The sequence below is a fragment of the Trichococcus sp. genome, assembly GCF_055118575.1.
On sequence record NZ_JBSQPW010000006.1, the window covers coordinates 1 to 112,692 of the forward strand.

Annotated in this window: 100 protein-coding genes and 1 riboswitch; of the genes, 11 read left to right on the top strand and 89 right to left on the bottom strand. The window is 46.4% G+C overall.

Annotated features, from left to right (window positions below):
* Positions 1–146: 146 nt before the first annotated feature.
* The 8 genes from ACTCCX_RS02400 to truB form a co-directional block, all read right to left on the bottom strand.
* Complete coding sequence (locus tag ACTCCX_RS02400; protein WP_463274553.1) at positions 147–1,793, bottom strand: phosphoenolpyruvate carboxykinase (ATP); 1,647 nt, start codon at positions 1,791–1,793, stop codon at positions 147–149.
* A gap of 214 nt (positions 1,794–2,007) precedes the next feature.
* On the bottom strand, positions 2,008–3,150 hold the full coding sequence (gene dnaJ / locus ACTCCX_RS02405; protein WP_463274554.1) for a molecular chaperone DnaJ: 1,143 nt from the start codon (positions 3,148–3,150) through the stop codon (positions 2,008–2,010).
* A 99-nt stretch (positions 3,151–3,249) separates the two neighbouring features.
* On the bottom strand, positions 3,250–5,070 hold the full coding sequence (gene dnaK, locus ACTCCX_RS02410) for a molecular chaperone DnaK (RefSeq protein ID WP_463274555.1): 1,821 nt from the start codon (positions 5,068–5,070) through the stop codon (positions 3,250–3,252).
* A 45-nt stretch (positions 5,071–5,115) separates the two neighbouring features.
* Positions 5,116–5,652: a nucleotide exchange factor GrpE gene (gene grpE / locus ACTCCX_RS02415; RefSeq protein WP_463274556.1), complete on the bottom strand. Its 537-nt coding sequence runs from the start codon at positions 5,650–5,652 to the stop codon at positions 5,116–5,118.
* 22 nt (positions 5,653–5,674) lie between these two features.
* Positions 5,675–6,709, bottom strand: coding sequence for a heat-inducible transcriptional repressor HrcA (gene hrcA / locus ACTCCX_RS02420; RefSeq protein ID WP_463274557.1), 1,035 nt, complete (start codon positions 6,707–6,709; stop codon positions 5,675–5,677).
* Between the two features lie 134 nt (positions 6,710–6,843).
* Entirely contained in the window at positions 6,844–7,974 is a 1,131-nt protein-coding gene (gene hemW, locus ACTCCX_RS02425) for a radical SAM family heme chaperone HemW (RefSeq protein ID WP_463274558.1), read from the bottom strand.
* Positions 7,975–8,937 (bottom strand): riboflavin biosynthesis protein RibF, encoded by a 963-nt coding sequence (gene ribF / locus ACTCCX_RS02430; RefSeq protein ID WP_463274559.1) that lies wholly within the window; start codon positions 8,935–8,937, stop codon positions 7,975–7,977.
* A gap of 22 nt (positions 8,938–8,959) precedes the next feature.
* The gene (truB, locus tag ACTCCX_RS02435; RefSeq protein ID WP_463274560.1) at positions 8,960–9,871 is read right to left on the bottom strand and encodes a tRNA pseudouridine(55) synthase TruB; all 912 of its coding nucleotides are present in this window, start codon (positions 9,869–9,871) and stop codon (positions 8,960–8,962) included.
* A 172-nt stretch (positions 9,872–10,043) separates the two neighbouring features.
* Here truB and ACTCCX_RS02440 point away from each other — a divergent pair, with 172 nt between their 5' ends.
* Positions 10,044–10,895, top strand: a complete 852-nt coding sequence (locus ACTCCX_RS02440; protein ID WP_463274561.1) for a DegV family protein — start codon at positions 10,044–10,046, stop codon at positions 10,893–10,895.
* A 44-nt stretch (positions 10,896–10,939) separates the two neighbouring features.
* Here the strand turns inward: ACTCCX_RS02440 and ACTCCX_RS02445 are convergent, their stop codons facing one another.
* From ACTCCX_RS02445 to tig, 10 genes are all read right to left on the bottom strand, one after another.
* Entirely contained in the window at positions 10,940–11,203 is a 264-nt protein-coding gene (locus ACTCCX_RS02445; RefSeq protein WP_463274562.1) for a DUF1294 domain-containing protein, read from the bottom strand.
* Positions 11,200–12,441 (bottom strand): peptidase T, encoded by a 1,242-nt coding sequence (gene pepT, locus ACTCCX_RS02450; protein WP_463274563.1) that lies wholly within the window; start codon positions 12,439–12,441, stop codon positions 11,200–11,202. The genes ACTCCX_RS02445 and pepT overlap by 4 nt, the downstream gene beginning before the upstream one ends.
* 14 nt (positions 12,442–12,455) lie before the next feature.
* Positions 12,456–13,589, bottom strand: a complete 1,134-nt coding sequence (locus ACTCCX_RS02455) for a Nif3-like dinuclear metal center hexameric protein (protein ID WP_463274564.1) — start codon at positions 13,587–13,589, stop codon at positions 12,456–12,458.
* Complete coding sequence (locus ACTCCX_RS02460) at positions 13,586–14,287, bottom strand: tRNA (adenine(22)-N(1))-methyltransferase (protein WP_463274565.1); 702 nt, start codon at positions 14,285–14,287, stop codon at positions 13,586–13,588. The genes ACTCCX_RS02455 and ACTCCX_RS02460 overlap by 4 nt, the downstream gene beginning before the upstream one ends.
* 137 nt (positions 14,288–14,424) lie before the next feature.
* Positions 14,425–15,564: an RNA polymerase sigma factor RpoD gene (gene rpoD, locus ACTCCX_RS02465; RefSeq protein WP_463274566.1), complete on the bottom strand. Its 1,140-nt coding sequence runs from the start codon at positions 15,562–15,564 to the stop codon at positions 14,425–14,427.
* Positions 15,565–15,590: 26 nt separating this feature from the next.
* Complete coding sequence (gene dnaG / locus ACTCCX_RS02470) at positions 15,591–17,468, bottom strand: DNA primase (RefSeq protein WP_463274567.1); 1,878 nt, start codon at positions 17,466–17,468, stop codon at positions 15,591–15,593.
* A gap of 113 nt (positions 17,469–17,581) precedes the next feature.
* Positions 17,582–18,850, bottom strand: coding sequence for an MFS transporter (locus ACTCCX_RS02475; RefSeq protein ID WP_463274568.1), 1,269 nt, complete (start codon positions 18,848–18,850; stop codon positions 17,582–17,584).
* 124 nt (positions 18,851–18,974) lie between these two features.
* Entirely contained in the window at positions 18,975–19,583 is a 609-nt protein-coding gene (yihA, locus tag ACTCCX_RS02480; RefSeq protein ID WP_463274569.1) for a ribosome biogenesis GTP-binding protein YihA/YsxC, read from the bottom strand.
* 145 nt (positions 19,584–19,728) lie between these two features.
* Complete coding sequence (gene clpX, locus ACTCCX_RS02485; RefSeq protein ID WP_463274570.1) at positions 19,729–20,976, bottom strand: ATP-dependent Clp protease ATP-binding subunit ClpX; 1,248 nt, start codon at positions 20,974–20,976, stop codon at positions 19,729–19,731.
* 251 nt (positions 20,977–21,227) lie between these two features.
* Positions 21,228–22,508 carry a trigger factor gene (gene tig, locus ACTCCX_RS02490; protein ID WP_463274571.1) on the bottom strand — a complete coding sequence of 427 codons (1,281 nt, stop codon included), beginning with the start codon at positions 22,506–22,508 and terminating at the stop codon, positions 21,228–21,230.
* Between the two features lie 224 nt (positions 22,509–22,732).
* On the opposite strand from tig, the gene recU reads away from it, so the two are divergent.
* Together recU and ACTCCX_RS02500 are read left to right on the top strand one after the other, a co-directional pair.
* Positions 22,733–23,347 carry a Holliday junction resolvase RecU gene (recU, locus tag ACTCCX_RS02495; protein WP_463274572.1) on the top strand — a complete coding sequence of 205 codons (615 nt, stop codon included), beginning with the start codon at positions 22,733–22,735 and terminating at the stop codon, positions 23,345–23,347.
* 16 nt (positions 23,348–23,363) lie between these two features.
* Positions 23,364–25,913, top strand: a complete 2,550-nt coding sequence (locus ACTCCX_RS02500; RefSeq protein WP_463274573.1) for a PBP1A family penicillin-binding protein — start codon at positions 23,364–23,366, stop codon at positions 25,911–25,913.
* Between the two features lie 74 nt (positions 25,914–25,987).
* On the opposite strand, the gene nth is transcribed toward ACTCCX_RS02500, so the two are convergent.
* The 18 genes from nth to ACTCCX_RS02590 form a co-directional block, all read right to left on the bottom strand.
* Positions 25,988–26,635, bottom strand: coding sequence for an endonuclease III (gene nth / locus ACTCCX_RS02505; RefSeq protein ID WP_463274642.1), 648 nt, complete (start codon positions 26,633–26,635; stop codon positions 25,988–25,990).
* A gap of 14 nt (positions 26,636–26,649) precedes the next feature.
* The gene (locus tag ACTCCX_RS02510; RefSeq protein ID WP_463274574.1) at positions 26,650–27,357 is read right to left on the bottom strand and encodes a DnaD domain-containing protein; all 708 of its coding nucleotides are present in this window, start codon (positions 27,355–27,357) and stop codon (positions 26,650–26,652) included.
* Positions 27,358–27,462: 105 nt separating this feature from the next.
* Positions 27,463–28,746 carry an asparagine--tRNA ligase gene (gene asnS / locus ACTCCX_RS02515; RefSeq protein WP_463274643.1) on the bottom strand — a complete coding sequence of 428 codons (1,284 nt, stop codon included), beginning with the start codon at positions 28,744–28,746 and terminating at the stop codon, positions 27,463–27,465.
* 46 nt (positions 28,747–28,792) lie between these two features.
* Positions 28,793–29,983, bottom strand: coding sequence for a pyridoxal phosphate-dependent aminotransferase (locus tag ACTCCX_RS02520; RefSeq protein ID WP_463274575.1), 1,191 nt, complete (start codon positions 29,981–29,983; stop codon positions 28,793–28,795).
* Positions 29,984–29,998: 15 nt separating this feature from the next.
* Positions 29,999–30,475: a cell wall elongation regulator TseB-like domain-containing protein gene (locus ACTCCX_RS02525; protein WP_463274576.1), complete on the bottom strand. Its 477-nt coding sequence runs from the start codon at positions 30,473–30,475 to the stop codon at positions 29,999–30,001.
* Positions 30,476–30,572: 97 nt separating this feature from the next.
* Positions 30,573–33,320, bottom strand: coding sequence for a helicase C-terminal domain-containing protein (locus ACTCCX_RS02530; RefSeq protein WP_463274577.1), 2,748 nt, complete (start codon positions 33,318–33,320; stop codon positions 30,573–30,575).
* 344 nt (positions 33,321–33,664) lie between these two features.
* Positions 33,665–34,141 carry a hypothetical protein gene (locus ACTCCX_RS02535; RefSeq protein WP_463274578.1) on the bottom strand — a complete coding sequence of 159 codons (477 nt, stop codon included), beginning with the start codon at positions 34,139–34,141 and terminating at the stop codon, positions 33,665–33,667.
* Positions 34,142–34,252: 111 nt separating this feature from the next.
* On the bottom strand, positions 34,253–35,818 hold the full coding sequence (locus ACTCCX_RS02540) for a CCA tRNA nucleotidyltransferase (RefSeq protein ID WP_463274579.1): 1,566 nt from the start codon (positions 35,816–35,818) through the stop codon (positions 34,253–34,255).
* The gene (dapB, locus tag ACTCCX_RS02545; RefSeq protein ID WP_463274580.1) at positions 35,815–36,603 is read right to left on the bottom strand and encodes a 4-hydroxy-tetrahydrodipicolinate reductase; all 789 of its coding nucleotides are present in this window, start codon (positions 36,601–36,603) and stop codon (positions 35,815–35,817) included. The genes ACTCCX_RS02540 and dapB overlap by 4 nt, the downstream gene beginning before the upstream one ends.
* A gap of 63 nt (positions 36,604–36,666) precedes the next feature.
* The gene (locus ACTCCX_RS02550; RefSeq protein WP_463274581.1) at positions 36,667–37,218 is read right to left on the bottom strand and encodes a YpiB family protein; all 552 of its coding nucleotides are present in this window, start codon (positions 37,216–37,218) and stop codon (positions 36,667–36,669) included.
* A 31-nt stretch (positions 37,219–37,249) separates the two neighbouring features.
* Positions 37,250–38,533: a tetratricopeptide repeat protein gene (locus tag ACTCCX_RS02555; protein ID WP_463274582.1), complete on the bottom strand. Its 1,284-nt coding sequence runs from the start codon at positions 38,531–38,533 to the stop codon at positions 37,250–37,252.
* 517 nt (positions 38,534–39,050) lie between these two features.
* Positions 39,051–39,326, bottom strand: a complete 276-nt coding sequence (locus tag ACTCCX_RS02560) for an HU family DNA-binding protein (protein WP_068560639.1) — start codon at positions 39,324–39,326, stop codon at positions 39,051–39,053.
* Between the two features lie 202 nt (positions 39,327–39,528).
* Positions 39,529–40,842, bottom strand: coding sequence for a ribosome biogenesis GTPase Der (gene der / locus ACTCCX_RS02565; protein WP_463274583.1), 1,314 nt, complete (start codon positions 40,840–40,842; stop codon positions 39,529–39,531).
* Positions 40,843–41,019: 177 nt separating this feature from the next.
* A complete protein-coding gene (rpsA, locus tag ACTCCX_RS02570) occupies positions 41,020–42,273 on the bottom strand; it encodes a 30S ribosomal protein S1 (RefSeq protein ID WP_463274584.1) in 1,254 nt (417 codons plus the stop codon).
* Positions 42,274–42,430: 157 nt separating this feature from the next.
* Positions 42,431–43,126 (bottom strand): (d)CMP kinase, encoded by a 696-nt coding sequence (gene cmk / locus ACTCCX_RS02575; protein ID WP_463274644.1) that lies wholly within the window; start codon positions 43,124–43,126, stop codon positions 42,431–42,433.
* Positions 43,127–43,187: 61 nt separating this feature from the next.
* Positions 43,188–43,778: a LysM peptidoglycan-binding domain-containing protein gene (locus ACTCCX_RS02580; RefSeq protein WP_463274585.1), complete on the bottom strand. Its 591-nt coding sequence runs from the start codon at positions 43,776–43,778 to the stop codon at positions 43,188–43,190.
* 65 nt (positions 43,779–43,843) lie between these two features.
* Entirely contained in the window at positions 43,844–45,283 is a 1,440-nt protein-coding gene (locus tag ACTCCX_RS02585; RefSeq protein ID WP_463274586.1) for a RecQ family ATP-dependent DNA helicase, read from the bottom strand.
* Entirely contained in the window at positions 45,276–46,346 is a 1,071-nt protein-coding gene (locus ACTCCX_RS02590; RefSeq protein ID WP_463274587.1) for a YpbB family protein, read from the bottom strand. Before ACTCCX_RS02590 ends, ACTCCX_RS02585 begins: the two co-directional genes overlap by 8 nt.
* Positions 46,347–46,382: 36 nt before the next feature.
* Between ACTCCX_RS02590 and ACTCCX_RS02595 the strand changes: the two genes are divergently transcribed.
* On the top strand, positions 46,383–46,616 hold the full coding sequence (locus ACTCCX_RS02595; protein WP_463274588.1) for a ferredoxin: 234 nt from the start codon (positions 46,383–46,385) through the stop codon (positions 46,614–46,616).
* A 118-nt stretch (positions 46,617–46,734) separates the two neighbouring features.
* Here ACTCCX_RS02595 and ACTCCX_RS02600 read toward each other — a convergent pair whose 3' ends face one another.
* The 15 genes from ACTCCX_RS02600 to dnaE form a co-directional block, all read right to left on the bottom strand.
* Positions 46,735–47,310: an ECF transporter S component gene (locus ACTCCX_RS02600; RefSeq protein ID WP_463274645.1), complete on the bottom strand. Its 576-nt coding sequence runs from the start codon at positions 47,308–47,310 to the stop codon at positions 46,735–46,737.
* A gap of 118 nt (positions 47,311–47,428) precedes the next feature.
* Positions 47,429–47,556, bottom strand: a riboswitch (FMN riboswitch).
* A gap of 111 nt (positions 47,557–47,667) precedes the next feature.
* A complete protein-coding gene (locus tag ACTCCX_RS02605) occupies positions 47,668–49,467 on the bottom strand; it encodes a HAMP domain-containing sensor histidine kinase (RefSeq protein ID WP_463274589.1) in 1,800 nt (599 codons plus the stop codon).
* A complete protein-coding gene (locus tag ACTCCX_RS02610; RefSeq protein WP_463274590.1) occupies positions 49,464–50,186 on the bottom strand; it encodes a response regulator transcription factor in 723 nt (240 codons plus the stop codon). Before ACTCCX_RS02610 ends, ACTCCX_RS02605 begins: the two co-directional genes overlap by 4 nt.
* Before the next feature lie 31 nt (positions 50,187–50,217).
* Complete coding sequence (locus ACTCCX_RS02615; RefSeq protein WP_463274591.1) at positions 50,218–50,955, bottom strand: pseudouridine synthase; 738 nt, start codon at positions 50,953–50,955, stop codon at positions 50,218–50,220.
* A gap of 34 nt (positions 50,956–50,989) precedes the next feature.
* Complete coding sequence (gene scpB / locus ACTCCX_RS02620) at positions 50,990–51,610, bottom strand: SMC-Scp complex subunit ScpB (RefSeq protein ID WP_463274592.1); 621 nt, start codon at positions 51,608–51,610, stop codon at positions 50,990–50,992.
* A complete protein-coding gene (locus ACTCCX_RS02625) occupies positions 51,603–52,376 on the bottom strand; it encodes a segregation/condensation protein A (RefSeq protein ID WP_463274593.1) in 774 nt (257 codons plus the stop codon). Before ACTCCX_RS02625 ends, scpB begins: the two co-directional genes overlap by 8 nt.
* The gene (locus ACTCCX_RS02630) at positions 52,373–52,765 is read right to left on the bottom strand and encodes a GNAT family N-acetyltransferase (RefSeq protein WP_463274594.1); all 393 of its coding nucleotides are present in this window, start codon (positions 52,763–52,765) and stop codon (positions 52,373–52,375) included. The genes ACTCCX_RS02625 and ACTCCX_RS02630 overlap by 4 nt, the downstream gene beginning before the upstream one ends.
* A gap of 72 nt (positions 52,766–52,837) precedes the next feature.
* Positions 52,838–53,656 (bottom strand): purine-nucleoside phosphorylase, encoded by an 819-nt coding sequence (locus ACTCCX_RS02635; RefSeq protein WP_463274595.1) that lies wholly within the window; start codon positions 53,654–53,656, stop codon positions 52,838–52,840.
* 14 nt (positions 53,657–53,670) lie between these two features.
* Positions 53,671–54,840 (bottom strand): phosphopentomutase, encoded by a 1,170-nt coding sequence (deoB, locus tag ACTCCX_RS02640; protein WP_463274596.1) that lies wholly within the window; start codon positions 54,838–54,840, stop codon positions 53,671–53,673.
* A 45-nt stretch (positions 54,841–54,885) separates the two neighbouring features.
* Complete coding sequence (xerD, locus tag ACTCCX_RS02645) at positions 54,886–55,776, bottom strand: site-specific tyrosine recombinase XerD (protein ID WP_463274597.1); 891 nt, start codon at positions 55,774–55,776, stop codon at positions 54,886–54,888.
* 20 nt (positions 55,777–55,796) lie between these two features.
* Positions 55,797–56,261 carry a ferric iron uptake transcriptional regulator gene (gene fur, locus ACTCCX_RS02650; protein WP_463274598.1) on the bottom strand — a complete coding sequence of 155 codons (465 nt, stop codon included), beginning with the start codon at positions 56,259–56,261 and terminating at the stop codon, positions 55,797–55,799.
* 33 nt (positions 56,262–56,294) lie between these two features.
* Entirely contained in the window at positions 56,295–57,161 is an 867-nt protein-coding gene (locus tag ACTCCX_RS02655) for a CvfB family protein (RefSeq protein WP_463274599.1), read from the bottom strand.
* 221 nt (positions 57,162–57,382) lie between these two features.
* Positions 57,383–59,140, bottom strand: a complete 1,758-nt coding sequence (gene pyk / locus ACTCCX_RS02660; RefSeq protein WP_463274600.1) for a pyruvate kinase — start codon at positions 59,138–59,140, stop codon at positions 57,383–57,385.
* A 51-nt stretch (positions 59,141–59,191) separates the two neighbouring features.
* Entirely contained in the window at positions 59,192–60,154 is a 963-nt protein-coding gene (gene pfkA, locus ACTCCX_RS02665) for a 6-phosphofructokinase (protein WP_463274601.1), read from the bottom strand.
* A 322-nt stretch (positions 60,155–60,476) separates the two neighbouring features.
* The gene (gene dnaE, locus ACTCCX_RS02670) at positions 60,477–63,821 is read right to left on the bottom strand and encodes a DNA polymerase III subunit alpha (protein WP_463274602.1); all 3,345 of its coding nucleotides are present in this window, start codon (positions 63,819–63,821) and stop codon (positions 60,477–60,479) included.
* 143 nt (positions 63,822–63,964) lie between these two features.
* On the opposite strand from dnaE, the gene ACTCCX_RS02675 reads away from it, so the two are divergent.
* Positions 63,965–64,144 (top strand): YjzD family protein, encoded by a 180-nt coding sequence (locus ACTCCX_RS02675; RefSeq protein WP_068560596.1) that lies wholly within the window; start codon positions 63,965–63,967, stop codon positions 64,142–64,144.
* A gap of 73 nt (positions 64,145–64,217) precedes the next feature.
* Here the strand turns inward: ACTCCX_RS02675 and queA are convergent, their stop codons facing one another.
* The 23 genes from queA to ACTCCX_RS02790 form a co-directional block, all read right to left on the bottom strand.
* The gene (queA, locus tag ACTCCX_RS02680) at positions 64,218–65,246 is read right to left on the bottom strand and encodes a tRNA preQ1(34) S-adenosylmethionine ribosyltransferase-isomerase QueA (protein WP_463274603.1); all 1,029 of its coding nucleotides are present in this window, start codon (positions 65,244–65,246) and stop codon (positions 64,218–64,220) included.
* Positions 65,247–65,262: 16 nt separating this feature from the next.
* Positions 65,263–66,276: a Holliday junction branch migration DNA helicase RuvB gene (gene ruvB, locus ACTCCX_RS02685; protein ID WP_463274604.1), complete on the bottom strand. Its 1,014-nt coding sequence runs from the start codon at positions 66,274–66,276 to the stop codon at positions 65,263–65,265.
* A gap of 5 nt (positions 66,277–66,281) precedes the next feature.
* A complete protein-coding gene (ruvA, locus tag ACTCCX_RS02690) occupies positions 66,282–66,893 on the bottom strand; it encodes a Holliday junction branch migration protein RuvA (RefSeq protein ID WP_463274646.1) in 612 nt (203 codons plus the stop codon).
* A 168-nt stretch (positions 66,894–67,061) separates the two neighbouring features.
* Positions 67,062–67,487 carry a peptide-methionine (R)-S-oxide reductase MsrB gene (gene msrB / locus ACTCCX_RS02695; RefSeq protein WP_463274605.1) on the bottom strand — a complete coding sequence of 142 codons (426 nt, stop codon included), beginning with the start codon at positions 67,485–67,487 and terminating at the stop codon, positions 67,062–67,064.
* Positions 67,488–67,594: 107 nt separating this feature from the next.
* Positions 67,595–68,200, bottom strand: a complete 606-nt coding sequence (locus tag ACTCCX_RS02700; RefSeq protein ID WP_463274606.1) for a DUF937 domain-containing protein — start codon at positions 68,198–68,200, stop codon at positions 67,595–67,597.
* Between the two features lie 74 nt (positions 68,201–68,274).
* Complete coding sequence (gene mutL, locus ACTCCX_RS02705; RefSeq protein ID WP_463274647.1) at positions 68,275–70,305, bottom strand: DNA mismatch repair endonuclease MutL; 2,031 nt, start codon at positions 70,303–70,305, stop codon at positions 68,275–68,277.
* Between the two features lie 9 nt (positions 70,306–70,314).
* On the bottom strand, positions 70,315–72,906 hold the full coding sequence (mutS, locus tag ACTCCX_RS02710; RefSeq protein WP_463274607.1) for a DNA mismatch repair protein MutS: 2,592 nt from the start codon (positions 72,904–72,906) through the stop codon (positions 70,315–70,317).
* A gap of 33 nt (positions 72,907–72,939) precedes the next feature.
* On the bottom strand, positions 72,940–73,314 hold the full coding sequence (locus tag ACTCCX_RS02715) for a YlbF family regulator (RefSeq protein WP_463274608.1): 375 nt from the start codon (positions 73,312–73,314) through the stop codon (positions 72,940–72,942).
* Complete coding sequence (locus ACTCCX_RS02720; protein WP_463274609.1) at positions 73,311–74,117, bottom strand: TIGR00282 family metallophosphoesterase; 807 nt, start codon at positions 74,115–74,117, stop codon at positions 73,311–73,313. Before ACTCCX_RS02720 ends, ACTCCX_RS02715 begins: the two co-directional genes overlap by 4 nt.
* Positions 74,118–74,258: 141 nt before the next feature.
* On the bottom strand, positions 74,259–75,818 hold the full coding sequence (gene rny / locus ACTCCX_RS02725) for a ribonuclease Y (RefSeq protein ID WP_463274610.1): 1,560 nt from the start codon (positions 75,816–75,818) through the stop codon (positions 74,259–74,261).
* A 242-nt stretch (positions 75,819–76,060) separates the two neighbouring features.
* On the bottom strand, positions 76,061–77,131 hold the full coding sequence (recA, locus tag ACTCCX_RS02730) for a recombinase RecA (RefSeq protein ID WP_463274611.1): 1,071 nt from the start codon (positions 77,129–77,131) through the stop codon (positions 76,061–76,063).
* Between the two features lie 104 nt (positions 77,132–77,235).
* A complete protein-coding gene (locus ACTCCX_RS02735) occupies positions 77,236–78,492 on the bottom strand; it encodes a competence/damage-inducible protein A (RefSeq protein WP_463274612.1) in 1,257 nt (418 codons plus the stop codon).
* Between the two features lie 147 nt (positions 78,493–78,639).
* On the bottom strand, positions 78,640–79,218 hold the full coding sequence (gene pgsA, locus ACTCCX_RS02740) for a CDP-diacylglycerol--glycerol-3-phosphate 3-phosphatidyltransferase (RefSeq protein ID WP_463274613.1): 579 nt from the start codon (positions 79,216–79,218) through the stop codon (positions 78,640–78,642).
* Positions 79,219–79,247: 29 nt separating this feature from the next.
* Positions 79,248–80,051 carry a helix-turn-helix domain-containing protein gene (locus tag ACTCCX_RS02745; RefSeq protein ID WP_463274614.1) on the bottom strand — a complete coding sequence of 268 codons (804 nt, stop codon included), beginning with the start codon at positions 80,049–80,051 and terminating at the stop codon, positions 79,248–79,250.
* A gap of 158 nt (positions 80,052–80,209) precedes the next feature.
* Positions 80,210–80,935, bottom strand: coding sequence for an elongation factor P 5-aminopentanone reductase (gene ymfI / locus ACTCCX_RS02750; protein WP_463274615.1), 726 nt, complete (start codon positions 80,933–80,935; stop codon positions 80,210–80,212).
* Positions 80,932–82,233 carry an EF-P 5-aminopentanol modification-associated protein YfmH gene (yfmH, locus tag ACTCCX_RS02755; RefSeq protein ID WP_463274616.1) on the bottom strand — a complete coding sequence of 434 codons (1,302 nt, stop codon included), beginning with the start codon at positions 82,231–82,233 and terminating at the stop codon, positions 80,932–80,934. Before yfmH ends, ymfI begins: the two co-directional genes overlap by 4 nt.
* On the bottom strand, positions 82,226–83,494 hold the full coding sequence (yfmF, locus tag ACTCCX_RS02760) for an EF-P 5-aminopentanol modification-associated protein YfmF (protein WP_463274617.1): 1,269 nt from the start codon (positions 83,492–83,494) through the stop codon (positions 82,226–82,228). The genes yfmH and yfmF overlap by 8 nt, the downstream gene beginning before the upstream one ends.
* A 161-nt stretch (positions 83,495–83,655) precedes the next feature.
* Positions 83,656–84,615, bottom strand: a complete 960-nt coding sequence (locus tag ACTCCX_RS02765; RefSeq protein ID WP_463274618.1) for an ABC transporter permease — start codon at positions 84,613–84,615, stop codon at positions 83,656–83,658.
* 1 nt (position 84,616) lies between these two features.
* Positions 84,617–85,690, bottom strand: coding sequence for an ABC transporter permease (locus tag ACTCCX_RS02770; protein ID WP_463274619.1), 1,074 nt, complete (start codon positions 85,688–85,690; stop codon positions 84,617–84,619).
* Positions 85,683–87,257, bottom strand: coding sequence for an ABC transporter ATP-binding protein (locus tag ACTCCX_RS02775; protein ID WP_463274620.1), 1,575 nt, complete (start codon positions 87,255–87,257; stop codon positions 85,683–85,685). Before ACTCCX_RS02775 ends, ACTCCX_RS02770 begins: the two co-directional genes overlap by 8 nt.
* Positions 87,258–87,523: 266 nt before the next feature.
* Positions 87,524–88,612: a BMP family lipoprotein gene (locus ACTCCX_RS02780; RefSeq protein WP_463274648.1), complete on the bottom strand. Its 1,089-nt coding sequence runs from the start codon at positions 88,610–88,612 to the stop codon at positions 87,524–87,526.
* A 157-nt stretch (positions 88,613–88,769) separates the two neighbouring features.
* Complete coding sequence (locus ACTCCX_RS02785) at positions 88,770–91,217, bottom strand: DNA translocase FtsK (protein ID WP_463274621.1); 2,448 nt, start codon at positions 91,215–91,217, stop codon at positions 88,770–88,772.
* Between the two features lie 207 nt (positions 91,218–91,424).
* Positions 91,425–91,721 (bottom strand): DUF1033 family protein, encoded by a 297-nt coding sequence (locus tag ACTCCX_RS02790; protein ID WP_463274622.1) that lies wholly within the window; start codon positions 91,719–91,721, stop codon positions 91,425–91,427.
* A gap of 149 nt (positions 91,722–91,870) precedes the next feature.
* On the opposite strand from ACTCCX_RS02790, the gene ACTCCX_RS02795 reads away from it, so the two are divergent.
* A complete protein-coding gene (locus ACTCCX_RS02795) occupies positions 91,871–92,146 on the top strand; it encodes an acylphosphatase (RefSeq protein ID WP_463274623.1) in 276 nt (91 codons plus the stop codon).
* Between the two features lie 59 nt (positions 92,147–92,205).
* Complete coding sequence (gene yidC, locus ACTCCX_RS02800) at positions 92,206–93,141, top strand: membrane protein insertase YidC (protein ID WP_463274624.1); 936 nt, start codon at positions 92,206–92,208, stop codon at positions 93,139–93,141.
* Between the two features lie 99 nt (positions 93,142–93,240).
* Here yidC and ACTCCX_RS02805 read toward each other — a convergent pair whose 3' ends face one another.
* The 3 genes from ACTCCX_RS02805 to gndA form a co-directional block, all read right to left on the bottom strand.
* On the bottom strand, positions 93,241–94,722 hold the full coding sequence (locus ACTCCX_RS02805) for a HAMP domain-containing sensor histidine kinase (RefSeq protein WP_463274625.1): 1,482 nt from the start codon (positions 94,720–94,722) through the stop codon (positions 93,241–93,243).
* A 22-nt stretch (positions 94,723–94,744) separates the two neighbouring features.
* A complete protein-coding gene (locus ACTCCX_RS02810) occupies positions 94,745–95,446 on the bottom strand; it encodes a response regulator transcription factor (RefSeq protein WP_463274626.1) in 702 nt (233 codons plus the stop codon).
* A 172-nt stretch (positions 95,447–95,618) separates the two neighbouring features.
* Positions 95,619–97,055, bottom strand: coding sequence for an NADP-dependent phosphogluconate dehydrogenase (gene gndA, locus ACTCCX_RS02815; protein ID WP_463274627.1), 1,437 nt, complete (start codon positions 97,053–97,055; stop codon positions 95,619–95,621).
* 182 nt (positions 97,056–97,237) lie between these two features.
* On the opposite strand from gndA, the gene ACTCCX_RS02820 reads away from it, so the two are divergent.
* Positions 97,238–97,372 (top strand): DUF4044 domain-containing protein, encoded by a 135-nt coding sequence (locus tag ACTCCX_RS02820; RefSeq protein ID WP_463274628.1) that lies wholly within the window; start codon positions 97,238–97,240, stop codon positions 97,370–97,372.
* A 64-nt stretch (positions 97,373–97,436) separates the two neighbouring features.
* On the opposite strand, the gene ACTCCX_RS02825 is transcribed toward ACTCCX_RS02820, so the two are convergent.
* The 6 genes from ACTCCX_RS02825 to rpmG form a co-directional block, all read right to left on the bottom strand.
* The gene (locus tag ACTCCX_RS02825; RefSeq protein WP_463274629.1) at positions 97,437–97,871 is read right to left on the bottom strand and encodes a rhodanese-like domain-containing protein; all 435 of its coding nucleotides are present in this window, start codon (positions 97,869–97,871) and stop codon (positions 97,437–97,439) included.
* Positions 97,872–97,920: 49 nt separating this feature from the next.
* Entirely contained in the window at positions 97,921–99,006 is a 1,086-nt protein-coding gene (locus ACTCCX_RS02830; RefSeq protein ID WP_463274630.1) for a YqgU-like beta propeller domain-containing protein, read from the bottom strand.
* Positions 99,007–99,072: 66 nt separating this feature from the next.
* Positions 99,073–100,041, bottom strand: a complete 969-nt coding sequence (locus ACTCCX_RS02835; RefSeq protein ID WP_463274631.1) for an ROK family glucokinase — start codon at positions 100,039–100,041, stop codon at positions 99,073–99,075.
* Between the two features lie 29 nt (positions 100,042–100,070).
* Complete coding sequence (locus tag ACTCCX_RS02840; protein WP_463274632.1) at positions 100,071–100,772, bottom strand: rhomboid family intramembrane serine protease; 702 nt, start codon at positions 100,770–100,772, stop codon at positions 100,071–100,073.
* A gap of 32 nt (positions 100,773–100,804) precedes the next feature.
* The gene (locus ACTCCX_RS02845) at positions 100,805–101,350 is read right to left on the bottom strand and encodes a 5-formyltetrahydrofolate cyclo-ligase (protein WP_463274633.1); all 546 of its coding nucleotides are present in this window, start codon (positions 101,348–101,350) and stop codon (positions 100,805–100,807) included.
* A gap of 100 nt (positions 101,351–101,450) precedes the next feature.
* Positions 101,451–101,600, bottom strand: a complete 150-nt coding sequence (gene rpmG, locus ACTCCX_RS02850) for a 50S ribosomal protein L33 (protein WP_068560829.1) — start codon at positions 101,598–101,600, stop codon at positions 101,451–101,453.
* A 221-nt stretch (positions 101,601–101,821) separates the two neighbouring features.
* Here rpmG and ACTCCX_RS02855 point away from each other — a divergent pair, with 221 nt between their 5' ends.
* Both ACTCCX_RS02855 and ACTCCX_RS02860 read left to right on the top strand, forming a co-directional pair.
* Positions 101,822–102,187, top strand: coding sequence for a DUF6115 domain-containing protein (locus ACTCCX_RS02855; protein WP_319218833.1), 366 nt, complete (start codon positions 101,822–101,824; stop codon positions 102,185–102,187).
* 14 nt (positions 102,188–102,201) lie between these two features.
* Complete coding sequence (locus ACTCCX_RS02860) at positions 102,202–102,708, top strand: hypothetical protein (RefSeq protein WP_463274634.1); 507 nt, start codon at positions 102,202–102,204, stop codon at positions 102,706–102,708.
* A 70-nt stretch (positions 102,709–102,778) separates the two neighbouring features.
* On the opposite strand, the gene ACTCCX_RS02865 is transcribed toward ACTCCX_RS02860, so the two are convergent.
* Complete coding sequence (locus ACTCCX_RS02865; RefSeq protein ID WP_463274635.1) at positions 102,779–104,827, bottom strand: peptidoglycan D,D-transpeptidase FtsI family protein; 2,049 nt, start codon at positions 104,825–104,827, stop codon at positions 102,779–102,781.
* A 252-nt stretch (positions 104,828–105,079) separates the two neighbouring features.
* Between ACTCCX_RS02865 and ACTCCX_RS02870 the strand changes: the two genes are divergently transcribed.
* Positions 105,080–107,740, top strand: a complete 2,661-nt coding sequence (locus ACTCCX_RS02870; RefSeq protein WP_463274636.1) for a YfhO family protein — start codon at positions 105,080–105,082, stop codon at positions 107,738–107,740.
* 118 nt (positions 107,741–107,858) lie between these two features.
* Here ACTCCX_RS02870 and ACTCCX_RS02875 read toward each other — a convergent pair whose 3' ends face one another.
* The 5 genes from ACTCCX_RS02875 to ACTCCX_RS02895 form a co-directional block, all read right to left on the bottom strand.
* Entirely contained in the window at positions 107,859–109,649 is a 1,791-nt protein-coding gene (locus ACTCCX_RS02875; RefSeq protein ID WP_463274637.1) for a DAK2 domain-containing protein, read from the bottom strand.
* A 38-nt stretch (positions 109,650–109,687) separates the two neighbouring features.
* Complete coding sequence (locus ACTCCX_RS02880) at positions 109,688–110,086, bottom strand: DUF2177 family protein (protein WP_463274638.1); 399 nt, start codon at positions 110,084–110,086, stop codon at positions 109,688–109,690.
* 35 nt (positions 110,087–110,121) lie between these two features.
* Positions 110,122–110,799 (bottom strand): ABC transporter ATP-binding protein, encoded by a 678-nt coding sequence (locus ACTCCX_RS02885; RefSeq protein WP_463274639.1) that lies wholly within the window; start codon positions 110,797–110,799, stop codon positions 110,122–110,124.
* Positions 110,800–110,811: 12 nt separating this feature from the next.
* Positions 110,812–111,903, bottom strand: coding sequence for an ABC transporter permease (locus ACTCCX_RS02890; RefSeq protein WP_463274640.1), 1,092 nt, complete (start codon positions 111,901–111,903; stop codon positions 110,812–110,814).
* A gap of 85 nt (positions 111,904–111,988) precedes the next feature.
* Complete coding sequence (locus tag ACTCCX_RS02895) at positions 111,989–112,444, bottom strand: MarR family winged helix-turn-helix transcriptional regulator (RefSeq protein ID WP_463274641.1); 456 nt, start codon at positions 112,442–112,444, stop codon at positions 111,989–111,991.
* Positions 112,445–112,692 lie beyond the last annotated feature (248 nt).

Here is a 112,692-nt window from a genome sequence, read left to right on the forward strand (position 1 = left end):
TGGCCATCATTTTAGGTGCATGAAACATTTTGCAAACGTGTGAAACACCTACGGTGAAGCACTTTTCAATCCGAAAAATTTTATACTTTCCTAGTATATGAAAAAAGAATCCGGAGGTTCCCCACCGGATTCTTTCTCGTTGAAACTTAAAAGGCATCAATGATGTTCTGTAATGCTTGGATGGCTTCATCAGGCAGTGGAACACTCGGATGGACAGCATTGAATTCCTCTAAGAAATCTTCCCGCAGCTGCATCCGTCTTCTCACCAATTTACTATAGTCTTTGTCTTCAAAATCAGGGTTGAATCCTTCGACCGGAAGATAGCTGAGATGTGGTGCATCGCCGAATGGGACGAATGATGCTGTCCCTTCAACGACGCTTTCGATTACACCTAAAGATACTTCTTTCGGTATTTTTTTACCCATGAAAAACCCAGTGTTGATGATGTAGCATTCGACACCTTCATGCGCCAGCAGTTCTTTAAAGCCGGCATAATCCTCAACCAATGGATAGACCCGGAACGGATTTGCGAATGGTTCGATGACCAAACTATCGGTCGACTCGCCTTTTTTCAGCGTTTCCGCAGTCGAGCGTTTCGTTGCCAGTGTCGTTCCGAAGGTTGCCCCCAAGACCGCTTCGTCTACCTTGACCAAAGGCGGCAACGCATCATCCTTCATAATCCAGTAGACAGCATTGATCGGCTCTTCGAATTTATCCACGCGGTTCGGAGTGGAATAACGTGATTTGACCGTACGTCCGTTGCCATTCCGGATATCTTCGGTCACAAGTACAATTTTCCCGTCGGTATCCTTCGTCACGCCCACGTTCTGGACAGTCACAAAATAATTCTGTTCGGGGTGATCGGCTGGATAATCCTGGGTCTTATCAAAATAAGAAGGTTCCAAGGCAATAGAGGAACCATCCGTCAAATCGATCAGGAAGGCATCGTCATGCAGCACTTTGATTTCGTATTTATCATCATGCTTCGAATGGGTCAGAGTAGATTTTCCTGATCCTGAAAGTCCAAAGAAAGAAGCGACATATGAACCGCCGTCATGCAGGCGGAAGTGTTTTTGGCCGCCGTGGCAAGCAACGAAGCCATTCCGGTGGCCGGTACCCCAAGCAAGCGTCAATGTGCCTTTTTTGAATTCCCCGAAATATTGCATTCCCAGAATGCAAGCAACATTTTTATCAGGCTCGAAGATAGCCACTCCGAGCGGATAATCAGGATGGCGCCAGTCGGGATCTGTGTAGATGTAGATATCGCCCTCGTTGTATACTTTCGAATGTTTATACATTTCTTGGTATTCCGGGCTGTTCCACTGAAAGTTCAACAACCAGGAGTAGAGATTGTTTTCGTTCCCTTCTGGGAAAGCAATGTGTGCCTTGATTATGAAATCCTTGTCAAGGCCTACATACCCCGTCGTTTTATAATAATGGCGCAGTCTGTTTTTATAGATGACATCCATGATGATGGCTTCAAGGATTTCGTCTTCCTCTTTATTCTCTCCGATGATACGTTTGGCGCGGGCAGTGCGCCCTACGATTTTACCACCATTTTCGACAAGCACTTTGGCATCATCAGGCAATCCCAATTCCTTTGTGTGGAGCACAGGCAGGTCGGTAACGACGACGCCTGCAGCGTTCAGAGCGAGTTGATAGGCTTCCGTCATATCCAAGACTTCCTGCATGTTTTTGCCATAAAAAGCTGTTTCGACCGTTGTCCTGAATTTCGTAAGTAAAGGGTTGGACTTCTTTAATTCGGATCTATTGAACGATTCTATAGTAGCCATTTACGTCACCTCTTTTATTTGATACCTCCATTATAATCCTATTTACCCAAAATGTAACCCCTTACATCCTTAGATTTGCGAATATTTACTCTTTTTCTATAAAAAAAGTGTTGATTGCCTTCATATTAGTTACAAAAACTCTAACAGAATAGCATAGGGACAAAAAAAGAACCGGTGCTAGGTTGTTTCTACCGCACCGGTTCTTTCTGCTTATTTATTTTTTAGTTTTGAAGGCGTCCTTTACTTTATCAAAAAAATTGGCTTCGTCTTCCACCAGTGTATCACCACCTGCTGCGGCGAAAGCGCGGATTGCCTCTCTTTGCTTCTCGTTAAGGTTCTTCGGTGTGACGACCGTCACTTTGACGTGCTGATCACCATTTCCGGTTCCTCGCAAGCGTGGCGCCCCTTTGCCTTTGAGGCGGAAATTGGTACCCGTCTGTGTTCCGGCAGGAATCTTCAATTTGACTTTTCCGTGTACTGTAGGCACTTCTATTTCGTCACCCAAAGCGGCTTGGGCGAAACTGATAGGAAGCGTATAATGGATTTCTGTCCCTTCGCGATCGAAAATATCGCTCGGTTCCACTTGGAAAACGACATACAGATCGCCATATGGGCCGCCGTTGCTGCCGACTTCCCCTTGACCGTTCAAGCGCATCTGTTGTCCATCATCAACGCCAGGCGGGATCGTGACAGCCACAGAGTGATCGGTTTCGACATGCCCTTTTCCGTAGCATGTAGTACATTTATCCGTGATTTCTTTGCCGGTTCCACCGCAGACATCACAGACTGCTTGTGTCATGACGCGACCGAAAGGCGTATTCCTCTCGACACCAACTGCTCCTGAGCCATGACATTTCGAACATGTCTTCGGCTGTGTACCGGGTTTTGCACCGGAACCACTGCAGGTTTTGCATTCTTCATCACGTTTGTAACGGATGGTTTCTTTTTTTCCGAAAATCGCTTCTTCAAATGTAAGATGGATACGGTATTGCAAATCTGATCCTTGTCGGGGGGCATTTGGATTTCTTCCACGCCCGCCTCCGCCTCCGAAAAAGGAATCAAAGATGTCTTCGAAACCGCCTGAGAAGCCGCCGAAACCGCCGCCACCATAACCGCCGCCTGCGCCAAAGTTGGGATCGGTGCTGGCGTGGCCGTACTGGTCATAGGCCGCGCGTTTGTTGCCGTCGCTCAAGACTTCGTATGCTTCAGCAAGCTCCTTGAATTTATCTTCTGCGCCCGCTTCTTTATTGATATCCGGGTGAAACTTCTTGGAAAGTTTCCGGTAAGCTTTTTTTATCTCATCGTCTGTGGCATCCTTCGCCACACCCAAGACATCGTAATAATCTCTTTTCGCCATTGTTTCGCCTCCATTGATTGGCTTCATCTGAACATTTTAGCTCTATACAGTGAGAGAAGCCAATGCAGTTAAGCGTTGGCTTCCTCCCGTCAGAGTTGACTATTTGTCGTCTACTTCTTCAAAATCGGCATCAACGACACCGTCGTCAGTTGCTGTATCATGCGCGCCTTCCTGTTGTTGCGCTTGTGCAGCTTGCTCATAAAGTTTGACAGTCAGATTTTGGACAAGCTCATTCAAAGCGTCACGCTTCGTTTTCATTTGTTCCAGATCATTTGCTTCGACTGCTGCTTTCAGTTCGTCTCTCGCTTCTTCAGCTTTTTTCACTTCGTCAGCATCAACTTTTCCGTCAAGCTCTTTCAATGTTTTGTCTGTCTGGAAGATCAATTGATCCACTTCATTGCGCAATTCAACTTCTTCTTTGCGCAGTTTGTCTGCTTCAGCGTTCGCTTCCGCATCTTTCACCATTTTTTCGATTTCTTCGTCAGTCAGACCGGAAGAAGACTTGATGGTGATGGTTTGTTCTTTTTGCGTACCCAAGTCTTTAGCGCGAACATTGACGATACCATTTTTGTCGATATCGAATGACACTTCGATTTGAGGAACGCCGCGAGGTGCTGCCGGAATGTCCGTCAATTGGAAACGACCCAATGTTTTGTTGTCGGCCGCCATCGGACGCTCTCCTTGGAGAACATGCACATCAACAGCTGGCTGATTGTCAGCTGCAGTCGAGAAGACTTGTGACTTGCTAGTCGGGATTGTTGTATTGCGGTCGATCAATTTTGTGAACACACCACCCATTGTTTCGATACCCAATGACAAAGGTGTAACGTCCAATAGTACGATATCTTTTACGTCACCGGAGATGACTCCACCTTGGATGGCAGCACCCATTGCGACAACTTCATCCGGGTTAACGGATTTGTTCGGCTCTTTGCCTGCTTCTTTACGGACTGCTTCGATGACTGCAGGGATACGTGTTGAGCCACCGACCAGAATGATTTCATCGATTTCGGAAGTGGATAAACCAGCATCCTTCAATGCTTGGCGCACAGGACCTTTTGTACGTTCAACCAAGTCATATGTGATTTCGTCGAATTTCGCACGAGTAAGCGTCAATTCCAAGTGCAACGGACCAGCATCACCAGCTGTGATGAACGGCAGGCTGATTTGGGTTGAAGTCACGCCTGACAGATCTTTTTTGGCTTTTTCAGCAGCGTCTTTCAGACGTTGTTTCGCCATTTTGTCGTTTGCAAGGTCGATTCCGTTTTCTTTCTTGAATTCCGCAACCAAGTAGTCGATGATTTTGTTGTCGAAGTCATCCCCACCTAATTTGTTGTCGCCGGCTGTACTTAATACATCGAATACGCCATCGCCCAATTCAAGGATGGAAACGTCGAAAGTACCGCCACCCAAGTCGAATACAAGAATTTTTTCGTCTTTATCGGTTTTGTCCAAACCGTAAGCCAAAGCTGCGGCAGTCGGCTCGTTGACGATACGCTCCACTTCCAGACCGGCAATTCTTCCGGCATCTTTAGTCGCTTGACGCTGTGCATCGTTGAAGTAAGCAGGAACTGTGATTACGGCTTTATCAACTTTTTCGCCCAAGTAGTCTTCTGCATAGCCTTTCAGATATTGAAGGATCATTGCAGAAACTTCTTGCGGCGTGTAGCTTTTGCCTTCCACTTCCACTTTATAGCCCGCAACACCCATGTGACGTTTGATTGAGCTGATTGTGTTCGGGTTTGTCACTGCTTGGCGTTTTGCAACTTCGCCCACTTGGATTTCGCCATTTTTGAAGGAAACGACAGATGGTGTCGTGCGATTTCCCTCTGGATTTGGGATGATTTTAGCTTCTCCGCCTTCTAATACAGCGACTGCTGAGTTTGTAGTTCCTAAGTCAATACCAATAATTTTGCTCATGATGTTATTCCCCTCTATCTGAAATTTTTGTGTTTATCAATAAAATTATTCTGCTACGATAACCATTGCCGGTCTCAATACACGCTCTTTTAACGCATATCCTTTTTGCACTACCACAACGACTGTATCAGACGCTTGGCCTTCGGCAGCCGGCTGCGTTTGGATGGATTGATGGAAATTCGGATCGAAAGGCTGATCGATCGGATCGATGGCATAAATCCCCTCTTTCGCGAAAGCCTCCGTGAACAGGTTCATGACCATTTCCAAGCCTTTTTTCAGGTTCAAAGATTTTTCATCTTCCACTTCAATCGCTAATGCGCGCTCCAAACTGTCCATCACCGGCAATAATTCTTGCGCCAGTGACTGCGAACGGTATTTTGCCGCATCCTGTCTTTCTTTCGCGTTGCGTTTCTGGATATTGGCGAGTTCTGCCTGCAGACGCAACAACCGGTCTTCCGTTTCGGACAAGGTCGCTCTCAAGGTTTCAACCTCAGTTGCTTCCGTAGCCGCTTCTTGACCTTCAGCAACCGTTGTTTCGGCAGTTGTTTGTTCCAGGTCCACTAATTCTTCGTTATTGTCCACTTCAAAATCTCCTTTGTCGTGCTTATTTGTTTAGATCATTCAAGCTATCAGAAAGTTCATAGCGCATAAATTTCATGATGCTGATCATTTTTTTGTAAGGCATATTGGTAGGCCCCAACAATGCGATCAGGCCTTTACCGTTGCCGGCTGTGTCGTACGTAGCCGTAATCAGGCTGAAACTATGCAGAAGCTCATTGTTCAATTCTGTTCCGATCTTGACGCCGACGCCCTCGTTGGGGTTTGAAAAAAGTGCATGGATGTCGGGAGACCCGTTCAGCATGCTTAAAATGGCTTTGACTTTATTCTTGTCCATCCTTTCATCCAAATGGTTCAGAAGGTTCATGCTGCCGCCTACATGGAAGCGGTCATGCTCCAACTTCGCCACGATGTCGTTGAAGATCGCTGTGAAATCGATTTTCGCGTCGACGTACTTCCGGATGATCACCGGAATGTCCGTTTGCAGTTTGATGAATACCTCCTGCAGCGTGCGGCCGACCAGCTCCTGATTAAAGATGTTGACGATTTTTTCTATCTCAGCGGCTGAGAAGCCAGGCGAGACAGAAAAAATCTGGTTTTCCACATGTCCTTTATCAGTCACCAATATCGCCATCACATGTCCTTCATTGAGAGGAACCAGTCGGAAGCCCGTCAAGCGGCTGTCTTTTGTTTCAGGTCCAATCGCCAAAGCAGTATAATTCGTCAAGAAAGACAACATTTCAGCTGACTTTTCGACGACCTGCTGCACTTCCCGGTAAGGATTCTGAAACCCATGTTTGATCGTTTGTTTGACGTCTTCAGCGACTTCTTCGCTTTCTTTGCCTAAAAGTTGATCGACATAGTAACGGTAGCCTTGGATGGACGGTATCCTGCCTGATGAAGAATGCATCTTTTCCAGGAAGCCCAATTCCTCGATCCGCATCATTTCGTTACGGATCGTTGCAGAACTTAACGGTAACGAAGATTCCTTCAGGAGCGTCTTCGAACCGATCGGCTCCTCAAATTCGATGTAATGCCTGACGATTAAATCCAAAATTAGCAACTGTCTTTCTGTTAACAAGATTTTCACCTCACTTTAGCACTTGACCACAATGAGTGCTAACCATAAATAAATTTATCATGGGCAACAGGCTTTGTCAACGGAATACAATCATTTTTCGTAACATTATTGGCACCTCATGGCAATGAACCCATTCACACCAGGAACGAACGGAATACTTCATTACCGAGGAAAACACCTCTGGGGGTCAAACGGATTCTGTCGCCGTCGATCAGAATCAGGCCGTCCGCAACCAAGTCGGAAACGACGGAAGCATAATGGTCCAACAGCGGGGTTTTGAATTTATCAGCAAAATGTCTTTGGCTGACGCCGACCATCGTACGCAGACCCAGAATCATCTCTTCTTCCATCTGTTCCTGTTTCGACAATTGCTGCTGACGGATAATCGGCAGACTGTTCTCGCGCAATGGCGCCAAATACTGTTGGATCGGTCCATGATTATGGTAGCGGATCCCATCGATATAGCCGTGCGCACCTGCCCCGAAACCGAAATAGGACTCATTTTTCCAATAGGTGAGATTGTGTTGGGATTCATAACCCGGAATCGCAAAGTTGGAGATTTCGTATTGATTCCTGCCATTTTTTGACATCGTCTCGATGGCAAGGGCGTACATATCTGCCTCTGTGTCTTCCGAAGGCAACGGCAGTTTCCCCTGACGCATCAGGTTATAGAACACCGTTTTGTTTTCGAGAATCAAGGCATAAATAGAATAATGCGGCAAATCCAATTCCAAGGCTTTTTTCAGACTGTCTTCAAAATCGGCCATCGTTTGGTTCGGCAGGCGGAAGATCAGATCGATGGTCATATTTTCGAATCCGGCTCTGCGGGCATCAGCCACGGAAGTGTACACTTGCTCGGCTGTATGGATGCGGCCGATTTTTTTCAGGATGTCGTTATTGAAGGATTGGACCCCCATGCTCAAACGGTTGACTCCATAATCACGCATGATTTTCAGTTTTTCAAAGGAAACACTTTCCGGATTGGCTTCCATCGTGAACTCAGCGCCATTCGGCAAGGAATAGGTGCTGCGGATCCCGTTCAAGAGTTTCTCGAGTTGGCGCTCATTCAGGGTCGTCGGTGTGCCCCCGCCGATATAAAACGTACTTATTTCTTCTTTTGGATGCAGTTGTTTCGACAAGTGCATTTCCTTTATCAGAGCATCCACGTATTCATCGACCGGTTGCCCTTCCAAAAATACTTTATTGAAGTCGCAATAGAAGCAGATGTGCTCGCAGAAAGGGATGTGCAAATACGCCGCCGCCATCTAGAGAATCACCTCATCCAATGGGTGATCCTCAAAATAGGCGATCGTTTCCGCTTCATCGCTTTTCAGCTGAGCAATCAGCTGGTCGACGCCGGAAAATTTGATTTCGCTGCGGATAAAATGGTGCCATCTGACAGCTACGTCCTCACCGTAAATCATTTTGTCGAAGTCCAGAATATACACTTCCACGGTTTTGTCGCGGCCGGCTTCAAAAGTGATGTTGTGCCCGATTGAAGCCGTGCCGCGGTACCAGGTTCCATTCACTCGGATGCTGACGATGTAGACGCCGTTTCTTGGTAGACGAGTGTGTTTTTCGATCTGGATATTTGCAGTCGGAAACCCCAACAGCCTGCCTCGTGCATCGCCATGGATGACCGTCCCTTCAATCTGATACACATAGCCTAAATATTCATTCGCTTTTTCCATATTCCCTTCGACTAGTGCTTCACGGATGTGCGTGGAACTGATTTTTTCGGTTTCATTCTTCAATTCGGGAACTTCGATGACTTCGAAGCGGCTTTTCGCGTAATCCACCAACAGTTTCATATTCGCTGTCTCTCTTGGACCATAGGTGTAATCAAAACCGGCGACAACTGCAGCAGCATGCAGCCCGCAAATGTATTGGTCGACAAATTCCTGAGGCCGTAAAGAGGCGAATGCCGATGTGAATGAGACGACAAAGAAATAATCAACGCCTAAGCCCTCGAGAATTTCGGCTTTGCGGTTGACGGTGGACAAATATTGCATCGTTTCCGGGTTCATTTTCTGAAAAACAATGCTCGGGTGATGATTGAAGCTCATGACAGCAAGTTTGAGGTTCTTCTTTTCGGCAACTTCCCTTGCTCTTTTGATCACTTCTTGGTGGCCTCTGTGGACCCCATCAAAATATCCCAATGCCAACACCATTTGCTCGTCGGGTATCAGTTTTTGGTCATAGGGATGATGCATATGTATTATTTCCATTGCGTAAGCAACTCCTTGCTGATTATGATAGGAACATTTTCCTGGGTTTGATGTATGCGGCTTTGGTCGGATGCGGTTCGTACATCGCCACGATTTTGCCTTGATGGGTGAATAGGACCGGGCCGTCCATTGTTTCGAAAGGTCCCTCTTTCGGCAGAACTGCACCATTTTTCACTTTATCCCACAGTTCATCGTCAAGCGCAAGCTGCTGAAACGTTTCGAATACAGAGTCGATTGGCTTCAGATGTGCGTCGATTTCGTTGATTGTCATTGCTTCAGCAACTTGCTGCAGCGTCAGACAATCAGCCTTCGTGAAGGATCCGCTCATGGTACGGGTGAGGCTTGACATGTAAGCCGGATAACCCAGTGAAGCGCCCAAATCGACAGCCAACGTCCGCACATAAGTCCCTTTCCCGCAGGTGACCCGGAAGCGCCAGGACATGGTTTGGTCTTCTGCATGATAGACGGTTTCTGAAATCCGCTCAAAACTCATGACGAGAATGGTCCTTTGCGGCCTTTCGACAGTCAAACCTTTACGGGCATATTCGTACAGCCTTTTCCCGTTCACCTTGACCGCGGAATACATCGGCGGAACTTGGATGCTTTCGCCGATCATGGATTCCATCGCTGCATCGATTTCAGCTAATGAAAGAGCTTGATCGACCGGTTTTTTCGCAATCGTCTCCCCTTGGCTGTCCTCAGTCGTTGTGGCGACACCTACAGTGATTTCCCCTTCATAGGCTTTATCCGTGTCCGTCAGAAACTCGACGACTTTTGTGGCTTTCCCGATGCAGATCGGCAAAACGCCATCAACTTCCGGATCCAATGTGCCGGTATGCCCGACTTTTTTAGTTTTCAGTATTTTTCTCAACTTGAATACGCAGTCGTGACTTGTCATGCCGCGTTCTTTCCATAAAGGCAATATTCCATCCATATATTTGTAACCCACTTTCTTCTGCAACTAACCTATTATAGCATAATCTATTCTACAGGAAAAAACATCAAGATTTGAAGAATATGCTTATGATGAGGAGGATATCTGCGTTACTTTTCCCTGAAAATCTGCTATGCTTAAAGAAATAAGACTGTACCGAAGGAGAATCAACATGCCAAACTTCAAAATTGTGACCGATTCCACAACGGAATTGTCCGCAGAAGAAATTGACAAATATGGAATCACAATCATTCCACTTTCATCCATGATTGATACCGTGCTGTACTATGACGGCATCACCATAACGAAACCTGAGTTCCTCGAAAAAATGACGAGCAGCAAGGAATTACCAAAATCATCCCAACCGGCCATGGGGACCTTTTTGGATAAATACAACGAGCTGACAGCTGATGGCAGCGAAGTTTTGTCCACCCATGTCACGGAAACGCTAAGCGGAACCGTAAATTCTGCTCACCAAGCGGCTAAACTCGCCCATGGTAAAGTTACCGTAATCGATTCAAAATTTTGCGCAAGAGCCGCCGCCTTCCAAGTATTGGAAGCAGCCAGATGTGCCGCTGAAGGCTTGACTGTAGCGGACACATTGCCTCGGGTCACTGCCGTAAAGGATCGCACCTTGCTTTACATCAGCATCGTTAATCTGGAAAACATGGTCAAGGGCGGCCGTATCGGAAAAACGATGGGACGTATCACAACACTGCTGAACATCAAAGCGAACCTGAAAATGATCGACGGCGCCTTGACTACCGATGTCAAAGTCCGTGGCACAAAAGCGATTGTAAAACGCTACGAAGAAATCATCGCTGAATTGAAAGGGAAATACCTTGATGTTGAAGCAATCGGCGTCACGCATGTCGGTTTGTCGGAATATTCGAACCAAATCACCGATATGCTGAAGGCCGCGTTCCCTAGCGCCCTGATGTATACTTCCTATGCCAGCGCCAGCGTCATGACCCACGCCGGCCCGGAAGCCGTCTCCTTCCAATTCCTGATGAAAAACAAATAAAAAATGCCGCTATTTCCCATCCGGAAGATAGCGGCATTTTCTTTTCATAAAAATATGATATAGGAGGTTATACCAGTCACGAGTGTGCCCAAAGCGAAGACGACTTTGAAGTTCAGGTGTTTGGTTTTATGGCGGAAATGATGCATCCCCAGGAATCCTCCCAGGCCGCCCCCGAATAACCCGAGCAGGAGCAGATTGCGTTCCGGTATGCGCCAAGCTTTTTGCCGCGCTCTCTTTTTGTCGATGCCCATCATGATGAAAAGCAATGCGTTCACCAAGACAAAATAGACAAGAACTTGATTTCTCATAGTTTTTCGTATCCTTGGCTTTGTCTGATGATTTCCACTATGACAGCAGCTGCTTTTTCCATTGATTCGACAGACACAAATTCATAGCGCCCGTGGAAGTTTTCTCCTCCGGCAAAGATATTTGGTGTCGGCAGACCCATGAAGGATAGCTTCGATCCATCCGTCCCGCCACGGATAGGTTCGATGATCGGGGTGATCCCCAACGACTTCATTGCTGCTTCAGCCAGATCGACAGGCCGCATATCTTCTTTCAGCACTTCCCCCATGTTGTAATACTGATCGTGCATTTCGATGGTGATGCGCTCTTCGGAAAGCTCCGTGTTCATGCGTTCCGCAAGGTCAATCATGATCGTTTTCCTGTCCTCAAACATTGCCTTATCATGATCCCTGATGATGTAGGTCATTATGCTTTCTTCGACATTGCCTTCAATGCCCAACAGGTGATAAAAACCTTCGCGCTTTTCGGTTTTTTCCGGAACTTCATTTTGCGGCAAAGCGCTGTCGTAGGAGATGGCCAATTTGATCGCATTCACCATCGTGTCCTTGGCAGTGCCCGGATGCACATTTTTGCCCTGGATTGTTACAATCGCTTGTGCTGCATTGAAGCTTTCGTATTCGAGTTCTCCCAACGGACCTCCGTCCATCGTATAGGCAAAGTCACAAGCGAAACCGGCCACATCAAAAAGATCAGCACCGCGGCCGATTTCTTCATCCGGTCCGAAAGCGACTTTGATGTCCCCGTGTTCGATATTGTCTGTTGCTTTTATTGTTTCCAAAGCGGTGATGATTTCTGCTATGCCGGCTTTGTCGTCCGCACCCAACAACGTTTTACCATCGGTGGTGATCAACGTCTGGCCGATGTAGTTCTTCAGCGCAGGGAAGTCCTTCGGCGAAAGCGTCAGCTGTGTTTCCGCATCCAAAATCAAATCGTTTCCCGCATAGTGATTCCAAATAAGCGGATTTACATTTGCCGCTTCAAAATCAGCTGTGTCCATATGGGCGATGAACCCGATTGTAGGGAACACTTTTTCTGAGTTGCGCGGCAAAAGTGCCGTTACGAATCCATTGGCAGGATTGTATTGAATATCCGAAAGGCCGATAGCTTCCAGTTCCGGCATCAACACAGTTTTTGCGAATTCCACCTGATTTTGGGTGGAAGGCACCGTCAGACTTTTCTCATCCGATCTTGTTTCGAATTTTATATATTTCAAAAAACGGTCCACTAATTTTTCTTGCATTCATTGACATCCTCTCACAATTGACTGTCGAAAATGAAAGGATCCGTATTGATTTCGGAAGCGATGACTTCCAGATCCCATTCATTTTCCTCTTTCCATTCATTAAATAATTCCAACAGTTTTGGTTTGCAGATCTGTTCGATATGGTGGCCTGGGTCGATGACGGTCAGTCCATCAGCCTGCATATCATGGGCCGTATGGTAGTAGACATCTCCGGTGATGTAAACATCTGCTCCCTTCCGGATTGCTTTCCGGTAGTATTTACCGGCATCTCCACCGCAGATGGCAACGCGACTGATCGTCTGATCCAGATCCGCTGCGATGAAGCGCAAGCCTTCGATCTGAAAAACATCCTTTACGTACTGGATAAAGGAACGCAACGACATCGGCAAGGCCAGATTGCCGACTCTTCCCAGACCGTATTCGCGCTGAAAATTATTGATTGTGTATATTTCATAGATGGGCTCTTCGTAAGGATGCGATTCATGTAGCGCCTCCAATACGTCCGCCAAGTACTTGTCTTCGACAATCATCTCGATTTTCTTTTCCTGCACTGCTTCAGGTTCATTTATGTGTCCAATGGCTGGTTTTGCGCCTTCTAGCGGCGTAAAGCGGCCGACCCCTTGCGCCTCGTAGGAACAGTGGCTGTATTCGTCGGAAATGTTCCCGGCCCCCGCACCGGTCATAGCCAGGCGAACACGATTGCATTCGCCATTCGGCACGCATACGGATATTTTTTTTACGGGAACGCGCTTGGTGACATCCATTATTTCCACGTCCAGCAGACCCAGTGCCTCAGAGAGCCAATCGTTCATCCCGTTATCCGAGTTGTCCAGATTCGTATGGGCAGCATAGACGCTGATGTCATGCTTCAGCAGATCAACATACATTTTCGTTTGCCTATCGGAAACGTCCAGTTTTTTTAACGGTCGGTAGATAGGCGGATGATGGGAAAAAATAAAATCGACTTGCTTTTCGATAGCTTCCTGAACAACTTCCGGACGGACATCCAGCGTCACCAGAATACGGCTGACGGGACGGCTCAAATCACCCAAATGTAGACCCACCGGATCCCCTTCTTCTGCCAACCAAGTCGGAACATGCGATTCGAATAACTCGATGAATTCATAACCAGTAATGCTTCTCATTCCAGCACCTCTTTAATTTCATTGATTTTATTGATCACTTGTTGCTCTTTTTCGTTCAGATTGTTGCTTGCTTTTTGCATGCTGTCCAATATGTATTGGCATTTCTCGATTTCGGATAACCACTTTTTGCGGAAAACATCATTTTTTTTCTGAAGCAAGAAACGGCCGAAGCTGTATTCGAGCTCAGAGTATGTTTCCGCCGTTTCTGCTTTTTCGGCGACGATGATTTCATAAATTTTTCCGTTTTCTTCCAATATCGTTTCATCAATGATTTTGTATTGGTGCCCGATCAGCCATTCACGCAGTTTCTTTTCCCCATTGTTGGGTTGAAGGATTAACCGTTCCACACCAACCAATTTATTTTTTAGTCTGCCTTTTTCCAGGATTTTGGAAATCAAGTCCCCACCCATTCCACAGATGGTGACGACATTTATGTGATCCATCGGCTCGATCACATCCATGCCATCGCCAAGTCTGGCGGTGACGCGATCGCTGACTCCTGATGTTCTGATCTGTTCCGCTGCCGATTCGAATGGGCCTTTCACAACTTCCCCCGCCAATGCGTAGCTGATGACGGCGCGCGCTGCCAACACACAAGGCAAGTAAGCGTGATCCGAGCCTATATCGGCCAGTCTGGCATTTTCCGGAACAAACCCTGCGACTGTCTCGAGTCTTACGGATAATTGTTGATTGTTCAACCTCATCCCTCCATTTCCATTTTTGCTGATAGTACCATTCTAGCATAATTCCATTTCATATATCCCATAAATCCTTACACCACCCACAAAATGGCATAAGAAAAACCCGAGTGCAATACCTCGGGTCAGCGTGCTTATTACTCAAGAAAATCTTTTAATTGTTTTGAGCGGCTTGGGTGACGCAGTTTGCGCAAAGCTTTCGCTTCGATTTGGCGGATCCGCTCGCGGGTGACGCCGAATACTTTCCCCACTTGCTCCAATGTGCGCACATTGCCGTCATCCAGGCCGAAGCGCAGACGCAAGACGTTTTCTTCACGGTCTGTCAAAGTGTCCAACACTTCCTCAAGCTGTTCTTTCAGAAGCGTTTGGGCGGTATGCTCAGCCGGGCTCAGCACTTCCTGGTCTTCGATGAAGTCGCCTAAATGGGAATCGTCTTCTTCTCCGATAGGGGTTTCCAAGGAAACGGGCTCTTGGGCGATTTTCAGGATTTCTCTGACTTTTTCAGTCGGAAGGTCCATTTCGGCACCGATTTCTTCGGGTGTCGGTTCGCGTCCCAGATCCTGCAGCAATTGCCGTTGGATCCGAACCAATTTATTGATTGTTTCGACCATATGCACAGGGATACGGATCGTTCTGGCTTGGTCGGCGATGGCACGGGTGATAGCTTGGCGAATCCACCAAGTTGCGTAGGTGGAGAATTTGAACCCTTTGGTATGGTCGAATTTTTCGACTGCTTTCATCAGACCCATGTTACCTTCTTGGATCAGGTCCAGGAATTGCATACCACGGCCAACATAGCGTTTCGCGATGGAAACGACCAAACGCAGGTTGGCCTCGGCCAATTGTTGTTTCGCTTCCTGATCGCCTTCTTTGATGCGCAACGCCAAATTGACTTCTTCCTCTGCATTCAACAAAGGTACTCGGCCGATTTCCTTCAGATACATGCGGACCGGATCGTTGATTTTTACTCCGGGAGGCACTGCCATCGGGTCTTCTTCTTCTTCAACTTTTTTGGCTGCAACTGTTTTTTCAGGTTTCACTGCCTCTTTGGCAAGTTGGCGAGCTGTCGGGCCGCCGTCCGCGTCGACGACGCTGACACCGCCGTCTTCCATTTTTTGTATCAGTTTGTCCATGTCATCCGCGTCCAATTGGAAAGGTGTAGCGATCTTATCGGCCAACTCGTCATAGAAGACGGCCCCCAATAATTTGTGTTCTGCGATTAGCTTTTTGGTTACCTGTTCTAACGTTATACCTTGATCATTTTTTTCGATTGCCATAAAATGATTCCTCCATTCGATGCGGGCTATTTCTTTGTTGCTTTTAATTCTTTTGAGAGGGAGACGATTTCCAACATGATTGTCTTCAGACGCTCATTGTCGTTTTGCTTTCGCGCTTCCTTCATTTCTGCCTGTTTCTTGGTCAGTTGATCCTGTAAAGACGATTTGTCCCGGATGATATGGACGAGATCCTGGATTTCCTGATAGGTGACTTCCGAATCCAAATGGAACCATTCAATCTCCGTAATCACGTTTTGAAGATCCGGATTATTGATGCGATCCAGGAATTGATCGATATTTCCGACCAGCCCATTCTGTCTGAAAAACTCTTCATACAAAATGTAGATTGTTTGGTAGTCATCATGGATGAAATTGAACTCAGCGTCAATTTCATTCAGATACGACCAAACTTCCTCGAAATGAAAAAGACGGTAAAGCAGCTGCTTTTCGCTTTGCTCAGCTTGGGTCACTTTGCGTTTTTTCGTGTTTGGATACACTACTTGTTGACCCGCATCATGCGATACTGCTCTCCTGATCGGCTCGCGTTCAGGCCGCTGCTGGAGCACCGCTTGTTGATAACCCTTCAATTGCTTCTGCAGGATATCGATCGGAATACTGAATTCATCCGCTATATCCTTCATGTAGAGTTCTCTTTCGACTAGTGAATCCAACGGGGCCAGGGCCTTAAGCATGGTTTCGATATAGGTGATGCGATTTTTTTCGGAATCCAGATTCAGATTCATCTTGAGGTAGCGGGAATAGAACTGAATGACTGTCTCCCTGTTATTGTTCAGCGCCTTGGCGAATGCCTCCGGGCCTTTCTGTTGGATGTATTCATCAGGGTCCATGCCTGCTTCCAGCGGGAAAATGGAGATATCGAAGTGCTTGTTGCGTTCCAGTATCTCTATGGCGCGCTTCGTCGCTTCGACGCCGGGACGGTCGCCGTCATAGGCAATGACTATTTTATCGGCCGTCTTGGTCAATATCCGGTTCTGTTCATCCGTAAGGCTGGTCCCCATCGAGGCGACGCCATTTTTTACACCCGCTTGCCAAGCGGATATGACATCCATGTATCCTTCGAAAAGGACCACTTCTGAATGCCTTCGGATCTCGCTGCGGGCTTTATCGAAGTTGAAAAGAAAATCCCGTTTGTTGAACAAAAGTGTTTCGGGGCTGTTCAGATATTTCGCTTCATGGTAACCAGTGTCGTCTGCTGGGGAAGCCTGCAAAACTCTGCCGGAAAAAGCGACCGTCTTTCCTTTAGCGTTCCGCAACGGGAAAATGATCCGGGCCGAGAACCGATCGAAAAGTTCGTTTTGTCCTTGTCTGTCCGTGAAGATGCCACTTTCCTGAAGGAGTCCTTCATCGAATGCCTTCGCTTTCAGCATTTGAAAGAGTGCCGTCCGATTGGCAGGAGAAAAACCTATTTGATACTCTTTCAGTGTCTCCGGGGTGAAGCCGCGTTGAATCATGTAATCCAACGCAGCTTGCCCCGTAACGGTATTCATGAGGACCTGATGGTAAAAAGCCGCCGCTTCCTCATGGATTTGGATCAGTTTTTCTTTCTTTGACTGGAGCGGATTATCCTGTGCATGGTTTTCGTACGAGAAATCCAAGGCAATGTTGCTTAATTCGGCTGTCTTGATGACTGCCTCGACGAACGAAATGCCCTCGACATCCATCAAGAAAGTAAAAACATTCCCTCCTCTTCCGCAGCTGAAACAATGGAAAATCTGTTTTTCTTCTGCAACAGAAAAAGAAGGGGTCTTCTCGTCATGAAACGGGCAAAATCCGAAATGATTCTTGCCTCTTTTTTTAAGTTGTACATATTGGCTGACGACATCGACAATATTCGTTTCGGTTCTGATTTGCGCTAATTTCTCTTCTGAAATACGTTCTGCCAAATGTCTCCCACCTTGAAGAAATGTCTTCATTTTATAAAAACGAGCATAAAGATGCAAATTAGATTTTAACACATTTTCGGCCGACATGCAAACAGTCATTCAATTGGTCAAGTCTACTGCTTTTTTTGCGGATCCGGAACTTTAACGAAAAACAGCAGGCCTCCCCCGATCACGAACAGGATAATCAGGGCAAAAACGCCATCCAACGAGTTTCCGGTCAGCTGCGAGATGAGTCCGACCAGCAGTGGGCCGACTACAGCCGCAAATTTCCCGAAAATATTATAGAAACCAAAAAATTCGTTCGCTTGCTCTTTCGGAATCAATTGACCGAACAAAGATCGGCTCAACGCCTGCACGCCGCCCTGGGCTGTACCCACAAGCAGCGCCAACACGATGAATGTCTGCAATGAATCCAACTGCAAAGCATAAATGCAGATAAAAATATAGGTTAGGATACCCACAAAAATCATATTCTTGTTGCCGAACCGTTTGGATGCTCGGCCGTACAGGATGGAAAATGGGAAAGCAACGAACTGGACGATCAGCATAACAACAATCAGTTCATTCGAGGAGAGCCCGATGTCCGACCCTACAGCAGTCGCCATTTTGAAGATGGTCCCAACTCCATCAATGTAGAAGAAATAAGCCAATAAAAATAAAAAAGCTTGTCTGTATTCTTTGATGTTCTTCAGCGTTCCCCATAATCTTACAAAACTCTTGCGGATTACGCGCGGTTCTTTTTCGATGTAATAGTTCTGCTTGACATTCTTCCAATAAGGGATGGTGAAGACGAACCACCAAATCGCAGTCAGAAGGAAGCCGCCCTTCACAATTCCCCCCGTGCTCAATGGCAAAAAGCCCGTCAATTGGAAAAAAATGAAGATGACGAAAGGGATGGAACTGCCGATATAGCCCCAGCCGAATCCCGCTGAGGATATGCGGTCCATCCGTTCATCGGTCGTCACGTCCATCAAGGAGCCATCATAGAAAATATTTGCTCCGGAAAAACCGATCACAGAGAGCATGTACAACCCCAACAGGAACAGCCAATTTGCTTCGGGCACAAAGACGAACCCGATTGTTGCGAAAATACCGGCCAATGTGAAGGCCGTAAACAAAGGATTCCGGAAGCCTTTGTAATCCGCAACAGCGCCTAATACAGGAGCAAGCAACGACACAACCAGAGTAGCGGCCGCATTCGCATACCCCCAATACGCTGTCGAGTCAGCATCCGCCAATCCGCCACTTTCCGCGATCGACTTGAAATACAAAGGGAATACTGCCGTTGTGATCATGATGGAGTACGCCGAATTCGCCCAATCCTGCATGATCCAACTTTTTTCTTCTGTCGTGTAACGGTTTAGTTTTTCTTCAGTTCCCATATTACCCTCCCCCGTCCTATTCGGTTTGACGACAAGCACCTTGTCTAACTCATCATAACGAATGAACGAAGAATGGGCAACACCCAATAGTAGGATGTTGCCCATAGTTTTCTATTGTTTCACTTTAATCCTGAGCCGCTTCGTCGTACTCAGCCAATATTCCTTCAATTAGGGTCCAAGCCTTTTCAAAGCCCTCACCCGTTTCTTTCGAGAACATGATCAAAGACTCATCGCTCGGAAGGTTCAAAGCTTTTTTTATGCGGTAAAAGTGTTGATTCCATTTTCCCCGCGGTATTTTATCGCATTTTGTCGCAATGACCGAATAAGGAAGATTATAATATTCGATGAAATCCTTCATCTGGATATCATCTTCGGTAGGTTCGTGACGAAAATCGACAACCAAAAAGACATGCCGCAACGTGTCCCGTTGCGTGAAGTACGTCTCCAGCATCTGGCCCCATTTCGCCCGTTCTGTCTTGGAAACTTTTGCGTAACCATAACCCGGAACATCTACAAAATAAAATGAATTATTGATCAGATAGAAGTTCAAAGTCTGGGTCTTTCCCGGTTTGCTTGATGTCCGCGCTAACGCTTTGCGGTTGATCAACTTGTTGATGAACGATGACTTGCCCACATTGGAACGTCCCGCCAAAGCGATTTCTGCAAAACCGGTGTCTGGATATTGTTTCGGATCAACCGCGCTCATCACGATTTCTGCTTCTTGTACATGCATCTATTCTCACTCCTTTTCAAAGTCGTCTGTCTTTACAACGACATCTAAAGCTATTTCCGCAATCGACTGCCAAGATTAGGCGAAAAAATCCGGAAATCAGATTGAAAATTGTCTGATTCACCGGACTTCAAACGCAAGCTCATGTTCAGTTGATCTGTTTGCCGTCTTCATCGAACAACAACGGCGCACTGATGCCATTGACTGTGCTGTCGGTAATGACGCATTTCACGATTTCATCTCTGCTCGGGATATCAAACATGATGTCGAGCATGATGTTTTCGATGATGGAGCGCAAGCCACGGGCACCTGTATTTCTTTCAAGTGCTTTTTTGGCGATTGAGCGCAGTGCGTCATCTTCGAATACCAATTCGACGCCATCCAACTCAAGCAATTTTTTGTATTGTTTGACCAAAGCATTTTTTGGTTTAGTCAGAATATGAACCAAATCATCTTCCGTCAATTTTTCCAATGCAGCCATTATTGGTAGACGGCCAATGAATTCCGGTATCAAACCGAATTTCAATAAGTCTTCCGGAATGATCTGCTGCATGATGCTCTTGTCTTCCAAATGTTTTGCTTGAGGAGAGCCGAAACCGATAACTTTCTCACCAAGTCGCTCTTTCACGATCGTCTCAATGCCGTCAAAGGCACCCCCGACGATGAACAAAATGTTCGTTGTGTCGATTTGGATGAACTCTTGTTGCGGGTGTTTTCTGCCGCCTTGCGGTGGAACGTTCGCAACAGTGCCTTCCAAAATCTTAAGCAAGGCCTGTTGAACCCCTTCACCACTCACGTCTCTTGTGATCGATACATTTTCGCCTTTACGGGCGATTTTATCGATCTCGTCGATGTAGATAATTCCCCGCTCTGCCCGTTCGACATCGAACTCGGCAGCCTGAAGCAGCTTCAACAGGATATTTTCAACATCCTCTCCGACATAGCCGGCCTCCGTCAAGCTTGTCGCATCGGCAATCGCAAATGGGACATCCAGGATGCGCGCCAATGTTTGGCCGAGGAACGTTTTACCCGAACCAGTCGGGCCTATCAAACATATGTTGCTTTTTTGTAACTCTACATTATCTTCTTCTGACATCATGCTCATTTGGCCGATGCGTTTGTAGTGATTATAGACCGCTACTGAAAGCGTCCTTTTAGCTTTTTCTTGACCAATCACATACTCGCCCAAAATCTTTTGGATTTCTTGCGGTTTTGGCACTTCGGTGAATACCGCTTCACTTGGTGCATAGATCTCTTCATCGATGATCTCTTTGCACAGATCTACACACTCATTACAAATATATACATCCGGCCCCGCAATGATCTTTTTCACTTGGTCCTGAGATTTTCCGCAGAATGAACAATGTATTGTCCCGATACTTTCATCATGGAACACAATCATTCTCCTCTCTATATACTTACTTTCCGATCCAGCAAAACTTGTCAGGATACGCCGATTGCTTTGGCGCGGTTATCCTGACCGCTTTCGAACGGTTTACATCTTAACACAGAAAGGAAAAATTGAAAAAGAATATGATTCGTTTACCTAAATGGGGTTACAAGCCGAATATATCCCTGAGTATAAACAGATGGGACACTGACTATGGAAGACAATGTCCCGATCTCTGTATTCTGTTTCAACTTTTCTTATTCTTCGATTGCTGAATCAGTGATGATGCTCATCGCTTTCTTCATTTGGATGTCGTTAGTCAACATATCAGCGCTGACCAATCCGCGGACACGATCTGCATCCATGTTGTATTGTTTCGCTAGCTCTTCGATTTCTGCGGCGATTTCTTCTTCAGAAACGACGATGTTTTCATCTTTGATGATTTGTTCCAACACTAATGATGTTTTCGTGCGGACATCAGCATCTGCTTCCATTTGGACATGCAAGTCTTTCTCAGTAGTGCCTGTGATTTGGTAGTACAATTCAGGAGAGATTCCTTGACGTTGCATATCATTCAGGAAAAGATCCATTTGACGGTGCACTTCATCGTGAACCATCACGTGCGGCAATTCAACGATTTCAGCATTGTCCACTGCTTGTCTCAAAGCCAAATCCTGAACCGCTTCATCAGCTGCCGCAGTTTTGCTTTCTTCCAATTCCTTGCGGATTTTAGCTTTCAATTCGTCCAATGATTCTACTTCTTCGTCGATATCTTTTGCGAATTCGTCATCCAAAGCAGGCAATTGCTTTGTTTTGATTTCGTGTACGATTACTTTGAAAGTAGCTTCTTTGCCTTTTAAGTTTTCTGCATGGTACTCTTCAGGGAAAGTGACGACAACGTCTTTTTCTTCTCCCGCTCTAACACCTACCAATTGTTCTTCAAAACCAGGGATGAATTGATTGGATCCCAATTCCAAAGAATGGTTTTGATCTTTGCCGCCTTCAAAAGCTTCACCGTCGACGAATCCTTCATAGTCGATTACAGCTGTGTCGCCAAGTTCTGCGCCTTCTTCTTTCAATACCAATTCAGCTTGACGCTCTTGTTTTTCTTTCAAGTTGTTTTCTACATCCTCATCTGTAACGACGCGGTCTTGTTTTTCAACTTTAAGATTTTTGTATTCTCCCAGTTTCACTTCTGGTTTCACTGTGACTTCAGCAGCGATGACCCAAGGTTGACCTTTTTCCATGCTCTTGATGTCAATTTTCGGTTGAGAAACAGGATCCAATCCAGCTTCTTCGATAGCTTGTGAATAAGCATCCGGCAATGCGCCATTCAATGCATCTTCGAATAAAGATTCTTCACCATAAATGTTGTTGAATACGTGACGAGGAACTTTACCTTTACGGAATCCAGGAACGGAAACGTTCTTTTTCAATTTGTTGAAGACCTTATCCATTTCTTGTTTGATGATTTCTTCTGAAATTTCGAATGTTAAGACACCATCGTTAGTGCCTGTTTTTTCCCATTTTGCAGTCATTTACTTTCCTCCAAAAATCTTGATTTTATTGCAATTAATTTGATATTGCACACTCTCCAATACTACACTAGAAAAACGGTGTTGTAAACTAAAAGTGCTTAATTAATCCGTTTTCGTGCAAAAATTGTGGCCGCTATCATCGCTTTAAGCACCTATTTTAATGGTTTCTTAGATTTCTTTCAACACCTGTTTTTGGTATAATCATGCAATGGGGGTGATCGTCAGTGGCCGTAAATTATCCGAACGGCAAAAAGTTCCATGCCGAGTCGCATATGCCGAAAACTGCAAAGAGGAAAGACTTCGTATACAGCAACCGGGGAATGACGCTTGAAGAAGAAATCAACAGCAGCAATGCACATTACCTTTCATCAGGGAAAGCCGTCATCCACAAGAAGCCAACGCCTATCCAAGTCGTCAAAGTGGATTATCCCAAAAGAAGCGCGGCCGTCATCAAAGAGGCTTACTACCGGCAGTCCTCCACTACCGACTACAACGGCGTATACAAAGGGCTTTACCTGGACTTTGAGGCCAAAGAAACAAAAAACAAGACAGCCATACCTTTGAGCAACTTCCACGAGCATCAGATCATCCATATGAAAAGGTGTATCCAACAGCAAGGGGTCACGTTCGTACTGATCCGTTTTTCCGTTTTCAACCGCGTCTTCTTGCTGAATAGTTCCTATTTGATTGACTTTTGGGAGAATACATTGAATAATGGCCGTAAATCGATTCCGTTGGCTTTTATTGAAGCGAATGGGATAGAAGTGGCATACGGATTCAATCCACGGCTGGATTATCTGGATGCTGTAGACAAAATGCTTGAACGTACTATCAAATAATTAAGAGGTGAACCACATGCCGAATGAAGGCAATCATACAAGATCACGCGCAAACAACAGAAAGAAGAATGGAAATGCGAAAGGCCCAAGCAAAAGCAAAACGGCCGTGAAAGCGAAAAAAAACGGGCGACCGCTTTGGAAGAAAATAGTTTTCGGTATTCTGGCCATCGGGCTGATCGGGCTGGCTTCCGGCGCCGGGCTTTTCTTCTACTATGTTTCCTCCGCTCCTGAAATAACCGAAGAACAGTTGAGCGGAACGGTGGCATCTACCATTTTGGATCCGGACGGAAATGAAATCAAAGTAATCGGCGGCAGTGAACAATCCCGAACACTGGTCAGCGCCGAAGAAATACCCCAAGTGCTGAAAGATGCTATCGTCTCGATAGAAGATCAGCGTTTCTACGATCATAATGGCATTGATCCGATCCGAATCATCGGCGCCCTGTTCGCGAATCTCCAACAAGGCGGCATTTCTCAGGGTGGCAGCACCATTACCCAGCAATTGATCAAGTTATCTTTTTTCTCGACAAGTTCTGAGGATCAGACTCTCGAACGGAAAGCGCAGGAAGCCTGGATGTCGATGCAATTGGAGAGAGAATACACGAAAGATGAGATTTTGGCATTTTACATCAATAAAGTCTACATGTCCAACAACGTCTATGGCATGGGTACAGCTTCCGAATACTTCTTCGGAAAATCGATCACCGATGTGACACTCGCGGAAGCCGCCACATTGGCAGGCATGCCGCAAGCCCCTTCCCTGTATGATCCGATCAATAATCCTGCAGACACTCAAAGCAGGCGCGACCTTGTACTGGATATGATGGTAGAAAATGAAAAAATCACTACCGAAGAAAGTGCAGAGGCAAAAACGATTCAGATTCAAGACACCCTCATCGACCATTCCGGCGACGTCAACACGTCATTAGTAGTCGATTCTTATATCCAACTCGTCATCGATGAAGTTGCAGAAAAGACCGGTTTGGACGTCTATGAAGGCGGATTGACGATCACTACCAATATCGATATGGACGCACAGCAGCGTCTGTACGATATCGTGAATACGTATGACTATATCGAATTCCCGGATGATCTGCTGCAGACCGGTGTTTCCATGATTGATGTCAATACCGGCGCCATCCAAGCAGTCATCGGCGGACGTAACCAGGACGTCCAACTTGGGCTCAATCGCGCTTCCACACTCGAGCGCAGCATCGGCTCTACAATGAAACCATTGGCGGTCTACGCACCTGCCATCGAATATTTGGACTATTCGACAGGCACCTGGGTCGTCGATGAGCAATACAGTTACTCCGACGGCAGCGAGATCAACAACTACGACAACGAGTACAAAGGTGATCAGACCATCCGTGAAGCATTGGTCGATTCGCGCAACATCCCGGCATTGAAGACTTTCCAGGAAGTCGGTGCGGATAACGCCTTTTCTTTCCTGAAAAAATTGGGCATCACAATCACGAACGATGGTCAGGAATATTTGGTCGAGTCCAATGCCATCGGTGGTGAAGCGACACCGATTGAGCTGTCCGCGGCTTATGCAGCCTTCGCTAACGGCGGTACCTACTACGAACCTTACACGGTCCAGTCCGTGACGACTGCGGAAGGTGAAGAATTCACCTTCGACCCGAACGGAACAGAAGCGATGAAGGAGTCCACAGCCTATATGATCACCGATATGCTGAAGGACGTCATCTCCGAAGGAACAGCTACGAACGCACAGATATGGGGCTTACCGCAGGCCGGAAAAACTGGGACAACCAACTACACGGATGATGAACTGGCCGCAGTCGGCGGCACAAATGTTCCTTATGCTGCCCCAGATGCCTGGTTCGCCGGTTATTCTACCAGCTATTCCATTTCAGTATGGGTCGGCTATGACAATTCCAAGGAGTACGGAAACTTTTTGGATTACCAAACACAAAGTCTGACACGCGATATTTATCGTGAATTGATGTCCTACGTCTCCGAAAATACCGATTATGCCGATTGGACGATGCCTGCGTCGGTCAGTCAAGTTTCGATCGAGAAGTACACAGATCCAATCATGAAGCCCGGCCCGAACACGCCGAGTAGCCTGATCGCCACTGAACTTTTCGTAAAGGGAACGGAACCCACTTCCACTTCCAAGAAATACGGTGTGACATTGTTGGCGCCTTCCGGTTTGAAGGCCGGCTATGATACCAACAAAGATGAATTGACCATCGAATGGGATAAATATTCAGCCAGCGGCACCGATTCGAATGCTCAAGCGCAGTACACCGTAACAGCAGGCGGTACATCCGAAACGACAACAAATACAAAAGTAGTCATTAAGAGTCCTGATAAAGGCACCATCACGATCTCTTTGATGGTCAAAGTCGGTTCAAGCACCTCACCTGCTTCATCTATCCAGTTGACCATCGCCGATCCGGCACAGGAGTCCTCCGAAACGGACTCCGCAGATGAGGACAAACCAGTCAGCGAAACCTCATCGTCCTCAAGCTCTTTGGAAAGCGAGCAGGTTTCCTCTGCCCCAGAGGAAGAGGAAGCACCAGAACAAAATCCATAAGAAAACAGCCAACTCCTTTTACCGGAGTTGGCTGTTTTTATATTTACGGATGCTGCAAGATGCTCTGGTCGACTTCATTTCAAACCTAAACGTTTTTGGCCTTCCGCGCACATCGAAAGCAACGGGCAAACGTCGCACTTGGGATTTCTGGCTGTGCAATGGTATCTGCCAAAGAAGATCATCTGGTGGTGGGCATCGGACCATCGCGCCTTCGGTATTTTTTTCATAAGAATCTCTTCCACTTCCAGAACCGATGCTTTCTGGGGAGCGATCCGAAGCCGCTTGGATATCCGTTCCACATGGGTGTCAACGGCGATCGCCGGAATATGGAAGCCGACGCTCATGACGACATTCGCTGTTTTGCGCCCTACGCCGGGCAATTTTGTCAATTCTTCCAAAGTTCGGGGCACTTCGCCGTCGAAGTCTTCCAACAGCATTTTGCAGCATTTTTGGATGTTCGCGGCTTTGTTCCTGTACAAACCGATCGTCTTGATTTCCTCCATGATCGACTCAAGAGGGGCAGCAAGGAAAGCCTGTGGCGTCGGGAATCGGCTGAACAGACTTGGCGTAACTTTATTGACGGAAACGTCTGTTGCCTGGGCGCTGAGAAGTGTCGCGATCAACAGCTGAAACACATTCCGATGCAGAAGTTCGCACTGCGCATTCGGGAACAACGCAGCCATCTCATCCAAGGCTGCTACAGTCTTTTTTTTCGATAACATCATTCTTCCCCCACCTATTCGTCTGCGTCTGTGTCCAGCCAATTGTACAGCGGTACTTCCATCGGAGCATCCGATCCTGCTTGTTCATCGAATTTCCCCTTATTGTTTTGAGTCCGCGACGGCTGCTGCTGTGTCAGATCTTTTACGCTTCTGATGTTTTTCTTTTCCCAAGCAAGCAGAATGCGATCGATGTACTTCAGGCTGTAGACGCGGTTCAATACCGCTTCCTTTAAAGCTGATTCAATCAGTTCAAGCGGATAATGGTCCATGTCGATCCAGCTTGCGATTGTCTGCATTTCGATGGGCGATAAGTTCCTACCGAATTCCTGCTCGAACATAGTCATGATATTCTTTCCCTGTTGCTGGACGGGCTGTTTTTTCTCGGATCGTTCCATCAATTGGAAAAGCCGTTGATAAATAGGGTCCAAGGAATAGGAATCCTCCACTTTGCCGGAGAGATCCTTTTTCGTCTCCATCAAGATCATTTGCTTCTGCAGCAGATTATGCAGTAGGGAAAAGACATCCTTTTCGGCGATGCCCATATTTTCGGCTATCAGTGCCAGATTAGGAAAAGGTATGTTCTTGTCGATGTAAGCTTTCAACTGCAGAACAAAGATGAACTCCGTATCAGCAAGCCCGATTTTTTTGTAGTTCTGCAGCAAAAAATTAGGGACCAGCGTCTGCCCTGATTCGATCCATTTGGTTAATTCATTGTATGACATGCTATCAATAGACTCCTTTAGAAAAACTGAGAGTGGAACAAATAGTTGCTATTTGCCCCACTCCCATTCTGTTATGATTAAACTTGGACTCGTGAACCGCCTTGTTTACGGGTAGATTCTGTTCAGAAGACGCGGGAACGGAATCGACTCACGAATATGTTCGGTTCCGGAAATCCATGTCACCATTCTTTCAAGTCCCAATCCAAATCCGGAATGAGGAACTGAACCGTATTTGCGCAGATCCAAATACCATGAATAGTCGTCCTTACTCAGTCCGAATTTTTCGATCTGTTCGCTTAAACGTTGGTAATCCACTTCACGTTCACTGCCGCCGATTATTTCTCCATACCCTTCCGGAGCGATCATATCCGCGCACAGAACTACTTCTGGGCGATCTGGATGCTCTTTCATGTAAAAAGGCTTGATCGCCTTCGGATAATTAAGGATGAATACCGGTCTGTCCGATTGGTTCGCGATAAAGGTTTCATGAGGCGAACCGAAGTCATCCCCCCAGACGATATCATCAAATCCGTTTGCATTCAACAAAGCTACGGCATCATCATAGCTGATGCGGTCGTACGGCAATTGCGTGTATTTTTTCAGCAATTCTTTGTCGCGCTCCAGCGTATCCAAGTAGATATCACAATTATCCAGCACCGATTGTACCAGATAAGCGACATATTTTTCTTGGACTTCCAGACTTTGATCCTGATGCATGAAGGCCATTTCTGGTTCCATCATCCAGAATTCAATCAGGTGGCGGCGTGTTTTCGATTTTTCGGCACGGAAAGTCGGACCGAATGAGAACACTTTCCCGAAAGCCATCGCTGCCGCTTCCATGTACAATTGCCCACTCTGGGACAAGTAAGCTTCCTCGTCGAAATATTTGGTGTGGAACAGTTCGGTCGTCCCCTCCGGCGCGCTGCCGGTCAGAATCGGCGGATCCACCTTGATGAATCCTTCTTTATTGAAGAATTCATAAGTGGCCCGGATGATTTCGTTACGGATCTTCATGATGGCGTGCTGTCTGGATGAACGCAGCCAGAGATGACGATGATCCATCAGGAAATCTGTCCCGTGCTCTTTGGGCGTGATTGGATATTCCTGGCTTTCCCCCACAACTTCGATGCCAGTCACAAGTAATTCGTATCCAAGCTTCGAACGGGTGTCTTCCTGAATGATCCCTTTGACGATCAGCGAAGTTTCTTGCGTCAGCGATTTTGCCACGTCGAACAATTCTTCACCGACATCATTTTTCAAAACGATGCCTTGGAAATAGTGGGCGCCGTCACGTAATTGCAAAAAAGCGATTTTTCCGCTGCTTCGCTTGTTGGTTACCCAAGCACCAATGGATATTTCTTGCCCTACATATTCTTTTGCTTGGTCCATTGTGATAAGTGTCAAACTATTCTACCCCTTCTGCCACAAAAACAATTTATTTTTTGTGGGTTTCGATAAATTTTTTGATGCGATCTACTGCTTCCGCCAGTAGTTCTTCTCTTACAGTATAACTTATTCTGGCATAATCCGGGTACCCAAAGCCATCACCTGAAACCAAAGCGACATTTGCTTCTTCGATCAGCGCCAACGTAAAGTCTTTCACTTCTTCAAACCCACACATTTCCGCTGCTTCCTTGACGTTCGGGAAAAGATAGAAGGCTCCTTGAGGTTTTGTGACTTTAAAACCAGGAATACTCGCAACAAGCGGATAGAAGAAGTTCAGGCGCGCTTCGAATGCCGCACGCATCTCCTCCACAAAATCTTGCGGGCCGGATAAAGCAGCCAGTGCGCCATATTGGCTTGGTCCGGCAGGATTACTTGTAGAATGGCTGGATAGTTCGATCATTTTACTGATGATTTCCGCATTCCCTATTGCATAGCCGATTCTCCAGCCGGTCATAGCGTATGTTTTGGAGATACCGTTGATGATGATTGTCTGGTTCTTGATTTCCTCTGACAAGGAAGCGATTGAGATGGCTTTATTTCCGTTATAAGTCAGTCGGTAGTAAATTTCATCAGCGATGATCAGGATATCGTGCGCAACCGCCCACTCACCGATTGCCTTCAGTTCTTCGGGCGAATAGATCATGCCTGTCGGGTTCGATGGCGAATTCAAAAGCAAAGCGACTGTTTTTTCGGTGCGATGTTTTTCGAGATCCGCCACTGTCAGTTTGAAGCCTTTTTCAGGAGCTGTTTCGACCAGAACATTGACGCCGCCAGCCAGTTTGATTTGCTCCGTATAGCTAACCCAATAAGGTGCAGGGACGATTACTTCATCTCCGGAATCAAGAATGACTTGGAATAGCGCAAACAAAGCATTTTTGGCACCTTCAGTCACGATGACCTGATTGACTGCAAAACTGACTCCATCATACTTCTGGTGATAATCCACGATCGCTTGACGCAATGGCAGAATACCGGCAGTCGGGGTGTAGTGATTCGCTTTGTTTGATTGGATCGCTTCTACTGCAGCGTTCAGAATTGAAGCATGCGTATCGAAGTCAGGTTCCCCTACGGTCAGGTTAAGGACATCCTTACCTTGCGCTTTCATGACGTTGACTTTCGCTGACGTCGCCAATGTCGGGGATTCGCTTATTTTTTTCATTCTTTCAGAAATTTTTACCATCTCAATCACTCCAATTTATATGTTTTCTATATCTTTGAGCCATTTACCAGAAATAGCGGATATCAAATAGTAACCAATCGTATCATTTGCATTTTTGTAGGTGACTTCCCAAACTGGTTCTTCGTTCTCTATCCCCAGTCTCGCCTCCAGAATCCGTACCGGGTTCTTATCCGCCTGGGTGATTGATTTAGCTTCGCTTTCGGTGATGACTTCCGCAGTATTCAGGATAGTGGTTTCACCGCCGTCTTTTTTTATGATGACATATAATTCCTCGTTATTGTCATCGATGCCAGCCAGTGTGAAATACGTCTCGGATCCATTGTACCAATAAAAATCTTGGACCTTCTGGATATTGGCGGTCTCTTCAGCAATGACGGTTGCTTCTTTCTCCGCTTGAAGTATCGGCTGCTGGCTTCGGTAAAATATCGTGTAGGAACTGACGATCATCAGGAAAAGAATCACAATCGCCCCAACAATGATATTCTTCTTCACATCTTCCACTTCCTTATCTTTGTCTGAAACTTAATTGCAATCTCACCTAATTATTAATGATACCTTAAAGATCAAGATGATGGAATATCCCACCGTATTATTTTTTCAGAAATTCTTGAATTTCCGCATTTATTTCAGCATGATCGGCCACTTTGATCTCTACACCTTCCGGGAGCATCTGTTGCATACGTTGGGAATAGTTACTTTTGATCAATCTATCGTCCAGGCAAATGACGACGCCTTTCGTGTTTCTGGAGCGGACGAGTCTGCCGACTCCCTGTTTCAAGCGGATCATCGCCCGGGGTAGAAACTCTTCATAGAATGCCTTCTTGCCTATATTCTGGTGATACGCTTGGAACGCAACATTTTCAGGGCGATGAGGCGGGTCGAATGGCAGTCGTGTGATCACAAGGATTTCGACAGCTTGATCGGAAAAATCTATACCTTCCCAGTAGGAAGCGGAACCCAATAAAACTGCCGCATCGGCCGACATGAACCGATTATGCATCCTTCTTCGGCTGCCGGAGAAACCTTGAGCCAGTATTTCCGTCCCCGGGAAACCATCAGAGACCGCATTTTTGAGTTGGTTATGGACCTCTTCCAACAAACGGTTGGATGTGAACAGAACCAATGCTTTTCGTTGTTGCGGGAGTACGATTCCACGTAATGTCGAAACGATTTGTTTGGCCGCTTTTCTGTCATCTAAGGTCGTGATGGCTGTCATCTCGGTGGGAAGGAAAATCTGCAACCGTTCACTCAAGTTATAAGGTGAATTAAAATGCGCTTCTTGCAATTCGGCTTCACCGATTTTGTTTTTGAAATAGTCCAGCGAATTATCAACTTTAAGTGTCGAGCTCAAGTAAACCGTTCTGCTGAATCGCTCTTTGATTTTGGAGTGGATTTCTTCCGAAAGGGCGAGTTGGTTTATTTCAATCGCCAGCGAAAGCAGGTCATTAGCCCAATTAAAATGCAGTACATGATAGGTGCCTGGGCGATCTTCAAAGAAATATAGCAGATTACCTTGCACCGCATCCAAATCATCAACCAGGGCCTTTGCGCGCGGACCCATGACCGGATCATTCCCCAAATCAACTTTATCCAGGCAGCGCATCGCGGCAAGCCTTGTCTCTTGGATGTACTGGTGCATTTTCTTGTAGATTTTCTTCATTCCATTCTCAATCTGAAAATGTTCATCAAGATAAACCTCACCCTTTTCCCCAACCTCATTGATAAGGGAACGCATCAACACTTCTTCTGAATGGGCACATTCCTGCAGCAATTGATCAACCGCGAATTCGAAGTTGAACAAATCATAGTCCAAGGAGTCACCGTCGGGCTCCTTCTCTATTGCCTCGCGAAAATCCCGCAAGAAATAGCCGAATCGCTTCAATCGCCGTTTCAGGATGGACAAAGCCACGCTTTTTTTGTGCGCATCCTGATAGACGCGCGGGAACTGATGCGCCTCATCGAGGATCAAGGCGATGGACTTAGCCTGCCCAAACATAGCCAGATCATCGATGTGATGACTCAAAAAGGAATGGTTCGTGACAATCAAGCTAGAGTGCTCCACTTTTTTGTTGTTGAAGGAGAAGAAATCATCGTCGGCCCATTTCCCTTTTAAGGGGGCCTCGTGGCTCTCATATGTTAATTTCTCCCATAGAAAATCAAAATTTTGCGCTTGACTCAATTCGCTGATATCGCCGGATTCCGTTTCGGTCAACCAGACAAAGATGCTCATCATGATCAAAGCTTCCTTTTTGGTGAGAGATTCCAAAGTCAAAGCGGCCAACTTCTCCAAATGGACGATGTTTGTTTTCCCTTTCAACGAACTTACCTGCAGCTCAAACGGCAGCATTTGGCGCAATCGGGTCATTTCGTTATCCATTATCTGCTCCTGCAGCAGGAGTGTGGAGGTGCTGATCAGGACTTTATTTTGCGGAGTAGCCTGATAAGCAGCGGGCAACAGGTAGGCCAAAGTCTTCCCGATGCCAGGTGCAGCTTCTATCGCCAGATTTTGGCGAGTTGCAGCCAAATGGAAGTCGAAAAGCGATTGCATCATCTCGACCTGCTCCGTACGGATTTCCAATCCATGATTTCCCATCAGTCTTTTGGCTACTTCGGAGAAATCGGCAACTTCTTTTTCTCTGTAGGCGGTCTGTTCCGAGCGTATCTCCTTTTCCTTCAGTGCCAATCCATTTTTGACGTAGATTTGCTGCGGGAGCGGGGAGCGCATCTCCTTGGCGATTTCATAACTTTCATAGAAAAAGGAATCGTTGTCCACTTGACAATGCGCCGACAAGAAATTCAATTTTTCCAGCGTGACCAACGGCAAATTGATTGCCTTCTCCTTTAATTGAAGAAAAAGTTCCGCAGTTGCTCGAGCATCGCTTGCGGCATCATGAACATTATCATGCGTCAGGTCGAAGTAGTGGGATAAATCGCCCAATCGATAACTGGACAAAGTCGGATAAAGGATTTTCGTCAACTCCACCGTATCCATTGCGCGCAGCAAAAGCGGCGGCATGCCGACTTCGTGGAAGGAGCTGTCCAAAAAATGGTAATCGAAATGCACGTTATGTGCTACAAAAACGCACCCTTCCAGCATGTTATAGATGAAATCACACACGTCTTCAAAATAGGGAGCCTCTTTTACGTCCGTATTCTTTATTCCAGTCAACTTTTCTATGACATCCGGAATTTTTCTGCCCGGATTGATGGTTATATTGATTTCCTGAACTATTTTACCGGCTTGCAGTAAGGTACACCCGAATTGAATGATCCGATCACCTCGTTTGAAACTGGATCCCGTTGTCTCAAGATCGACAATGGCATAGGTTTTCTTCATAAAAACAATCTCCTAAATAAACAGAAGTCTCTCCTGTTTCGGTATTTCTTTCTACTGGGCTTTCCCTGAAAATATCTCATAACAACAGGAGCCTCTGCGAAAAAACTGTGCATTGGATGCAGCTGACCCCATTATATCCTATGTCGCGGGTAATGTTACCGTAAAAACGATAATTGTCTTATTTTTTTGATGGCCTACAATGAAAGGTTTCCTGATGGACAAGAAAAGCTGAACGGGTTCGTACAGCCCTGAAAGAAATTTAGGAAATCTGTCCGACTGAGCATCGAAGAGCGCAATAGGACAGATTTATCTAATTTCCGAATGCAAAGGGTCCCTTTCTTCGATTAAACGATATCAGAATAAATATCTTTCACATTTTTTTCTGGATCGATTACGATATATAATTTGTTTTCGGATGAAACGAATGATGATTGATATTCATTGTCGAATCCGTCTGTATCCAATGCTTTGTAAGGGAAGTAGATGCGGTCCACTTCAACGATGACGTCGGATTTTGGGTGATCTTCATCTTGATACAGGATATCCATTTTTTCGATGTCTTGATGGCTCGCAACGCGATCGAACATGCCTTGCTCAAGGCCGCCCAGATTGATATCGCTCGTGTTGACATGATCTGCTTCCTGGTTAATTTCGATACGCAAAGATTCGCATGGGTGGATTTCTTGGAAATCACTGTTTCCGATTCGGCCGTAGCTCGTTGTGACTTGTTTGATCCATAAGTCTCCGATGTATTCGCGCTTGATCGTCCATGTTTCGCCATTTCTAAAAATAAATCTCAATCCTGTCATTACTTTTTTCATCGAAATCACTCCTGATATATTTACTTTTTGAATATGTAACTATTTTATCATATTTTTTTAAAAGTGGGTACAAATACATTTCCGATTACGGAAATAAAGTAAGTTGGGATGCTATAGGTTATTCATGAATTCATTTACGTTGACGACGGCTCTTGTATGCTTCGCCGATGCGATTTCATGTCCTTGTGAATAGGCCGCGCACTCGAAGAAGTATTTGTTCCCTCTCTGCTCCGTCACTCTTACCGTCACTTTTATTTCAGCATGGATGGGAGAGGCTTTTTTATGATGCAGATCACAGTGTATCCCTACAGTCGTGTCGCCTTCAGAAATATGCTCCTTTACGATTCCCATGCAGGCATTTTCGATCATCGCCAACAATGCGGGTGTTGCCAGTACCGGCAACGTACCCGATCCGATCTCGGACGCCAAATCTTTTTCCCCCACGGTATAGTCGGATTCGAACATCTCATCCAAATAAATCATCCTTCTTTTCGTAATGAAGTCCCTCAGTGCGAAGGGGCTATTCTCCAGTTTGTTTGCCAATACCAACGTTTTCAATTCTTCGAAAATTTCGCCCACGAAAGGCCCGCCACGTTGGATCCCCAGCAAGGAAAGCAATTCTTTTCCGTCCAAAGCCAAATCTTTCAGCGTATGGATCGGCATGGATTCGTTCAATTCAATCAGATTTTCGCTCTGGTTCGGCAGGCCGAACCCTTCAATGATGGCTTCAATCTCCAACGCAATTTCGATCCCTGTTTCGAACAGGAGCGGATAGTCCCAAAATTGCTGGAGGCGTTTGTTGAGCGCCTGTACGCCTGTGCGTATATCCATGATCTCCTTGCGGGAACACTTCCATTGGCGCAAAAACGGTTCGATTGCTTCATCCTTCAAATCAAGGAAATGCACCAACACGGTCCAAGCAATCGTCGTCCCTTTGAATTGCAGCGGAAACAGAGCCAAGTCGATCAATGCCTTTTCCCGATTTTGGAATCCGGGGCACATCTGGAACAAACGGGTTTCGACAAAAAACTTGATTCCGCCCTTGCGGTTTCTTCCGATCAGAAGCTTGTTCCACTCTTCACGCACACGTTCTACCGCAATTTTTGAAAGGAGAGGATGATACTCGACGATGGCTTCCTTCGTCGCTTGTTCGATTTCAAAATCCAACTGACTCACGAACCTGGCTGCGCGCATCATGCGCAAAGCATCTTCCCTAAAGCGTTCTTCCGGATTTCCGACCGCCCGAATCAATTTGTTCGCCAAGTCCCCCTGCCCGTTGAAGAAGTCTTTGATGTTTCCATGGCGGTCGATTGCAATCGCATTGATCGTAAAGTCGCGCCTTTTCAAGTCGTCCTGCAGACTACGCACATACTCGACTTTCTCCGGTCTGCGGAACTTTTCATACTTTGATTCTGTCCGGAAAGTTGTTATTTCGTATGTCTCACGCTCATGTAACACCATCACCGTTCCATGTTGGATGCCTACATCAAAGGTGATCGGGAAGATCCGCTGAATTTCTTCAGGCATAGCGCTCGATGCGATGTCGACATCCGAAATATCCAGATTCAACAGCGTATCGCGCACGCTTCCCCCAACAAAGTAGGCTTCATATCCAGCCCGCTCGATGGCTTCAATGATCGGTATCGCTTTTTGAAATTCCGGTGCATTTATGATCATAGGAAGTTTTCCAATCCATAGATCAGATGGTCGATTTCCATGACTTTTCTGCACGAAAGGGCTACACCGTTCATGAATGAGTCACGGTCATAGGAATCGTGTCGGATAGTCAAACCTTCTCCAGCACTGCCGAATTGCACCTGTTGATGCGCAACAAGGCCAGGTAAACGGACACTGTGGATTTTCATACCATGATAATCAGCCCCTCTTGCACCTTCAATCAGTTCTTTCTCATCCGGATGCCCTTGTTGATGGTCACCTCTGACTTCGTAAATCAATTCTGCAGTCTTGATAGCGGTGCCGCTTGGCGCATCCAGCTTATTCTCATGATGCAATTCCATGATCTCCACATCCGGAAAATATTTCGCTGCTTTTGCCGCGAATTCCATCATCAGCACGGCACCAATCGCAAAATTCGGGGCAATCAAGCCACCCAAACCCAACTCTTTGGAGTAGTTGGTCAATTCTTCCAATTGCTCACTGGAAAAACCGGTAGTACCGATTACGGGGCGCATGCCATTTTCAAGAGCGAACCGCGTGTTGGCATAAGCTGCATCCGGTCTCGAGAAATCGATCCAAACATCAGCTTCAATCTCCTTGACGAGCTCCGCTTTATCACGGAATACTCTCACAGGATGGCCGGCGTATTGCGGTAATTCATCCAGCTGCTTTTCCGTTGCGAAAGGATCGTATACAGCCGCTAAAATAAAATCTTCCTGCCGCAAAACCATATTCGTGCAGGCGGTCCCCATTTTGCCTTTAAACCCCGAAACTACAATCTTCATTCCACATGTTCCTTTCCTGTTAACGCTGCCGGCACGCTTTTTCCGCGCCATGTCCGCGTTGTATCAGATCATATTTTTTTCTTCCAACTCTTTTAATTCTTTCGTGAACTTCTTGAAGCTGATTTCATCGTATTGGATCAGCGCGATATCGATCTGTTTTTTCAGATAATGGATGCGATCCTTCACCGCCAATTTTTCCAGCGACTTTTCCACGATTGCTTCCAGATCCTTATCGAAAATGTCGGATTCCTGGATGTATGGATTGTCCTCCAAAACGCCAAAAAATGAAAGGACTTGGTAGGATTGATCGAAGAACAACTCCAGATAAAAATCCTCTTTCCAATTCAACCGCAGATCATGGAATGCCTGTTCGGGATCTTCGAATGTCTTTCCGTCCTTATAGTACGTGAAGGCATCTTTCGGATTGCCGACTACGGCAAACCCCATCCCTCTGTTCGTTGTATGGACTTCCTCAATCAGATGGATATTCTTCAATAAAATCTCATGATTGAGCAGATAATTGAGTATCCAAAGGGACTCTCTGCGCTTCAATTGATAATTCTGAATAAACCAAGAAATAAAATTTTTTTTCTCCTCCAAAGTAGGATTCATCATTTTAAAACCTCCTATCCGATGGGATGACGACTTATTGATCGAAATGGTGCAGCTCATCATGAAGTTGAAGCAACTCGGTATTGGCGGGATAAAGAGCCAATCCTTGGTGGATGACCTCATTCAACTTTTCCCAATTGCCTTCCTCTCTCAAGAATGCTGCATATTCCAGCAAAAACGGCTCATTGTCGGCAAAATGCGGGTAAGCCGCCTGATATTCTTTGCTTGCTGAATCATAGTCCTCCAAGGCATTATGGCTGGCTGCCAACAACCAATTGTATTGTGGCTCGTTGTCTTCCTGCTCTGCCCGCTCGGAAATGTATGCAATCAATTCCTCGAATCTACCTTGTTTCAGCAACAGGTTCCCTAGGGCCAAGTGGATACTGGAGAGGTCCGGTTCAAGCGCTGCCGCCTCAAGCAAATTCTGCTCCGCATCCTGCTCCCGGTTCAGCTTCAATTGCAGTCTGGCCGCTGTCGTGTAAAATTCATGCTGATAAGGATTCCGCATGATCGCTTGTTCCATTATGGTAAGCGCTTCTTCCAACTCCAATTCAGCCTCGAGTGCATTTGCCAAGTACAAATATGCACTTAGGTAAGCATTGTCCGATTCGAGCAATTTATTAAAAATGGCGATGGCCCGTGCATACTCCTTAAGTTGGAAATAGGTGAAGCCCAGTTGGAAATAACTGTCAGGGAAATGTTCATCGGCCGGGATTTTTTCCAAATACTGCAAAGCCGTCTCGAATTCACCGATCGCATTATGACAATCGCCGAGGAAAAAGTGCAGTTGCGTTGCGGATGCGATTTCCCCGTTTCCGTATACAAGTTCCTCATAGATTGGGATCGCCTTCTTGTACTCCCCGATCGAATGGTACAGTTGTGCCAACGCGTAATCCAGTATGGGTTCTTCCGGCAACAGCTCCATTGCTTCAAAAATTTTCTTTTCGCTGACTTCGTATAATCCTTGTACTTGGTAAGCATCAGCCATCGTCAACAAAGCCTGTGGGTATACGTCACTTTTTTTATCGATCGTGAGCAGGATATCCAAAGCTCGATCGTAATCATCTTCATCTATGGCGATTTCCGCTAATGCGATATTCCACTCCTGTATGTCCGGAGCCAGATAGTTCAACGCTCCAAATGCCTCTTTTGCTTCACTCAAGAATCCCAGGGCATGTAGCGTTTCTGCCAATTCGGCCAAGTCATCGCTGTTGTTCTCTAGGACGGATTGCTCTACTGATTGTTTGAAAAGTTGGACAGCCGCGCCCAAATCGTTCTTTTGAATGGCTTCTATCATTGCCTGTGCTTCTCTATTCATTCATCTACTGCTCCTTCAAATACACTCTTCTTGCTGGTGCTCTTCCTTTATATTTTATCATAAAGTTCAGCATCTGTATCTATTTGTTCCTCAGGCTTTTCTCTCCCAAGGATCCACCAACAAAAGCTGAACGGGTTCGATCAGCCCTGATTAAGGAAACACTGTGACCTAATCGGTCAAGTGTATCATTCCTCTAAGCGATTGAAATCGCAAGAGTCATGACACTTTAGGAAATCTGTCCGACTGAGCATCGAAGAGCGCAATTGGTGAGAGACTTCCTCTGTCAGCAGGTTAGTCGAACAGTATGTCTTGGCTCGCAGAGACAAGAGGTTCCTTTTTCCTTTTCCGAAGGGCTAACCCGTGAAGCTGGCCATCATTTTAGGTGCATGAAACATTTTGCAAACGCGTGAAACACCTACGGTGAAGCACTTTTCAATCCGAAAAATTATATACTTTCCTAGTGTACAAAAAAATAAAGCTGAAGCCCCGTAAGGCCCCAACTTCATTTTTTTAGGAATTATTTAACTGCATCTTTCAATGCTTTACCTGGTTTGAATGCAGGAATTTTGCTTGCTTCGATTTGGATTTCTTCCCCAGTTTGAGGATTGCGTCCTTTACGAGCTGCACGATCACGAACTTCAAAATTACCAAAACCGATAACTTGAACTTTTTCACCGTCTTTTAATGCTTCTTGAATCACTTCAAATAATGCATCAACGCTTGCTGTAACATCCTTTTTAGTCAAGTTTGTTTTTCCAGCAACTCTTTCGATTAATTCAGCTTTGTTTGCCATGTTGTCCTTTCACCTCCTTTAAAAAAGAAGAATACATGCTTTCTTTGATAACACAACAAAACATGGAATAACTATTTTTGAGTGGTCCAAAAACAGTTCTGAAATACCGCAGTCAAATTGAAAAGATATTTCTAATAAAGAATATCACACAAACCGTGCTACTGCAACGATTATAGTGGATTTAATGCCTTCTGAAGATTAATTATTTTTTTTGTCTGGCGATCAAATGGAAAGGGGTGCCTTCAAAATTGAACGAATCGCGGATTCTGTTTTCAAGGAAACGCTCGTAAGAGAAATGCAGTAATTCCGGGTCATTGACGAAAACGACAAATGTCGGCGGTTTTACGGCCACCTGTGTCATGTAGTAAATCTTCAGGCGACGGCCTTTGTCGGTTGGTGTCGGATTGTGCGCGACGGCATCCATCAGGACATCATTCAATAAGGATGATGAGATACGGCGGTTTTGATTTTCGCTGATTTCCTTGATTTTTGCAGGAATATTGGACAATCGCTGTTTCGTCACTGCAGAAACATACATAATCGGTGCATATGAGAGGTACTGGAATTCCTTGCGGATTTTTTCCTCGAACTCCTTCATCGTATGATTATCTTTTTCTAAAGTGTCCCATTTATTGACAAGAATGATGATCCCTTTACCTGCTTCATGTGCGTATCCGGCAACTTTTTTGTCCTGTTCCTGGATACCCTCTTCCGCATTCAGCACGACCATAACGATGTCCGAACGCTCAATTGCACGGATAGCACGCATGACGCTGTATTTTTCCGTGGATTCGTAGACTTTTCCTTTTTTGCGGATTCCGGCTGTGTCGATCATTCGGAATTTTGTACCTTCATCATCAACGAACATCGTATCGATAGCGTCACGTGTTGTGCCCGCAATGTTTGATACGATTACGCGTTCTTCTCCCAAAATGGCATTCACCAAGGAAGATTTGCCGACATTCGGACGACCGATAAAGCTGAAGTTGATGATATCTTCTTCTTCCGCATTCTCGTCTTCCGACGGGAAATTCGCAACAACCGCATCAAGCAGGTCTCCAAGACCCAAGCCGTGGCTGCCTGACACTGGATAGGGGTCACCTAATCCCAGACTGTAGAAATCGAATATTTCGGCGCGCATTTCTGGATTGTCCACTTTATTTACCGCCAATATGACAGGTTTATCTGACTGGTAAAGGATTCTCGCGACGTTTTCATCGGCATCCGTCACACCTTCTCTGACGCATGTCAAAAAGATGATCACATCGGCTTCTTCAATTGCCACTTGTGCCTGCAATTTGATTTGGCTCATAAAAGGCTCATCCGTGATATCGATTCCGCCTGTATCAATGATATTGAATGTTTTACCAAGCCATTCTCCTTTTGCATAAATTCTGTCACGCGTGACACCCGAGACATCATCGACTATGGAAATCCGTTCTCCCGCTAGTCTGTTGAATATTGTTGATTTTCCTACGTTTGGTCTGCCTACTATGGCTACTACTGGATTTGGCATCTAACCTCCGCCTTTCTTTTCCTCTACAACACAAATCTTTTTGGGTATTTGCTCACTGTATATGGTTTTCTCAATGTTTTCGTCCATGTCAGTTATAACATACATCCATCGATAATAACAACAAAAAAAGGGCATGGATGGAATTCCATGCCCTCACATGTTCATGTTCCTTGCTGATTAGGCTTCAGTGTCGTCTTTCAAACCTGAAAGTTTGTCACCTAATAAATCTGCTAATGTGAAGTTCGCGTCTGAATCGTCAGCCACATATTCTTCGGTTTTTTTCTCTTTTTTCTCTTCAGCTGCTGGAGCTTCGTTTGCAGCTTTTTCTTCCAAAGCTTTGATGCTGAGGGATAAGCGTTGCTCATCTTCTTTTGCATCCAATACTTTGACTTGAATCTCTTGACCTTCCTGCAACACTTCATGCGGAGTCGCAATGTGTTGATGCGAAATTTGGGAAATGTGCACCAAACCTTCGACGCCAGGGAAAACTTCCACAAACGCACCGAAGCTTGTCAAGCGTTTGACAACACCTGTCAATACAGCTCCAATCGGCGCTTTTTCAGCGATTGCATCCCACGGACCAGCCAATGTGTCTTTTATGCTCAAAGATACACGGCCATTTTCTTTGTCGATGGATAAAATTTTGACTTTGACGGTTTGACCGATAGCCAATACATCTCCAGGATTCTTCACATGCTCGTGGGCAATTTGGGAGATATGGACCAAACCATCCACGCCACCCAAATCGACGAATGCTCCGAAGTTGGTCAGACGAGCGATAGTACCTTCGACAATATCTCCGGCTACCAATTCATCCATCAATTTACCTTTGTTGGCTTCTTTTTCTGATTCGACAACCGCTTTATGTGATAAGATTAGACGGTTTTCGCTCGGCTCAAGTTCAACAATCTTGAATGTCATTACCTTGCCTTTATAAGAACTGAAATCTTCCACAAAGTGATCTTCTACCATTGAAGCCGGAACAAATCCTCTCACACCGACATCAACGACCAATCCGCCTTTAACGACGTCTTTGACTGGTGCTTCGATAATTTCGTTGTTTTCGAATTTATCTTGGATATCTTTCCAAACGATTTTAGCATCAACACGGCGCTTCGAAAGCAAGAAGCTACCATTCTCTTTGTCTTTGATTTGTTTGATGACAACCAAATCCACAACGTCACCTACGTTTAGGATTTCTGTAACTTCGTCGAAGGGTTTTGCAGATAATTCGTTGTAAGGAATGACTCCTTCAACGCCGCCCCCAATGATTCCTACGATGGCTTGTCTATCTTGGATGCTTAAAACTTCCCCCTTGACAGTATCGCCCACCTCAATGGATAACGCTTCATCCAACACGTCTTGCATAGTCTGTTCAACGTTATTGGACTCTTCTTCATTTAATTCTGGGTTTTCAATGTAATCTGACATGTAACTATTCCTCCTAAAAGTCTGCGGCAACCGATTGGCTAGGTCTCTTAACCTCCCCGCCCTGCGGCTGAGATGTTAATCCTTGACTCTATATTTTTGAAAGCGTAATACTGCATATAATCATTCTAACATTTTTGCTTAAAATCGTCTAGTATTGTTAATCCAATGTTTGTAAGGGTTTTAACTGGGCTTCGATAATTCCTAGGATCATCTGGACAACTTCGTCGATTTCCAGATGGGTAGAGTCCAAAACGATGGCATCATCCGCTTTTTTCAAAGGGGAAATCGCCCGGGTGCTATCCAAATGGTCACGGCGTTTCATGTCTTCCGTCAATTCTTCCAGTGAAGTGCTCATACCCTTGGCAATGTTTTCTTTGTAGCGTCGCAACGCCCGTTCTTCTGCAGTCGCGGTCATGAATATTTTGACCTCCGCTTCCGGCAATACGACAGTTCCGATATCTCTGCCATCCATCACAACACCGCCTAATTGTGCAATGCTCTTTTGGCGAGCAACCATCTCTTCACGAACTTTTGCGTAAGATGAGACCAAGGAGACATTTTGGGTCACTTCATCCGATCTGATTGATTCAGTTACGTCGTCTTCATTCAGAAAAACACGTTGCATTTCGTTTTCGGCAGTCGAAAATGTAATCCTGATTTCCTGCAGCAACTTGTGCAAAGCCTCTTCATCGTGGAGATCCCCTCCGGTGGATAAAGCCGCATACGTCAACGTCCGATACATCGCACCAGTGTCCAGATAAATGTACCCTAACTTTTCCGCAACTTTCTTTGCGATGGTGCTTTTTCCGGCCGATGCGGGACCGTCTATGGCAATGTTCATTTTTTTCACAATAACCCTCCAACTTCGTTCTCTACGATTTCATCGAAAAAGCCGCCTTATCAGACGGCTTCCGTTATTTAACTTGCAGTACCATACCGATTTGTGCTTCTGTGCTGATCAATCCGTTAGCCTGCATCAATTCATCCAAGGTCATTCCATGGTTCAAAGCGATCCGGTAAAGGTTATCACCCGCTTTGATGGTGTAGGAATTATTGTATTCCCCGGTTGTCGTTTCAGGTTCCTCGACTATTTCAACCGGCGTTTCAACTACTGCTGGTACAGCACTTGAACTCGGGGTTTCCACAATCGATGATTCGGGTTCCGTGACGCTTTCAGCGATTTCGTTGGATGATTCGGTCACTTCGGAAGACGCTTCTTCACTGCTCTCGACACTGGAACTGGCCACTCTTTTGTTGATCATCACTTGTTCAGCACTCTTAGGTGCGGGAGTATTTTGATTCTGTTTATTAAAATAGATCGTAGCAAAAGGAATAATCAGAATAGCCAAAAAGAGAAACAGCAATACTTTTAATAGAGGTGCTACTTCTTTATTTTTTGTATTTCTGGCTGAACGCGAATATTGTCGGCTCTTCAGATTCTCATCTTCGCCGAACTTGCGTGACCAAGGCTCTCCATTATTGCGATTGCGATTCTTTTTATCCATTCGGGTTCCTCCTATAAGTGATTCATGCTAATTGTAGCACATTTCTGCAAATTTTGGGTTAAATTTTATAAAAGAAAAAGGTCGGAAAGGATTTTTTCCCAATGTGGCGACACTGTCGTTGGAACCGCATTCTTTGGGCTTACTCCCCCAGCTAAAAGCGGTTCCCCGTTCCCACAGTTGTCGCAGCAGTGAGTGGGTTTGACAAGACTGCTTTTTCCAAAATAAGCAGAGATGTAAGCACGTCTGCAGTTGTTGGTATCGGCAAACCCCTTCATGCTCTGCAGAAGATTTTCCTTAAGCTCGCGCCTGGCCGCGACGAAACGCTTCGCTTCCGCTTGCGTGAGCTGTTGCCTCAGAATATGCACAAGCAATGTTTGTTCGGTTGGACTTCCGTAATCGGGATTGATGGCTTTATTTTTGAGGACACTCGCAATCACAAAATCGTTCGGAAAATCGCCTTGCAGCATCTTCAACTTGAAAGTGTAGTCCGTTTCCGAATACAACAGGACCGCCGCGCTCTGTTGCCCGTCCCGCCCTGCTCTGCCTATCTCCTGCACATATTCCTCAAGAGAATTCGGCAGGTGGTAATGGATCACATAGCGGATGTTCGGTTTATTGATCCCCATCCCGAAAGCACTTGTGGCGCAGATGACGTCCAACTCATCCTGAAGGAATTGATGTTGGATGGTGATTCTGTCTTCATTTGTCCGGTCGGCGTGATAGGCTTCCGCCCGCAAACTTGTTTTTTTCCGGATCATAAAGGCGACCGCATCAGCTTGGGCCTTACTGGAGAAGTAGATGATACCGGGAGATGGATATTTCTCCAGAAGCTCCAGGAGGTGTTCGTTTTTCCCTTCTGGAGGCACTGCTACGACTTTATAATAAATATTGGGGCGGTCAACGGCTCCCTCGAAAACATTCAAGTCGTTCCCGTCGATATGCAAAGAACCGATGATGTCTCTCATCACAGCCGAGGTAGCTGTCGCAGTGAGCGCCAGTGTCAGAGGGTTGCCCAATTCTTCTCTTGCCGCTCCCAGAAAAAGATAATCGGAACGGAAATCCAAGCCCCACTGGGAAATGCAGTGTGCTTCATCAACCACAAATAAAGCGAGCGAAATCTGCTTGAGTTTATTCAACACAACTTGATTCTGCAGCATTTCCGGAGAAAGGAACAAAAACTTTATTCGATCCAGGCTGCTCAGTAATCTTTGCCTTTCTTCGAACTGCATCATGCTGTTCAATGAGGCCGTTCTTTTTTCGCCCATGAATTTCAGTTGGGCAACTTGGTCTTCCATCAAAGACAAAAGGGGTGAAACGATGACGACTATTCCATCCAAAAGATAGCCGCTTAGTTGGTATATCAACGACTTCCCTGTTCCCGTCGGCAAAGTGGCCAGCGTGTGTTTACCTGCCAAAACCGATTGGATTGGTTCTACTTGGCCGACTTTGAATTCCGAGTAGCCGAAGTATTTCTGGAGTTCTGATTTCAATTGTGCTTCATCCATATTTAGCCGCAACCTCACTTCTTATTTGGATCAAACGGGACTCAAAAAAGTTGATTTCGGGAAATACTTCTTGAATTTCCCGGTAATCGACTCGAACTTTTTGTGCCGCAAGCTGTTGCAGATATTGCATTTTCTCCTTATCCAAAAATGCTGGCACTGGGAATTCCCTATAGATCAGTGCGATTTCGGCAAAGTGATCTTGAATTGTGCTCTGTTTTAATCCCCGCATCGAAATGATTTCATTCATCCCATGTCCGTTCCGGAAATAACGCATGGTCGTTTCCGCACTGGCGGAAGCCAAGCCGGTTTCATTTGCCGTCATGCGCATCACCGAAGAAAGGACAGGAAACTTTTCCGGCTCCTGCTCCAAAGAATCATACAATCTCAGCCAATTTTGGTGCAGCAATATTTTCACTTCGGCTTCATCTACCTTGAACAGTCCAGCCATTTGTCCGGTTGTTTTCCTTAGATGGTCATTGCCTTCAAACTGCATGGCAAAGATGCCGGCATCCCTTTCAGGTAAACGTGACAGATAGGCACGCCATTCCTCGCCACAACTTTTCGCAAATGACTCTTTATCCTCGGAATGCTGCGCCAGCAAACGCTTCATCCAAAGTTGCTCTTTCGCTTCCCTCTCAATGGGATAGTACTGTTTATTCTTATGCAGCATTTCCGAAAGGATTTGGATCAGAAACAGCATCCGCCGACGCAAAACACCTTGAATGAGCGCAAATTTCATCTGGTTTCCCAATGAGAAATGCGCATGACTGCTTAAAAAGTCATTTTTTTCCCCGATACCCGCTTCCGTGAGCAGATAACCCAAACCTTCGTTGCCGCTGATCAAACCTTCAGAAGTTAATCGCTCAAGTCCTTTTTTCAGCACTTTCGGCTTCATGCCCGGCATAGCATTGAAATAAGCTTCCAAATCATACTGTCGGCACTGGAGCATCGTGGACACGGTCCGTTTGCCGATCAGTACATAAAAAAGAGTCGCTTCCTTAATGGGGCGCTCGGTTGAAATGCAATCCAAAAAAAGATACTCTATGTATGTCAAACCTTTCATATTTTCACCACCATATTTCTGTAAAGAAGGTACTGTATGTATTATACCAAAGTAAACCAGGATAACTGCATCGCTTGCGGACTTTGCCAAATAATTTCGCCCGAACTCTTCGATTACACCTCCGAAGGGATAGCTTTCACAAAAATGGATGCGAATGCGGGAACGGCACCAGTTACGGCCGAACAATTTGATGCATTTCTGCATGCCTACCGCAAATGCCCAACCGGCGCCATTTTGCGTTCCAACCGTCCGTTCCCTTCAGCGGAATAGCGACTCTGAGTGGTCCTTGCTGAAGGATAAATCCAAAAGAGGCTGTACCCGAATCAATGATGATTCGGGTACAGCCTCTTGATTTTGAAACGATCAAATCGTAAAACGCAAATGTTTCTTAAGCGATCGGAACCTTATTATGTGCCAACCAAGGCTTCAACTTCGGCATCACCAATAGGATGACCGCACTGACGACAAGTCCTTTGATGATATTGAAAGGCACGACGCCGGCCAACACCAATTCTTTGATGGGGCCCATTTCAAAATTCAACAGATACATGTACAACGGGGTGATGATGAACCAATTCGCTACCGATAAGACAACCGTCAACACCAAAGTGCCCGTCAACAGCGCCAAAATTACGGCTGTTTTTGTTTTTGCTTTTTTCAATAGATAGTAGACAGGTAATGTGTAAGACAACGTCGCCAATAGACTCGCGAAGTCCCCGATCGGATACCCCATATCACCGCCTGTTTGGACGTAGTGCAGAACGGAGCGAATGACTGCGGAGATGATTCCGCCGGCCGGTCCGTACAGGAAAAACGAAAGCAGAATCGGTAAATCGCTGAAGTCGATTTTCAGATAAGAAAAAGCTGGGATTACCGGGAAAGCGATGAACATCAGCACAAATGCCAATGCCCCGAATAGTGAAATGCCGACCAATCTTTTTGTTTTGTTTTGTTGTATGTTAATAAATCCTCCCTGTTGACTGTCTCAGAGATGGGTTCCTCCAAATCCAAATAGACCCTATTCTTATCATCCGCTAATGGACACATAAAAATAGAGCCTTTGAAATTGCAATCCAAAGAAACCCCATCTTCTTCCATCCAGACTGTACTGTCGGTACTGGAATTACACCAGTTCAGCCCGCAATGAACCACTGCGAGGTCGTGGACTTTCACCACCGGTCGGGAATTTCACCCTGCCCTGAAGACGAATCTTATTTATATTTTTGTTATACACAAACTATACGCGATGCACACTCACTTGTCAAGGAAATTATCACGATTTCGAGATAATGATTTTAAGACTATCTTTCGATCGTTCTGCTCAACCGGCATGAAATGGAAAACTGGCCAAGAAAGTTGTCCCTACACCAGGCTCGCTGTGAACTTCTATTTCCCCATCGTGCGCTGCCACGATTGTCTTCACGATCGAAAGCCCGATGCCGGTCCCTTTCTGTTTCGAGTACGTCCGCGACTTGTCATTTTTGTAAAAACGTTCGAAAATGAACGGTAAACTTTCTGCCTGAATGCCGATTCCGTTATCGCTGATTTCGAAGACAACTTTGTCCAACATATCATCCAGCCGGACCGTGATATGGATGAATTTTTGTCTGCGCGTGCCGATTTCGGCTGAATAACGCACCGCATTGTCGATAAGATTGTAGAAAACCTGATTCATTTTCTCTTCGTCAAACGGATAGGTTTTGATGCCATCCGTCAGTTCATAAGAGAATTGGATCCCTGCTTCTTTGAAGCTGTTCTCGAACCTGCCGGACAAATGGTTGAAGAAAGTGGCAAGATCGACAGGTTGCCGATTCAGGTCAACATAACCCGCTTGCATGCGCGACAGATCCAGGAGGTTATTCACCATTTTGTTCATCTCGGTCGCTTCATCCAAAATGATTTGAGCCATTTCAATTTTCTCATCATTACTTTCAGCGATGTTATCGATGATGGCTTCGCTGTAGCCTTTGATCATCTGCAACGGCGTCCGCAAGTCATGGGATACATTCGTGATGAAATCGCCACGGATAATATCCAACTGCCGTTCGTTCGTGACATCCTGCAACACAATCAGGACGCCGGATGTTTTTTGCAGATCTGTTTGGATGACCGGTGTCACTTTTACTTTATAATGCCGCTGTGACCAACTGAAATCCGCTTCCGATCCTGCAGCCGTGCTGAAAGCGTGCTGGACCATTTCCTTGAACTGATGCGGTATCGCTTTTGCCTCGGCATCCGGATCCACCCTCCGCCAAAAATCCAAAAACTCTTGGCCTGGTCCGTTCACTAATTTCAAATGAAAATTTTGATCAAAGTAAAGAATCCCGGCCGGCAAGGAATCAAACAGATGATTCAACAGTTCGCGCTCTTCCCGGTTCATCAACGTTGTGGCTTGGAGGGTCTTGCCCAGCTTATTCATGGCCGTGCCCAGTCCGGATATCTCGTCATAAGATTCGAAGGTGATCCGCTTCGAAAAATCATTCCGTGAGTATTTGAAAGCGATGTCCGTCATAACTTCCAACGGTTCCGCAACATTCCTGATCAGGTGCTGATAATAAATGATCGTCCCCATGAGATAGACGGTCAACAGCAATAGCGTGATGCTTTTTGCATTCAGATCATACGCCTGAAATTCATCCAGATCGTAACCGATGACGAGCATTCCGGCCTGTCCCTGTAATTCAAAAGTATGGACAAAAACCATCAAAAGCAAGGGATTATTTTCCTCATCCTCTATGGTGATTTTGCTGAAATCATCCAGATTGCTGTCGATTGCATCCTGAATTTGGTCATCCGCCAGTATGTTCTCCAGAAGCAGCTCGGACTGCCCTTGCAGATCCGGATTTGGCACGACAAAACGGCTCTGATCCCCTAGTTTGATGTAATAGGACAATTCCGGATTCAATGGTTGGGCAGTATCCGCTCGTGTGAGATAACCTTCAGGGTCGGACATAATGGTTTCCTTGTACGCGGTGATTTGCTCCTGCAACAGTTTGTTGTAAGTATCTTCGATTGAGTTCACGCTGATGATTGCGTGGCCGATATACATCAAAGTCATGATGGTTACAGTCAAAAAAGTCAATAGGACCCATGATTTGAGAAAAATGCTCGTTCTTCTCATTTTTTATTGTCTGCTGCTTGGTCATCATTCGGGGAAAATTTGTAACCCATCCCCCAAACGGTCACTATCATTTTAGAAACAGGTTTCGATTGCTTCAGCAGTTTTTCACGCAGGCGCTTGACGTGCGTGTCTACTGTCCGCAAATCGCCAAAAAATTCGTATTTCCAGACTTCTTTCAAAAGAACTTCCCTCGTGAATATTTTTTCCGGGGATTTTGAAAGGTAAAGAAGTAATTCAAATTCTTTGGGCGTCAAATTGATAGCAACCTCGTCAACCAGCACTTTTCTGGCATCCGGAAAAATCTTCAGCATCGGATATTCGATTGTGCTCGATTCCGATTCTGAAGGCTTAGTCCGCTTCAGGATGGCTGCAACCCGCAGCATGACTTCTCTTGGACTGAACGGCTTCACAATATAGTCATCCGCTCCTGACAAGAATCCTTCCACGCGATTGTTCTCTTCGCCGCGGGCAGTTATCATCATGATCGGTATTTCTTTTTCCTTGCGGATAATTTTGGCTACTTCAATGCCAGTCATTCCGGGAAGCATGATATCCAACAGCACCAGATCGTAATGGTTATTCAAAATCATTTCTACCGCTGTTGTCCCGTCCTCTGCCTCGGCTGTTTCGTAGCCATCCTTTTCCAGATAGAGTTTCAGCAGTCTGCGGATGCGCTCCTCGTCATCCACAATCAATATTTTCCCGCTGGAATTTGTCATCTTGATCATCCTCTCCGATTAGATAAGAAAACTACCTTTTTGATGCCTTTTCGTTCGCAAGGGCCATATTTTTCAGCTTCTCGATTTCAAACGCCTTCAGCTCTCGGTGTTGCCCCGGTTTAAGATCACCGAGCGTAAGAAATCCAAATGATTCCCTTTTCAGTTTTTCGACGGGACAACCAATTTTTTCGAACATTTTTTTGACTTGATGGTTCCAGCCTTCGTGGATGGTCAATTCAATGATTGCTGTATTTTTTTGGGAATTGGCGGAAATCAGCTTAGCCCGCGCTTTCGATGTTTTTTTGCCGTCTATTACGATTCCGTTCTCCAATTTGTGAAGATCGGAGCGTGTAGGGATGCAGCCGACTTTGGCGACATAGGTTTTGTCGATATGATATTTGGGATGGGTCAACAGGTTCGCAAACTCACCGTCATTGGTCAAAAGAAGCAGCCCGGTCGTATCATAGTCCAATCTGCCGATCGGATAGATCCGCTCTTTTACATTGAAAAAATCAGTGACGACAGTCCGGTCTTTATCATCCTTCACAGAGGATAGGGTATTCTTTGGCTTGTAGAACAAGTAGTAAACAGGCTGTTCCCGATAGATCGGCAAGCCGTTCACTTCCACTCTGTCACTTTTCGACACTTTGACCCCTAGTTCCGTTACCTTGTTTCCGTTGACGCTGACTGCACCCGAAGTGATCAGCTCTTCGGCTTTCCGCCTTGATGCTATTCCTGCGTGAGCAATAACTTTTTGTAATCTTTCCATTTATTCACCTATTATTCTTATTTGTTTTTGTCGGTCATTCTTGTTCCGGTATGACGGAATCTGTCTTAAAAAAAGCAAGTTGGTTCTCTGTTTCTTCGTCCGCAGGGAAATCAAAAAGATCAAATGATTCATTATCCTGCATTTGGAATAATTCGTCCACATTCGGCAGATCATCAATTGTGGTCAACCCGAAATAATTCATGAAATAATCGGTTGTGCCGTAGATAATCGGCCTTCCTGGTGTTTCGGAACGTCCGATTTCCTTTATCAACCCCCTCAACAACAGCCTTTGGACCAATCCCGCTGACTGCACGCCGCGGATCTGATCGATTTCCATCCTGGTCAATGGTTGCTTGTACGCGATGATTGCCAGCGTCTCCAGCGCAGCTTGCGATAAATGTGTCGCGAATGGCGAAACAGCGTACATTTTGATGAGTTCTGCATATTCTCTTTTTGTGGCGAGTTGGTACCTTTTACGGGTTTCGATAAGCGTCAGACCGGAATGGATGTTGTCGTTGTGACTCGCCCGCATTTCGGTCAACAGATTTTGCGCTTCCAATGGGGTGGTCTCCAATAAAGAGGTGATTTCGTCCATACTCAAGCCATCATCCCCTGCCACAAACAGCAGACTCTCCAGTGCCCCTTTTTTATTCATTTGCTAAAACTCCCATATTGCGTAGTATATAAATGTCTCCATATGTGCTTTCTTGCGAAAAATTGACTTTTCTTTCTTTGACCAATTCGAGCATCGCCAAAAATGTATTCACGATCTGCGATTTGGTATGGACTTCAAAAAAAGCCGCAAAAGGAAGCCGCGGGTCAGAACCATCCGGCAGGTTGTCCAATTTTTCCATGATCCAAGTCATCGTCTGGTCCACCGTGTATTGTTCCTGCTCCATTGTGGCCTGAAGCGGCTTCTTCTTCTGCAGTTTCTGATACATCTTCTGGAGCGCGGCAATCAGATCCGCTGCAGAAACTTCGCCTGGAGCAAGCGGAATCGCTTGTTGGAGCTCCTCCAGGTCGGTTGCCGGCTTCGTGAAATACAGACCACGCTCCTGTTCCATCGTCTTCAGGGCTTTGGCGGCTTCCTGGAATTGCTTGTATTCCACCAATTGCTGGATCAAGCTTTCCCTTGGATCCTCGCCCTCTTCATAAAACTCCTCTTCGAAAGTCACTTCTTTTTTTGGAAGCAACATACGGCTTTTTATTTCCAGCAACGTCGCAGCCATCAACAGATAATCGCCGGCAATATCCAATTTCATTTCCTGCATCGTGTCCAAGTAACGCAGATATTGATAAGTCACTTCCGCAATTGGAATATCGAAAATATCGACCTTCAGCTCTTTGATCAAGTGCAGGAGGAGATCCAACGGTCCCTCAAAATCCGGCAATATGAGGGTGAGTTCATTTTGTTCGCTCACAAAGACCCACTCGTTTCCTCGTCGTTTCGGTTCAGTTGTTTCTGATTCCATTTGGCGATGAACGGCGCGGTTTCGAGAGTTCCGTTGATTGCGCTTGTGGGATAGTGTTGTTGCAAGCCATCCAGCAAACGATGGACAATGCCTTCCTTCCGGAAAGAAGGCGAGACGGCGATATGGCGAACCAACACCATCGCTTCATTTATTTCCACGCCTATCAGAGCAACGATATTATCGGTCTCTTCATCTTTCCACAAGAATAATCTCCTATCGCCATTTTCAATGTAGCTGTCCATTTCCGGCTTCAGCCTCGCTACATTCTTCAGATCTGTCACATAAGAAAGCAGACCCATAGCTATTTTTTCACATGATTGATTATAAGAAATGAACACTTCGATCTCCTTCTCACTTTGTATTTACCCCGACAGCCGTGCTTGGATGCACCCAGTTTGAGGACCCCTTTATTACAGGGCAGTCAATGCATTCTTCAATAAGGCTTTGAAAGTTTCTTTGACTCGGGTAGTCGTTTCGACGACTTCTTCATGATTCAGGGTCGCTTGCATGCCTGAAGCTAAATTAGTTATACAGGAAATCCCGAAAATGCGCAAACCTGCATGACGCGCCACAATGGCTTCCGGTACGGTGGACATGCCGACTGCGTCTGCCCCGAGCACCCGGCACATACGGATTTCCGCTGGCGTTTCATAAGTCGGACCTGTCAGGCCGAGATAAACCCCTTCTTTCAAATCCAAACCCATCTCCGAAGCGACTTGTTTTAATTTCCCTTGATATTCAGCATCGTAGGCTTGGCTCATATCCGTAAATCGCGGCCCTTGAGCGGGATCATTTGGACCGATCAAGGGGTTTTGCCCCGTCAGATTGATGTGATCCGTGATCAGCATCAGATCGCCGGGTGTGAATCCATAATTGATGCCCCCTGCTGCATTTGTCAGCGCCAAAGAGTGGACGCCAAGCTGCTTCATTACCCTGATCGGAAAGGTGACCTCTTCGAGTCCATAACCTTCGTAATAATGAAAGCGTCCTTGCATAGCAACGACTTTTTTCCCACTCAAGTTTCCATATACAAGTTGGCCTTTGTGGCCTTCAACCGTTGATACAGGGAAATAAGGAATTTCCTCATAGGGTATCGCAATCGCATCCGTTATTTCCTCAGCCAATTCGCCTAAGCCCGAACCCAAAATCAGGCCGAATTCAGGTTCCAATAAGCCTTTTTCTTCCAAAAATTTGGCGGCTATCCGCACATTGTTTTGATCATTTGTCATATTCCTACACCTCACTAGTCCAATTCATCCAAAAAGCTGCGACCGTTTTTAGTAGCTTCAACCCGAAAATTATCGGATACGGTCGCACCGATATCAGCAAACTTGCCTTGGTTCAGCTTCCCGCGTCCTGCCATTTTTTTCGAATAAGCCAATAAAGGCACATATTCGCGCGTATGATCTGTTCCCGGGAACGTCGGATCATTTCCATGGTCCGCGGTAATCAACAGCAAATCGTCATCCTCTAAAGCAGCCAATATTTCAGGAATGCGCGCATCAAAGTCTTCGATCGCCTCAGCATAGCCCTTCACATCCCTGCGGTGACCGAACAGGGCATCAAAGTCGACCAAATTCAGGAAACTGAGTCCACGGAAATCTTTTTCAATGACTTTCAGCAACTGGTCGACACCGTCCATGTTGCTTTTCGTGCGTACATATTCCGTGATGCCTTGCCCATTGTAGATGTCATTGATTTTGCCGATAGCGATGACAGCGTGGCCTGCTTCCTTCAAATAATCCAGCGTTGTTTCCCCGAATGGATCCAAAGCATAATCGTGCCGATTGCTTGTACGGGTAAAATTCCCCGGAGTGCCGACATACGGTCTAGCAATGATTCGCCCGATCATGTAGGGATCCTCCAAAGTGATTTTTCTGACATATTCACAGATGGCGTATAATTCCTCAAGCGGGATGACGTCTTCGTGTGCAGCAATCTGCAGCACCGGATCCGCCGAGGTGTAGACGATCAGATCACCGGTCTGCATTTGGTGCTCACCGAATTCATCCAGGATTTCCGTCCCACTGGCAGGCTTGTTTCCGATAATTTTCCGGCCTGTATGGGTTTCAATTTTCTGGATCAACACCTGCGGAAAACCTTCAGGAAATACGCGGAACGGTGTCTGGATGTTCAGCCCCATGATTTCCCAATGGCCTGTCATCGTGTCTTTGCCGACGGACTGCTCCTCGAGTTTTGTATAATAGCCAAGAGACGCATTGTCGGGCTTTACGCCACTCAGTTGACGGATGTTTCCCAAACCCAACTTTTCCAGATTTGGAATCTCCAACCCAGCGACTTCCGCGATATGTCCGAGCGTATCCGACCCGATATCTCCGAACTTATCGGCATCCGGCGCTTCGCCTATTCCTACTGAATCCAATACGATCAAATGAACGCGATTAAATTTCATGATCCTATTCCTCCCTTATCCTCAACAGACTTGAATTGTTAAGCTTCAAGCACGAGGATGATATTTTTGATAAATTTCTGCCATTCTTTCTGTCGTGATGTGCGTATAGATCTGGGTTGTGGAAATATCAGCATGCCCCAACAGCTCCTGTACAATCCGCAGATCGGCTCCATTTTCCAGAATATGCGTCGCAAAAGAATGGCGCAGCATATGCGGAGATACATTTTTATTGATGCCGGCATCCCGCACGGTTTGTTTTAGATTTTTCCAGATCCCTTGGCGTGTGAACCCGTTGCCGTGGAAATTCAAGAACAAGTAAGCCGTCTCTTTCCTCCCATGCGCCAAAGCTGGCCGACTGTCAGACAGATACTCCGAAATCCAGTAAGCAGCTTCCTCGCCCAACGGCACGATCCTTTCCTTGTCACCTTTCCCGATTGTTTGGATGAATCCGATATCCAGATGGATTTCGCTCATCGTAATGTTGATAAGCTCACTGACGCGAAGGCCGGTGGCATACAGCAGTTCCAAGATGGCGCGATCCCTTAGGCCCAGTACGGTTTTGACATCTGGCGCGGCCATCAGGCGGTCGATTTCTTCCATCGAGAGTACTTTCGGCAACTTCTGCTGTTTTTTGGGCAGCTGTATGGTGACCATCGGATCGTTTTCGATCAACCCTTCTTGCTTCAAGTATTGATGGAATCTCCGCAGGCTGGTGATCATCCTTCCGATTGAAGCAGTCGCCAATTTTTCCTCATTCAAAAATTGAAGATACAAAAGCACATCCGGTTTCGTCACATCCCCGAATGCCTGGATTCCACTTTGTGCCAAAAAATGACTGTATTTTCCGAGGTCCCTTAGGTAACTGATGATCGTGTTATCGGACAGTCCTCTCTCGATTCTCAAATAGCGCCCGTATTCATTGATTTCTTCTTCCATATCCCTGACCCATTTCATCCTTATGAAGTCTGTTTGTTCCTAAGTTTTTGTTGGCATTCCCGACAGATGCCATGAAAAGTCAACCGGTGGTCTTTCACCACGAATTGGTAACGGGATTCGACATCTTTTTCGACCTCACCCAACAGATCCTCGTGTATTTCCTCTATGTTGCCGCATTCGATACACAAAAGATGGTGATGGAAGTGCTCATTGCTGGTCCTTCTTAAATCGTAGCGCGATAAGCCATCCTCAAACACAACTTTGTAGGTGATGTTCAGTTCAGTCAAAATCTCCAGTGTGCGATAGACAGTCGCAAGACCGATATCGGGATGCTTAAGCCGCAACAGCAGGAAAATCTCCTCCGCACTGAGATGCTCCTTTTCCTTTTCCAACAGCACGCTGACAGTCGCTTCCCGTTGAGGAGTTAGCTTGAATCCTGCCTCTTGCAATTGTTTTTTGATGGTGTTTAATGACAATTCCGTCACTGCTGTCGGCTCCTTTGAGGACAGGTTGATGGCCTAATCCTTTTTGATTAATTTTGTGTGTCCATCTTCTTGGATGATCAGTCTGGCTTTCAACAAGTGGCCCAATGCCCTTTTGAATTGCGCTTTGCTGATTCCGAAGTATTCTTTGATCGCTTCAGGGTCACTCTTGTCCCAATAAGGCAAACTGTGCGTCGGGCTCTGCTCCAACAATACCAAGATCATGGCCGCATCTTCACTGATGGCTTCATGCGCACGCGGTTTCAAGGATAGATTCAACATACCGTGTTGACTGATGCCGATGACCCGTCCGCTGACGACTTCACCCAAGCGCGGTTCAATCTCCCGCTCGGATGGGTGAATGAATCCGATATAATGATCGTCCGTCAGGATGAACGTCCCAACTAATTTCAAACGGAAGACAGTCCCAGTGATGTCCTTATTTTTCAATTCCTCACCCGGCGTTCGGGAAATGGAACGAAATACCGGTTCGTCGGCAATGGTACCCCACAGACGATCTTTGCTGTCCTGTTCCAGGGCGATCAGAAGACGATCCCCCTTTTTCGGCCAAAGTGATTTGATATCCGGCAAATTATCCAAGGAAACCACAATTTCTTTGTCATCGAGGCCGATGTCGACAAAAACGCCCAAATCTTTCCGGACAGCCACAACTGTTCCCCAACCATATTTCCCTACTTGGCTCGCGGGCTCCTTCAAGGTCATGCGCAGTTGCTTGTTCATTCCTTCGTACACAAATCCTTTGACAGTGTCACCCAATTGCAACGCTGTTTCTGACTCTTCTTTATCCAATCGGTAGGTGATGCCGTCTTTCTGAACGAAGACACTTTTCTCATTTTCGTCAACGATCACACCTGTAATGATTGTACCCAGTACTTTACTCATATTTTTCCTCCAGACAGTCTTTCCGTCGCTGTATTTCTTCCATTTTATCATATCACAAAATGAATTCCAAAGCGTCGTTGTTATGAGCTTGTCATATTTGTGATATTTATGCATATAGTCCTCTCGGTCTGCAGATACAGAGGACATCTTGTGCTTCCAGAAAGCAAATGGGCCCGAGACTCTCGTCCCAGACCCAATGATGCTCTCTAATTCAGTTGAACTTAGATGGTAGTTGTTGCACCGCGGTAAATGATGCCGCGACGCGAATCGATCGTGATCAATTCGTTGTCTTGCACTAAAGTAGTCGCATTTTCTGCTCCTACAATAACTGGAATACCACTTGCGATACCGACAACAGCCGCATGGCTTGTCAATCCGCCAGCTTCAACGATTACTGCTGCAGCTTTTTCAAATGCAGGCGTATAGTCTTTATCAGAGTTCTTCAACACCAAGATGCAGTCCTCAGTCACTTTAGCGATTGCTTCTTCAGCTGATAGAGCGACGACAGCTTTACCGATGACAGATTTGTCGCCGATACCTTGGCCGGAAGTCAATTTCGTTCCGATCAATTGAATCTTCATCAAGTTTGTTGTTCCGCGTTCGCCTACTGGTACGCCGGCAGTGATGATGATCAAGTCGCCTTCTTTAGCGAATTTTTCTTCTTTGGCAACTTTTGCAGCCAATTCCATCATTTCATCAGTTGAATCAGGTTTTTCGGTTACGAATGGATACACACCCCATGAAAGTGCCAATCCACGTCTTTGGCGCTCCGAGAAAGTGACTGCAACGATGTGTGATTTCGGACGGTATTTAGAAATCATGCGCGCTGTATGACCAGATTCAGTAGCGGCAACGATTGTCTGGATGTTAAGGTTGCGGGCTGTATGTCCGACAGATTGACCGATTGCTTCAGCCATGTCCGTATTGCTGTATGCTTTCAAAGCAAATGCATCTTGTCCAATGATTGCTTCTTCAGTACGGATAGCGATTGTGGCCATAGTCGTAACGGCTTCAACTGGGTAATCCCCAGCAGCTGTTTCTCCGGATAGCATAACTGCATCAGTTCCGTCGAAGATAGCGTTGGCAACGTCTCCTGCTTCAGCACGTGTAGGACGTGGGTTGCGTTGCATGGAATCAAGCATTTGTGTTGCAGTGATGACTGGTTTGCCTAATGCATTACATTTTTTGATCAACATTTTTTGTGCGATAGGAACTTCTTCCGTAGGGATTTCTACGCCTAAGTCGCCACGGGCAACCATCAAACCTTGAGAAACTTTCAAGATTTCATCGATGTTGTCAAGCCCTTCTTGGTTTTCGATTTTAGGGATGATTTGGATGTGGGTTGCGTTATGTTTTTCCAAAATTTCAGTGATAGCCAATACATCACTTGCTCGACGGACGAAGCTTGCTGCGATGAAGTCGACATCATTTTCGATACCGAAGATGATATCGTCAGTATCTTTTTGTGTGATACCAGGGAAATTCGTTTTGATTCCAGGCAGATTGACACCTTTTTTGTTCTTCAGGATGCCTGAGTTTTTGATCAAAGTAACAATTTCATTGTTCTCTCTGTCGATTTCAGTCACTTCAAGGTCGATCAAGCCATCATCCAAAAGAATATGGTTTCCGACAACGACATCATCGATCAATTCTGGATAAGTGATTGAGAATTTATCTTTCGTACCCTCAACTTCTGTCATGGAGATTCTTACTGTTTCTCCGGCGATCAACGACACGATGCCGTCCTTCATGTTGTTTGTACGGATTTCAGGCCCTTTTGTATCCAAAAGGATAGCACACATTTTGCCTGTGATTTTTGATGCTTCGCGGATATTGACGATACGAGCGCCGTGTTCTTCAAAGTCTCCGTGCGAGAAATTCAAGCGGGCAACGTTCATGCCGGCATTCATCAATTTAACGAGTGTTTCCACAGATTCACTGGCAGGTCCGATCGTACATACAATTTTTGTCTTTTTCATAGAATATAAGCACCTCATTTTATATTTTGTAAAACGTAAGTCAACTTTTCGTTAGAAAGAAATTTCTTTATTGATTTGGTAAAGCGACAACAATGGCAAATGTTTTTGGTTCTCAAGTGTGTCGATGATATCGTTGAAAACAACTTCATCACCCTTGACGCCTACGCAGATTCCGCCTTTGCCTTCTTCCAACATTTTAACGGCATTGTAACCGAAGATGCTTCCCAATACGCGGTCCTTCGCTGATGGGGATCCGCCGCGCTGCACGTGACCCAAAACAGTGACACGTGTATGGAATTCTTCGAATTTGGAAAGTTTCTCTGCGAATTCAGTTCCTGACATTACGCCCTCAGCCAACATGATGATCGTATGTTTTTTGCCGCGTGCTCTGCCTTCCTGGATTTCAGCAACTACTTCTTCCATCGTGAATTCTTTTTCGGGAATGACGATGGATTCCGCGCCACTTCCGATACCAGTCCATAAAGCGATGTCGCCGGCATTTCTGCCCATAACTTCGACAACGAATGTACGGATATGGCTTGTTGCAGTATCTCTGATTTTGTCCACAGATTCCAATACTGTATTGATCGCAGTATCAAAACCAAGCGTGTAATCCGTTCCTGGAATATCGTTATCGATTGTTCCTGGGATACCGATAGTCGGGAAACCTAATTTAGTGAGGGCTGCTCCTCCACGGTAGGATCCATCCCCTCCGATTACGATCAGGCCGTCGATGCCGAATTTCTTCAACTGTTCGATCCCTTTAAGCTGTCCTTCGACTTTTGCGAACTCTGGATAACGGGCAGAATACAAAATTGTGCCCCCGCGGCTGATTGTGTCTCCGACGTCATCGATCGTCAGACGACGGAAATCTCCGGCTACCATACCAGCATAGCCATAATTGATGCCATATACTTCCAAACCGTCATAAATGCCTTTACGCACAACGGCGCGAATGGCTGCGTTCATTCCTGGTGCATCTCCACCACTAGTCAAAACTGCAATACGTTTCACTATACTTCACCTCATCAATAAAGTTAAAAACTCTCAATTTCCAAAAAAAATCATGCATTAAATATTTTTTGAATTTGTCCTTCACTATCTTATCATCTTTTTATGAAAATGTCTTTTAATTTCACGTTTTTTTGATTGTTAAAAAAGAAACAATGAAAAATAACGGCTTCTTGTGCGGAATATCGCCACATTCGGCCAAAATGTTATTACTACCGCCCGAATGCAACAAATCGGTTGCGGACAGGCTCAAGCAAAAAGACTGAACAAGTCCAGGCAACTTCCGCTTATATGAAAACAGTATCCGGATATCAACTTTTTGTTTTCATTTGACCGCTACATTCCCATTTCCAAAAATGGCTTGCAGTGATTCAATCAGTTCCCCAGAAATGGTGACCCAATATTCCGTTGTCAAGCGCACCGTTTGTTTGGTAGCTTCGTTGTAAAGGATGACAGGATGTTCGCCCCTCCTGTTGTCCAGCACCCGGTACATTTTATTGAACAACTCCGGGTTATTATTTTCAGCCGTCAAGCGGATAAATACATTCTCCTTTTTTTGACCGATCATTTCCTGATAGGCTGCGGCGTCCCAGATATGTGTGGCCAAAAAATTCGTTTTATCGGCTTGTTTCGACCGCTCAAGCTTGCCTTCAACAACAAGAAGTTGGTTTGCCTTCAGCAGTTTCATGAACCGGATATAATACTCGGGAAAAATCGTAATGCTGATTTCGCCGGTGCTATCGGTCAGACTGGCGAAAGCCATGGGATCGCCCTTCTTTGTCTGGATTCTCCTGATGTCTTTGATCAATCCCATTGTGCGCATTTTTTTATCAAATGCCAGCTCGGTTACGTACACAGCCGAACCATTGTCGTACAAAGTACCGAATTGGTCGATCGGATGGCCCTTCAGCGAATGGCCCAGTGTCGCTTCTTCCATATCCAACAATTCCAACAGGGGCATTTCTTCCGTTTCGACATATTTAGGCTCCAGTATCGAAAACAGATCGATGTTGTTTCCGCTGTAATCGATGCTGTTCAGCATTCCCGGCAAAGACTGCAACAGTGTAGCACGCGAATGTCCAAAATTGTCGAACGCTCCGCTATAGATGAGCGGTGTGATGTTTTCTGCCTTCAGCCATTTCGGATTGATCCTTCTCAAGAATTGGACGAAATCTTGATAGTGACCATGCCTCTGGCGTTCTCTGATGATTTCCTGGATAAAGTCGCGTCTGAGGCCTTTGATCCCGCCCAAGCCGAATTGAATCGTCTGCTGCTGCAGACCGAACTTCCAATTGCTTGTGTTGATGTCCGGATAGGAGATGGTGATGTTGCGTCTTTTCAGTTCGATGAAATACTCCTTCATCTTGTCCGAGTGTTGGTTGACGGAATTCAGCAAAGCGGCGAAAAAAGCTTCAGGGAAGTGCGCCTTCATGTAGGCAAGTTGGTAGGCTATGAAAGAATAGGCAACCGAATGCGAACGGTTAAAACCGTAATTGGCGAACCTCTCGATGTAATCATACACTTGCTCGGCCGTCTGCTCGGAATAGCCTTGTTGCAATGATCCTTCAATAAAGTGTTTTCTTTCTTCATCGATGGCTGACTTTTGTTTTTTTCCTATCGCTCTTCTGAGGATGTCCGCTTCCCCCAGGCTGAACCCAGCCATCCGGGAGGCTACTTGCATGACCTGTTCCTGATAGACCATTACCCCGTAGGTCACCTCAAGGATTGATTTCAGATCGGGATGGAGATAATCGATTGCAGCCAACCCTTTTTTCCGCGAAACAAAAAGATCAATCTGTTCCATCGGACCCGGTCGATAAAGCGCATTGACGGCAGCGACATCTTCGATCGATTCCGGACCGAGTTTGCGCAACACATTCTTTATGCCGGGGGATTCGAACTGGAATACCCCGTTTGTATCCGCTCTTCGGAAAATAGCGAGTGTGCGATCATCGTCCATCGGGATTTCCCAAATGTTGATGCTTTTTTTGTACGCATCGCTGGCCAATTGCACCGCATCGTTCAGTATCGTCAGATTTTTCAGACCCAGGAAGTCCATTTTGAGCAAGCCGATTTCTTCAATATTCCCCATCGTGTACTGCGTCAGATACAGATCGCTATTTTTTTTCTGTAAAGGCACGATATCCCGCAATGGCCTGTCGCTGATGACGACACCTGCCGCGTGAGTGGAAACATGCCGTGGAACGCCTTCAATCTTTTCGGCAGTCTCATAGAGAAGTCGATTGACGTCCGTGGCGCTAATCAGCTTCTGTAATTCTGTTGATTTTTGTCTTGCCTCCGCCAGACTGATGCCCAATTGGTTTGGGATCGCATTCGACCATGTTTGAGCCTCCGCAACCGACAGTCCGAATACTCGTGCAGTATCCCGCAAGGACATTTTTGCAGCCAATGTGCCAAATGTAGCTATCTGGGCGACGTGATCTGAGCCGTATTTATCCCGGACATAGTGCAGGATATCGTCCCTGCGGTTATCCGGGAAATCCAAATCGATATCCGGCATATTGTAGCGTTCCTTGTTCAAAAACCGCTCAAACAACAGATTATACTTGATGGGATCGACATGGGTGATGCGCAGGACATAGGATACGAGCGAACCAGCCGCAGATCCCCGGCCGGCTCCCGGCATGATTTTCGCTTTTCGGGCATAAGCCATCACATCCCAAACGATAAGAAAGTAATCATCGAAGCCCATTTCATGGATGACTTCCAATTCGTAAGCCAAGCGTTTTTCATATTCAGCTGCCGGTGTATCGGTATTGATTCGCTGACGCAATCCTTCCTCGCAGAGCCTCCTGAGGTATGCCTGCGGTGTCGTCCCGGCAGGCAGCGGATAGCGCGGCAACAGCGACTGATGCAGCGGCAAGTCGATTTCGATTTCGTCCGCAATTTTCTGGGTCATTTCAGCCGACTCCACCAAATCAGCCTCCCGGAATTTCCTTTCGACTTCTCCGCAGGACGGCAAGTAATAAGCGCCATCCAGCGCTTCCGATTGCAGGTCCACTTTCTCGTTCGCCTCTATCGCCTTCAGGACCCTGCAACTGAAATTGTCGCTCGGCTCCAGATATCTGACGTCATGCATAGCGACAGTCGGAATGCTTGTCTCTTGCGACAAATGCTTCAGTTGCGGAATGATCGGTTTCATCTTCTCGTGGAGCTGAACGCCTAAATAAAAATTGCCGCGAGTGAAGATTTTTTCCCAGGCCAAACTGGCTGCCTTGGCGTTATCCTGATCATTTCCGTTCAAAAAGCTTTCAATCTCGCCTTTTTCTCCCGGCGTTATCGCGATGATCCGGTTTGACTCTTCCTCCAAAAGGGAAAGCAATTCCTTATCGTCAGCATCCTGATTCCTGACCGTCGACAAAGCCATCAACTTTTTGTAGCCCTCAAAATCCTTTGCCAACAAGACCAAGGGAAAGGTGCGGTCTTTTCTGATTATTCCGGGCAAATCCAGTTGGACCCCCAGAACGGGTTGGATAGCATATTTTTTGCAAAGCTTGAAGAAGTCGACTTGGCCATATAGAACATTTTGGTCCGTCAGCGCGATGGCCTGATAGCCTTTTGTCTTGGCGCTGCGAACCAAATCCTCTATTCGGGTAGTCGTCTGCAAAAGGGAATAGGCGCTGATGACCTGCAAATGCACAAAAGACATGTCTGAGACCTCCTTTTTCTAATCAATATTACCATTATAACGCACCCGCGCTAATCCAAGAAGCGAAAAAGTTGTCGGGCAAGTAATGCTTGTCTTCTCCAAAAAAAGTGATAAAATGAATCTCGAGAAGAGGTGTAAACGACATGAAATATATTGCAATCATTTTTTGGGGATTTATCTTAGGGCAAGTATCTGTTTATCTGGGCAGCGCCTTATCCGGCGGCAGCTATGACTTTATGATCGCAACCATGACGGGTATCTTTACTGCGCTGATCGTAGTGCTTGTTTCTGCGTTGATGCCGAAAACGGCCTCCCATAAATAACCGACAGTTCGTTTTACAGACGGCGGAGAAATAGAAAAAAACCTTCAGGAATTTGATTCCTGAAGGTTTTTTTCTATTTGATGAACATCGCATCCCCGAAGCTGAAGAAGCGGTACTTCTCTTTGACTGCGTGCTCATAAGCGGCCAGGACATTGTCCTTGCCGGCAAAAGCGCTGACCAGCATGACCAAAGTCGACTTCGGCAGATGGAAATTGGTGATGATGCCTTGCACAACCTTGAAGGAATAGCCGGGCGAAATGAAGATTTTGGTCCAGCCGCTGTCCGCCTTGATTTCCCCATCAAATTTCGTGCCGATTGTTTCCAGTGTCCGCACAGAAGTCGTGCCTACTGCCACTATTTTGCCGCCGTTGGAACGGACTTGATTCAGCGCCTGCGCTGCCTCGTCCGTCAGCTGGTAGAATTCCGAATGCATTTCGTGACTGGCGATATCTTCAACCGATACAGGACGGAAAGTCCCTAAGCCCACGTGCAATGTCAGATAGACGATTTTGACCCCTCTCTTGGCTACTTCCTCGAGCAGATTGGCCGTGAAATGGAGCCCCGCGGTCGGGGCAGCTGCCGAACCGACTTCTTTGGCGTAAACGGTCTGATATCGCTCCTGATCATCCAGCGTCTCCTTGATGTACGGCGGCAAAGGCATTTCGCCCAGCGATTCCAGTATCTCCAAAAATACGCCGTCATATTTGAAATTCAAAATGCGGCCACCGTGCTCCAATGATTGCGTCACTTCCGCTGTCAAACGTCCATCCCCGAAAGAGATGACCGTCCCGACTTTGACCCGTTTGCCTGGTTTGACGAGTGTCTCCCATTCATCCCCTTGGATATTGTTCAAAAGCAGAACTTCGATATGCCCGCCGGTATCCGGCTTGACGCCGTGGAGTCGCGCAGGGAGTACCCGCGTATTGTTCAGCACCAACGCATCTCCCTCTTGAAGTTCCTCCACCATGTCGGTAAAATGTTTGTCCCTGATTTCTCCAGTCTTGGAGTCCAAGGCAAGAAGCCGGGATGATGACCGATCCAGCAGCGGTGTCTGCGCAATCAGTTCCTCCGGCAAATAAAAATCAAAATCACTTGTCCTCATTGATAAAATACCTCACTTAATTTTCTGTATCATACTTGATTCCCAGATGATCATATGCCATCGGGGTGGCTACCCTGCCCCGCGGTGTGCGCTGCAGGAAACCCAGTTGGAGCAGATAGGGTTCATACATATCTTCTATCGTTTCCATTTCTTCGCCGATATTGGCGGCGATCGTTGAAAGGCCGACAGGGCCGCCATTATAAAAGCGGATCATCGTCATCAATATCTGCCTGTCCAAGTCATCCAGCCCTTTATTGTCCACGCTCAAGATGGATAAGGCCTTGTCGGCGATTTCCTTCGTGATCAGGCCATCGCGATAGACTTGGGCGAAATCGCGCACACGCCGGAGCAATCTGTTGGCGACTCGCGGGGTTCCTCTGGATCTTAAGGCGATTTCGACAGCTCCGGATTCATCTATTTTCGTGGACAAAACATCCGAAGAGCGATGGACGATTTGCCGAAGATCCTCAAGGCTGTAATACTCCATCCGCGAAACGATCCCGAAGCGGTCGCGCAAGGGCGCCGACAGACTGCCGGCTTTTGTCGTGGCACCGACCAGTGTGAACGGAGGCAACGTAAAATGGACCGGATGGGCTGTGGGGCCTTGCCCGATGATGATATCCACGTAATAATCCTCCATGGCAGAGTACAACACTTCTTCCACAATCCGCGGCAAGCGATGGATTTCATCGATGAAGAGCACATCCCCCGCTTCCAGTTCATTGAGCAATACCATCAGATCGCCCGGCCTCTCGATTGCGGGTCCGCTTGTGCTGTGGATCCGGACATCCAGTTCATTAGCGATGACCATCGCTAATGTCGTTTTCCCCAACCCGGGAGGCCCGTAAAGCAACACGTGATCCAGCGCTTCACTGCGCGCTTTGGCAGCTTGGATGTAAACTTTCAATTCATTTTTGACTTTTTCTTGGCCGATATACTGTGCCAACATTTGCGGCCGCAATGTTTTTTCGATCAAATCTTCTGTCAGGTCTTCCGTATTTCCGGAAACGATTCTGTTTTCAGCTGTCATCTATATCACCCTTTTAAAAGTAGCTTGAACGCCGTACGAAGCACTTCTTCTGTACTGGAATAGTTTTCTTTTTCCAACAGCGGCAGTATTTTCTTCACTTCACGATCCGAATAACCCAACCCGGCCAAAGCCTCCAACGCTTCCGTCAGTACAGCGGGCTGTGCACCAGCGGCTTCATGGGCCGGATGCTCTTCCATCCAATAGGTATCGGGCAGCAGTTCCCCGAGTTTACCTTTCAGGTCAAGGATGATCTGTGAGGCTGTCTTTTTGCCTACACCAGGGAATTTCACCAAATACCCCACATTATCCGTTTCGATTGCTTGGATCAGACCCAGGTGATCATCGCTCGCCAATATGGACAAACCACTCTTCGGTCCGATTCCGGAGACGCTGATCAGTTTCAGGTACAACTGCTTTTCCGTGTAGTCCTTGAACCCGAACAATGTGATTGCATCCTCCCGGACTGCCTGATAGACGTAAAACGTCATATCTTGGTTCAGGCTTCCGGAAAAGCGGAAAGGATTCGCAACCTGCAATTGGTAGCCGATGCCACCGTTTTCCAGAACCACATAGAGCGGTCCCACGTAGACTAATTTACCTTTTATGTATTCGTACATCATCTGACTCCTACTCTTCATTTCCTGATTATCATTCGGTTCCTATCATAACATAAAACAGATTGGAAATGACAGCCGCTCAGTCACATATGCGGGAACAATCGTTTGGGGCTCAGCACAAGCGACAAAAAATCCCAGGACTGATAGCCATGGGACTTATCTTGCTGCCTATTCGAATAATTGTTTGTATTCAGAGTAGCCTTCCGCGTCCAATTGATCGTAAGGAACGAATCGCAAGGCTGCCGAATTGATGCAATAGCGCAGTCCGCCCAACTCGGCAGGGCCATCTTCAAAAACATGCCCAAGGTGGGAGTCGGCTTGAGCGCTCCGGACTTCTGTGCGTTTGCGCATCAACTTGCGGTCTTCCAACTCTTTCAGCGTGGCGATTGGTCTGGCAAAAGAAGGCCAACCACAACCTGCATCGTACTTATCGGCAGAACTGAATAGCGGCTCACCACTCACGACATCCACATAGATGCCCTTATCGTAAAAATCATCATATTCGCCCGAAAAAGGTCTTTCCGTAGCTTCATTCTGTGTTACTTCGTATTGTAAAGGCGTCAAGCGCTTCAATTTTTCTTCTTTATTATCCATCCTGATATCAGACCCCTTTCTTTTCATTGCTCCAGTATATCAAAAAATGCAAAAAAGCAGAACAAAAAAGTCTTGTTCTGCTTCGTTTACGCTTCTTCAGGATATCATCAGAATAGATTCCCCAAAATGCTACCCAGAATGCCGCCCAATCCGCCTGTAGCCGATGGCGTCGCCGTTCCAGACTGCTTAGGGAAAAGATCAGTGATATCGAAATTGCTCGTGGCTGTTTCTTCAGCCTGCTTGGAGAAGATGTCGGTCTGTTTGGCGACACCGTCGGCATCCAATCCATCTGCATCCTTCTTGTCGGCCAACATGCCCAGGATCATCGGCGCCATGGAAGCCAAAACTTTGGCAACTTCAGATTTGCTGATGCCGGTTTGGGCAGCAATCTGATCCACGACCTTGTCCTTGTCCCCGAAAGCGTGGTCCAATATTTTATCCCCATCATCCGTGTCTACTTTCTTGACCACGTCTTCAATCGAGGAAACATCTTTCGTCTGGCCTTTGTGTTTTTCCAATGCATCTGATAAGGAATCTTTCCCTGCTTTTGACTCAGCGTTTTTGCTTAATGCCCTAAGAATCAAAGGAATTGCAACGACAGCCAATTTCGGCAAAACGCTTGCATCAACGCCCGTTTTGCTGCCCAACGCCTGAATCGAACTTTCTTTGTTCAGTTCGCCCATCATTTCGGAAATATCATTGATTTGCACCATTTCTTCCACTCCTATCTGCTATTTAACTACCTTGATTTTACAATAAATAAGCAGAAATAAAAAATGATACGCCTTCAGTGCGGGTCCTGGATCCGTTTGAACATCTTCTCCATATCCTGATTGGAGAATTGGATCAGCACCGGCCGACCGTGCGGACAATTATAGGGGTTGTCCGTTTCCGCTAGATCGGCCAACAGTTGGCGGGCTTCTATGTCGCTGAGGAAATGATTCGCTTTGATCGATCGTTTGCAGCTCATCATGATGGCAGTGGCTTCCCGAAGTTTTTTGATGGAGACGTCACCTTCGGTCAAAAACATCTCAACCAGTTCCTTCAAAATTTCTTCCTCCGCTCCCGGCGTGAACCAAGCAGGATGTTTTTCGACGATGAAGCTGTTCTGTCCGAACGGTTCCAGGAACAGCCCCATTTCTTCCAGCACATCCCGGCTTTCCTGGATCAACTGGAATTCATTCGCCGGATAATCCAAAATGATCGGTATCAGCAAACCTTGGAGGTCAGCGGAAACCTTACCGATTTCCTCGCGATAATATTCATATTTGATGCGTTCTTGGGCAGCGTGCTGGTCGATGATGTAGAGTCCGTTTTCGTTTTGCGCGAAAAGATAAGTACCGTGCATCTGGCCGAAAAAATGCAAGTCCGGGAATGGCCGCTTGTTCGCCGGTCCCTTTTCTGCTTCCGACTCGACCTTTTGGACGGTTTTCATGATCGGTTCTTCATGAGCATCCGGATTTTTTGGTTCGGCAGAAAGGTCAGGCCCGGCCGTTTCGTTACGGTCCGGTTTTGGCTGACCGATGAATGAATCAGGGGACGATCCTCCCCCTTCACCCGGAAGTGGAAAGTGTTCCGGAGGTTGGACTTTTGCAGAATTTGTATAGGACTCTATATGTCCGGCGGTTCCATTGTGTAACGGCCCATTGCTCCGCGATGTCTCCAAGGATCGAAAATCCTCATTTTCGCCTGTCACCGGCAATGCCGCTTCCGTTTCTTGCACAAGCTCTTGATCGGATGACCGGAATGAGACACTCAGTTGCTCGGTCCGGACCGATTCAATCGGACTCGGGCGTTTGAATTTCAGATTTTCGATGCCGCTCGGGATGCGTTCTTCCGTACGCAAAACAGCAGCAACTGCGCTTTGGATCAATTCACCGAGCTCTTTTTCTTTGCTGATCCTGACTTCTTTTTTCGAAGGGTGGACATTCACGTCCAAAAGCAGGGAATCCGCATTCAGCACAATGACGGCGAGCGGATACCTTCCGACCATCAGCTTGGATCCGTAACCATCGATGATTGCTTTGTTCAAGGCATAATTTTTTATGAAACGTCCGTTCAGTATCAAGGTAATGTAATTGCGGCTTGCCCGCGTCGTGTCCGGCAAGCTGATGTATCCCTTCACTGAGAAGTCCAAATTTTCGTTCTCGATCCGTTTCATCTTCTTGGCAGTCATTGTCCCGTAGACGCCCGCGATGGTCTGGCGCAGGTCGCCATTGCCTGCCGTATGCAGGAGTTGATTCCCTTCATGATGCAAACGGAAAGCAATCTCAGGATGACTCAAGGCAATCCGGTTCATGATATCTGTGATGTTCGATAATTCGGTCTGCAGGGAACGGATGTATTTCAGCCGGGCTGGCGTGTTGTAAAAAAGGTCTTCGACGATGATCGTAGTCCCTTTGCGGGATTTGTTCGGCCTTTCCTCCCCGATGACGCCTCCCTTTATCGACAAGTAGGTACCGCTTTGGTCAGCAACAGCCGTTTCGATCGAAACTTTGGCGACAGAAGCGATGCTGGGCAAAGCCTCACCTCGAAACCCCAGCGAGTGGATGCGAAAAAGATCATCCTGCGTGTAGATTTTGCTGGTCGCATGCCGCGTAAAGGCAAGTTTCACCTCGTCAGCTGCGATGCCGTCGCCGTTGTCGGTGACCTGAACTTTCTTCAATCCCGCTTCTTCGATAAAGACATCTATCTGCGTACTGTTCGCATCGATGGCATTCTCCACCAATTCCTTAACGACCGAAGCCGGGCGTTCAATCACTTCCCCAGCAGCGATCTGGTTCGTCAATATTTGGGATAGTTCCCTGATTTTGGCCATCATTTTCACCTACTTCTTTTGCGATTTAAGCAACTTTTTCCAACCGTCCAGCATCAACATGGCTTGCATCGGTGTGCAATCTTCCAACGCCAGATCAGACAACTCATCCAGGATATGTTTCTCGTTGGGGTGCATCGCGCTTTCCTGGAAAAGCGCCAATTGTTCGACCGTATCATCCGGAACAGTGACGTCCGAGCCAGGATGCGGCGCATGCTGTTCATTCAAAGAATTGAGGATGATCTGCGCTTCGGAAATCAGTTCATCCGGCATTCCGGCCAATTTGGCCACATGCAGGCCGTAGCTTTTGTCTGCAGGTCCCTGCATCAGTTTGTGCAGGAACACCAATTCTCCATCTTTTTCGATCGCCCCGACATGGACATTCTTTGTCCCCGCCAAATCGGCTTCGAGTTGGGTCAACTCATGGTAATGCGTCGAAAATAGTGTCTTGCCTTTGATCGTGCGATCGATGTAACGCAGAATCGCTTCTGCCAACGCCATACCGTCATACGTCGCCGTTCCTCTGCCGATTTCGTCGAACAGGATCAGACTCTTGTCGGTAGCAAATCGCAGTGCTTGATTCGTTTCGACCATTTCGACCATGAACGTGCTCTGCCCGGAATAGAGATCATCCGCCGCGCCGATGCGGGTAAAGATTTGGTCAAAGATAGGCAAATGGGCTTTCTCAGCCGGCACGAAACACCCCATTTGGGCCAGGATGACGATGAGCGCAACCTGCCGCATGTAGGTGCTCTTGCCTGACATATTCGGCCCCGTGATCAGCAGGATGTGGTTGTCTTTGTCCATGGAGATGCTGTTGGGCACAAACTTATCTTTGCCGATGACCCGTTCCACGACCGGATGACGGCCTTCTTTGATGAACAGGTTCCGATTGCTGTTGCTCAATTCCGGTTTGGAAAAATGATAGGCTTCGCTGACGTGAGCGAACGACTGTAGGACATCGATCTCTGCAACCAGTTTTGCCAGTGACTGCAACTGTTTGCTGTACCCTTTGATTTTCTCCCGTAAAGCGATGAACAGTTCATGCTCCAATTGGACAGATTTTTCCTCAGCTTCCAAAATGAGCGTCTCTTTCTCTTTCAATGCAGGCGTGACGAAACGTTCCGCATTGGCGAGTGTCTGTTTACGCTCGTACGTGCCTTCTGGCAGCGCAGCAAGATTCGCCTTCGTCACTTCTATGTAATAGCCAAAAATACGATTATAGCCTATTTTCAGCGTTTTGATGCCGGTTTTTTCTCTTTCCTCTTTTTGCAGCATCGCTATCCAAAGTTTTCCGTTGTTCATGGCATCGCGGTAGCGGTCCAATTGTTCATTGTAGCCTTCACGGATGATATTACCTTCCGTGATTTGGATGGGCGGATTATCCATAATCGCCCGATCGATTAACTCGATGACCTCGGGGTAGGCTTCCAATTTGTCGACGACACCCTGCCAAACATCCGCTTCGTCGATTGCAGCGATGGCTCGGACCAATCCCGGAATCTGCTGTAAAGAGGTTTTCAACTGCATCAGGTCGCGGCCGTTGACATTTCCCAGTGACACCCTGGCGACCAAACGTTCCAGGTCGTACACCGATGTCAAGGCCTCATTGATGTCCATCCGCTCAAAGTAGTGATTGACCAACGACTCCACTTTCCGTTGTCTTCCGAGTATGTCGCTGAGGTTGATCAGCGGCTTTTCAAGCCATTGTTTCAGCATGCGCCCGCCCATAGCCGTTTTTGTTTCATCCAGCGTCCACAACAGGCTGCCTTTTTTCTGCTGCGTCCGGATGGATGCGGCTAACTCAAGGTTGCGTCGCGCATAAGTGTCCATCTTCAGGAAAGCGTCCGTTTGATAGGCGACGGCTTTCTGAAGGTGGGTCAAGCTCCGCTTTTGCGTATCCGAAAGATAGCTCAACAACAGGACAAGCACATTCTTCTCCGACTGTTGCGTTAATTCCGCAAGCAAATCCTGGAAGTCCGCTTCCGGAATCAGCTTTTCCTGAATGGAAACCAAGATGCCAAAATGCTTCTCCAACTTTTCCGTCAGACCCTCAGCCGTTTTTGAGTCCAGGACGATTTCTTTGAACGGCAAGGTCTGGAGCTCGTTGAATACGGCATCTTCGTTGGTCAACAGGGTGACTTTCAGTTCCCCTGTTCCGATGTCGACATATCCCAGCGCATACCCGCCTGCTTCGTGTCGGACGACACTTGCCAAGTAATTGTTTGTCTTGCTCTCGCTGCCGTTCTCATTCAAAAAAGTGCCGGGTGTAATGACCCGCACAACTTCCCGGCGCACCATGCCTTTTGTAAGCTTGGCATCTTCCATTTGTTCGCAGATGGCAACCTTGTGTCCCATTTCCACGAGTCTGCGGATATAATCAGCTGCAGCATGAAATGGGACCCCGCACATAGGGATCGGTTCATCTGCATTTTTGTTGCGGCTTGTCAGCGTGATTTCCAGTAATTTTGCGGCCTTCATGGCATCATCATGGAACAATTCATAGAAATCACCCAAGCGGTAGAACAAAAACGCATCCGGATACTGCGCTTTTATGGATAAGTATTGTTCCATCATGGGCGTATTTTTAGTCTTCTGTGGCATCCTTTCACCTCAATCAATGTATCTTTTCATTTCTTACGGTTGATCTTTTTCAATCGCATCATCGACGCCGCGTTGGATGATGCCGATGATATTTTCCAACAGTTCGTTGGCATCCCATAAAGCGTCCCGGTATTGTTGGACCGCTATGCTTTCTTTCAATTGCTTGTTCAGCCCGGCTAATTCAGCGGCTGTTTTTTCTGCCGCTGCCGGCTTAGCGTAGTGCTCAAAAGCCGCGGCTTCTTTTTGCTTGCTTTTGATGGTTTCGACCAATTGTTCCAGCGCTCGGTTATCTTCTATGCTTTCTTCGGCCTCTTGGTAGCGGACGATCACTTCGTTTGTTTTCAACATTTCGACCAGGCTATTCAATTCTGTTTCTGCCGGGCCTTCGATAGGCAGTTCTTGGGTCAATAGAATTCCCCTCCAAATGGACGATCCTCATTGATCACGATGTTCTCGATTTTTACGCACTTGCCGGTCTGGTCATTGATCTCGATATAGCAACCTGAGAGCAATTTCCTGCCTTTTTCCGGCACTTCATGTCGAATTGGCAATTGCGTAAGGAACTTCTGGATGATGATCTCTTTTTCTACGCCCAGGATGCTGTCATAGGCCCCAGTCATTCCGGCATCCGTCAAATAACCTGTCCCTCCAGGCAAGATCCGGGCATCATTTGTCTGTACATGCGTATGGGTTCCGACTACAGCGGAAACGCGTCCGTCCAAATACCAGCCCATCGCTTGCTTTTCGCTTGTCGTTTCGGCATGGAAATCAACAAAGATGCAATTTGTTTCCTTCCGGACTTGCTCCAGGATTTCATCCGCTTTTCGGAAAGGATCGTCCAGACTGTTCATGAAGACGCGTCCGTGAAGATTCACCACAGCCAATTTCAGCTGATTCACTTTTATCATCGTCCAGCCGATGCCCGGAGTGCCTTCAGGGAAATTAGCGGGACGGATCATCTTATTTGCTGTTCCGATGAACTCGAATATGTCACGATTATCCCAGGTATGGTTCCCCATGGTGATGACATCCACACCGGTCTGCAAAAATTCTTTGTAAATTTTTTCCGTTATGCCTCTGCCGCCTGCCGCATTCTCCCCATTCACGATGGTCACTTGCGGGCGGTAATGTTTCTTCAGTTGCGGGAGTGTATCCTGCAGCATCTGTCTGCCGATTGAACCTACGATATCCCCTATAAATAATACTTTCATCTTCAGCCTCTTCTCTAAACTCTAGTCTTTTTATAGTAACATATTTTGTCTGTTTCGATAAGCCGTTGCACCCTTGCCGTCCATCAGGATACCCTTGAAAAGCAAAAAACGGGACAAAAAGCTGTCCCGTTTGGTTTTTCATTATTTGGCATATTCAATTACTCTTGTTTCGCGTATAACCGTAACTTTGATGTGTCCCGGATAATCTAGTTCTTCTTCGATTTTCTTTCTAATCTCACGAGCTACACGTATAGCTTGAGAATCGTCAAGCTGATCTGGCTTGACCATCACGCGGATCTCTCTACCAGCTTGGATAGCAAAACTGCTTGCCACACCTTCGAAATTGTTTGCAATTCCTTCCAGTCTTTCCAAACGGCGAATGTAGTTTTCAAGAGATTCACTTCTTGCGCCCGGACGAGCAGCAGATAAAGCGTCAGCAGATGCGACCAATACAGATATAATTGAGTTTGCTTCGACATCGCCATGATGCGAGGCAATTGCATTGATGACAACCGGATTTTCTTTGTATTTTTGGGCTATTTCTGCGCCAATTTCAACGTGCGAGCCCTCTATTTCATGATCGAGCGCTTTTCCGATGTCATGCAACAGACCTGCACGTTTGGCCAGATTGATGTCTTCGCCTAGTTCCCCAGCCATTACGCCGCAAAGTTTCGCGACTTCGATGCTGTGGTTCAGGACATTTTGTCCGTAACTAGTGCGGAAATGCAGACGTCCCAAAATTTTAATCAAATCGGGATGCAAAGAGTGGATGCCAACTTCAAAAGTTGCTTGTTCGCCGATTTCTCTTATACGCTCATCCATATCCTTACGGGCTTTCTCGACTGCTTCCTCAATTCTCGCAGGATGGATACGTCCATCTTGAATTAATTTCTCCAAAGCCATTTTCGCAATTTCTCTTCGGATAGGATCAAATCCACTTAACACGACTGCTTCGGGCGTATCATCGATGATCAGGTCGATACCCGTCAAGGTCTCCAAAGTCCGGATATTTCTTCCCTCACGGCCAATGATCCGGCCCTTCATGTCATCGTTAGGCAATGTAACAACTGAAACTGTTGCTTCCGAAACCAAATCGGCTGCACTTCTTTGGATCGCCTGCAGGATAATGTTTTTTGCATTACGATCTGCTTCATCCTTCGCTTTTTGGTCTGATTCTCTGATCATGACCGCAATTTCGTGCGAAAGTTGATTTTCTGTTTCGTCCATGATGATGTGTCTTGCTTCTTCACGGGACAAGGTAGCGATTCTTTCCAATTCGTGTTGTTGCTCTTCCACCAATGCTTGAATGCGATTTTCCTCAGAAACTAAAGCGTTCTGTCTTTTGACAAGATTATCCTCTTTTGACTCGATAGATTGCTCACGCTTCGATAGGCTGGCATCTTTTCTGTCCAAATTTTCTTCTCTTTGGATCAATCGATTTTCTTGTTTTTGAACCTCACCGCGTCTTTCACGCAATTCATCTTCTATTTCAGAGCGGTATTTGTGGTTCTCATCCTTCGCCTCTAACATAGCTTCTTTTTTAGTTGTTTCTGCTTCTTTACGAGCATCTTCAAGAATTTGGGAAGCGGTATTTTTGGCACCAGCTATTTCTTTTTCGTGATTCGATTTTCGATATAAATATCCGACAACGACACCAACAATTAAAGCTATGATAGCGAAGGCTAAAGTCCATATATCCATAGTTTCACCTCCGTATCTATTTAATTTTGTTGTCAAAAAAATGAATAAAAATTAATTTTACAATGTGCAGAATGAAGCGATGCACATAAATTCATTCTAAACGTAGAATACTGACATGTCAACGATAAAACGGTAACATAACCAAAATACGTGTTTTTCTGTTGCGATATTGCCCTTTTTTTGTAAAAAAAAAGAAAGAGGCCCGGATTTAATTTGGTCCCGACCTCTTTGGAAAACAGTTTTTACTCGTCCAACAAATCGATTGATTCGATCAGTTCGTCTTTTACGTCTGCAATCGTCTCTACAGCTTTTTTATCACCGATACCGTATTCGTCCCGGACAAGTTTCTCGATTTCAGCACGCATTTCTGGATGATCAAGCAGGAATTTCTTGGCGTTTTCGCGGCCTTGGCCGATGCGTTCGCCTTTGTAGGCATACCAAGCCCCACTCTTGTTGACGATGTCCTTTTCCGATGCCATATCAATGATTTCGCCGACCTGAGAAATGCCTTCCCCATACATGATATCGACTTCTGCTGTCCTGAATGGCGGCGCAACTTTATTTTTGACGACTTTGATTTTTGTGCGGTTACCCATGATGTCCGTGCCGCTCTTGATCTGTTCTGCTCTTCTGACTTCCAGACGGATAGTGGCGTAGAATTTAAGTGCTCTTCCTCCTGGGGTCGTTTCCGGGTTACCGAACATGATGCCGATCTTTTCGCGGACCTGATTGATGAAGATTGCGATCGTTTTTGTTTTGTTTATCGATCCGGACAGTTTCCGTAAAGCTTGGGACATCAAGCGAGCCTGCAGACCCATATGCGAGTCTCCCATTTCACCTTCAATTTCAGCCCGCGGAACCAATGCGGCAACCGAGTCAATGACCACGATATCGACAGCGCCCGATGAGACCAGCGCATCAGCGATTTCCAGCCCTTGCTCGCCTGTATCCGGTTGGGAAAGCAGCAACTCATCGATATCCACACCCAAAGCTGCAGCGTATTTCGGATCCAGAGCATGCTCAGCATCGATGAAAGCAGCGACTCCGCCTTGTTTTTGCACTTCCGCAATCGCGTGGAGCGCAACGGTCGTTTTACCCGAAGATTCAGGACCGTACACTTCGATGATACGGCCTCTCGGATAACCGCCTACTCCCAACGCAACATCAAGAGCCAACGATCCGCTTGGCACCGTAGATATTTGGGTGTCCACTTTTTCACCGAGCTTCATGACGGATCCTTTACCGAAATTTCTTTCTATTTTTTTCAGAGCCTCATCCAAGGCTTTTTGTCTATTTTCATTTATATTGGCCATTTGTTGTTTCCTCCAAGCTTTCATTTACATGCATTAACACCACAACGTAATACTATCCTTTTCCGGACAAAAAAGCAAGAATAAAGTGAACAGACGTTCGTTTTTTATTCTTTGGATCCAACTTCAATCAAATACTGGCGAATCATATCAAAACCTTGCATAACTGCTTGTTCCCTGTTCCCGAGTCGATTGCGGGAAAACCGGAAGCCTTGGACTGCAGTCGGCCCATCTTTTTGACTCAAAGCGATCCATACCGTTCCGGCCGGCTTACCCTCCATTTGATCCGGACCGGCAACTCCTGTAAAAGAAATGGCCAACTGCGTGTCAAACAGTTCGCGTGCACGTTCCGCCATCGCAACTGCGCACTCTGGGCTGACCATTCCGTATGCCTCCAGAATGTGCTCCGGTACACCAAGAACCCGTTGTTTAGCACCTTCTTGGTAAGATACGATGCCTCCCGCGAAGACTTCACTTATGCCTGGAACCTTGACAAGCTCCGCTTGAAAAAGCCCTCCGGTTAAACTTTCGGCTGCACTGATGGATGTTTTGCCCTCCAACAATTTCTTTCCTACCACTTCGGCAAGACTGGATTCATCTCCGTCGCCATAATGATATCCCCCTACGATCGCCAATATTTCCGCTTTTTTTTCATCCAACAGCTTTCCGCAGATTTCTTCTGTCGCAGCGTTTGCCGTGAGCCTCAAAGTCACTTCATATTTCCCGGCATACGGTGCTATTGTCGGGTTGGTCTGATTACGGATCATTTCATCCAACTTCGTCGTCAATGTGGATTCGCCGATTCCAAAAAAGCGGAGCGTTTTCGATGAGATGACTTGGTGATCTTCATACTTGCTGGAAAGGAATGGTTTCACAAATTGCCGGAACATCTGCTCAAGCTCTCTCGGCGGACCTGGCAAAAGCAAATACCCTTTCCCATCTTTTTCGGTATAGGTACCGAGCGCTTGTCCGATCGGGTTCGGGAAGACAGTACCGCTCTTGAACACTAAAGCTTGAAGCTCATTGTTTTTTGTCATGCTTCTTCCCGAACGTTCAAACCATTGTTGGATATGCGCCAACCCAGCGTCATCCATGACAAGTTCTTCCCCAAGGTAATCCGCTACAGTCTGTTTGGTCAAGTCGTCTCGGGTGGGACCGAGCCCTCCTGTAAAAATCAGCAAGTCGCTCCGTGATTCGGCTATTTGGATCACTTCTTTTATTTTTCCGGGGTTATCGCCGACAACCGTCTGAAAATAGGAGTCTATGCCTAAACCGGTCAGTTCCTTGGCGATGAACGCCGCATCCGAATTCACTATTTGCCCCATCAACAATTCCGTTCCGACTGAAATAATTTCTGCGTTCATATTACATACCTCACATCCATAGTATTCGCTCAAGCCAGAAAAAAAATCTAATAAAAAATGATAAAGAAAAAGAAGGGCACAAAAGAATCGCTTTTCTTTTGTTCAGATCGCAACCTGATGCAACCCAGCCCTTCTTATTTATTAAAACTACATGGATCCGTCAAAGACGTGTTTATTCTTGACGAAATAATCCACCCCTGAATAAATGGTGAAAATCAAACAAAGATACAACATGATATCCGCAACCGGAATGCCGGTTGCCTGAAAAGGAAAATTATCCACGAACAACAAAATGATCGCTACCATTTGCGTCGCCGTTTTGATTTTCCCCGGCCATGCCGCTGCCATGACTTCGCCTTCCTTCACAAGCAACAGGCGCAAACCTGTAACCGCCAATTCCCGGCTGATGATGATGCTGACGACCCACGAAGGAGCCAGTCCTTGGCCGACCAGCACAATCATGGCAGTGGCAACAAGCATCTTGTCCGCCAGCGGATCAGCGAATTTTCCGAAGTTGGTGACCAATCCGTCCCTTCTGGCGATATAACCATCCAACCAATCCGTAAAACTGGCGATGGCAAAAATGAAAGCTCCGACCAGTTGATTGACGGCAATCTGTGATTGGGCAACTGCAAGCGTACCCCAATCAAAAGGAAACAAGGTGATGATCATGAACAACGGAATCATCAAAATCCGCAACGCTGTCAATTTATTAGGTAAATTCAACTTCTGCAACTCCTTTAATGTGCCCTGACTTATTCCACACCTTTGACGGTAAAGGATAAAGTTTGGGTCTGAATCTCTTGATAATCGTCTGGCATTTCAACGACTGCACCATCCAGTTCGATTATCGTTGCCGGCATCACACCGACTATCACTTCTATCTCGCTTGTGTTCAATGGCAGAACGACCGTCAATGGGTTTTCAGTGTCCACGATGCCGGAAGGCTCTTGGACGATCCCATTCACGCTTACGCCGATCCAGGAACTGCCGCCTGCCGCTACCGAGATTTTCAACTCTGATGGCAACGATAAGCTGCTGACGTCATATTCCGCATACCCATCGGCAGAAGAGACCAGGGTCACCTGCGCTGTTCGTTCCGCTGTAACTGCACTCTCTGTCTGCTCTGTACCGCTTGAATGCATTTCTTGCGATGCCACAGTCGTCTGGCTGATGTTGGAAGCCACTTCGATCTGAACCTGGTTATCGTCATCGTCCAAAGTAGCCTTCCAGACCACAAGAACGATGGCGACTACCGCCACAGCCAACAAAAAAGTCGGTAACTTATTCTGGACGGACCCTCCATAGTTAAAATTCGTCTTTTTAGAGGCCCTTCTAGTCTCGGAGCGACTGGGAGAAAATGAGCCGGAATCCTCCACTTGGCTGCTCCCATGTATTTCCGGAATCACATTTGCATGGTCACCCAACAAGCGGTCGCCATCCAAGCCCACAGTATCTGCATATTGCTTGATGAAGGCACGCACATAGAAATTGCCCGGCATGATTTCATAATCGCCTTCTTCTATGGCAATCAGATACCGTTTCTGTATCTTAGTCATTTGCTGTAGATCATCCAACGTGTACCCCTTGGAAATTCTAGCACTTTTTAGGATTTCTCCAATTTGAACCATTTCTTCACCTGCCTTCACTTGCAAATCCCGAAGTTGCCAAAGATATTATACCATAAAATCCCTTCATCAGGAGTTCCAATACTGTTTTACCTGAGCCAGCCACCGGATACGTAAATAGCCTGTCCGGTCATATAACGGCTGTCTTCCTTCAGAAGTTGGGATACCCAGAAGCTGATTTCGTCCGGACTTCCCATTCTCCCCAGCGGGATTTCTTCAAGAAGAGCCTCTTTTTCATCGCTATCCAGATGAGCGTTCATTTGCGTATCGATGGCTCCCGGGCATATGGCATTGACTGTCACTCCCATCGAGGCGACTTCCTTGCTGTAGGCTTTGACGAAGGCGATTTGGGCCCCTTTGACGGTGCTGTAGAGCACTTCGAGTCCACTGCCGACTTCCCCATAGATCGAACTGATGAAGAGGATGCGGCCGTTGCGGGAACGAGCGATTTTTCCCTGCAGCGCTTGAATGATCAGCATAGGTATTTTGACGTGCATTTCCCACAAGGAATCCATTTGTGGGGAAGTCATATCTTGAAGCAACCCATATTCGGTCTTGCCGTGCGCAAAAACAATCGCTTGGAGCGAAAATATCTGGTCAACAAGCGTCGGAACGCCAGCTTCATCGGTCAAATCCATGCAGATTGGATAAAATTCCTGTTCAGGATAAGCCGATTGCAGTTCCGACAGCAACAGCTTGATTTTTTCTTGATTGGAATGATAATGCAGGTACAAAGACCAGCCTGAACCTGCTAGGTCCCTTGCGATAGAGGACCCGATGTCGCCGGAGGCTCCCGTCACCAAAGCAGCTTTCATTGCTGCATTGCTCCCTTCTGGACGATCACATAGGTGCTCATACTTTGTTCTTTTAGATACCCCGCAGCAAATCTGCGGATGTCCTCCAGTGTGGTCGCTTCGATCAACGGAACAACTTCAAAAAGTTCGGCCCCAGAAAACAGCAAGGTGCTGTAATGGTTTGCGATGTATTCCAAAGAATTGAATGCCTGCAGTTGTTCTCCGATCATGCTCTTCTTCAGCAAATCAAACTTCGCATTCGTCAGATTGGCATCCGTTTCCCAATCCAAAAGTATCCGCTTCAGCTTTTCTTCCAGCAGTTTTGGTTGTTCCGTGTCCGACTCGATGGCCATAAAGTGGAAGGAACGATCCAGATTGAAGGAGTAGCCGAAGCTGTCATCGATCAAACCGTTGTCGTAGAGATCGATGAAATGCGTGGAGCTCCGACCGAAGAGCAATTCCAACAACAGCGATCCGTAGATTTTGTATTTTTCAGCTTGATTTCCGGTTACATCCGTATCCAGACCTTTCACACCCAGCATCACTTTCGGGCGCTGCACATCCATTTCGGTCTCTTTGTAGGGAATGATTTCCTGGATCGAAGCTGGAGGCAAAGTGCGCTGGATCGGTTTTGCGGGAACAAATGTCTTGCAGTCTTGATTTTGTTTGATGGTCTCCATCATTTCTTCGGGTACGAAATTACCAATCATCAATATATTCATATTGGAAGGATGGTAGAAAGTTTCGTAACAGATTTGAAGCAGTTCCGGTGAGATTGCTTGGATGCTTTCGACAGTTCCGGCTATATCGACGGAAAGTGGATGTTCAGGATAGAGATTACGGAGCAGACCGTAAAATAGTTGCCATCCCGGATTGTCTTCATACATGCGGATTTCTTGGGCAATGATGCCTTTTTCCTTTTCAGTGCCTTCTGCCGTGAAATGCGGATCTTGAACGAAGTCAAGTAGGCTGTTCGTATTTTCTGCGATATTATCCGTGGCTGAAAAGAGATAGCTTGTCCGCGTAAAGGAAGTGAAAGCATTCGCTGAAGCACCATACTTCGCGAAGTCTTCAAAAGCATCATGGTCTTCGCCCTCGAACAGTTTATGTTCAAGGAAATGTGCGATACCGTCCGGAATCTTGATTTCCTTATCTCCGTTTATCGGCACAAACTGGTTATCGATCGAACCGAAATTGGTGGTGAAGATACCATAGGTTTTAGAGTATTTATTTTTCGGAATCAAAACTACTTGTAATCCATTTTCCAATACTTCCGTATAGACAGTTTCGTTTAGTGCCTCATAGTGTATTTTATTCATCTGTAGCCTCGCCTTTCAAGAAAAATATCGCCTGCAAAGTCATTTTTTCCGCAACAGCAATGATCTGTTCCTTCGTCACCGCATTCAAACCGGCAATCCACTGCTCTTGCGAAAGAGGGTTCTCTATGATGAGGATATCCTGGTACTGTTTCGCCAAGCTTCTGCCCTGATAATCATCATTTTGTTTGTAGTGGTTGATCAGCATGCTTTTCGTTTGAGCGATCAACGCATCCGAAAAGTCACCCGCTTGCATATCCCGCAGTTGAGCCAGTACGATTTCCTCGACCTGTTGCCGCTTATCAAATTCAATGCCGGTACCGACAGTCATGACCCCGCGCAGAAAATCCAAGCTGCTTGAAGCCGTGTAAGCCAAACTTTCTTTTTCACGTACATTCTGGAAGAGTTTTGAATGCGGGAATCCCCCAAACAATCCATCAAAAACCAATCCGGCAAAATAATGATCGTTCATGTAATAAACGGGAGAGGAGAAACCAAAAAACAGCTTGCCCTGATTGATGTCCTGAGCTTCGCTTGAAGTGACGGGTTCCGATATCTTTTCGCGGAAGTAGAACACCTCTTTTTCAATCTCTTTCCTGTCGGAAAGCTTCTGTCCAGCCAGTATCTTCACTATCCGTTCCGGCTCTACATCGCCCGAAACAAGGATATCCAGTTGATTTGCTCCGATCATCTCTTCGTAGCATTCAAACAGCGTTCCTGGAGTGATATCCTTAAGGAAGCCGGCATCCCCGATACCTTGATAGGCTTGATTCGTTCCCTCGAACATCACTTGGTTCAAGCGATTTCGTGCATAAGCTGACTTGTCTTCGATCAAGGATTCGAAATAATTATGCAGATTTTCCTTTTCCCTCAGAAAAGTCTTCTCATGGAACTTACCGTCCTCGGCATTCGGCCTGAAGATGATTTCTTCCAGAAAAGCGAAAGCCTCTTCCAAAAGTGTGTCGTCGCCTCCGATAAACTTATCATTGACGACGGACAGACTCAGCGTCACCACATGCTGCTTGCCGAAGCGTTGGGATTGCGTATGCAGCGTTGCACCGTAAAGGCTGGCCATTTTCAAATCCATCTCGTTTTGGGTAGGGTATTGCTTGCTGTTCGTTTCAAGCATGTTCTTCACCAAAGAACGTTCCGTAGCAGTTCTGCCGTCGAAGATCGTCCTGAATTTGTACTGGATCAGTACAGTTTTGTATTTGTCAGAAGGCTCGATATAGGCCGTAACACCTTGCTTTAATTTATATTCCATCCATTTCACGTCCTGTAAGCTATTTTATTTGTCGATAGGGAAAACTATACTCTAATTCGGTTTTTTTTTCAATTAAGCCATTCTCGGACACGCTCTTCCCATGCCCGGTGCAAAAAGAAAAGGCTGACTCGTGTTGAGCCAACCCTTCTCACTTTCAGAGATTATTTTGATTTGATATAAGTCGTACCGTTGGCGGCCGGACCTCTCGATTTTCCGATAAAACCTACAAGTACAATTATCGTAATGACATAAGGTGCAATCTGAAGGTAAACGGAAGGGATATTCTGGATGACCGGAATATAGCTGCCGATGACTCCCAGACTCTGAGCGAAACCGAAGAAAATCGCTGCACCCATCACACCAATCGGATTCCACTTGCCGAAAATCATGGCAGCCATGGCGATGAAGCCTTGACCGGCAATCGTCGATCCGGAAAAATTCAAGCTGATTGACTGGGAGACGATGGCGCCGCCCACTCCGCCCAAAAATCCGGAAATCAGCACGCCAGCGTAGCGCATCACGTAGACGTTGATCCCCAAAGTATCTGCCGCTTGCGGGTGTTCCCCGACCGAACGCAGACGCAAGCCAAAAGTCGTCTTGAAGATGATGAAGTAGCAGACAAGCGCTGTTGCGATCGCTGCATAGGCTGGAGCTGACGTGTCCGTGAAGAATATCTGACCGATGACCGGGATATCCTTCAATATAGGGAAACTTGTCTTTCCGAAGTTCTGGATGATGAAGGCAGTTTGCCCCTTCCCTTCATAAAGAACCTTGGTCAAAAATACCGCCAACGCAGGGGCAAGCATATTGATGACCGTTCCGGAAACGATATGGTTCGCCCTCAAATTGATGGTGGCAACGGCATGGATAATCGAAAAGAAAATGCCTACTGCCCCCGCAACCAATAACGCAACCCAAGGGGTCATTTTCCCAAGACTATCGGCGTAGTTCAGATTAAAGACTATGGCTGAGAATGCCCCCATCACCATCGTGCCTTCCAATCCCACGTTGACGATACCGCTCCGTTCCGAGAAAGTTCCGCCAAGACCAGTAAAAATCAATGGTGCCGAATAAATCAAAGCCGAAGACACGATGATCGAAAGAATCGCTAGTAAGTCCATCTCACGCCACCTCCTTTTTATTGACTTTGGACAGCTTGTTCACCAGTAGCCTGATGATATAGCTTGCACCGACGAAGAAGATGATCGAGGCGATCACGATGTCGACAATTTCAACCGGTACCCCGGACATAAGCGGCATGCTCGTTCCACCGATTTTAAGCGTGCTGAACAGAAGTGCCGCAAAGAGAATTCCGATCGGGCTTCCGATACCCAACAAAGCTACCGCCATGCCATCGAATCCGACAGCAGGCATCGCACCTTGAACAAACATGTTCTGGAAATTCCCTAACCCTTCCATCGCGCCTCCCAAACCGGCCAACCCGCCGCTGATCAACATGGCCAAAATGATGTTCTTTTTGGCGTTCATCCCTGCGTAATCGGCTGCATCAGGATTCAATCCGACCGAACGGAATTCGAAACCGTATGTTGTTTTCTTCATCAGAATCCAGACAACCGCAATCATGATGAGGGCAATGAAAATACCGGCATGCAGTGTCGAATTGCGCGTCAGTTCCGACAAGAACGGTACTCTCAGACTGGCATTTTCCGTGATTCTGGCTGTCGCATCCCCGGAGTCCGTCAAAACATTTCTGACGATATGATTGTTGATATACAAAGCTGTGTGATTCAGCATGATGGTGACGATCACTTCACTGGTATTGAAATAGGCACGCAGAACACCGGCAATGCCCGCCCACAATGCTCCGGCAGCGATTCCCGCCAAAATGCATAAAGGCAACAAAATCAATTTCGGCAAGTCAGGCAACAGTTGGGCTATGCTGACGGATGCCAACCAACCGAATAAGGTTTGACCCGCTACACCGATGTTGAAGAAACCTGCCGTGTTGGCTACCGCAAAACCTAGTGCGACCAGAATCAAAGGGGTAGCTTCACGCAGTAATTCGCCTATGTAAAACGGCGATCCGAAAGCTCCCTTCAGCATTGCCGAATAACCCGCGATGGCATCATAACCAAAAGACCACATGACGATTGCGCCGATCAACAGGCCTAATACGACTGAAAGCAAAGGAACGATGATCCCCTGGATGCGATTGGCTCCTTGTTGATTACTCATGAAGGCTTCCCTCCTCTTCCTTGTTTTTTTCCAATTCTTCCCGGGCCTTTTCCAAAGAAGAACCGGCCATCAATAAGCCCAATTCTTGTTCGGAAGTTTCATCCGGTTTGACATAGGCCACAATTTCACCCTCAAACATCACAGCGATGATGTCGGAGAGATTCAGGATTTCATCCAACTCGAAGCTCATCAAGAGGACGGCCTTATCCTTATCCCTTTGCTCGATCAAGCGTTTATGGATGAATTCGATTGCCCCCACATCTAATCCGCGGGTCGGTTGGGCAGCTATCAACAGTGAAGGATTCCGATCGACTTCACGGGCAATGATTGCCTTTTGTTGGTTCCCGCCTGACAAAGAACCCGCTGTCGCTTTTTCGCTTTGGGTCCTGACATCGAACTCTTTGATCAGTTCGATGGCATGGTTTTCGATGGCTTTGTCATTCAGGAAGCTATTCTTGCTGTATGGTTCCTGATAATAAGTCTGCAAGGCGATATTCTCATCCAAGCGCATCGGGAGGATCAGCCCGAACTTTTGTCGGTCCTCAGGGATATGTCCTAAGCCAGATTCAGTAATTTTGCGCGGGGCCAAGTTCGTGATGATTTCGCCGTTCAATTTGACGGTTCCGCTCTCGGCCTTCCGCAAACCAGTGATGGCTTGAATCAATTCACTTTGGCCATTCCCGTCGATCCCGGCAATGCCGACGATTTCGCCCGCCCGAACAGTCAGATTCAAATTACGCACGGCTTCAAGACCACGGCTTTCTTTGACCGTCAAACCTTCAATTTCCAAAACAGCCTGCTTGGGCTCGGCTGGTTTTTTGACTGTACGGAACAGAACGGAACGCCCGACCATCATATCGGCCAGTTCTTGCTGGGATGTTTGCTTCACGTCAACAGTGCCGATGCTCTTGCCTTTGCGGATTACCGTGCAACGATCGGCAACCGCTTTGATTTCATCCAGCTTATGCGTGATCAGAATGATCGACTTGCCTTCTTTCGTCAATTCCCTCATGATCGACATCAGTTCATCGATTTCCTGAGGTGTCAAAACCGCTGTTGGTTCGTCAAAAATTAGGACATCCGCCCCACGGTACAACGTTTTTAAGATTTCTACCCTTTGCTGCATCCCGACAGTGGTGTCTTCGATTTTGGCGGACGGATTGACTGCCAAGCGGTATTTGTTGGACAGATCCGCAATCACTCCCGCAGCTGCCTTTTTATTCAGAACACCGAGTCTGCTCGGCTCACTGCCTAAAATGATGTTCTCTGTTACTGTGAAGTCCTTGACCAGCATAAAATGTTGGTGCACCATTCCGATCCCTAATTTATCGGCAACACCCGGGGAGCTGATTTCGACTTCTTGCCCCTTGACTTTGATGGTTCCGCTGGTCGGCTCCAAAAGACCAGAGAGGATATTCATCAAAGTCGACTTGCCCGCACCATTTTCACCCAACAAAGCGTGAATTTCACCTCTTTTCAAGCTGAGAAAAATATCATCATTCGCTTTATAATTGCCGAAAGTTTTCGTTACGCCAATCATCTCAATGACATAATTTTCTTCTGTCATGCTGATTCCACCCCTTACTAAAATTGAATGCATGCATTCCCTCATGCAGCAGTGAGACACGCTTATAGAATATAATACCGTAAAACACTATTTCACACCTATTATAAAGTATTTCCAAAATCCTATCCACTTTTGTTTATCACGAAAAACAAACATTTGTTTTAAAAATGGAACAAACTTTACCTAGGGATACTGCACAGAAAAAAAGAGAAGCAACTCAATATCCTAACCGGAATCAAGTTGCTTCATGAGAATTTAGAACGTGATTAGTTTTCTGGAGCTTCCGGAACCACAAGTGTTCCGTCCAAAATTTGTGCCTTCGCATCTTCAACAGCAGTCAAGGCATCCGCGCTCAACTGACCGTCCGTCAAATTAACGCCTTCTTCAGCCAGACCGAAAGTCTGTACTTCTCCAGCCGGGAATTCGCCGTTCATCGTTAAATTAGCAACGTCATGAGCTGCTTTACCTACACCCTTCAACGTTGAAGTCAAAGTAAGGTTTCTTTCGGTACCGTCATCCAGCGTCAACAAACCCTCTTCTGTTTGGTCACGGTCAACACCGATTACCCAAATTTCTTTTGAAGGATCTGCTTTGACGATATCCTTAGCTTCTGAGAATACGCCATTACCGGAATCTCCGGCAGCTTGATAAATGATGTCGATTCCGCTAGCGTACATTGCGGCAGCTTTAGATTTTCCGCCTGCTGCATCGCCGAACGAGCCGACATATTCAACTTTAATATCTATATCAGGATTCACGGATTGGGCACCAGCTACGAATCCTGCTTCAAAGCGATCGATTACTTCGCTCTCTTGTCCGCCGATGAAACCTAACTGATTGGTTTTGGTTGTTTTGGCAGCTGCGACGCCCGCCAAGAAAGCAGCTTCATGGTCTTTGAATGATATGGAAACTGTATTTTCGCCTTCGATGACATCATCGATAATTGCGAACAATGTATCAGGATTCTGATCAGCCACATCTTGCATCGCTGATTTCAATTTATATCCGATACCGAACACAAGATCAAAATTACTGTTTACGGCAGTGTTCAAGTTCGTCACAAATTCCGAATCGGCATTTGATTGGATGTAATCATATCCATCGATCCCTTTTTCTTTGCCGTTCTCCTCGCCCCATGCAACAAGGCCTTCCCACGCGCTTTGGTTGAATGATTTGTCATCCACGCCGCCGACGTCGGTAATCATCGCGATAGCGAAGTTATCTTCCGTTCCTCCTGCCGTGCTGGAACCTGTCGCACTACTGTCAGCGGTATCGCCATTGCCGCCGCATGCTGCCAAAATTGTGCTGACACCTAACCCTACTGCCAACAATTTAACATATTTTTGCTTTTTCACCATGACCCCTCCAATAAAATTCAATTTTTTAAACTTGTAAGTACAAGCTTCTTACAAAAAATATCATAGCATGTATTCTTTCAAAAATAAACGATATCGACTTGTTTTGTAATCGTTTTTTCATTTAATATCCATATATTTTTCAGAATCTGCCCTACTAAGCCTCGGAATCAACAGGGATATCCGTATCATGTTCGTAGATACCTTCACTAATGTTCACTTTTCTGGGCTTACTTCCATCAGCCGGACCAACAATCCCCCTCGCTTCCATCTCGTCTATCAGCCGCGCTGCCCGATTATAGCCGATCCGGAATCTCCTCTGCAATTTGGAGATGCTCGCCGTTTCATCCGATCTGATAAATTCTACAGCTTCCCCGAAAAGATCATCTTCCGGCTCTTCGCTTGCGGCCGCCACTGTTTCGGTCGGCATCATTTCCTCGACATAGTTCGCTTCCTGCTGATTTTTGACAAAAGCCACAATGTGTTCGACTTCCTCGTCGGAAATGAACGCTCCTTGCACACGGATCGGTTTGTTTTCTCCCATCGGACGGAAGAGCATATCGCCTCTGCCCAGTAGTTTCTCTGCACCAGAGCCATCGATTATCGTTCTGGAATCGATCGAACTGGATACGGCAAACGCAATCCGGGAAGGGACGTTCGCTTTGATGATACCGGTGATGACGTCGACACTCGGCCGTTGCGTAGCCAGAATCATATGGATTCCCGCAGCCCGTGCCATTTGAGCCAATCTTGTGATCGCATCTTCGACTTCATTGCTGGCAACCATCATCAAGTCGGCCAACTCATCCACAATGACCACGATGTACGGCAAGGTAGGATTGTTTTCCCCGTTCTCCAGATTGTATTCGACAATCAGATTATTATAACCATCGATATTGCGCATGCCGGTACCGGCGAACAATTCATATCTTCTTTCCATTTCCGTGACGACTTTGTGGAGTGCTTGCGCCGCCTTGCGGGGATTCGTGACAACCGGTGTAAGCAAGTGGGGGATCCCGTTATAGACGTTCAATTCCACCATTTTCGGATCGATCATCATCATCTTGACTTCGTTCGGTTTGGCTTTCATCAGGATGCTCGTTATGATGCCGTTGATGCAGACAGACTTCCCGCTGCCGGTAGCACCAGCAATAAGGAGATGGGGCATCTTCGTCAGATCCGCACTCTGTACAACGCCGGAAATATCCCGGCCTAAGGGAACCTCCAATAGCTTGTCCGTGTGCTTTTGACCTTCCATGACATCCCGAAAGGATACGACGCTGATTTCACTATTCGGCACTTCTATGCCGATGAAGGATTTACCAGGTATCGGTGCTTCGATGCGGATGTCTTTTGCCGCCAAAGCCAAGGCCAGATCATCATTGAGGTTCACAATTTTGCTGACTTTCACCCCTACAGCGGGCTGAACCTCGTATTTCGTTACGGCAGGTCCCAGATTTGCTTTCGTGACTTTGGCTTCCACCCCAAAACTCGCAAACGTCTCTTCCAGTTTCTTGACATTTTTTTCGATTGTCGCGTATTCATTCGATTGATCGATTGCTTTGATTTCATTCAACAAAGTTACCGGGGGCAATTGGTAATCCCTGTTTTCCTGCTCGGCAGTAATCTCGAACTCCAGATCGCCACTGTTGTCTTCCTCCCCGCCTGCCACAGTTGTTTTTGCAAGGCTGGCCTCTTTGGCGGACGCGCTCTTTTCATTATCCGCATGTTTATGTTCGGCTGCCTTTTCAAGTTGTTGCTGAAAACTGTCTATTTTCAGCTGAACGGGTTCGCGTTCTTTCGCGGCGGTTGTTTCTTGTTCTGAAGCTTTCAGAGCATTTGCTTCTTCCTGCATCAATTTTTTCGCTGCCGATTCGCTTCTGATCTGATTTCTTGCTTTTTCGACTATCGAAGGTTTCTTGTCGGCCGGAATGCTGTTGGATCTGGTCGGTTTCTTTACTGTTTTCGAATCGATGATCGAGCCGGCAACTTTCTCTTTCGTGAAAAGCACTGCTCGTTTGCTGTTGTGTCCGAAGATCAAGGCAACTTTGCGCACGACTTCCATGACGTCATGCGTCGTGAAGCCGAATATGACCGCTGCACCAAAAAAAACAAGCAAGCCAATGATGATGTACGTGCCCCATTGCGAAACCAAAAAATGGGTTCCGGTATAGAAGGCTGCCCCAATCAAGCCACCACCCATTTCCGAAGCCGTGTCCGATTGCCTGACATCGGTCAAAAAGCGGGCAAGCGTAACGGACATGACCGATGCTTCCTCCGTGATGACCTTCTCAAAAGCCTGCGAATGCAGATAAAGCAAAGCTGCTGAATAAAGCAGGATGCCGCTGACCAGCCAATTTTTCCTTATTTTTGGTTCTTTCCCTCTCAGAATCAGGTACAGTCCATAGGCACCGAAAAGCGCCAGACTGATCGGATAAGTTTCGCCTACAAAAAAACGGAAAAAATTCGCCAGCGCTATACCGGCAAATCCAAGGTGCCCGATCCCTAAGGCTGCACTGAAAAGAAACAGCACACCGATAAGCTCATAAGATATTTTCTGTCCGGTCGTCTTCTTTTTCTTTCTCGTCGTCGTTCGTTTCGCCAAACATGCCAACTCCTTTTTTATCATTTATTCAAAACCACTGCGTATCTACTAAAACAGTGATCCATAGATTGTTCGGTTGATTACCCGTATCGGTTCATTATACTATAAAATGAACCCTTTACGTGGCTATTTTTTCGTTGGACTGCATGGAAAAAAAGCTTCAGAATCCCCTTTTGCGGATGCTGAAGCTTTTTCGATTTTGAGCGATCATTCTAGGCACAGTTTTTTCCTGTCCTGCAACAGCATCAGTCCATGATATAATTGCACATCATCATCGCAGTTTTCACAAAACCGGATTTCTCCATCCGACCAGTAGGCAGTCAGGTAGGTTTCCTTCGTTTTTTGGAATGGGTAAACTTCCGATAGTTTTTCAGCAGCCCGCTCATAGGCAACGACTGCCTCATGGAAATCGGCATACTCTGTCGATTCCACAATAAAATCCATCCAATCCTCAAAAAACCACCAAGGTTCATATTCTCCCTCGGTCCGAATCACCTGGTACATAATCTCACCTTCTTTGTTGCAAAAAGTATAGCACAGCCCGAAAAAAAATTCGCGCGCAAAGTATCGGGATTGAAACTTCTTGAAGAAGGCTGTAAACTGGATTTAACAGTTGCAACGCATACTCATCCTAAAATTGGGAGGAACTTATTATGAAGAAAATCAATATGACCGTGAGCGGCCGGGTCCAGGGCGTAGGGTTCCGTTACATGACAAAAATGGTGGCTGACCAGATCGGTGTTTCCGGCATCGTCAGGAATGAGGATGACGGAAGTGTCTATATCGAAGCTGTTGGACCGACCGAGAAAATCGATGCTTTCATCGCGGCCGTCAAACGCAGTCCTTCTCCAAGTGGCAGGGTTGAAGCGTGCATCATCCGTGAAGACGCCAACATTGAGAATTATATAAGTTTTCGCGTAACTAATTGAATATATTTTCCCCTTCAGGTATAGTAGTAATGTTATCGAAAAATTGTAAAGGAACGTGAATGATGAAACTCAAAAAGAAGTTATTGCTTTCCGCGGAAATGCTCTCCCTGTTGGTGGTTCTTACAGGCTGTATGCAATATGATGAGAATAAAAACCCGACCGGCTTTATATATGACTATTTGGTGGTGCCTACAGGGAAATTGATCGTTATGCTGGCGGAATTGCTGAACGGCAATTACGGGTTGGCTATCATCGCCATCACGATCATTGTCCGTTTGGCCATCATGCCCCTGAATTTTAGCCAGATCAAAAAAACGATGGTGCAGCAGGAAAAAATGAAGTACATCAAACCGGAACTGGAAGACATCCAATTCCGCCAAAAGAATGCCCAGACACCTGAAGAAAAAGCGGCGGTTTCTCAAGAAATGATGGCGCTGTACAAAGAAAACAACATCAGCATGACCGGCGGCGTCGGCTGCTTACCGATTCTGATCCAAATGCCGATTTTCACCGCCATGTACCAAGCCGTGAATTTGACGCCGGAAATTTCTGCAAGCACATTCCTTGGCATCAATCTTGGTGTAAGCAGTCCGTTGTTGGCAATCCTGGCGGGTGTTGCCTATGTTATTCAAGGCTACGTTTCCACAATCGGTATGCCACAAGAAACCAAATCACAGATGAAATCGATGATGCTGATGAACCCGATCATGATTCTGATGTTCTCTTGGTCTTCACCAGCGGGATTGGCACTTTACTGGCTGGCCGGCGGTATTTTCGCCGCAGCTCAGACTGCGCTTCAAAATCACATGATCAAACCTAAAATCCAGAAGCAAGTTGAAGAAGAAATGAAGGATCGTCCGGTCAAGAAGAACGTGAAAATGGCGAAGCCGGCTTCCTCTTCAGCACCTGCGCAAGCGGTAAAAGCTTTGTCCTCCAATAATCAAAAAACGGATGGCAAAAAAGGCCGCAACGCAGGCAAACAATCAAAATCATAATTGCAACTACAGAAAAAGCAGGAAGCGGCTCACTCACGGGCTCGCTTCCTGCTTTTTTGATTTCATTTTTTGGGTAAGGGACTTTTTCCTGCTGATAGTCTATAATTCCTCATCCGGCACATAATCCTTCAGAATCGGCAGCTGGATGCGGAAAACAGATCCGTGTCCCAATACGCTTTCGACGGTGATGTCGCCCTTATAGCCTTCCAGCAATTCTTTCGCTATCGAGAGGCCCAAGCCGTTCCCGCCCTTGTTCCGCGATCTGGCTTTATCGACGCGGTAAAAACGCGAAAAAATCTTCTGTTGATCTTCCTGGGACATCCCTTCGCCAAAATCTTGGATGGCAATCTGGACATAGGACATGGATTCGGAAATCGAAAGATGGATTTCATGCCGATCAGTCGAATACTTAACGGCATTGTCCATCAATATCACCAAGATTTGCTCAAAATGGTTGCGATAGATGTTCACATAGATTTCGCGATTCAGATCATCATCCAGATTGAAGACGAAATCCGGATAGAGCATCTTGAAATTATGGAACGTATGCAGCACGACATTCCGGATCGGCGTCACTTCATTTTTATAATGCATTTCGACTTGTTCCGCGCGGGAAAGATCCAGCATTTCCTGAACCAAAGTCTTCATGCGCTGAATTTCGGTCAAGGAAGCGGCAAGGGATTCGTCCAGTACCTGCGGATCCTCCTTGCCCCAACGGTTCAGCAATTTCAGATGCCCTTCGACAATGGCTGTCGGGGTGCGAAGTTCATGCGAAACGTCTTCCACAAACTGCTTTTGCTGCGTGACATAGAGCGCCATCTTGTCCAGAAGCCCATTGATATGCACAGAAAGGTCGGTAAATTCGTCCTTGCTTTTCGATATTTTGATGCGGGTCTCCGACAAGGTGTCCTCTTCGATCGCATCCATCGTGTCGACCATCTGTTTGATTGGCCTGAAGAAGTAAATGGCGATGCCGTAGCCGGCAGCCGCCGACAAAACGAGCACAATCGCCGTGACTACCCAGAAATACTGCGTCATCTGCGAGATGATTTTATGATAATCACTCAATCGGAAAACGATCTGCATATACCCCAAAAGGAAGGAATCCTCCTGGCTGAGGATCGGGCTGCCTGCGACAAACGCATCAAGATCGTTCAGTTCCGTTTCGCGTAAATAAGTATCGGGATTTTTGATGAATGTCGTATAGCTCTTCTGGGTTTCATAGAGCAGCTGCCCGTCTGTATCGAATACGCGGATGTTTACCCCTCTGCTCTTGAGGTCCTCTAAAAACGGATAATTCCCTACAGACTGAAGGCCCTTCGTCACAGTGGAAACAGAGATTTTCTCAAACATGCTTTCTACGCTGTTGACGGACAGCTTCGTGTCGATTTCTGACAACGCGGATTGGACCGAATAGAGCAAGTTTTCGGCTTCGTCTTTTTGTTGTTCGTATTGATAGCTTTTGTAGACATTCAACATCAGGAATGCGGAAAGAAAATACAGCAGGAAGAACGCGATACTTAAAAGAAAACCCCATTTCCACCGAATGGACTTGGGATTCCCTCTTTTTTTGGTTGGCATATAATTGATTCTGCGCATAGCATTATGAGCGCATGACGTATCCGGTGCCACGAACCGTTTGGATATAACTTTCTTGGCCGGCTACATCGATTTTGTTGCGCAGATATCGGATATATACATCCACTACGTTTGTTTCCACTTCTGTTTTGTATCCCCATACTTTATTCAGCAATACATCCCTTGACAAGACAACGTTGATGTTCTCCATCAAGATCAATAATAATTCGTATTCGCGTTTGGTCAGTTCGATGTGGTCATCGCCGCGGCGAACGACACGGTTTTCCTTTTCGATCGTCAAATCACGATAAGTGACGGTTGTCTGTTTCACTTTGCGTTGCTCTTCTTCGATGTCGATACGGCGCAGCAAAGCGCGGACCCTTGCCAAAAGCTCTTCGATGGCAAATGGTTTCACGATGTAATCATCCGCTCCGTGGTCCAACCCGGAAACGCGGTCGATGACAGAATCACGGGCGGTCATGATGATGATCGGCGTGTCTTTGACAGGGCGAAGGCGACGGCAAACTTCGATGCCATTCAATTCAGGCAACATCAGATCCAATAGGATGACATCCCAGTCCTGATTCATTGCAGCTTCAAGGCCGGCTCTGCCGTTGTAGCAGATTTCCGTTTCATAGCCTTCGTGTTTTAACTCAAGCTCGATGAAACGCGCCAGATTTTTTTCATCTTCGATAATCAATATTCTTTGTTTGTCTCTATTTTCCATAGAATTCTCCCCTAATGTCTCATTTGAATACTAACAACATGCCATTACAATTTCATTTTATTTTAACATACTGTCGGGAATTTATCTTAATTAAATGATTATAATAGTAAAATGTCATCCGAAGCCAGGCTTCGGATGACGTAAGTTTAGGCCGGAATGGCGCTGTATCCCTTTAGTCTTGTGGAACTTCCACTTCTTTATCCCACTCGAAGTGATAAGAGCCAGCTTTGTCTGTGCGTTCATACGTATGCGCTCCAAAGTAATCGCGTTGCGCTTGAATGATGTTCGCTGGCAAGACAGCTGAACGGTAAGAATCGAAATATGCTACCGCGGATGAGAATGTCGGTACCGGAACTCCTGCAGTCACAGCCGTTGCAACCACTTCACGTACAGCTCCTTGGTACTGTTTCGTGATCTCTACGAAGTAGTCATCCAACAACAAGTTCTGCAATTCAGGATTTTTCTCGTAAGCGTCCGTGATGTTTTGCAGGAATTGCGCACGGATGATACAGCCTGCGCGCCAAATTTTGGCGATTTCGCCATAATTCAGATCCCAATCATTTTCTTCACTGGCAACGCGCAATTGAGCGAAGCCTTGCGCATAGCTCATAATTTTGCTGAAGTATAGCGCTTTGCGGATACTCTCAACAAATGCCGCTTTGTCCAAACCTTCTTTAGTTGCAGCAGCAGGTCCGGTCAGAATTTCGCTGGCAGCGACACGTTCTGTCTTCAAAGCGGAGATGTAGCGGGCAAAAACGGATTCGGTGATCAATGGCAACGGCACACCCAAGTCCAAAGCACTTTGGGAAGTCCATTTACCCGTGCCTTTATTGCCAGCACGGTCCAGAATGATCTCAACCATTGGCTTGCCTGTTGCAGGGTCGTATTTAGTCAAGATATCAGCAGTGATGTCGATCAGGAAGCTGTCCAGCTCGCCTTTGTTCCATTCGATAAAGACTGCCGCTATTTCTTCCACTGACATGCCAAGATACTTGAACATGATGTCGTAGGCTTCTGCAATCAATTGCATATCTCCGTACTCGATTCCGTTATGGACCATCTTAACGAAATGTCCGGCACCATCCTTGCCGATATACGCTACACACGGCTCACCATCTGGAGCTTTCGCGGAAATTTGTTCTAAAATCGGCGCAACAAGATCATAGGCATCACGTTGTCCTCCTGGCATGATTGAAGGACCTTTCAAGGCGCCTTCTTCACCGCCGGAAACACCCGTTCCGATGAAATTGATTCCTGAATTTTCCAACTCCTTGCTGCGGCGGATCGTATCTTTGTAGAAAGTATTCCCTCCGTCGATCAGGATATCTCCTTTATCCAAATGAGGCAGCAACGATTGAATCGTTTTGTCAGTTGCCTCCCCTGCCTTTACCATCATCATGATTCTTCTTGGTTTTTCCAAAGACTCAACGAACTCTTCGATTGTATAAGTAGGAACCAGTTTTTTTTCTGGATTTTCCGCAATCACTTGTTCAGTCTTTGAACCGGAGCGGTTGAATACAGATACGGAATACCCTCTGCTTTCAATGTTCAATGCTAGATTTTTGCCCATTACGGCCATACCGACAACGCCAATTTGCTGTTTTGACATAAATAAATTCTCCCTTCATGATAAACACATCATTCTATAATCTTAATCCTAACAAAAATTTACTTAAATGGAAAGAAACAATTGAAAATAATGACTTTCTTTCCTTCCTTGGATTCTCCAGCGTTTACTTTTATATTTTAATGTTGTAAACTATGCCGTGTAAAAAACAAAAGGTGGGAATAATGTTGACAAAGAAAACTGGTGCTACTTCTACAAAATTCAATAAATTCAGCAAATTCATCATTTGGCTTATGCTTTTGGGCATGGTCGGCGGATCGATCGTTTCTCTCCTGTATTCTTTATTCATCAATCTGTAATGAGCAAATCGAAAAAGGTTCCCGGAATCCACAAGCTGATTCCGGGAACCTTTTTTTGAGTGTTTCAGATGCCTTTTTTGACTTTTCCGTCCCAGCCGGCATAGCCGCCTTTCAGGATGAAAATATTTTTGTAGCCGTTCTTTTTCAGAATAGCCGCACAACGTCCGCTCAACATGGAGTTTTGGTCATACAGATAAATCGGTTGATCTTTGCGGATTTCTGGATAGCGTTGTTTGAAAGCCGAATAAGCGATATTTCTCGCTCCCAATATGTGGCCTGCATCGAACTCGGTTCTTTCACGGACATCGATCAATTGCGCTTTACGCAAGTCTTTTCTGAACTCCTCAGCAGTCAAAATAGTCGCTGCATTCTTTCTTTGGAAATAAAAATAAGCTTGATAAATGGCATATCCGATGATGAATATCCATAATGCGATATTAAAAATATCTAATCCTGTTAAATTCAAATAGATCCATCCTTTCCTTACTCTTGCTCTCATATTTTACACTTGTGGAAGACGCATTGCTACAGTTTTAACGACTTTTTTTCTATTGCGTCAATTGTATCCAGCCATCGCCTTCCACATCGTACAGATACTCATAACGCTCTCCGTAAAGCACATATGTCCCTTTCGGCGAAACGGAGAGCGGAGCCATTCGTTCGACCGCAGTCAGTGTCTCTGACACGTTCCCGGAAAAATCGATTTTTGCGAGCTCAAAGCTGACGCCTCCCATGCTCTCCGACTTCTGTTTTGGGATGATAGCGAATGTGTCATCCGAGTCGCTCCCTTTTTTGAATTCAGGAATGACCAGCCCGCTTTCACTTGTGATGCGCGGCAAGGCAACATAGCCTTGAGAGATCAGAAGCGGGTAGTAAGAAATGGCAAGCAACTCTTCATCCTTGAAATCTGAATGGGTCACCACCCATACAGATTCGCCTTCCAGTCCATATGCGAGGATTTCCCGATCGATGACAGTGTCCTCGCCGGGAAAGCGAATGTCACTCAACACCAGGGCATCAGCGTCATCCGATCCGCTTTGCTTATGAAGATACATATTTTCTGAATACCAAACCGGCATTTCCTCTGTATCTGGCATTTCTGTGCATTCACCTTCCGCCAGATTCCAAAGGGTATTGACAGGTCTGTCCGTTTTTTTTTGGACGGAAAGGAAGAGCTGCCCTTCATTGGTCGGGTTCCAGGAAACGTCAGTCAAAATCCCTTCAGCCAGACGGAAGTCGGCAAGCAATCTTCCCGCCTTATCGATCATCATGACGTTGCTTCCCTGTTGATTTGCGACTTGCACCAGTATCCGTCGGCCATTTGCGGAAAGTGCCGCAAAAACAAGCCGATCTGAAAAAGCCCGGATCGGCTGTTCTTCCCCATTGAGCAGGTCAAGGCTGTACAGACCATATTCCCCATTTTTTTCCAGCGCAACCAGAATAATACTATCGTCCAGCCAGCCCACAGCACAAAGGAATTCATCCTTGGATATTGATGGGGTTCCGATGCTGGAGGAAAGCCTCGGCTCACTTGCTTCAGACTCGTCGGGATAGTGCAGCCGTTGCGTACAGGACGCCAGAGCAAGCATACTTGAGAGTGAGAGAATGAACCATACTAGCCCTCTTTTTCCCATGCCATCCTCCATCCTCCCGCATTTATTTAACCGAAAATATGCTGGGCCCCATGCTAATGAGTAGATTTATTTACTGCTCTCAGTCAGCGCAAGATAGGCTGCTCCCACTATTCCGGCATCATTCCCAAGCGCGGCCAATTTGATGTGCGTAGTCTTCTTGACGTTCGGGAATGAAAAGTCAGTAAAATAGGCCCTTACTTGCTCCAAGAGATATTCTCCAGCTGCGGATACACCGCCTCCTATGACGATATAAGCCGGATTCAAAAGGTTTCCGATATGGCTGCAGGCCAAACCTAAGTAATAGGCAGCCCGGTCGACGACAAGAATAGCCAAATCGTCCCCTTCTTTCGCCAAGTCAAAGATCATTTTGGAAGTGATCTCCTGTCCATCATCGATGATGAATTTGAGCTGTGAATCGCCAGCGTATTCTTCCGCATGTTTGCGGGCCAATTTGACGACGCCCGTTGCGCTGGCAACAGTCTCCAAACAGCCTTTCTTCCCGCAGGTACATTCAAACCCGCCCGGTTCTACAGTCATGTGACCGATTTCGCCACCCGAACCTGCAGTACCGTGGATCAGATTGCCTTCCGCAATGATTCCGCCGCCTACACCTGTGCCAAGTGTCACAAATACGACGTCGCGGTCATCCGCACCAGCGCCTCGCCACTTTTCGCCGAGCGCGGCAACGTTTGCATCATTGTCAATGAAAATGGGGATGCCGATTTCCCGCTCGATCATTTCACGCACAGGCTGTGGTGTTTCCCAGTTCAGATTGAAGGCACCTTCGACAGTGCCCGCTTCGCGGTCCACCGCTCCAGGAGAACCCATGCCGATGCCCTGGAAATCAGCTGCAGTCAGTTGATAAAGATCTAGGTGATGTTTGATTGAAGCAATGATATCAGGTACGATATGCGTCCCCTCATCATTGATGTCCGTAAGGATGCTCCATTTTTGCTGGATATCGCCTTCTGCTGTTAAGATAGCTAATTTCACTGAAGTGCCGCCTAAATCAATACCGATAAATTTTTTATACATGTCATTTCCTCCAATTGTTCAATTTGTATCTAGTATAACGCAAAACCGGTCCGCATTAAACCCAAATAAGCAAAGAATATAGCGCTCACAAAATAAATGATAAGAAAAAGAAGTCTTAGTCCATTTTGGCTTTTGGCAGTGCGCGGCATCGATATGAATACAGCGGAGAGTGCTCCGCCGAGTGCCCCACCAAGATGCCCGAAATTATCGACTCCTGAAGCAAAAAAGCCGAAGAAAAAATTCAGAAAAATCAGCATCGTAAAATTGCGGGCCATCAGCTGAATACCTGAGTTGTACGGAAACTGGCGGCCCAACACGATGGCTGCAGCAAACAGCCCGAAAAGCGAGGTGCTTGCTCCGGCGGAAATCGAGTCATTGAAAGCGAAACTCATGAGATTCCCCATCAGTCCGCTTAGGAGATAGATCAGCGCAAAACGCAAAGAGCCGTAGAGGCTTTCCATCTGCGTACCCAAATAATAAAGGGTAATGCTGTTGATCAGAATATGCGTGAAGCCGATATGGATGAACATTGGCGCAATCAGGCGCCACCACTCCCCTTGGGCGATGGCTGGATTGAATTTGGCTCCAAACATGATAAGCGTAAGCACATTGGTGCTGCCGCCGTTCAGGGTCATCAGCAGGAAAATGCCGATCTGAATGGCCAAAAACAAATGTGTTACAGAGAAATGATCCGGTAAGTAGGATCTTTTGGTATTATATGCCCGCATCATGACACTCCCTTTCATTATTATCCTATTTTATACTAGAATGATGCTGTCAACAACTTTTGGACCGGCACATCAAAAGCTTCGACTTCCCAATTCGGCTCCCTGAACAATTGGAACGGGAACAGCAACGACAAGGTCTGGCCTTTGTAAGCGGCCAGATAGCGATCGTAGTAGCCCCCGCCGAATCCTACGCGATAACCAGAATCGGAAAACGCCAATCCAGGAACGAGCAGCAGATCGATTTCTCCAGGCGGAACCGGGTTGCTCTTGTCGACTGGTTCCATGATTCCGAACTTGCTTCTTGCCATGGCGGTATCCGGCAAATATTCATGAAAAGTCATCACACGCTCCTTGCCGGAATAAGGAATGACCATCCGTTTGCCTTCTTCAAGCCCCTTTTGGATAATTTTGTGCGTATCGATTTCCGGGAAATTGGACCAAGTGACTCCGATCGTTTTTGAAGCTTTCCACTCATCACTGGTGCAGACTTCTGTCGTCAATGCTTGCTCCATCCGGATCCGTTCCTGGGATGGCAAATCACTCAATTTCCTCAGCATTTCTTTTCTTATTTTTTCTTTCATCAGAATCCCTCCTCAAGCGGTCTGGTGTGCAGTTTCGACTGTACCATACATCCTTCCGGATAAAATAAAAAAACAACAGGATATCCTGTTGTCATTTTAATTATTTTGTTTCACGATGCAAAGTCACGCGTCTTTCACGTGGACAATATTTTTTCACTTCAAGACGGTCCGGGTTGTTACGTTTGTTTTTCTTTGATAAGTAATTACGTTCTTTACACTCCGTACATTCCAATGTAATATTTAACCGCATATTCTTCCCTCCAAACATAAAAAAATTGAAGATCGAATCATCTTCTGCATTTCTCATTGTATCACTTATGAAAAAATAATGCCACTATTTTTTGAACAAGTTATGCCAGTGTCCGATTTTTTTAAGCTTTCTCCCGATAAAATCCGAGATAAGGTTGCAGAAACAAACGAATTTCTTTAGAATGTTATCAGGCGTCAAAAAGAAGAATTGAGGTGACATAGATGGAACAATGGACCATCGTGATTGTCTTATTGACAATCGCAATCATATTGCTGTTTGCATCATTTTTCGTTAAGGATAATGACCGCAAATTCGCTGATGAGATGAGTGAATACACATTACAATTAACGGAAGAAATCCATGAATTGAAGCAACGGCTCATCGCTGTGGAAGAGGAATTGGGAAAAGAAATCCCCGTTTCCGAAGATTCGCAGACCGTTAAAAAAGTACACAACCTAACAAAGCAACACATCATCACTTTGTATACAAGCGGAAGAACGTTTGATGAGATTGCAGAGCAACTGTCCGTCCCTATCACCACCGTGCAACTCGTTGTCGATAACTACATAGAGCAATCAATCGTATAGAGGAGAAAAATAAAGTGAACAAACAAAAGCTTCGTTTTATATCCATCGGTTTTTTGTTGTCTGCCGTGTTGTTGGCTGGCTTCCAGATCTTCTATCCGGAAGCACTCCCTGGCAGCACCTTCAACGGAGAAGCAAATGCCGATTCAACGGATTATCAAGAGAAATATGAAAGTACTTTGGCGGAATTGGAGTTGCAGAAGCAACTTAATGAAGCTGCCGCAAGCAGCGCCCCTGCTGATGGAGCTGCAGTGGCATCCAGTGCTCCAGCTGAAACAGCGAGCGTTGCTGAAAGTTCAGCTGCTCCTGCCGCAAACACACCCGTCACGTTTGTGATCACTTCCGGGCAACCGATGTCCGTCGTTATCGACAACCTGGTCAGTGCGGGACTCATTACCGATCGTGCTGTATTTGAACAGTATCTGAATGACCGGAATTTGGTCACAAAGATCAATATAGGAGAGTATCAATTATCCAAGGATATGGGCTATGAAGTCATCGCCGATATCATCACACTCGAATGATAACTCGCTTAAAAACAGAAAGTGCCGGACCAAGGATTTCACTATCCTTGGTCCGGCACTTTCTGTTTGTTTATTCGGCTGATGTTGCGTAATCACCGGTGTTGAAGTAAGCATCAAAGACTTTTTTGGAGATTGGTGTAGCCCGTGCCGTATCCGTGCTGAGATAAGGGACCACAACGGTGACGGTAATTTCCGGATTATCGAATGGTGCATACCCGACAAAGGTGGAGTTAAATACGCTTTCTCCCTTCAGATTCTCATTGTTGCCGTCATAGAAGGCCTCTGCCGTACCTGTCTTGGCCGCCACGTTGTTCGGGTCTTTCCCGAATGTCGAATACGCTGTTCCAACTGCACTGTGGGTTACTTGGTAAAATCCTTGTTGGACGCGTTCCATTGCTTCTGCATCTACGTCGACCTGATTCATTACTTTCGTTTCGAGCGTGGTTTCCAAAGCGCCCAACGATCCGTTCGCATCCGTGCTGCGGATTTCCGAAACCAGCTGCGGAGCGTATCGGGTGCCACCATTGGCAATGGTATTGATGTACTGCGTCAACTGAAGGGTCGTGTACAGATCGTACTGTCCGAAGGATTGGTCGATTACATTGACCGCCCCTTCACTGAAACCGGTCAGTCCGCTGCCTTCATTCGGCAGGTCGATCCCCGTCTTCACACCCAAACCGAACTGGGCAAAGTAGCTGCGCAGTTCGTCGATCAGATCTGCGGAGATGTTCAAAGTTCCTCCTGCTTCATAGGATGATTGTCCCCCCATCAACATTGCTAATTTGATCATGTAAATGTTCGATGAGCGGGCTAACGCCTCAATGTCGTTTATGGCGACTTGATTTCCGACGGTTGAGTTGAATACCGATTTTTTCAGTAGCGAACCTTGGAATTGCAAGGGCTCATCGACGAGGACGTTGTTGTCCGTGCTGATGACGCCGCTCATGTATCCGGTCAGCACCATTGCGCCTTTCACAACCGAACCCATTCCGTAACTGGAATTGATGACTCCTAATGCATCATCCACAATTTCGTTGGAAGTGGAACGCTGCTTTCCGGTCATACCCAGAATCTCTCCGGTATTCGGGTCGGAAGCGACGATGTAAACACGGTCATTATAAGGATCGACATTGCTGTTCAGGAAATCTGTTGCGATCTGTTCAATCTCCTTCTGAAAATCGATATCGATGGTCAGAATCAGGTTATCCCCTGCTTTTCCTTCATAGGATTCCTCCCGCGTCACAACCTCTCCCGATTGATCCGTGATCGTTTCCCATTGTGACTTCGTACCTGAAAGTACAGATTCGTATTCCTGCTCCAAATAGGAATTTCCGACGCGGTCGTTCCTGGCGTACCCTTTTGCTAAATAAGTAGCCACTTGGTCGCTCGGCAAGCCGATTTTTTCGCTGGTAACGCCACCCAAAATGCTCTTCAGCAAGTCGGATTCGGGGTAGATTCTGACCCAATCAGTCGCGACATCCACTCCCGACAAACCGGACAAATTTTCACTCACCCGTGCCAATTCCTCATCCGAAACATCTTTATTTTTAATGCTGGTGGTCGACAGGGCATACGCGCTGTTCATCCGCTTAAAAATGGCGGCAATTTCTTTTTCTTCATCAGGATAGGCGATGTCTTCCGCTGTTATTTTTGCGAGTTCCACTTCGTATAGTTCAGAACCCGGCAACAGCTTTTCATCATCAGATAGCCGCTCCAGCATGACTTCGTTGTTTACGGCCATCCAATAATCCTTCAGGTCACGCTCTGTCAGTTCTTCAATGCTGACGTTTATCAACCCCGCCAATAAAGAGGCGACTTTTGCCATCTCCTCGGCAGTCGTGTTTGCCCCCCTGGTGAAAGTTATGGAATGCTGCGGTTCGTTGCCTACGAGTATGTTGCCGTCTCTGTCATATATCAAACCGCGCGGCACCGATTCCGTCACAAGCGTCGTTTCTGTGCGTTTTACGATGGCTTCGAATTCATCTCCGCGAACGATCTGCAGGTATCCCAGCCGGAATATCACTGCGGAAAACAGCGAGAACACAATGAAAAAGAGCAGGTTCAAGCGAAATGGGATGTGCGATTTTCTCTTTCTTTTTCCTTGGGTATTATCTTCCAATTTTACACCTTCCTAAAACCATAGTTCAACAACCTATTATAGCAAAAAATGGGGGCATTACAAACGAAGCAATAAATTTTTAATATGTGGCCACAACGGATAGCCCCAGACACCCGCATTCTTCATAAAACTGATGGGATATGCTAAAATAGCAGAAGCACTTGTGAATCTTAGCTTCTACATATCACGGACGCTCCTTAACGACCATCCTACTCTGCAGGAACGCCATAAAAATTTTTTTTCAAAGGAGGAATGCGCAGCATGCTGAAGCGTTTCACAACTCTATCCCCGCACAAAAATATGCGTTCCCTTTCGTTCTTACTGCCTTTATTTATAATGATGGTTATTTTTGCCGCCATGGGCGTTTACCCTTTCGGCAACAGCACTTTGCTGACTGTAGATCTCGGCCAGCAATATGTTGATTTTTTCAGTTATTACCGGACAACCTTATTGTCCGATCCTTCCGCGATTTTCTTTTCGTTCACAAAATCGTTCGGCGGTGAGATGCTGGGGTTATGGGCCTATTATCTGATGAGTCCCTTCAATCTGATCTTCCTGTTTTTCCCGCAGTCCCAGTTGCCATTGGCGGTGACTGTCTTGATCCTCATGAAGGTTTCCGCGTCGGGATTGACTTTTGCCCATCTGCTGATTTCCCGCTTCGAAGGTAAAGGTTTATTGGTACCCTCCTTCGCAGTGAGCTATGCCTTGATGGGTTACGTCATCGTCAATCAATTGAATGTCATGTGGCTGGATGGACTTGTTTTCCTCCCTCTGATCATTTTGGGCCTGGAAAAAATGTTGTCTGGCGAAAACGGCCTGTACTACAGCATATTTCTCGGCGTGATGCTGATTTCCAATTATTACATCGGATTCATGATCAGCGTTTTCCTGGTCTTCTATTATACTTTTGCCTTTTCCAGACTAGAAGTCGTCGGTCCGCGTAACCTGAAGGCGCAGCTGAAGTATTTCTTGACGCAATCAGCCCGATTCATCGGCTATTCCTTGCTGGGAGCTGGCTTTGCCGCCGTACTGTTGCTGCCCACTTTTTTTTCGCTCTTGGGAAGCAAGGCGAGCTATGCCAACAACCTGATCGATTGGAGTTTCGCATACGATCCCCTCGAAGTGGTTTCAAAGTTTTATATCGGGGCGTTCAATTTTGACCAGATGCCAAGCGGACACCCCAATCTCTTCATCGGCACTGCAGCTCTGACCGCGTACATCTATTATTTTTTTCATCCTGCTTTTTCTAAAAAAGAACGGTTCACCTCGCTTGCTCTGACCGCCATCTTTTTCCTGGCGATGAATGTCCAGTTTCTGAATAAAATGTGGCATGCCGGACAGTATCCGATCTGGTACCCTTACCGTTTTTCATTCACCGTTTGCTTCTTTTTCCTGTTGAACGGTTTTCGGGCGTTGCGCTTCTATCGCCCTTTCCCATTTCCGCTGGCCTGCTCCCTTTTGATTGCGAATGCAGCTGCAGCCATTTATGTGCTGAAAATGGACTTTGAATTTTTGGATCCTGTCCAGGTATTGATTACTGCAGCCGTCTCTGTTCTTGTCCTTGTTTTGTTCATGCTCAGGGAACAGCCCAGAAAATGGCTGGCCTACGCTTTGCTTTTCGTTGTTACCGCAGAGATGACGGCAAATGCAGCCATCGATTTGTTTCGATTAGGCTACGTCAAGCAGGATGAATTCGCCGATTATCAGTCGAATCTGAATACGATGCTTGCTGATGTGCGGCCATCCGAAAAGGAATTTTACCGGATCGAAAAAACATTCCAGCGCTCCAAAAACGATAGCTTTCAAGCCAATTATGCAGGTATCAATCATTTCAGTTCCACATTTGAAAAGGAAATTCCAGCCTTGTTCGGGTCATTGGGCTTTCCGGATGGGAACGGCTTTATCGTCTATTCAACCGGGACCCTGTTCACGGATGCGCTCTTCGGCGTGAAATATTTTATCCAGGACAAGAATTTGCCGGAAACATTTTATGACATCAATGACGGCGTGTACCGTTTGAACCGCAATTCCACACGTCCGGATTTGGCCCAGTACAGTTTCTACTCAGAAACGAATAGGTCAACAACTTTTGAAAATCCATATGCATTGCCATTGGCATTTGGTGTCTCCAAAAGCGTATTGGATCTTGAATTGATAGAGGATCAACCAATATTGATGCAGGAACAGCTATTGGACGCTTTCAATAATCAAGAAAGCATCGAACCTTATTTTTCATTGCGTCCGTTCGATTCCAACGTTTTCCAGAATGTCACCTCAGCTGCCGGGGATGCGCAAAATACAACCTATTACCGGTCTGTAGATGGTGCGATCTCAAGGATCGAATTCCAGTTCACTCCTGTCAGCGATAATCCGTATTATCTGATCCTGGATGCCGGCATCGACGATGATAACGCAACCCTTTATGTGAATAATGTCAAGTTGGACTATTATACGACTTACCGCAACGACCAGGTCATCAATATCGCAAGCAATCAGCAAGGAGAAAACATCACCTTCACGATTGAGCTGCTTGAGGACTCGATCCGTGTGCAGGATCTGAAACTTTACGAGCTGAATAAAAACTTGTTCGAGGAGACCATTTCTGGGCGTCAAGCGGAAGGCATGATGATCAACTCTTTCAGCCAGACCCACATCACAGGCTCGGTCGCGATCGAGAATGATGATGAAGTACTGCTCACGACGATCCCCTACAGCGCAGGGTGGAAAGTCATGCTTGACGGGGAAGTTGCTGAAACGACAACCGCTCTGGAAGGCTTGCTGGCCATACCAATCAGCGCAGGCGACCATTCCATTGAGCTGACATACCGCACCCCTTATCTGATGACCGGATTGTCAATCACAGGCGCATCAATCGTTGGTGCCCTATTCATTAAAAAATATCGTAAAAAATAAATGAGGAAAGCGGCTGGAGTTGTGCTCCTAGCCGCTTTCCTCATTTTTTATCCATTGCGGAGTCTGAAAACCCAACCGAATAGCACTTCGCCGTCGCTATTATTGCGCCTTCATCCACTCATTCTTCTTCGCACATATATGAAATCGCCACGGTGCCGACTCCCGCACTCATTCCGACGATTGTCGAAATGTTCATGATATATTCCGGTTCCTTGCCCAGCAATGTGACGCTGCGTTTGCGATAAGCCTCGGCTTTTTCGGGATTGTTCGCATGAACGATCGCATATCTCGAAATCTTCTGCTGTGCGTTCACTTTTTCCAGCAATCGGAACAGTTTCTTGTCATTGCCTTTTTCACTGAACGCTTTTTCAGCTATAGACCCTTTGCCTTCCGTATCGATCGAAACGACTGGCTTGAGGTTGACCGACATTGCAGCCATCCCTGAAACTTTGCTTAAACGTCCGGATCTCACCATGTATTTCAGATTTTTGACGCTGACGAAAATATTTGTCCGCTCCCGCAAGCGTTCGATCTCCGCTACGATGTCATCGAAAGGTATTTCCGCGGCAATCATTTCTGCCGTCTTCAGGACAAGCAACCCTTCCGCCCCGGAATTCCGTTTTGAATCGATCACGGCAATTTTTTTGCCTTCATGCAGCTTTTTGGCTACAGCATTCCGGAATACGCTGTAAGTTCCGCTCTGTTCTTTCGCCACAGTCACGATGATGACTTGATCATAATGGGAAAGTACCGTTTCCAGATACTTCTCTACAACGACTGGATTCGGCTGAGAACTTTTCGGGTATTCAACGGCCTCCTCCAACAAAGGATAGAATAGTTCGGGTGTCATCGTAACCTTGTCGAGATAAGAAGTATTATCAAAATTCAGGTTGAGCGGCAACATGTGTACCTGAAAGCGGTCGAGAGTTGTTTGCGGAACGTCTGCTATCGAGTCCGTGATCAGCGCGATGTCGTATTTCCGGTCAAACGCAGATTCGTTCTGCCTGATCATATCATCCGCCTTCTGCTGGAGAATGACGCCTTTCTTTCGCAAAACCTGGAATACTTGTTCCGGCGCATTGGCATGGATATGGATCCTAGCTTTTCGGTTGTTGCCCGCTACAATCAAGGAATCCCCGTAAAGTGCCAGTTCCGACTTCAATTCTTCAAGATCGATAGCGTCCGCGGACAACAGCGCTTCGGTACAATAGCGGTGGTGTATCGTACCTTGGCTATGGATCAATTCCTCGTTAAAAGCAAAGTCTTCCGGTTCATAGCTAACCTCCAAGTCCATCTTTCCGGTGCGCAAAAATGTTGCGAACCCTTGAAGAAAGTAGACAAATCCCTTTGCCCCGGAATCGACTACTTTGGAATCCTGCAGCACTTTCAGCCGCGAAGTCGTTGCTTCCAAAGATTTATTGGCTGTGACAAGCGATTTTGAGAACAATTCGGAAAAGCTGGCCGAAAGATCTTTATGACTGTATACCGCATCCGCCCATTCCCGGATGACGGTAATGATTGTTCCTTCCACTGGATTGGAAATTGCCTGATAGGCATAGGGGACCGCATTTTTGACCGTTTCCGCAAATGAAGGGATGGTTATCGTCTCCTCATCCACCAAGCTTAGAAATATGCCGTTAATGTATTGGGCAATAATGATACCGGAATTGCCCCTTGCACCAGTCAAAGCGGCATCAGCTATGCTGTTCATCGTTTCCTTGACGGATTCGGAGATTTTCGCTTCCAGAATGATTGCATGCATGGTTGAAGAGAGGTTGCTGCCGGTATCCCCGTCAGCAACGGGAAATACATTGATTTCATTCAGGCTGTTTTTGTTTCTGATGACCTCCTGTGCACCTGACACAAAAGAATTGTAAAGCTTTTCGCTATCCAAAGTTGAAATATTCATTTTTCTGCCTCCATCCGCATCTGAATCTTGATTGTTTTTCAAAGAAATCTTTGGGCCGCAATGTAAGTGATGCCCGCGGTAGCGGCATTCAAAAACGTTCCCCAAACTAAGTCAATCAAAGTGATCGTGATTGGCCAATCCTTTAAAGTCGCCAGATTTGTCAAGTCATACGTTGCATACGCGACCAATCCGAAAAAACCGCCAGCCAAAATGGCATACTGCAGGCTTTCTTTCACAAGGGCCGGATGCACCACAAAAAATACGAGACCACCGATGAACAAGAGATAAAAAATCAGCGCTGCCGCCCAGTTAACATTCGGAGCCATGAGGTGGCCCAGATACTTACTGTAAATATTTTTGGATAATACCCCCAACCAGACTATATCCACCAAAAAGAACACAAAAAATGTCAGGAAATACAATTTGATGCTGTCCATCTTTTCTTCCTCCCTTTCCATGATCCAAAGTCGCTTCAGCCGCCGATCCTTTCGGACAAGATGCCATCCTTCATCACAAAAACTTTGTCGCAGTAATCAATCAAGCGTTCATCATGCGTCACCATGATGGTAGCCTTGTTCTTCATTTTTGTTTCCCTCGCCAAAATCTCGACTACTTCAAATGCCTTCTGCGTGTCCAGGCTGGCTGTTGGCTCGTCCGCCAGGATAACAGATGGATCATGGTACAGAGCTCTCGCTATGGCGACCCTCTGCCTTTGTCCACCGGAGAGGTCACTCGGAAATTTATCCTTCAATTCGAGGATCCCCAATTCTTTCAATAACTCGTCACGTTTGTGTTTGTCCACTTTGCTCTTTGCGACTTTGTTGGCCAAATGCAGTTGGTCCTGCACCGTCAGAAACGGGACCAGATTGGAGGCTTGCAAAATGAAGCCGATCTCCTCAAACCTTAGTTTCGCACGTTTTTTCTCATTCACTTCGCTGAAGGGTTTTCCGTTTATCAAGACCTTTCCGGAAGAAGGTGTCTGCAGCCCCCCTGTGATGGTCAAGAAAGTGCTCTTTCCCGATCCACTCGGCCCGATGACGGCCACAAACTCCCCGGCCTCTATGGCTATGTTCGTTTTTTTCAGCGCATCTATCTTGAGTTCACCTTCACCGAACGACCGGGAAACGTCTATCATTTCGATTAATTTCATTTGCTGTCTCTCCTATCCGATTGCCTTTAATGGGTCTATTTTAACCACCGCCCTAACGGAAAATACCCCGCCGATCATGGCCATGATTACCAACAAAGCAGCTATGCCGCTCAGAAAATACAAGTTTGTTTGATACGGTACAGCAGCCGGCAAGACCAGCGCTGTCGCTCCGGTCAACAGCAACCCGATGCCGACTCCAATCGCCGCCAACAGGAACGTTTGGACGACTACTGATTTGGCGATATAGCCGCTCGAAATCCCCTGCGCCTTCATGACGCCGAACATGCTGGTTTTCTGCATGGTAAGGACATAGATAAAAATACCGATCACTACAGCAGCAATGACGACCAAAAACCCTATCATCAAACCGAATGTCAATACCTGAGCAGTGTATCCCGGAATTTCATTGATGTAATCCGCAATCGGATATACTTTCAGATCCTCATTTCCGGTGTCCACCCCTTCAATTGTGTCATCGATTCCCCGAACTACAATCGCACTGATGCGCCCTTCATCAGACTCATCAACCTGCTCAAAGCGCACTTCCTGATAAGAGGAGACAGTTGTGTACAAAACCGGTGCGACACTGAACCTCGCATCTTCGGTGAATCCGACTACTTCCACTTCCTTGTCCGAGCCTGCCAGTTGAAGAATGTCCCCTATGACAATGCCCTCCTCTTCCTTCAGGCTGATGTCGGCAACGACTTCATCCTCATTCTGGAAAGCTTTCCCTTCGATCACTTCAGGCATCAGGAATTGATCTGATTCGATGCCGAAAAAAGTTGTATTTATTTTTGCTTCGTCACCTGAAGTCCCTTTTTTCCTGATGACATTAGGAGCTATTCCAATCACAGCTGCCTCTTCAGCATCCACCTCATCTAGGGCTCCTTTGGGCATCATGGACATATTGATGTTCGTATTCGACTCATCCGTCAGAATAATGCCATCCGCATCCCATTTATCAATGCTAGTCCGATTATCTTGTGCCAGCCCATAGGCAAGACCCACTAAGAAAAACACCAAATACGATACCAACACCATGACTCCAATGATCAAAGAAAACCTTGTTTTTGAATGTTTAATCTCTTTCCAAGCTAAAAACATCACTTCAACTCCTTCATTTGTTTTGCTGCTGCATCTATCTATGATGAAAATATCAAGATACCTAAAATAGTTTGTCTCTCCAGTTCTAGCCAGCCTCGGAATCGGTCCTATTCATCGCGTTGTTCAGTAGCTTCAACTGCTTCATCAAAAATATGCCATCTATACCTTCAAGACTACAGTCATTCACTTCGGCCAGAATAGCAGAATGGATTGCTTTTTTTGAGGTTGCGCCTTTTTCACTTAAAGAAATGATTGTAGCGCGCTTATCCAAAAGGTACGGGTTCTTTGTGAGCCAACCCTGTTTCTCAAGACGATTCAATATGGGATTCAACGTTCCGATCCCCATACCTAAACGTGCCCCGATGTGTTTGATCAAAATATTGTCCTCATCCCATAAGACCAACAGGACCAAATACTGCGGAAATGTCAAATGGAAATCTTTCAAAGCGCGGTTGTACAATTTACCGAAACTGTTCGCTGCTCGGTAAACCTCGAAACAAAGCTGATCCTCCAGCGGCCTATCAAAAATAGATTCCTCCATCCCCTATACCGTCTCCTTCCAATTTTATCCTCACCGCATATATACATCTTACAAGATATATATTAATCGATGGCAATCGGAAAGTAAAACAATCGCACTTGGAAGATCCGCTAAATCCAGTCAATCCCCCACCGCAATATTATGATAGTATAAGAAAAGCTGAACGGGTTCGTTCAGCCCTGAAAGAAATTTAGGAAATCTGGCCCTGAATGAGCATCGTAGAGCGCAATGGGTCAGATTTATCTAAT

Excerpts from the sequence above, each read along its gene's own strand:
- nth (WP_463274642.1), bottom strand. The coding sequence starts at position 26,635 with ATGTTATCGAAAAAAAAGACTGTAGCAGCCTTGGATGAGATGGCTGCG.
- asnS (WP_463274643.1), bottom strand. The coding sequence starts at position 28,746 with ATGGACCAAGCAAAAGAATATGTAGGGCAAGAAATATCCATTGGTGCT.
- ACTCCX_RS02655 (WP_463274599.1), bottom strand. The coding sequence starts at position 57,161 with ATGAGTAAAGTACTGGGTACAATCATTACAGGTGTGATCGTTGACGAA.
- ACTCCX_RS02585 (WP_463274586.1), bottom strand. The coding sequence starts at position 45,283 with ATGGATGAAGCACAATTGAAATCAGAACTCCAGAAATACTTCGGCTAC.
- ACTCCX_RS02560 (WP_068560639.1), bottom strand. The coding sequence starts at position 39,326 with ATGGCAAACAAAGCTGAATTAATCGAAAGAGTTGCTGGAAAAACAAAC.
- mutS (WP_463274607.1), bottom strand. The coding sequence starts at position 72,906 with ATGCCACAGAAGACTAAAAATACGCCCATGATGGAACAATACTTATCC.
- pepT (WP_463274563.1), bottom strand. The coding sequence starts at position 12,441 with ATGCAAGAAAAATTAGTGGACCGTTTTTTGAAATATATAAAATTCGAA.
- msrB (WP_463274605.1), bottom strand. The coding sequence starts at position 67,487 with ATGGATAATAAAGAAGAAAAATTGAAGCGCTTGACGCCTTTACAATAC.
- tig (WP_463274571.1), bottom strand. The coding sequence starts at position 22,508 with ATGACTGCAAAATGGGAAAAAACAGGCACTAACGATGGTGTCTTAACA.
- ACTCCX_RS02820 (WP_463274628.1), top strand. The coding sequence starts at position 97,238 with ATGTTGACAAAGAAAACTGGTGCTACTTCTACAAAATTCAATAAATTC.
- mutL (WP_463274647.1), bottom strand. The coding sequence starts at position 70,305 with ATGGCCAAAATCAGGGAACTATCCCAAATATTGACGAACCAGATCGCT.
- ACTCCX_RS02770 (WP_463274619.1), bottom strand. The coding sequence starts at position 85,690 with ATGAGTAATCAACAAGGAGCCAATCGCATCCAGGGGATCATCGTTCCT.
- ruvA (WP_463274646.1), bottom strand. The coding sequence starts at position 66,893 with ATGTACGAATACATAAAAGGTAAATTAGTCTACGTGGGACCGCTCTAT.
- ACTCCX_RS02540 (WP_463274579.1), bottom strand. The coding sequence starts at position 35,818 with ATGATCATAAATGCACCGGAATTTCAAAAAGCGATACCGATCATTGAA.
- ymfI (WP_463274615.1), bottom strand. The coding sequence starts at position 80,935 with ATGAAAGCTGCTTTGGTGACGGGAGCCTCCGGCGACATCGGGTCCTCT.
- ACTCCX_RS02795 (WP_463274623.1), top strand. The coding sequence starts at position 91,871 with ATGAAGAAAATCAATATGACCGTGAGCGGCCGGGTCCAGGGCGTAGGG.
- ACTCCX_RS02590 (WP_463274587.1), bottom strand. The coding sequence starts at position 46,346 with ATGAAAGGTTTGACATACATAGAGTATCTTTTTTTGGATTGCATTTCA.
- ACTCCX_RS02400 (WP_463274553.1), bottom strand. The coding sequence starts at position 1,793 with ATGGCTACTATAGAATCGTTCAATAGATCCGAATTAAAGAAGTCCAAC.
- dapB (WP_463274580.1), bottom strand. The coding sequence starts at position 36,603 with ATGAAGATTGTAGTTTCGGGGTTTAAAGGCAAAATGGGGACCGCCTGC.
- ACTCCX_RS02530 (WP_463274577.1), bottom strand. The coding sequence starts at position 33,320 with ATGAAGAAAACCTATGCCATTGTCGATCTTGAGACAACGGGATCCAGT.
- ACTCCX_RS02520 (WP_463274575.1), bottom strand. The coding sequence starts at position 29,983 with ATGGTAAAAATTTCTGAAAGAATGAAAAAAATAAGCGAATCCCCGACA.
- ACTCCX_RS02595 (WP_463274588.1), top strand. The coding sequence starts at position 46,383 with ATGTATTATACCAAAGTAAACCAGGATAACTGCATCGCTTGCGGACTT.
- ACTCCX_RS02475 (WP_463274568.1), bottom strand. The coding sequence starts at position 18,850 with ATGGGAACTGAAGAAAAACTAAACCGTTACACGACAGAAGAAAAAAGT.
- ACTCCX_RS02455 (WP_463274564.1), bottom strand. The coding sequence starts at position 13,589 with ATGAGAAGCATTACTGGTTATGAATTCATCGAGTTATTCGAATCGCAT.
- ACTCCX_RS02605 (WP_463274589.1), bottom strand. The coding sequence starts at position 49,467 with ATGAGAAGAACGAGCATTTTTCTCAAATCATGGGTCCTATTGACTTTT.
- scpB (WP_463274592.1), bottom strand. The coding sequence starts at position 51,610 with ATGAATAAAAAAGGGGCACTGGAGAGTCTGCTGTTTGTGGCAGGGGAT.
- ACTCCX_RS02885 (WP_463274639.1), bottom strand. The coding sequence starts at position 110,799 with ATGAAATTAATCGAAATGATAGACGTTTCCCGGTCGTTCGGTGAAGGT.
- deoB (WP_463274596.1), bottom strand. The coding sequence starts at position 54,840 with ATGAAATTTAATCGCGTTCATTTGATCGTATTGGATTCAGTAGGAATA.
- rpmG (WP_068560829.1), bottom strand. The coding sequence starts at position 101,600 with ATGCGGTTAAATATTACATTGGAATGTACGGAGTGTAAAGAACGTAAT.
- ACTCCX_RS02610 (WP_463274590.1), bottom strand. The coding sequence starts at position 50,186 with ATGACAAATTCCAGCGGGAAAATATTGATTGTGGATGACGAGGAGCGC.
- ACTCCX_RS02555 (WP_463274582.1), bottom strand. The coding sequence starts at position 38,533 with ATGAATAGAGAAGCACAGGCAATGATAGAAGCCATTCAAAAGAACGAT.
- ACTCCX_RS02700 (WP_463274606.1), bottom strand. The coding sequence starts at position 68,200 with ATGGTGCAAATCAATGATATTTCCGAAATGATGGGCGAACTGAACAAA.
- dnaK (WP_463274555.1), bottom strand. The coding sequence starts at position 5,070 with ATGAGCAAAATTATTGGTATTGACTTAGGAACTACAAACTCAGCAGTC.
- ACTCCX_RS02805 (WP_463274625.1), bottom strand. The coding sequence starts at position 94,722 with ATGCCAACCAAAAAAAGAGGGAATCCCAAGTCCATTCGGTGGAAATGG.
- ACTCCX_RS02895 (WP_463274641.1), bottom strand. The coding sequence starts at position 112,444 with ATGGAGGAATCTATTTTTGATAGGCCGCTGGAGGATCAGCTTTGTTTC.
- dnaJ (WP_463274554.1), bottom strand. The coding sequence starts at position 3,150 with ATGGCGAAAAGAGATTATTACGATGTCTTGGGTGTGGCGAAGGATGCC.
- dnaE (WP_463274602.1), bottom strand. The coding sequence starts at position 63,821 with ATGTCTTTTGTGCATTTGCAGGTCATCAGCGCCTATTCCCTTTTGCAG.
- ACTCCX_RS02550 (WP_463274581.1), bottom strand. The coding sequence starts at position 37,218 with ATGATGAATCCTACTTTGGAGGAGAAAAAAAATTTTATTTCTTGGTTT.
- ACTCCX_RS02535 (WP_463274578.1), bottom strand. The coding sequence starts at position 34,141 with ATGAAAAAAGTAATGACAGGATTGAGATTTATTTTTAGAAATGGCGAA.
- yfmF (WP_463274617.1), bottom strand. The coding sequence starts at position 83,494 with ATGGAATATAAATTAAAGCAAGGTGTTACGGCCTATATCGAGCCTTCT.
- pyk (WP_463274600.1), bottom strand. The coding sequence starts at position 59,140 with ATGAAAAAGACAAAAATTGTATGTACGATCGGACCTGCCAGTGAATCT.
- truB (WP_463274560.1), bottom strand. The coding sequence starts at position 9,871 with ATGGATGGAATATTGCCTTTATGGAAAGAACGCGGCATGACAAGTCAC.
- ACTCCX_RS02615 (WP_463274591.1), bottom strand. The coding sequence starts at position 50,955 with ATGGAAAGATTACAAAAAGTTATTGCTCACGCAGGAATAGCATCAAGG.
- gndA (WP_463274627.1), bottom strand. The coding sequence starts at position 97,055 with ATGTCAAAACAGCAAATTGGCGTTGTCGGTATGGCCGTAATGGGCAAA.
- ACTCCX_RS02830 (WP_463274630.1), bottom strand. The coding sequence starts at position 99,006 with ATGGGAAAAAGAGGGCTAGTATGGTTCATTCTCTCACTCTCAAGTATG.
- ACTCCX_RS02840 (WP_463274632.1), bottom strand. The coding sequence starts at position 100,772 with ATGATGCGGGCATATAATACCAAAAGATCCTACTTACCGGATCATTTC.
- rny (WP_463274610.1), bottom strand. The coding sequence starts at position 75,818 with ATGGATATATGGACTTTAGCCTTCGCTATCATAGCTTTAATTGTTGGT.
- yfmH (WP_463274616.1), bottom strand. The coding sequence starts at position 82,233 with ATGAATAAAATACACTATGAGGCACTAAACGAAACTGTCTATACGGAA.
- ACTCCX_RS02845 (WP_463274633.1), bottom strand. The coding sequence starts at position 101,350 with ATGAAAGAAAAAATAAGAAAAGAAATGCTGAGGAAATTGAGTGATTTG.
- rpsA (WP_463274584.1), bottom strand. The coding sequence starts at position 42,273 with ATGTCAGATTACATTGAAAACCCAGAATTAAATGAAGAAGAGTCCAAT.
- ruvB (WP_463274604.1), bottom strand. The coding sequence starts at position 66,276 with ATGACAGCTGAAAACAGAATCGTTTCCGGAAATACGGAAGACCTGACA.
- ACTCCX_RS02775 (WP_463274620.1), bottom strand. The coding sequence starts at position 87,257 with ATGACAGAAGAAAATTATGTCATTGAGATGATTGGCGTAACGAAAACT.
- ACTCCX_RS02875 (WP_463274637.1), bottom strand. The coding sequence starts at position 109,649 with ATGAATATTTCAACTTTGGATAGCGAAAAGCTTTACAATTCTTTTGTG.
- ACTCCX_RS02735 (WP_463274612.1), bottom strand. The coding sequence starts at position 78,492 with ATGAACGCAGAAATTATTTCAGTCGGAACGGAATTGTTGATGGGGCAA.
- ACTCCX_RS02870 (WP_463274636.1), top strand. The coding sequence starts at position 105,080 with ATGCGCAGCATGCTGAAGCGTTTCACAACTCTATCCCCGCACAAAAAT.
- ACTCCX_RS02675 (WP_068560596.1), top strand. The coding sequence starts at position 63,965 with ATGAAATATATTGCAATCATTTTTTGGGGATTTATCTTAGGGCAAGTA.
- ribF (WP_463274559.1), bottom strand. The coding sequence starts at position 8,937 with ATGGAAATAATACATATGCATCATCCCTATGACCAAAAACTGATACCC.
- ACTCCX_RS02810 (WP_463274626.1), bottom strand. The coding sequence starts at position 95,446 with ATGGAAAATAGAGACAAACAAAGAATATTGATTATCGAAGATGAAAAA.
- ACTCCX_RS02745 (WP_463274614.1), bottom strand. The coding sequence starts at position 80,051 with ATGACTAAGATACAGAAACGGTATCTGATTGCCATAGAAGAAGGCGAT.
- recA (WP_463274611.1), bottom strand. The coding sequence starts at position 77,131 with ATGGCCAATATAAATGAAAATAGACAAAAAGCCTTGGATGAGGCTCTG.
- ACTCCX_RS02580 (WP_463274585.1), bottom strand. The coding sequence starts at position 43,778 with ATGGATAAAAAGAATCGCAATCGCAATAATGGAGAGCCTTGGTCACGC.
- ACTCCX_RS02880 (WP_463274638.1), bottom strand. The coding sequence starts at position 110,086 with ATGGACAGCATCAAATTGTATTTCCTGACATTTTTTGTGTTCTTTTTG.
- der (WP_463274583.1), bottom strand. The coding sequence starts at position 40,842 with ATGCCAAATCCAGTAGTAGCCATAGTAGGCAGACCAAACGTAGGAAAA.
- ACTCCX_RS02890 (WP_463274640.1), bottom strand. The coding sequence starts at position 111,903 with ATGTTTTTAGCTTGGAAAGAGATTAAACATTCAAAAACAAGGTTTTCT.
- yihA (WP_463274569.1), bottom strand. The coding sequence starts at position 19,583 with ATGCATGTACAAGAAGCAGAAATCGTGATGAGCGCGGTTGATCCGAAA.
- yidC (WP_463274624.1), top strand. The coding sequence starts at position 92,206 with ATGATGAAACTCAAAAAGAAGTTATTGCTTTCCGCGGAAATGCTCTCC.
- ACTCCX_RS02855 (WP_319218833.1), top strand. The coding sequence starts at position 101,822 with ATGGAACAATGGACCATCGTGATTGTCTTATTGACAATCGCAATCATA.
- ACTCCX_RS02835 (WP_463274631.1), bottom strand. The coding sequence starts at position 100,041 with ATGTATAAAAAATTTATCGGTATTGATTTAGGCGGCACTTCAGTGAAA.
- ACTCCX_RS02825 (WP_463274629.1), bottom strand. The coding sequence starts at position 97,871 with ATGAGAGCAAGAGTAAGGAAAGGATGGATCTATTTGAATTTAACAGGA.
- ACTCCX_RS02510 (WP_463274574.1), bottom strand. The coding sequence starts at position 27,357 with ATGTCATACAATGAATTAACCAAATGGATCGAATCAGGGCAGACGCTG.
- ACTCCX_RS02500 (WP_463274573.1), top strand. The coding sequence starts at position 23,364 with ATGCCGAATGAAGGCAATCATACAAGATCACGCGCAAACAACAGAAAG.
- queA (WP_463274603.1), bottom strand. The coding sequence starts at position 65,246 with ATGAGGACAAGTGATTTTGATTTTTATTTGCCGGAGGAACTGATTGCG.
- xerD (WP_463274597.1), bottom strand. The coding sequence starts at position 55,776 with ATGGAAGAAGAAATCAATGAATACGGGCGCTATTTGAGAATCGAGAGA.
- rpoD (WP_463274566.1), bottom strand. The coding sequence starts at position 15,564 with ATGGCAATCGAAAAAAATGATCAAGGTATAACGTTAGAACAGGTAACC.
- ACTCCX_RS02440 (WP_463274561.1), top strand. The coding sequence starts at position 10,044 with ATGCCAAACTTCAAAATTGTGACCGATTCCACAACGGAATTGTCCGCA.
- ACTCCX_RS02790 (WP_463274622.1), bottom strand. The coding sequence starts at position 91,721 with ATGTACCAGGTGATTCGGACCGAGGGAGAATATGAACCTTGGTGGTTT.
- ACTCCX_RS02445 (WP_463274562.1), bottom strand. The coding sequence starts at position 11,203 with ATGAGAAATCAAGTTCTTGTCTATTTTGTCTTGGTGAACGCATTGCTT.
- ACTCCX_RS02720 (WP_463274609.1), bottom strand. The coding sequence starts at position 74,117 with ATGAAAGTATTATTTATAGGGGATATCGTAGGTTCAATCGGCAGACAG.
- ACTCCX_RS02765 (WP_463274618.1), bottom strand. The coding sequence starts at position 84,615 with ATGGACTTACTAGCGATTCTTTCGATCATCGTGTCTTCGGCTTTGATT.
- hemW (WP_463274558.1), bottom strand. The coding sequence starts at position 7,974 with ATGGCGGCGGCGTATTTGCACATCCCTTTCTGCGAGCACATCTGCTTC.
- ACTCCX_RS02635 (WP_463274595.1), bottom strand. The coding sequence starts at position 53,656 with ATGACAAATGATCAAAACAATGTGCGGATAGCCGCCAAATTTTTGGAA.